General features: G+C 63.7%; 93 protein-coding genes and 9 pseudogenes (2 of these 102 cut by a window edge). 74 read left to right on the top strand and 28 right to left on the bottom strand.

The genetic code is table 11. The features are described 5' to 3' along the window. The 27 genes and pseudogenes from asnB (ACSKB9_RS10180) to wecB all read left to right on the top strand — a co-directional run. Positions 1–754: the end of an asparagine synthase (glutamine-hydrolyzing) gene (asnB, locus tag ACSKB9_RS10180; protein ID WP_438072890.1), read on the top strand. The gene continues 1,061 nt to the left of window position 1, outside the view; the window shows 754 of its 1,815 coding nt (coding positions 1,062–1,815); the start codon falls outside the window, past its left edge; it ends in the stop codon at positions 752–754. An 8-nt stretch (positions 755–762) separates the two neighbouring features. Continuing rightward, on the top strand, positions 763–1,725 hold the full coding sequence (locus ACSKB9_RS10175) for a glycosyltransferase (RefSeq protein ID WP_438072889.1): 963 nt from the start codon (positions 763–765) through the stop codon (positions 1,723–1,725). Continuing rightward, positions 1,670–1,855, top strand: coding sequence for a hypothetical protein (locus ACSKB9_RS10170; protein WP_438080636.1), 186 nt, complete (start codon positions 1,670–1,672; stop codon positions 1,853–1,855). Before ACSKB9_RS10175 ends, ACSKB9_RS10170 begins: the two co-directional genes overlap by 56 nt. After that, positions 1,794–3,068, top strand: a complete 1,275-nt coding sequence (locus tag ACSKB9_RS10165) for a glycosyltransferase family 4 protein (RefSeq protein WP_438072887.1) — start codon at positions 1,794–1,796, stop codon at positions 3,066–3,068. Before ACSKB9_RS10170 ends, ACSKB9_RS10165 begins: the two co-directional genes overlap by 62 nt. Positions 3,069–3,206: 138 nt before the next feature. Next, positions 3,207–3,848 (top strand): winged helix-turn-helix transcriptional regulator, encoded by a 642-nt coding sequence (locus ACSKB9_RS10160; protein WP_028343100.1) that lies wholly within the window; start codon positions 3,207–3,209, stop codon positions 3,846–3,848. Then, a complete protein-coding gene (nusG, locus tag ACSKB9_RS10155) occupies positions 3,845–4,369 on the top strand; it encodes a transcription termination/antitermination protein NusG (protein ID WP_245311782.1) in 525 nt (174 codons plus the stop codon). Before ACSKB9_RS10160 ends, nusG begins: the two co-directional genes overlap by 4 nt. A 118-nt stretch (positions 4,370–4,487) precedes the next feature. Next, entirely contained in the window at positions 4,488–5,429 is a 942-nt protein-coding gene (locus ACSKB9_RS10150; protein WP_050383810.1) for a Gfo/Idh/MocA family oxidoreductase, read from the top strand. Continuing rightward, a complete protein-coding gene (locus ACSKB9_RS10145; protein WP_082190511.1) occupies positions 5,426–6,022 on the top strand; it encodes an acyltransferase in 597 nt (198 codons plus the stop codon). Before ACSKB9_RS10150 ends, ACSKB9_RS10145 begins: the two co-directional genes overlap by 4 nt. Before the next feature lie 87 nt (positions 6,023–6,109). Then, positions 6,110–6,916 carry an ABC transporter permease gene (locus tag ACSKB9_RS10140; RefSeq protein WP_082654030.1) on the top strand — a complete coding sequence of 269 codons (807 nt, stop codon included), beginning with the start codon at positions 6,110–6,112 and terminating at the stop codon, positions 6,914–6,916. Positions 6,917–6,919: 3 nt separating this feature from the next. Beyond that, positions 6,920–8,419 carry an ABC transporter ATP-binding protein gene (locus ACSKB9_RS10135; RefSeq protein WP_438080139.1) on the top strand — a complete coding sequence of 500 codons (1,500 nt, stop codon included), beginning with the start codon at positions 6,920–6,922 and terminating at the stop codon, positions 8,417–8,419. After that, entirely contained in the window at positions 8,416–9,882 is a 1,467-nt protein-coding gene (locus tag ACSKB9_RS10130) for a hypothetical protein (RefSeq protein ID WP_438072884.1), read from the top strand. Before ACSKB9_RS10135 ends, ACSKB9_RS10130 begins: the two co-directional genes overlap by 4 nt. Positions 9,883–10,086: 204 nt before the next feature. Then, a complete protein-coding gene (locus ACSKB9_RS10125) occupies positions 10,087–11,004 on the top strand; it encodes a class I SAM-dependent methyltransferase (RefSeq protein WP_438072882.1) in 918 nt (305 codons plus the stop codon). Positions 11,005–11,095: 91 nt separating this feature from the next. Continuing rightward, positions 11,096–13,042 (top strand): asparagine synthase (glutamine-hydrolyzing), encoded by a 1,947-nt coding sequence (gene asnB, locus ACSKB9_RS10120; protein ID WP_438072881.1) that lies wholly within the window; start codon positions 11,096–11,098, stop codon positions 13,040–13,042. A gap of 78 nt (positions 13,043–13,120) precedes the next feature. After that, positions 13,121–14,719, top strand: a complete 1,599-nt coding sequence (locus ACSKB9_RS10115; protein ID WP_438072879.1) for a glycosyltransferase — start codon at positions 13,121–13,123, stop codon at positions 14,717–14,719. A 15-nt stretch (positions 14,720–14,734) separates the two neighbouring features. Continuing rightward, on the top strand, positions 14,735–15,928 hold the full coding sequence (locus ACSKB9_RS10110; protein WP_438072877.1) for a glycosyltransferase family protein: 1,194 nt from the start codon (positions 14,735–14,737) through the stop codon (positions 15,926–15,928). 21 nt (positions 15,929–15,949) lie between these two features. Then, positions 15,950–17,860, top strand: coding sequence for an asparagine synthase (glutamine-hydrolyzing) (gene asnB, locus ACSKB9_RS10105; RefSeq protein ID WP_438072875.1), 1,911 nt, complete (start codon positions 15,950–15,952; stop codon positions 17,858–17,860). A gap of 22 nt (positions 17,861–17,882) precedes the next feature. Continuing rightward, on the top strand, positions 17,883–19,121 hold the full coding sequence (locus ACSKB9_RS10100; protein ID WP_438072874.1) for a glycosyltransferase family 4 protein: 1,239 nt from the start codon (positions 17,883–17,885) through the stop codon (positions 19,119–19,121). Positions 19,122–19,182: 61 nt separating this feature from the next. After that, a complete protein-coding gene (locus ACSKB9_RS10095) occupies positions 19,183–19,668 on the top strand; it encodes a class I SAM-dependent methyltransferase (RefSeq protein WP_438072872.1) in 486 nt (161 codons plus the stop codon). Next, positions 19,665–20,195: a hypothetical protein gene (locus ACSKB9_RS10090; protein WP_438072870.1), complete on the top strand. Its 531-nt coding sequence runs from the start codon at positions 19,665–19,667 to the stop codon at positions 20,193–20,195. Before ACSKB9_RS10095 ends, ACSKB9_RS10090 begins: the two co-directional genes overlap by 4 nt. Positions 20,196–20,338: 143 nt before the next feature. Next, positions 20,339–21,130 (top strand): annotated as a pseudogene (asnB, locus tag ACSKB9_RS10085) (asparagine synthase (glutamine-hydrolyzing)); the annotation flags it as partial. Then, a complete protein-coding gene (locus ACSKB9_RS10080; protein ID WP_438072868.1) occupies positions 21,087–22,256 on the top strand; it encodes an asparagine synthetase B family protein in 1,170 nt (389 codons plus the stop codon). The pseudogene asnB (ACSKB9_RS10085) and the gene ACSKB9_RS10080, both read left to right, overlap by 44 nt. Positions 22,257–22,373: 117 nt before the next feature. After that, a complete protein-coding gene (locus ACSKB9_RS10075) occupies positions 22,374–23,657 on the top strand; it encodes a nucleotide sugar dehydrogenase (RefSeq protein WP_438072866.1) in 1,284 nt (427 codons plus the stop codon). 8 nt (positions 23,658–23,665) lie between these two features. Continuing rightward, positions 23,666–24,683 (top strand): annotated as a pseudogene (locus ACSKB9_RS10070) (NAD-dependent epimerase). A 36-nt stretch (positions 24,684–24,719) separates the two neighbouring features. Further along, positions 24,720–25,667 (top strand): NAD-dependent epimerase/dehydratase family protein, encoded by a 948-nt coding sequence (locus tag ACSKB9_RS10065; RefSeq protein WP_028343083.1) that lies wholly within the window; start codon positions 24,720–24,722, stop codon positions 25,665–25,667. A 14-nt stretch (positions 25,668–25,681) separates the two neighbouring features. Further along, complete coding sequence (locus tag ACSKB9_RS10060) at positions 25,682–26,614, top strand: NAD-dependent epimerase/dehydratase family protein (protein WP_438072864.1); 933 nt, start codon at positions 25,682–25,684, stop codon at positions 26,612–26,614. Between the two features lie 2 nt (positions 26,615–26,616). Then, complete coding sequence (locus tag ACSKB9_RS10055) at positions 26,617–27,675, top strand: NAD-dependent epimerase/dehydratase family protein (RefSeq protein WP_438072863.1); 1,059 nt, start codon at positions 26,617–26,619, stop codon at positions 27,673–27,675. Further along, positions 27,676–28,722, top strand: a complete 1,047-nt coding sequence (gene wecB, locus ACSKB9_RS10050) for a non-hydrolyzing UDP-N-acetylglucosamine 2-epimerase (protein WP_438072861.1) — start codon at positions 27,676–27,678, stop codon at positions 28,720–28,722. It begins immediately after the preceding gene. A gap of 47 nt (positions 28,723–28,769) precedes the next feature. On the opposite strand, the gene ACSKB9_RS10045 is transcribed toward wecB, so the two are convergent. Further along, positions 28,770–30,164, bottom strand: coding sequence for a hypothetical protein (locus ACSKB9_RS10045; protein ID WP_438072859.1), 1,395 nt, complete (start codon positions 30,162–30,164; stop codon positions 28,770–28,772). Positions 30,165–30,635: 471 nt separating this feature from the next. Here ACSKB9_RS10045 and ACSKB9_RS10040 point away from each other — a divergent pair, with 471 nt between their 5' ends. The 3 genes from ACSKB9_RS10040 to ACSKB9_RS10030 are packed head-to-tail and all read left to right on the top strand — an operon-like array spanning position 30,636 to position 33,278. Next, positions 30,636–31,697: a Gfo/Idh/MocA family protein gene (locus ACSKB9_RS10040; RefSeq protein ID WP_438072857.1), complete on the top strand. Its 1,062-nt coding sequence runs from the start codon at positions 30,636–30,638 to the stop codon at positions 31,695–31,697. Continuing rightward, positions 31,694–32,161, top strand: a complete 468-nt coding sequence (locus ACSKB9_RS10035) for an acyltransferase (protein ID WP_438072856.1) — start codon at positions 31,694–31,696, stop codon at positions 32,159–32,161. Before ACSKB9_RS10040 ends, ACSKB9_RS10035 begins: the two co-directional genes overlap by 4 nt. Positions 32,162–32,180: 19 nt before the next feature. Beyond that, positions 32,181–33,278 (top strand): DegT/DnrJ/EryC1/StrS family aminotransferase, encoded by a 1,098-nt coding sequence (locus tag ACSKB9_RS10030; RefSeq protein WP_310880045.1) that lies wholly within the window; start codon positions 32,181–32,183, stop codon positions 33,276–33,278. A gap of 35 nt (positions 33,279–33,313) precedes the next feature. On the opposite strand, the gene ACSKB9_RS10025 is transcribed toward ACSKB9_RS10030, so the two are convergent. Continuing rightward, positions 33,314–33,844, bottom strand: a complete 531-nt coding sequence (locus ACSKB9_RS10025; RefSeq protein ID WP_438072854.1) for an HAD family hydrolase — start codon at positions 33,842–33,844, stop codon at positions 33,314–33,316. 104 nt (positions 33,845–33,948) lie between these two features. Then, a complete protein-coding gene (locus ACSKB9_RS10020) occupies positions 33,949–35,172 on the bottom strand; it encodes a phenylacetate--CoA ligase family protein (protein ID WP_438072852.1) in 1,224 nt (407 codons plus the stop codon). Between the two features lie 95 nt (positions 35,173–35,267). On the opposite strand from ACSKB9_RS10020, the pseudogene ACSKB9_RS10015 reads away from it, so the two are divergent. Continuing rightward, positions 35,268–36,420 (top strand): annotated as a pseudogene (locus ACSKB9_RS10015) (AGE family epimerase/isomerase). A 64-nt stretch (positions 36,421–36,484) separates the two neighbouring features. On the opposite strand, the gene ACSKB9_RS10010 reads toward ACSKB9_RS10015, so the two are convergent. From ACSKB9_RS10010 to ACSKB9_RS09985, 6 genes are all read right to left on the bottom strand, one after another. Further along, positions 36,485–37,324: an ABC transporter ATP-binding protein gene (locus ACSKB9_RS10010; protein ID WP_438072851.1), complete on the bottom strand. Its 840-nt coding sequence runs from the start codon at positions 37,322–37,324 to the stop codon at positions 36,485–36,487. 167 nt (positions 37,325–37,491) lie between these two features. Continuing rightward, positions 37,492–38,775, bottom strand: a complete 1,284-nt coding sequence (locus tag ACSKB9_RS10005; protein WP_438072849.1) for an ABC transporter substrate-binding protein — start codon at positions 38,773–38,775, stop codon at positions 37,492–37,494. A 60-nt stretch (positions 38,776–38,835) separates the two neighbouring features. After that, positions 38,836–39,909: a branched-chain amino acid ABC transporter permease gene (locus ACSKB9_RS10000; RefSeq protein ID WP_057020451.1), complete on the bottom strand. Its 1,074-nt coding sequence runs from the start codon at positions 39,907–39,909 to the stop codon at positions 38,836–38,838. Between the two features lie 3 nt (positions 39,910–39,912). Then, positions 39,913–40,806, bottom strand: a complete 894-nt coding sequence (locus ACSKB9_RS09995; protein ID WP_028343071.1) for a branched-chain amino acid ABC transporter permease — start codon at positions 40,804–40,806, stop codon at positions 39,913–39,915. A gap of 217 nt (positions 40,807–41,023) precedes the next feature. Beyond that, on the bottom strand, positions 41,024–42,952 hold the full coding sequence (locus ACSKB9_RS09990) for a long-chain fatty acid--CoA ligase (RefSeq protein WP_438072846.1): 1,929 nt from the start codon (positions 42,950–42,952) through the stop codon (positions 41,024–41,026). Next, complete coding sequence (locus ACSKB9_RS09985; RefSeq protein ID WP_016847995.1) at positions 42,949–43,770, bottom strand: ABC transporter ATP-binding protein; 822 nt, start codon at positions 43,768–43,770, stop codon at positions 42,949–42,951. Before ACSKB9_RS09985 ends, ACSKB9_RS09990 begins: the two co-directional genes overlap by 4 nt. 398 nt (positions 43,771–44,168) lie before the next feature. Between ACSKB9_RS09985 and ACSKB9_RS09980 the strand changes: the two genes are divergently transcribed. The 4 genes and pseudogenes from ACSKB9_RS09980 (at position 44,169) to ACSKB9_RS09965 (ending at position 48,103) form a co-directional block, all read left to right on the top strand. Then, on the top strand, positions 44,169–44,843 hold the full coding sequence (locus ACSKB9_RS09980; RefSeq protein ID WP_028343069.1) for a Crp/Fnr family transcriptional regulator: 675 nt from the start codon (positions 44,169–44,171) through the stop codon (positions 44,841–44,843). Positions 44,844–44,983: 140 nt separating this feature from the next. Beyond that, positions 44,984–46,083 (top strand): annotated as a pseudogene (gmd, locus tag ACSKB9_RS09975) (GDP-mannose 4,6-dehydratase). Next, on the top strand, positions 46,064–47,008 hold the full coding sequence (fcl, locus tag ACSKB9_RS09970) for a GDP-L-fucose synthase (RefSeq protein ID WP_438072844.1): 945 nt from the start codon (positions 46,064–46,066) through the stop codon (positions 47,006–47,008). Before gmd ends, fcl begins: the two are co-directional and overlap by 20 nt. A gap of 117 nt (positions 47,009–47,125) precedes the next feature. Then, positions 47,126–48,103 carry a tripartite tricarboxylate transporter substrate binding protein gene (locus tag ACSKB9_RS09965; protein WP_438072842.1) on the top strand — a complete coding sequence of 326 codons (978 nt, stop codon included), beginning with the start codon at positions 47,126–47,128 and terminating at the stop codon, positions 48,101–48,103. Between the two features lie 98 nt (positions 48,104–48,201). Here the strand turns inward: ACSKB9_RS09965 and ACSKB9_RS09960 are convergent, their stop codons facing one another. Then, a complete protein-coding gene (locus tag ACSKB9_RS09960) occupies positions 48,202–49,047 on the bottom strand; it encodes a uroporphyrinogen-III synthase (RefSeq protein WP_438072841.1) in 846 nt (281 codons plus the stop codon). Positions 49,048–49,182: 135 nt separating this feature from the next. Here ACSKB9_RS09960 and purU point away from each other — a divergent pair, with 135 nt between their 5' ends. Beyond that, the gene (gene purU / locus ACSKB9_RS09955) at positions 49,183–50,046 is read left to right on the top strand and encodes a formyltetrahydrofolate deformylase (RefSeq protein WP_438072839.1); all 864 of its coding nucleotides are present in this window, start codon (positions 49,183–49,185) and stop codon (positions 50,044–50,046) included. A 60-nt stretch (positions 50,047–50,106) separates the two neighbouring features. Here purU and ACSKB9_RS09950 read toward each other — a convergent pair whose 3' ends face one another. Continuing rightward, the gene (locus ACSKB9_RS09950) at positions 50,107–50,385 is read right to left on the bottom strand and encodes a hypothetical protein (protein ID WP_050384639.1); all 279 of its coding nucleotides are present in this window, start codon (positions 50,383–50,385) and stop codon (positions 50,107–50,109) included. A 379-nt stretch (positions 50,386–50,764) separates the two neighbouring features. Here ACSKB9_RS09950 and ACSKB9_RS09945 point away from each other — a divergent pair, with 379 nt between their 5' ends. The 6 genes and pseudogenes from ACSKB9_RS09945 (at position 50,765) to ACSKB9_RS09920 (ending at position 56,673) form a co-directional block, all read left to right on the top strand. Beyond that, the gene (locus ACSKB9_RS09945) at positions 50,765–51,946 is read left to right on the top strand and encodes an ABC transporter substrate-binding protein (protein WP_438072837.1); all 1,182 of its coding nucleotides are present in this window, start codon (positions 50,765–50,767) and stop codon (positions 51,944–51,946) included. A 209-nt stretch (positions 51,947–52,155) separates the two neighbouring features. Continuing rightward, entirely contained in the window at positions 52,156–53,025 is an 870-nt protein-coding gene (locus tag ACSKB9_RS09940) for a branched-chain amino acid ABC transporter permease (RefSeq protein WP_028341590.1), read from the top strand. 7 nt (positions 53,026–53,032) lie between these two features. Continuing rightward, on the top strand, positions 53,033–54,064 hold the full coding sequence (locus ACSKB9_RS09935; protein ID WP_438072835.1) for a branched-chain amino acid ABC transporter permease: 1,032 nt from the start codon (positions 53,033–53,035) through the stop codon (positions 54,062–54,064). Then, positions 54,061–54,813: an ABC transporter ATP-binding protein gene (locus ACSKB9_RS09930; RefSeq protein WP_050384609.1), complete on the top strand. Its 753-nt coding sequence runs from the start codon at positions 54,061–54,063 to the stop codon at positions 54,811–54,813. Before ACSKB9_RS09935 ends, ACSKB9_RS09930 begins: the two co-directional genes overlap by 4 nt. Beyond that, a pseudogene (locus ACSKB9_RS09925) lies at positions 54,806–55,523 on the top strand (ABC transporter ATP-binding protein). Before ACSKB9_RS09930 ends, ACSKB9_RS09925 begins: the two are co-directional and overlap by 8 nt. Positions 55,524–55,554: 31 nt before the next feature. Further along, positions 55,555–56,673 (top strand): cobalamin-independent methionine synthase II family protein, encoded by a 1,119-nt coding sequence (locus ACSKB9_RS09920; protein WP_438072833.1) that lies wholly within the window; start codon positions 55,555–55,557, stop codon positions 56,671–56,673. Between the two features lie 111 nt (positions 56,674–56,784). On the opposite strand, the gene ACSKB9_RS09915 is transcribed toward ACSKB9_RS09920, so the two are convergent. Further along, positions 56,785–58,518, bottom strand: a complete 1,734-nt coding sequence (locus tag ACSKB9_RS09915) for a caspase family protein (protein WP_438072831.1) — start codon at positions 58,516–58,518, stop codon at positions 56,785–56,787. A gap of 196 nt (positions 58,519–58,714) precedes the next feature. On the opposite strand from ACSKB9_RS09915, the gene ACSKB9_RS09910 reads away from it, so the two are divergent. The 3 genes and pseudogenes from ACSKB9_RS09910 to ahcY all read left to right on the top strand — a co-directional run bounded on the left by ACSKB9_RS09910 (position 58,715) and on the right by ahcY (position 62,882). Continuing rightward, entirely contained in the window at positions 58,715–60,070 is a 1,356-nt protein-coding gene (locus ACSKB9_RS09910) for a hypothetical protein (protein ID WP_429036971.1), read from the top strand. Positions 60,071–60,130: 60 nt separating this feature from the next. Further along, positions 60,131–61,328: pseudogene (gene metK, locus ACSKB9_RS09905) on the top strand (methionine adenosyltransferase). A 126-nt stretch (positions 61,329–61,454) separates the two neighbouring features. Next, entirely contained in the window at positions 61,455–62,882 is a 1,428-nt protein-coding gene (gene ahcY, locus ACSKB9_RS09900) for an adenosylhomocysteinase (RefSeq protein ID WP_438072829.1), read from the top strand. A 268-nt stretch (positions 62,883–63,150) separates the two neighbouring features. Here the strand turns inward: ahcY and ACSKB9_RS09895 are convergent, their stop codons facing one another. The 3 genes from ACSKB9_RS09895 to ACSKB9_RS09885 form a co-directional block, all read right to left on the bottom strand. Continuing rightward, positions 63,151–63,945, bottom strand: coding sequence for an IclR family transcriptional regulator (locus tag ACSKB9_RS09895; RefSeq protein ID WP_092089506.1), 795 nt, complete (start codon positions 63,943–63,945; stop codon positions 63,151–63,153). A gap of 238 nt (positions 63,946–64,183) precedes the next feature. Continuing rightward, positions 64,184–65,905, bottom strand: coding sequence for an FAD-dependent oxidoreductase (locus tag ACSKB9_RS09890; RefSeq protein ID WP_438072827.1), 1,722 nt, complete (start codon positions 65,903–65,905; stop codon positions 64,184–64,186). A gap of 10 nt (positions 65,906–65,915) precedes the next feature. Next, positions 65,916–67,118 carry an ABC transporter substrate-binding protein gene (locus ACSKB9_RS09885; RefSeq protein WP_438072825.1) on the bottom strand — a complete coding sequence of 401 codons (1,203 nt, stop codon included), beginning with the start codon at positions 67,116–67,118 and terminating at the stop codon, positions 65,916–65,918. Positions 67,119–67,471: 353 nt separating this feature from the next. Here ACSKB9_RS09885 and ACSKB9_RS09880 point away from each other — a divergent pair, with 353 nt between their 5' ends. Beyond that, positions 67,472–68,401, top strand: coding sequence for an aspartyl/asparaginyl beta-hydroxylase domain-containing protein (locus ACSKB9_RS09880; RefSeq protein ID WP_438072823.1), 930 nt, complete (start codon positions 67,472–67,474; stop codon positions 68,399–68,401). Between the two features lie 90 nt (positions 68,402–68,491). Here the strand turns inward: ACSKB9_RS09880 and ACSKB9_RS09875 are convergent, their stop codons facing one another. After that, positions 68,492–68,647, bottom strand: coding sequence for a hypothetical protein (locus tag ACSKB9_RS09875; RefSeq protein WP_016843659.1), 156 nt, complete (start codon positions 68,645–68,647; stop codon positions 68,492–68,494). 325 nt (positions 68,648–68,972) lie between these two features. Here ACSKB9_RS09875 and ACSKB9_RS09870 point away from each other — a divergent pair, with 325 nt between their 5' ends. The 4 genes from ACSKB9_RS09870 (at position 68,973) to ACSKB9_RS09855 (ending at position 74,637) form a co-directional block, all read left to right on the top strand. Next, entirely contained in the window at positions 68,973–70,670 is a 1,698-nt protein-coding gene (locus ACSKB9_RS09870; RefSeq protein WP_438072821.1) for an NAD-dependent malic enzyme, read from the top strand. Between the two features lie 253 nt (positions 70,671–70,923). Continuing rightward, on the top strand, positions 70,924–72,606 hold the full coding sequence (gene ggt, locus ACSKB9_RS09865; protein ID WP_438072819.1) for a gamma-glutamyltransferase: 1,683 nt from the start codon (positions 70,924–70,926) through the stop codon (positions 72,604–72,606). A 289-nt stretch (positions 72,607–72,895) separates the two neighbouring features. Then, positions 72,896–74,242 carry an MFS transporter gene (locus ACSKB9_RS09860; RefSeq protein WP_016842171.1) on the top strand — a complete coding sequence of 449 codons (1,347 nt, stop codon included), beginning with the start codon at positions 72,896–72,898 and terminating at the stop codon, positions 74,240–74,242. 26 nt (positions 74,243–74,268) lie between these two features. Then, entirely contained in the window at positions 74,269–74,637 is a 369-nt protein-coding gene (locus ACSKB9_RS09855) for an SPW repeat protein (RefSeq protein ID WP_438072817.1), read from the top strand. A 91-nt stretch (positions 74,638–74,728) separates the two neighbouring features. Here ACSKB9_RS09855 and ACSKB9_RS09850 read toward each other — a convergent pair whose 3' ends face one another. Continuing rightward, entirely contained in the window at positions 74,729–74,953 is a 225-nt protein-coding gene (locus ACSKB9_RS09850; protein ID WP_438072815.1) for a hypothetical protein, read from the bottom strand. Between the two features lie 256 nt (positions 74,954–75,209). Between ACSKB9_RS09850 and ACSKB9_RS09845 the strand changes: the two genes are divergently transcribed. Then, positions 75,210–75,434, top strand: a complete 225-nt coding sequence (locus tag ACSKB9_RS09845) for a hypothetical protein (RefSeq protein ID WP_057016719.1) — start codon at positions 75,210–75,212, stop codon at positions 75,432–75,434. Positions 75,435–75,501: 67 nt separating this feature from the next. Here the strand turns inward: ACSKB9_RS09845 and ACSKB9_RS09840 are convergent, their stop codons facing one another. Beyond that, entirely contained in the window at positions 75,502–76,203 is a 702-nt protein-coding gene (locus tag ACSKB9_RS09840) for a fumarylacetoacetate hydrolase family protein (RefSeq protein WP_028338305.1), read from the bottom strand. Between the two features lie 153 nt (positions 76,204–76,356). Here ACSKB9_RS09840 and ACSKB9_RS09835 point away from each other — a divergent pair, with 153 nt between their 5' ends. Next, positions 76,357–77,535, top strand: coding sequence for a dipeptidase (locus tag ACSKB9_RS09835; protein WP_438072813.1), 1,179 nt, complete (start codon positions 76,357–76,359; stop codon positions 77,533–77,535). A gap of 7 nt (positions 77,536–77,542) precedes the next feature. On the opposite strand, the gene ACSKB9_RS09830 is transcribed toward ACSKB9_RS09835, so the two are convergent. Together ACSKB9_RS09830 and galE are read right to left on the bottom strand one after the other, a co-directional pair. Beyond that, positions 77,543–79,354, bottom strand: a complete 1,812-nt coding sequence (locus ACSKB9_RS09830; protein ID WP_438072812.1) for an ABC transporter ATP-binding protein — start codon at positions 79,352–79,354, stop codon at positions 77,543–77,545. 109 nt (positions 79,355–79,463) lie between these two features. After that, entirely contained in the window at positions 79,464–80,477 is a 1,014-nt protein-coding gene (gene galE / locus ACSKB9_RS09825) for a UDP-glucose 4-epimerase GalE (protein ID WP_438072810.1), read from the bottom strand. Between the two features lie 138 nt (positions 80,478–80,615). Between galE and ACSKB9_RS09820 the strand changes: the two genes are divergently transcribed. Then, the gene (locus ACSKB9_RS09820; RefSeq protein WP_438080137.1) at positions 80,616–81,656 is read left to right on the top strand and encodes a glycosyltransferase family 4 protein; all 1,041 of its coding nucleotides are present in this window, start codon (positions 80,616–80,618) and stop codon (positions 81,654–81,656) included. Here the strand turns inward: ACSKB9_RS09820 and waaF are convergent. After that, on the bottom strand, positions 81,638–82,702 hold the full coding sequence (gene waaF / locus ACSKB9_RS09815; protein WP_438072808.1) for a lipopolysaccharide heptosyltransferase II: 1,065 nt from the start codon (positions 82,700–82,702) through the stop codon (positions 81,638–81,640). The genes ACSKB9_RS09820 and waaF overlap by 19 nt on opposite strands. A 135-nt stretch (positions 82,703–82,837) precedes the next feature. On the opposite strand from waaF, the pseudogene rfaD reads away from it, so the two are divergent. The 6 genes and pseudogenes from rfaD (at position 82,838) to ACSKB9_RS09785 (ending at position 90,798) form a co-directional block, all read left to right on the top strand. Further along, positions 82,838–83,819, top strand: a pseudogene (gene rfaD, locus ACSKB9_RS09810) (ADP-glyceromanno-heptose 6-epimerase). Positions 83,820–83,837: 18 nt separating this feature from the next. Next, positions 83,838–85,310: a D-glycero-beta-D-manno-heptose-7-phosphate kinase gene (rfaE1, locus tag ACSKB9_RS09805; RefSeq protein WP_438072806.1), complete on the top strand. Its 1,473-nt coding sequence runs from the start codon at positions 83,838–83,840 to the stop codon at positions 85,308–85,310. 8 nt (positions 85,311–85,318) lie between these two features. After that, positions 85,319–86,599 (top strand): O-antigen ligase family protein, encoded by a 1,281-nt coding sequence (locus ACSKB9_RS09800; RefSeq protein ID WP_438072804.1) that lies wholly within the window; start codon positions 85,319–85,321, stop codon positions 86,597–86,599. 84 nt (positions 86,600–86,683) lie between these two features. Further along, positions 86,684–88,597: a nucleoside-diphosphate sugar epimerase/dehydratase gene (locus ACSKB9_RS09795; RefSeq protein WP_050384629.1), complete on the top strand. Its 1,914-nt coding sequence runs from the start codon at positions 86,684–86,686 to the stop codon at positions 88,595–88,597. A 48-nt stretch (positions 88,598–88,645) separates the two neighbouring features. Beyond that, positions 88,646–89,860 (top strand): glycosyltransferase family 4 protein, encoded by a 1,215-nt coding sequence (locus ACSKB9_RS09790; protein ID WP_438072802.1) that lies wholly within the window; start codon positions 88,646–88,648, stop codon positions 89,858–89,860. Continuing rightward, positions 89,857–90,798 carry an NAD-dependent epimerase/dehydratase family protein gene (locus tag ACSKB9_RS09785; RefSeq protein ID WP_438072800.1) on the top strand — a complete coding sequence of 314 codons (942 nt, stop codon included), beginning with the start codon at positions 89,857–89,859 and terminating at the stop codon, positions 90,796–90,798. The genes ACSKB9_RS09790 and ACSKB9_RS09785 overlap by 4 nt, the downstream gene beginning before the upstream one ends. A 5-nt stretch (positions 90,799–90,803) precedes the next feature. Here ACSKB9_RS09785 and ACSKB9_RS09780 read toward each other — a convergent pair whose 3' ends face one another. Further along, complete coding sequence (locus ACSKB9_RS09780; protein WP_310880078.1) at positions 90,804–91,814, bottom strand: MraY family glycosyltransferase; 1,011 nt, start codon at positions 91,812–91,814, stop codon at positions 90,804–90,806. A gap of 10 nt (positions 91,815–91,824) precedes the next feature. Beyond that, positions 91,825–92,832, bottom strand: a complete 1,008-nt coding sequence (locus tag ACSKB9_RS09775) for a lysylphosphatidylglycerol synthase transmembrane domain-containing protein (RefSeq protein WP_438072798.1) — start codon at positions 92,830–92,832, stop codon at positions 91,825–91,827. Between the two features lie 367 nt (positions 92,833–93,199). On the opposite strand from ACSKB9_RS09775, the gene ACSKB9_RS09770 reads away from it, so the two are divergent. From ACSKB9_RS09770 to ACSKB9_RS09745, 6 genes and pseudogenes are all read left to right on the top strand, one after another. After that, positions 93,200–94,612 carry a mannose-1-phosphate guanylyltransferase/mannose-6-phosphate isomerase gene (locus tag ACSKB9_RS09770; RefSeq protein WP_438080136.1) on the top strand — a complete coding sequence of 471 codons (1,413 nt, stop codon included), beginning with the start codon at positions 93,200–93,202 and terminating at the stop codon, positions 94,610–94,612. A gap of 250 nt (positions 94,613–94,862) precedes the next feature. Then, complete coding sequence (locus tag ACSKB9_RS09765; RefSeq protein WP_092089548.1) at positions 94,863–95,879, top strand: Gfo/Idh/MocA family protein; 1,017 nt, start codon at positions 94,863–94,865, stop codon at positions 95,877–95,879. Positions 95,880–95,912: 33 nt separating this feature from the next. Then, positions 95,913–97,063: pseudogene (locus ACSKB9_RS09760) on the top strand (DegT/DnrJ/EryC1/StrS family aminotransferase). Positions 97,064–97,106: 43 nt separating this feature from the next. Continuing rightward, positions 97,107–98,636 carry a murein biosynthesis integral membrane protein MurJ gene (gene murJ / locus ACSKB9_RS09755; RefSeq protein WP_438072796.1) on the top strand — a complete coding sequence of 510 codons (1,530 nt, stop codon included), beginning with the start codon at positions 97,107–97,109 and terminating at the stop codon, positions 98,634–98,636. Positions 98,637–98,764: 128 nt separating this feature from the next. Continuing rightward, positions 98,765–101,074 carry a xanthine dehydrogenase family protein molybdopterin-binding subunit gene (locus ACSKB9_RS09750; protein WP_438072794.1) on the top strand — a complete coding sequence of 770 codons (2,310 nt, stop codon included), beginning with the start codon at positions 98,765–98,767 and terminating at the stop codon, positions 101,072–101,074. Between the two features lie 103 nt (positions 101,075–101,177). After that, a complete protein-coding gene (locus ACSKB9_RS09745; protein WP_057016701.1) occupies positions 101,178–101,624 on the top strand; it encodes a c-type cytochrome in 447 nt (148 codons plus the stop codon). A 105-nt stretch (positions 101,625–101,729) separates the two neighbouring features. Here ACSKB9_RS09745 and ACSKB9_RS09740 read toward each other — a convergent pair whose 3' ends face one another. Continuing rightward, positions 101,730–102,152 (bottom strand): CHRD domain-containing protein, encoded by a 423-nt coding sequence (locus tag ACSKB9_RS09740; protein ID WP_057016700.1) that lies wholly within the window; start codon positions 102,150–102,152, stop codon positions 101,730–101,732. A gap of 166 nt (positions 102,153–102,318) precedes the next feature. Here ACSKB9_RS09740 and ACSKB9_RS09735 point away from each other — a divergent pair, with 166 nt between their 5' ends. Beyond that, positions 102,319–103,248: a c-type cytochrome gene (locus tag ACSKB9_RS09735; RefSeq protein WP_438072792.1), complete on the top strand. Its 930-nt coding sequence runs from the start codon at positions 102,319–102,321 to the stop codon at positions 103,246–103,248. A 123-nt stretch (positions 103,249–103,371) separates the two neighbouring features. Here ACSKB9_RS09735 and ACSKB9_RS09730 read toward each other — a convergent pair whose 3' ends face one another. After that, positions 103,372–103,617 carry an Lrp/AsnC ligand binding domain-containing protein gene (locus ACSKB9_RS09730; RefSeq protein ID WP_016845986.1) on the bottom strand — a complete coding sequence of 82 codons (246 nt, stop codon included), beginning with the start codon at positions 103,615–103,617 and terminating at the stop codon, positions 103,372–103,374. 194 nt (positions 103,618–103,811) lie between these two features. Between ACSKB9_RS09730 and thiD the strand changes: the two genes are divergently transcribed. From thiD to ACSKB9_RS09710, 4 genes and pseudogenes are all read left to right on the top strand, one after another. Beyond that, positions 103,812–104,609: a bifunctional hydroxymethylpyrimidine kinase/phosphomethylpyrimidine kinase gene (gene thiD, locus ACSKB9_RS09725; RefSeq protein WP_310880083.1), complete on the top strand. Its 798-nt coding sequence runs from the start codon at positions 103,812–103,814 to the stop codon at positions 104,607–104,609. Between the two features lie 318 nt (positions 104,610–104,927). After that, positions 104,928–105,741 (top strand): annotated as a pseudogene (locus tag ACSKB9_RS09720) (UDP-2,3-diacylglucosamine diphosphatase). Beyond that, the gene (locus ACSKB9_RS09715; protein ID WP_438072790.1) at positions 105,738–106,829 is read left to right on the top strand and encodes a glycosyltransferase family 4 protein; all 1,092 of its coding nucleotides are present in this window, start codon (positions 105,738–105,740) and stop codon (positions 106,827–106,829) included. Before ACSKB9_RS09720 ends, ACSKB9_RS09715 begins: the two are co-directional and overlap by 4 nt. A 56-nt stretch (positions 106,830–106,885) precedes the next feature. Beyond that, entirely contained in the window at positions 106,886–107,875 is a 990-nt protein-coding gene (locus tag ACSKB9_RS09710; RefSeq protein ID WP_438072789.1) for a threonine/serine dehydratase, read from the top strand. 285 nt (positions 107,876–108,160) lie between these two features. On the opposite strand, the gene ACSKB9_RS09705 is transcribed toward ACSKB9_RS09710, so the two are convergent. Further along, complete coding sequence (locus ACSKB9_RS09705) at positions 108,161–109,312, bottom strand: hypothetical protein (RefSeq protein WP_438072787.1); 1,152 nt, start codon at positions 109,310–109,312, stop codon at positions 108,161–108,163. A gap of 75 nt (positions 109,313–109,387) precedes the next feature. Between ACSKB9_RS09705 and ACSKB9_RS09700 the strand changes: the two genes are divergently transcribed. Then, positions 109,388–110,560 (top strand): MFS transporter, encoded by a 1,173-nt coding sequence (locus ACSKB9_RS09700; protein ID WP_438072786.1) that lies wholly within the window; start codon positions 109,388–109,390, stop codon positions 110,558–110,560. On the opposite strand, the gene dgcA is transcribed toward ACSKB9_RS09700, so the two are convergent. Beyond that, positions 110,557–111,558, bottom strand: a complete 1,002-nt coding sequence (gene dgcA, locus ACSKB9_RS09695) for an N-acetyl-D-Glu racemase DgcA (RefSeq protein ID WP_438072785.1) — start codon at positions 111,556–111,558, stop codon at positions 110,557–110,559. The genes ACSKB9_RS09700 and dgcA overlap by 4 nt on opposite strands. A 141-nt stretch (positions 111,559–111,699) precedes the next feature. Here dgcA and ACSKB9_RS09690 point away from each other — a divergent pair, with 141 nt between their 5' ends. The 3 genes from ACSKB9_RS09690 (at position 111,700) to ACSKB9_RS09680 (ending at position 114,591) form a co-directional block, all read left to right on the top strand. Next, complete coding sequence (locus tag ACSKB9_RS09690) at positions 111,700–112,833, top strand: MlaE family ABC transporter permease (protein ID WP_438072783.1); 1,134 nt, start codon at positions 111,700–111,702, stop codon at positions 112,831–112,833. Positions 112,834–112,835: 2 nt separating this feature from the next. Further along, on the top strand, positions 112,836–113,606 hold the full coding sequence (locus ACSKB9_RS09685) for an ABC transporter ATP-binding protein (protein ID WP_028338275.1): 771 nt from the start codon (positions 112,836–112,838) through the stop codon (positions 113,604–113,606). 118 nt (positions 113,607–113,724) lie between these two features. Then, positions 113,725–114,591, top strand: coding sequence for an MlaD family protein (locus ACSKB9_RS09680; protein ID WP_018272595.1), 867 nt, complete (start codon positions 113,725–113,727; stop codon positions 114,589–114,591). Positions 114,592–114,893: 302 nt separating this feature from the next. On the opposite strand, the gene ACSKB9_RS09675 is transcribed toward ACSKB9_RS09680, so the two are convergent. Continuing rightward, positions 114,894–115,343, bottom strand: partial view of a hypothetical protein gene (locus ACSKB9_RS09675; protein WP_438072781.1) — the 3' portion only. 381 nt of this gene lie beyond the right edge of the window; the window shows 450 of its 831 coding nt (coding positions 382–831); its start codon lies beyond the right edge, outside the window; it ends in the stop codon at positions 114,894–114,896.

Below are 115,343 nucleotides of genomic sequence, written 5' to 3'. Positions count from 1 at the left end.
GACGGCGCGCGCCAACGGCGTGATTGTGCTGCTGGATGGTCAGGGGGGCGATGAGACGCTGCTGGGCTATCATCGCTATTATGCGGCGTGGCTCCGCGACCAGCTGGATCGCTCCGGTGTAAGGGGATTCTTCTCCGCCTTCCGCGCGGCCACACAGGCTGGCGTTTCGGCTCAGCGCTTGCTGATGTACCTGTTTGGCGCCAGCTCGGCGGTGCTGAGGGCCACATTCTACCGTTGGCGATACGCCTTCCTGAAGAACCCGGACCTGCCGGAGTGTCTTCGCCGTTTTGCGCGGGAGACGCGGGACGCGCAGGAAATGCAGGTACTGGAGATCACGGAAACCAACCTGCCGATGCTGCTTCGTTTCGAGGACAAGAACTCGATGCGGTTTGGGATCGAGACGCGATTGCCGTTCCTGGATTACCGATTTGTTGAGTTTGCGTTGAGCTTGCCGACGCGCATCAAGTTGAACAATGGGTGGACGAAGTGGCCGCTTCGTGCAGCCATGCAGGAGGTTCTTCCGGCCAGCATCTCCTGGCGCAAGGACAAGATCGGTTTCGCCGCGCCCGATCAGCTATGGCTCAACCGACACTCGCCTGCGATGTATGAAAAGGTGGCCGGCAGCGCACTGCTTGCTCGGTACGTGAACATGGCTGCGGTGAAGAGGAAATTTCACCGGCTCGACCTCGGAATGCGCTGGCGGCTCTATTGCGTGGCGCTTTGGGCTGAGCGCTTTGGGGTTGAAGCCCCATGAAGATTTGCATGTTGTCGAGTGTCCATTCGGCCGATGACATTCGAATTGTCGAGAAGGAGGCGCGGAGCCTCTCCGAGGCCGGTCACGACGTGACTGTCGTGGCGCGATCACCCCGTCCGAGCGATCCAGGTCGCATTGAATTCAAGTTGATCGAGGTGCCGCCGGTTCCCCGATGGAAGCGCCCGTGGGTCGCGGGACGAGCGGCACTTGCGCTTGCCCGCGCGACCGGCGCGGATGTCGTGCAATTTCACGATCCTGAGCTGATACCGTTCGCGCTGCGGCTGAAGAGCCAACGTTGCAGGGTGATCTACGATGTCCACGAGGACGTGCCGGCGGACATTTATTCCAAGCGGTGGATTTGGCCCTGGATGCGACCGGCTGTGGCGCGCACGATGGAAGTTGTGGAGCGGAGCGCCGCGCGCCGCTTTGATGCGATCGTGGCTGCGACACCGGCCATTGCCGATCGCTTTCGCGCCTATGGTGCGGCCGTCACGCTGGTGCGAAACACCGTGCGACTGGACGAATTCATCGAGCCGACGCCGACGACGAGGCGCCGTCGGCAGGCGGTTTACGTGGGCCGGACGAGTTTCGATCGCGGGCTGGTCGAAATGGTGGAGGCATGTGCCGCGGTGCGTTTGCCGCTCGTGCTCGCCGGGAGCATCGGCCGTGAAGAAGAAGTCTGGCTTGAGAAATCTTCCGCCGACGTATCATACCGGGGCAGGCTGGGACGCGGTGAGATCGCAACGCTGCTGAACGAAAGTCTCATCGGTCTCAATCTGCTGTTGCCCGAACCGAATTATCTGCTGTCACTGCCAACCAAGCTTTTTGAATACATGGCCGCCGGGCTGCCCGTCATTTCAAGTGATTTGCCGAAATCAAAGGAGATCGTCGAGGCGGCGGGCTGCGGATTCTGTCGTGTCGCTCAACGATCGCGCGGCGCTGCTCAACAGCCTGTCCATGCTTGCGGATGACCCGGAACGGGCGATCCGATTGGGACTGGCGGGACGGGCGGCGGTCGCCGGGAATTTCAACTGGCAGCATGACGCGGTGGAACTCAACGAACTCTACCGGCGGTTTGCCTCGCTCGGGGCGGCGGCATGAACATCTGGCTGCTGCATCCCTTCGCAGGAGGTCCGGGCCTGGGCGCCATTATCGCCCGTTCTGGCTTGCCGACGCCTGGAGACAGATGGGGCATCGGGTGCTGGTGGTCAGCGCCGCCTTCCATCATTTGCACAGGCGGCCGCGCGTTCCGGGGCCGCAGCGGATCAACGACGTCGACTTCTGGTTTCTCGACACGCCGCGTTATGCCGGCGGCAGCCTTGGGCGGCTTCGGAACAATCTGAGTTTTGGGCCGGCTTTCCGCTCCGCAGCGCCTGCAATCGCCGCGCAGTTCGGCAAACCGGATCTGATGATAGCGTCGAGCCCGCATTTGTTCTTCATCTCGGCGGCAGATCAGATCGCGCGGCAGTTCGATGCCAAGTTCTGGCTGGAGGTCCGTGACCTCTGGCCGGAGAGCATCGTGGCGCTTGGAATGACTCCCGCCTGGCATCCGCTGATGAAGGTGCTCGGTTGGAAGGAGCGCTCGGCCTATCGTGCGGCCGATCGCGTGATCTGTCTGCTGGCCGGGGCTGAAGCGCATATGCGCGCGCGTGGCTTGCCGTCCGGCAAGTTCACGTGGATCCCCAACGGAGTGTCCGACGGTGAAATACAGAGCGCGCTGACGATCGAAAATCTGGGTCACCCTCTGATCGATCGCATCAATCTGTTGAAGCGGCAGGGCAGGCGCGTTGTTCTCTACGCCGGCGGCATGGGCCCTCCAAATGCAGTGGAAGCCATTCTCGACGCGGCTTCTATCCTCGGCAAGGCAAACCCCGAGATCCATTTCGTGATGATCGGTTCAGGCACCTCGAGGGACGCGTTGAGACAGCGGGCGGCCACGCTTGCCAATGTGGAGTTTCACGATGAGGTCGATCGATCGGTCGTGCACGGCATGCTGCATGCCTCCGATTGCGCGGTCGTGGCCTTCCACAACAACGCGCTCTATCACCATGGCATCAGCCCGAACAAACTCTTCGACTACTGTCTCTTCGCACCGCGGAGCGTCATCGCGTGCGAGGGCAGGGCGCTCGCGGGGCTTGAAAAGCTGGTGACGTCTCGATGCGCACCGGACGATCCGCCGGCGCTAGCCAAGTCCCTGGTTGCGGCGCTGAATGGCCCGGAGCGCTCGCGGGACGATCGGATCGCCATAGCCCGGCATTACAGTTACTCGGTGCTGGCAGCGCGATACTTGACGCCATCGGGCGACCACGCCTGACATTTGGTGGGGACGAGATGTTGTCCCCTCAGATAAATTCCTTTCAAAAACAACGACTTGTATTGTTCATGGCGTGAACGATTTGGCTTGACGTTCATCGCATGAACGCGCTAATGCACGCATTGCAGGAATGGGCGCATGGCAAACACACTCCCGACGGATGACAGAGACAGCGATCGACTTGTGCTCGGTCTGCTGACCTCCGTTGAAATCGACGGGGCGCGTTCGCAGCGGCGCATCGCGGCGGAACTTGGAATCGCACTTGGCTTGGTCAATGCCTATTTGAGGCGCGCGATCAAGAAGGGGTTCGTCAAGGTTGGTCAGGCGCCGGCCCGTCGATATGCCTACTATCTCACGCCCCAGGGCTTTTCCGAGAAATCAAGGCTCACCGTTGAGTTCCTCTCTTCGTCGTTTTCGCTCTTTCGAAGAGCCAAGGAAGAGTATTCGCGCGTGTTCGATCGCGCTCAGGTGCTGGGCTTCAAGCGAATTGTTTTTGCCGGGAAATCCGATCTTTGCGAAATAGCCATCCTGTGCGCCGTGGACAGCCCGGTGTCCATCGTTGCTGTTGTCGATGCCGATGAAGCTGCGTCACACTTCTTCGGGATCGAGGTGGTGCCGTCCTATGCTGAAGTGGCCGAGCCGTTCGACGCGGTCGTCGTTACGCATCTCAACAAGGCCAGGGATGTGTTCGATCAGGCCGTCGATATGTTTGGGCCGGAAAGAGTATTGACGCCGGACCTGTTGGGGTTGCGTCCGCCTGGGGTGCAGAGGGTGGAATGATGGCAACGGAAGCGCAGCTTGGCCTCAGCTGGTATGTCGTGCAGACGCACGTCAATGCCGAAGTGAAGGCGGCGGCCAATCTGGTCCGCCAGGGATTTGGTGTCTATCTTCCGCGCTACCAAAAGCGCCGCAGCCACGCGCGCCGGGTCGACGTCGTCGCGCGGCCGCTGTTTCCGCGCTATCTGTTTGTCGCCATCGATCTCGCAACGCAGCGGTGGCGCGCTATTCAATCGACACTCGGTGTTTCCCATCTGGTCTGCTTGCACGGCAGGCCGGCGTCGGTGGAGAACGCTGTGGTCGGAGCGTTGAAGGCACGAGAGGACGAGGCCGGTTTCATCGCGCTTTCGCGTCGGTCTCCCTTTTCGCCCGGAGACAAGGTGCGGATCACCGAGGGGGCGTTCGCTGATAGTCTCGCGCTGGTCGAAGGCGTCAGCGATCATGAGCGCGTCGCGGTCTTGCTCGACCTGTTGGGGCGCAAGGTGCGTGTGCTGGTCGGCGCCAATCTGATTGCCGCGGCCTGACGGCGTCTGCTGCTCGCAGGCGTGGTGGTAGAGAAATCCGGCTCGGGGTGGTGCTCGATTCACCCCGAGTGCGGTAGCTTGGAAAAATTGAACTTCGTTGGGAGGCGTGAGAAGTCAGATGCATTCGTTTGCGTTGATAGGAGCAGCCGGTTATGTGGCGCCGCGTCACATGCGGGCGATACACGCGGTAGGCGGGGATCTGAAGATCGCCTACGATCCAAATGACTCAGTCGGCATTCTGGATAGCTATTTTCCCAATGCCCACTTCTTCACCGAGTTCGAACGATTTGACCGCCATGTCGACAAGCTGCGGCGGCGCGGCGAGAAAATCGACTACGCGTCGATCTGCTCACCCAATCATCTGCATGATGCGCATTGCCGCTTCGCCCTGCGATCAGGAGCCGACGCAATTTGCGAGAAGCCGCTGGTTCTGAATCCATGGAACATCGACGGTCTCGCCGAGATAGAGCAGGACACCGGCCGTCGCATCTCGACAATCCTGCAGCTGAGGCTTCATCCTGCCATCATCAACCTGCGGGAGAAGTTCGGGACGAGCAACAAGCGACACAAGGTCGAGCTCACTTATATCGCCTCACGAGGCCGCTGGTATTACACATCCTGGAAAGGCGAGGATGCCAAGTCGGGAGGCGTCGCCACCAATATCGGTGTGCACTTCTTCGACATGCTGAGCTTCGTGTTCGGTTCGGTCAAACGCAACGAGGCGCACCTGCGCCAGCGCGAACGGGCGGCCGGATTCCTCGAATGCGAGCGGGCCGACATCAGCTGGTTTCTGTCGGTAGACAGCAATGATCTGCCGCCTGACGTCCAAGGCAAGAAGACGACGTTCCGCTCGATCACCGTGGATGGCGAGGAGGTCGAGTTCTCGGAGGGCTTCACGGATCTCCATACGCGGAGCTACCAGGAGATTCTGGCAGGGCGCGGTTTCGGTCTCGACGACGTGCGGGCTTCGATCGAGATCGTGTCCGCCTTCCGCCAGGCACCATTGACCACCGGGCATGAATGGCAGCATCCGTCCGCGCGTGGGGCGTCGTCCAAATGAGCGAGATGAAGGATGATCCGCGATTTCCGGGCGTGCTGATCCACGCATCCAGCTACGTGGACGATGGCGTGATCATCGGGCGAGGCACCAAGATCTGGCACTTCTGTCACGTGCTTCCCGGCACCGTCATCGGTCAGAATTGTTCGATTGGACAAAATGTCATGATCGGGCCGCGCGTGAAGATCGGCGATGGATGCAAGATCCAGAATAATGTGTCGCTCTACGATGGTGTCGAACTCGCAGACGACGTGTTTTGTGGTCCGAGTTGCGTGTTCACCAACGTCAACAATCCGCGTGCCGATGTGTCGCGCAAGGACGAGTTTCGCAGCACACCCGTCGGGCGTGGCGCCAGCATCGGTGCCAACGCCACCATCGTGTGCGGCCATTCGCTCGGCGAATACTGCTTCATCGGCGCCGGCTCTGTCGTGACGAAGAATGTGCCGGCATTCGCCTTGATGATCGGCAATCCGGCGCGACGGGCCGGCTGGATGAGCCGAAGCGGAGAGCGGCTGGGCGCCGATCTGGTCTGTCCGCGAACCGGCGAGAAATACAAGCTCGATTCGTCAGGGGCGCTCGGCGCTGACGCCGGCTAGCATCGTGCAATTCGACGAAGTCGATCGACAGGTCAGATCGAGGCCCAAGGAGCTTCTTCTCCACCGCATCGATGAAGCTGATGGAAAATGAAATACTCATCAAATCTGAATGTTTTTCGACTTCTTTCGATCTACGGAGGGCGCGTCATCGAGGGGGTGGCTCACGACGTGCGCCAACGTTATCTTGGATCGGTGGTCGGCATCGGTTGGGCAGTCCTACTGCCCGCGATGCAGCTAAGCATCTACGCCGGATTGTATGCCTTCGTATTCAAGGTCCGCCCCAGCGGTCTCAATGAGTGGGGCTACATCCTGCTGGTCTTCTCCGGGCTCGTTCCGATCATGGCCTTCAACGAAGCGCTCACGAGCTCAATTTCTTCGGTCTCTGCAAACAAGAATCTGCTGCTCAACACCGTGTTTCCCGCGGAGTTGATCCCGCTGCGATCCGTGGTGGCGGCGCACTTTCCTCATCTGTTTGGTCTCGCAATCACGCTCTGCCTGGGCTTCGCTCTTGGGCGGACCGATTGGAAAGCCATCGTGCTCGTTCCCGTGTGCTGGCTCCTCCTGTTGATGTTTGCGACTGGAATTGGATGGATACTTTCGCTTGTCTCGTTGGTTGCGAAAGACATTCAGCAGGTCATCGGACTGGTTCTTATGGTCATGATGATCATCAGTCCGTTCGCTTATACTCCGGAGATGGTTCCGGGTGCCATGAAGCCGCTGCTTCTCCTGAATCCGCTTTCCTACTTCGTGCTGACGTTTCAGCAGCTCATTTGCTACGGCAACTGGCCCGACCCGCGCATTTTTGGCGGCGCAGCACTGATAGCGATCACGAGCTTTTTGGTGGGATATTCGTTCTTCCAGCGCGCAAAGGGTGTATTCTTTGACTACGCTTGAGCAATTCGCGATCAAGTTCGAAGCGGTTTCCAAGATCTACAAGCTCTATGGAAGTCAGGGCGACCAGCTGGTCGACGTTCTCGGCCTGCAGCGCTTCGGATTTCGAACCCGACAACAGCCGAAGATTTTCCCGCGCTCAGCGACATTTCGATCGCGGTGCCGCGCGGCCACAGGATCGGGATCATCGGGCGGAACGGGGCGGGAAAGACCACGCTGTTGAAGCTGGTCTGCGGAAATTTCGCACCAACACATGGATCGGTGTCGGTGAATGGGGAAGTTCAGGCGCTGATGGCCGCAGGCCTCGGATTTCATCCGGAACATACCGGGCGGGAAAACGTCGAAGCTTCATTGCAGTACAACGGCCTTCGCAAGGACGAGTATCGGGACGCAGTCGAGGGAATCATCGAGTTCTGCGAGCTCGGTGACTTCTTCGATCAGCCGATCAAGACCTACTCGTTGGGCATGCTGGCGCGCCTGATGTTTGCCGCCGCAACCGCGATCCGGCCGGAGATATTGATCGTCGATGAAGTGCTCGGCGCTGGAGATGCTTACTTCGTTGCCAAATCGAAGGCCAGGGTGGAAACCCTGGTGCGAAGTGGCTGCACGATGCTGCTCGTTTCCCACTCGATGCCGCAGGTACTCGAGCTGTGCAGCGAAGTGATCTGGCTTCACGAGGGCAGGATCCGCATGCAGGGGGATGCCTTCGCAGTGGTGAAGGCCTATGAGGAGTTCGTGCACGGAGGGGGCGATCAGCGCGTTCAGGCGCCGGTGGCTTCGTCTGCGGCCGGTGACGATGGCGCAGCGGCAAAGGCTGCTGGTTCAGTGTCGCTTCCGGCGCAGTCGGAAAAGCCCGCGGATGGCAAAACAACATTCGATCGGGAAGTCCTGTTGCAGGAGCCGCATTTCGCTCCGCACGCGACGGCAGCTGTTTTTCCGGCGATCGAGCCGCCCCGGGACTTCAAGTTTGTCGCGCGTGGTGGGCTATCGAGATGGGCATCAAGCGGCGATTTGAAGTTGTCCGGATTTACGATGGTCACCGAGCGCGGAGAGACCAACAGATTAATGGCGCTGGCGCCGGCCAAGATGATGCTGAATGTGGTTGCCTGCGTGGATGGGGACTTTGAGTGCCGATACGGCATCGTCGTGCTCGACTATCTGGGAGCATGCCGGGCAAAGCTCATAAGTCCCCCCGACAAGTTTTCCGCAACGAAAGGACAAGAACGCTGCGTGGAAATGCTGTTTAATCCAGTGCAGCTCGGGCCGGGTGAATACGTTGTAAGTCTCAGTATCCATGGAGCCGATCACCTGGCAAGATTCAACGGCACCGTGCGTCATGACTTGTTGTCGCGAAGCTTCGATCTGATCGTTGAGGTTCAGGAATCCCTGGTTGACGTTTCCGCGGACTTCTTTCATTCGGCGGAGTGGCAGTTCGCTCCTGATCAGGACTCTGGTTCGAACTTGAACCCGGAGGCTCGGCATTTGCTGGATACCGAGATTCGATGACAGGTCGAGTGATGCGGGTTCTGGTAGCCTATTCGGCTGCCGCGAATGTTGTCCCAACGACATTGGAATACCTTACCGCGCTGAAGGACCTTCCCGGCTGCGAAGTCCAGTTCGTTCATTGCACGGACGACGCGCGGCTGAATTTCGACATCAATGAATTCGATGTCCTGATCAACAGCTACAGTGCGCGGCTCTGTTTTGATTGGTACTTGAACCCCGATTACGTGCGAGCCGTTCTGTCGTTTCGTGGCCTGAAGATCGCAATAGCGCAGGACGAGTACGATCGGACAGGTGTGCTGCGGAGTGCGATCAGGCGGCTCGGCTTTCACGTTCTGCTTACCAGCGTTCAGAAGGAATTCTGGCCGCTTGTGTACCCCGCGATGCAGCTGCCGGGTGTTGCCTTGAGGCAGGTGCTGACGGGATACGCGCCGGCTGCACATCCGGATCGCCGGATCAAGCCGCTGGCTGATCGACCTTTTCCGATCGGTTATCGCGGCCGCCAAATCGGCGCGAGGTACGGACGGCTCGGCTTTGAGAAATTCGAGATTGGCCGCTACATGGCCGCGCTTTGCGATGAGCTGGGCCAGCCGCACAACATCAGGACTGATGAAGCCAGTCGAATCTACGGCGAGGACTGGTTCAACTTCATCGGTGACTGCCGAACTATGCTTGGCAGCGAAAGCGGAAGCAACGCCTTCGATTTCGACCAGGAGCTTGAGCGGGAGATCGAGCGATTCCGGGCCCTGCACGGCCGTGCGCCTGAATATCCAGAGCTGACTGACTTCCTGGCGCCTTTCGAGCGGCCATTTGATACCGGACAGGTCTCTCCGCGTGTGTTCGAATGCGCTGCGATGATGACGCCGATGATTCTCTTTCGGGGACGCTATTCCGATGCGATTGTTCCGGATGTTCACTACATCCCGTTGGAGAAGGATTTCTCGAACGCCCGCGATGTTCTGGCAAGGCTCGACAATTTCGAGTCCCTGCAGGGTTATGTGGAACGAGCTCATGAACATCTGATTGCATCTGGTAACTACAGCTACAGTGCGCTCACTTCGGTGATCGCTTCCGCGATCGAAGAGCTTTATCCAAGTGTTGTCGGAGATCCCGAAAGGCAACATTGGCAGTCGGTTGCGCAGCCGTGGCGATCTCCCCATGATCCGCAGGATCCCTACACGGTCGCGTTGTCGGAGGTGCCCACCGACGCACCCCAATTATCGGCCTATCTCTCTGCCAAGCAGGAACATCTAAGGCAGCTGCTCGAACCGAGGAGCGCGCCGCAAAATGATGATGTGCCTCAAGCCGTGGATGATACTCCGCATGCCGAAGGTGATGCTCATCAGGCGGCGGAGCCGGCCGATCCGGATATGAATCCGGTCGGACCGATAGGGAAAATGTGGAGAGCGGTGCCTGGAAGGGTCAGAAGCCGGGTCAGTCCGCTATTGGCGTGGTTGGCGAGGTAATCTCTCTGATGGCTACCGGCAAATGCCGAAAGGCGCTCATGTCCGAGCCGTCTGGGTTCGTTGGCGTCGAGGTGAGTGTGGATCTCGTGGCCGGTAATTTCGCTGAAGGGCCAACCAAAGTGATACGGCAGGCGTTTGACGTTTTGGGTCTCTACGTCAATTCGGTAGGAGCTTAGATCAATGTTGAGGCGAATAGGAGCATCTTTGGCGAACAAGTTTAAGGGCGGCCGCACGGTGCTTGCAGCTGCGACCTCGCCTCACACCGAGGCCGATCCTTCCTCCGAATCTTACTGGAGCGACTTCAACGTCACGCTCCATAAGAAATTCTCGTCGCCGGCGGAGTCGCTCGACTATATGCATTGGCGAAACGACCAATATGTCGACTACATCAAGTTTTTGCCGGTTTCGTCCCACGATGGCGAGGTGATTGTCGACTATGGTTGCGGTCCGGGTCACGACTTGGTTGGGTTTCTAACGTATTCCCGCCCTGCGGCCGTGTATGGCATGGACATTTCCCGTCCGTCGCTGGCGGAGTCGGCGGATCGCCTGCGCGTTCACGGCTATGATTGCAAGCTTGTCCACGTATCGGAAACCGACGATCGCATCCCCCTTGATGATGGAACGGTCGATTACGTGCACTGCTCCGGAGTGCTCAATCACGTCCCGAGCCCGGAGAAAATTCTGAAGGAGTTTCGGCGAATCCTGAAGCCGTCGGGATACGCGCGGCTGATGGTCTACAATCGCAACAGCATCTGGGTTCATCTGTTCGTTTCTCACGTCTTGCCGGCGAGCGACCCAAAATATCGCGGTCTTTCGCGTGAGGAAGCCTTCAGGCGATCCACCGATACCTTCGACTGTCCGATAAGCCGAAATTGGACGTCGCAAGAGATGAATGAGCTTGCGGGCATTTCGGGGTTCAATGCCAAGCACCTCGGGAATGCGGTTTCCATCTTCGAAATGTCGTTGCTGCCGCAGCGGTTCACGCCGATGATGGATCGATCCTTCGACGCTGAAAGTCGTCAGTTTCTTTCCAGGCTGGAATTTGATGCCAGAGGTGTGCCGTATGTCGACGGACAGGCCGCTGGAATTGACGGCTGCTACGAGCTTCGGAAAGTGGGATGACATACTCCGTGTATTCGAAGACCATTTCCATGGCTCGCTGCGGTAGTCGCGCGAGTGGGCCGAGCGTCCTGATTCAGATGTCGTATCGCTGATGTGCGGCATATTCGGCGTGTTTGATCGCGGTGGCTTCCGCATGCCACCGAGGGATCTCCTCAAGGGGTTGTCCGTTGCTGCGCACCGCGGTCCTGACGGAGAGGGAGCCGTCTGGTTCGATACGCGACAGGGCAGGGGGAAGGTCATTCCCAACGGCGATTTGTCTGCAAATGGAGATGAGGCCAATCTCCTTCTTGCGCATCGGAGGCTCGCCATCATCGACCTGTCGGAATCCGGCCATCAGCCGATGGCGTCCGATGACGGGCGACTCTGGATCACCTACAACGGCGAAATCTATAACTATCTTGAGTTGCGCGCCGAACTGGAAGGGCGCGGGGCCGTGTTCCGCTCTCATTCCGACACGGAAGTCATTCTTCGAGCCTATGAGGCATGGGGACCTGATGCTTTCACCCGCTTCGTCGGAATGTGGGCGCTCGCAATCCTCGATCTTCGCCAACGTCACCTGATTCTGTCGCGTGATCGTTTCGGGATCAAGCCGCTTCACTATGCTGCCGTCGGCGACCGCTTTGCGTTTGGTTCGGAGATCAAGCAACTGCTTGAAGTCCCGTGGGTGCCTCGGACGCTCAACACCCGGGCCGTGTACGATTATCTTCAGTACGAGATTTCAGACGTCAGTGACGAGACGTTTTTTGCCGGTATCAGCAAGCTCCGTCCTGGAAGGACGCTGGTATTGCCCCTGGACCAGGGCGGGCTGGACGAGCGGCGGTACTACACCCCAGCCGCGGGTCCCGTGCTCGAGGGCATTTCGCCGGAAGAGGCGGCCCGACGCTTCCGCGAACTGCTTCGCGAAAGCGTTCGCATCCATCTACGCGCCGATGTGCCGGTGGGTACCTGTCTTTCGGGCGGACTGGACAGCGGCGCCATTGCGGTGCTGATGCGGGATATTTCACAAGAATCGCAATTGCCGGTCGAGAGGCACGCGTTTAGCTGCCACTTCGACATCGCCGTAGCGAATGAGTTGGAATTCACGCGGCAGAACATGGCTGCAGCCGAGGTGCAGCCGCATTTCATTGAGCCGGGCGACAGGGACATTGAGGCGGACCTGCAAGCTCTCATATGGCACCAGGACGAGCCCTTTGGGTCGACCTCCATCTTCGCGCAGTGGTCGGTGTTTCGCTTGATACGTGATAGGGGCGTGAAGGTGGTGCTCGACGGGCAGGGGTCGGACGAGATGCTCGGAGGCTACGCGAGCACTGTACCGCACTTCTTCCTGGAGATGGCTGCGAAGGGGCGATTCCTGAAGGTATTGCTTGAGAGCTGGCAGTGGTCCCGCATGCAAGGAACACCTTGGCATACGACTCTTCCATGGAGCCGGCTGCGCGGGATATTCGCCGCCCTGGCTGGCGAGAAATCGCCACCAGCGAGCGCGCCTCAGCTCCCCTGGATGCGGGCGGATTTCGAACGAGCATGTGCTAACGCATCGCGGACCAGATTGCAGTCTTTTGAGACCAAGTGGGACGCCAAGGCGCCATTCGCGAGTGTGCTTCGCCGCTTCTTCTTCGAGAGCAACCTGCCGGCGCTGCTGCGCTTCGAGGATCGGAACTCGATGGCTTTCTCGGTTGAATCCAGGGTGCCGTTCCTCGATCATCGTTTGGTTGATTTTGCATTTGCGCTTCCGTCTGACATCAAATTCCGCGGCGGCTACGCGAAGCGTGTGCTGCGTGACGCGATGGATGGAATTCTGCCGGAACCTGTCAGGATGCGCGCTCGAAAGATGGGCTTCGCAACGCCGGAGCTGCACTGGCAGACAACCGTGTTGAGTCCTCTCATCTCGGATGCCGTAAACTCGGATGCTCTTGCCGATTTCATCGACCGCGACGGCGCCCGCGCCGCTTTCTCGAATATCAGGGAAGCTGGCCGTCTCGACTTTTTGCCTTGGCGTTGGCTCAATCTCTATATGTGGCGGAAGCAGTTCAATGTCTGATCGCTCTCACGTATTTTCGTTTCTTGTATCGTGGAAGCCTGGACTCCCGAACTGCCTGATTGCTGGGTGAAGAATCGGATGAAGGACGTGGACCGCAGGCCCGTTGTTGTTTCGCTAACGCCGCTGCCATTGTCGGCCGACAGCCGGACGCTCAAACAAGTCACCTCGGTGCATCGGTTTGGATTCAAATCGATTGTTATCGAGGGGGCGCCGAGCCGCCTTGCCGATGAGGCAATCCCGTTCGAGATCATTTCGATCGGCGCCCGCGCTCAGCCTCAAACGTCCACTGATGCTGCGCCAGTCGCGTCCGAAGCGGTCGCAGTTCCACATCCCGAGGCTGAGGAGAAATTAGCTGCCGCCGCTCCAGATCCCGTTGTAATTCAGGATATCAAGAGCCTGTCGATACTGCAGCGATGGCCTGTTGGCCGGCTTGCCCTTCGTATTCCAGGCTTGAGGCGTGTCGCGCGCGCCCTGCAGCGCAATCTTCTTCGAGCACTTGTTTCCCTGAAGGGAGGCAAGCAACTCCAACAGCGTCCCTCTATTGCGCAGATCATTTTCGCTCTTCCCTACGCGATGATCCTGCTTGCCAGGGAAGTCGTGGGGTGGTTGCCCACTCGAATTCTTCCTCCTGGAATCTCCCAATCACTCCGTGCTGCTGCCATCAACCCTCTGGCCTTCGCTAACTATCTTGCGACATACCTCGATCAACACGTCTTTAAGGTCCTTTCCGTCACTCCTCGTGCCGATCTCTACTATCTTCACTCATTCTATCAATTTCCTGCGGTTTTCCTGCTCTGCCTTCGGTATCGAGCCAGGATGATCTACGACGCACATGATTTCTATCAGCATCAAAAGGAGGACCCCACTGTCTCCTCCTATTGGAAGAAGTGGGTGATTCCGTTCGAAGGCGCGATTGAGGCCGCATGTATCCGGTTCGCCTCCGACGTCGTGACGGTCAATGAGGGTATCGCAGCCTTGATGCGCGAACGGTTTCGGTGCGAGCCGGTGATCCTGCGCAACGCGCATGATTTCCGGTTGGATCGTCAAGTTCCCCGGACAATCCGCGACGCGATTGGTCTCGCGCCGGAAGCGTTCCTCGTCGTGTTTATCGGAAACTATAAGTCAGGCATGACCCTCGAAGGCGCCTTCGACGCCTTGGTATCCCTGCCGAAGCACGTTCATCTCGCATTCCTTGGCGGACGCTATCCTGATTGCAATGACGCGCTCGCGACGCGTGGCCTGGAAGGCCGCGTGCACTTCGTTCCGCCGGTGCTGCCACAGGAAATCGTTCCCGTCGCTGCGTCAGCCGACGTCGCGGTCCTGCTCTATTTCAAGAGGACTATCCAATATCCCAACATCCTGCCGAACGGCTTCTTTCAGTCGGTGGCGGCAGGGTTGCCGCTGGTTTATCCCGATCTCGAGCAGATCCGACGCGTTGCCGAGCGCCACAAGCTTGGAATCATGGCCAATGCGCAGGACGCCAACGAGATCAGATCAGCGCTCCAGCTGCTGGTCGAGAATGACGAAGTTCGCGAGACCTTTCGGGAAAATGTTCGGGTAAGCCGTCAGGAGCTTTGCTGGGCGTATGAGGAGCGAACGCTCGAGCCGCTTCTTAATCGACATCTCAGCAAGTCGGCTCCAAATGTGTCGCGCATTGAAGACAAAGTTGCGCACTGATCGAGAAGTAACAAGGTGACAAAGAAGAAAGTTCTTTTCCTCGACCAGAACGGAACCGGGAAGGTCGTCCTGACGGCTGCGACGGTGCTGCGTGGTGTTTTTGGCGTAAAGGCAGGTGCTCAGCCTCCCGGCCCGCTCCTGCGCAGTGCACTGGTACGCAACCTCTATGCGCATTTGTATGACTTCAACCAGCGCCTCTCATACGTTAGGGACTGGCGCGATGCGTTTTGCCGATCTCCCAAGCTCGATGTGACGGTTTGCGACATCAACAACCTGGTCGATCTTGGACGCCACCTGCTGCGCATTCGATCTTACGATCTCATCATCGTGTCTCATGTCGCGGCCGGCGACGACCTGTCGTTGATTAGCCGAGCGGCTCCATTCCTGGCTCGCCGCGCTTGTCCCATCATAGTATTCCTTGGCAACGAGTATGATCTGCTCGATCAGAAGCTCGAGTTTTGCCGGGAGGTGAAAGCCGAATTCCTCTGTAGTCAGCTTCCCATTGCGGCGGCCGAATATCTCTATGGCGGGTTGGAAGGAACGCGCATCCTTGCGACGCCGCACGCGCTCAATCCTTCCGTATATTCACCGCAGCCTGAGGCGCGTCGTGATATCGACGTGGGGTTTGTCGGTGACATCTATTGGCCCTTTGTTGGAGATCGAGAACGAACCGATCTGATTGGGTATTTTGAAAAGCACGGCGAGGAGCTGGGTATTCGATGTGACATTCGAGGTGGCCGCTCGTCGCGAATGCCGCGCGACGATTGGGCTGCCTTCCTCAATCGCTGCCGCACCTTGATCGGCGCGGAATCTGGGACCTACTACCTCAATGAAAAAGGCGCGCTTCTCGATCGCGCCAGAACCTACAACCTGAAGCAGAACCAGGATGCCAGCTTCGAGGAAGTGTTCGAGAAGTTCTTTATGGGCGTCCCCCGCGGCGTGTCGGGCAAGAGCATCTCGTCAAGGCACTTCGAAGCGATTGGTACCAAGACCTGCCAAGTCCTGATCGAAGGAGGCTATAACGGCATTCTCAAGGCCAACGAGCACTATATCCCCGTGCGGTCCGACCTGTCGAACGTCGACGAGGCTGTCCGTGCGCTTCGGGACGAGACGCATTGCCGCGAGATTGCGGAACGTGCCTATGATCTGGCGATGTCCGGGCACACCTACGATCATCGCGTGGCCGACATTTTGGCACGCGCTCTTTAGCCAATGGGCAGATAATTCAAGATGTGCGGAATCGCGGGAATCCTGAATTTTGATCGGCAAAGGCCGGTTGATCGCGAACTGGTCGTGGCGATGACAAGAGCTGTCGCCCATCGAGGTCCGGACGCCGAGGGCATATGGGTGAACGGCCCTGTGGGGCTGGGTCACCGTCGCCTTTCGATCATCGACCTCTCGGTGGCCGCCGAACAGCCGATGGTTTCCGACGACGGACAGGTCCGCATTGTCTACAACGGCGAAGTCTACAACTTCGTCGAGCTGAGGCGCGAACTGCAAAAGAGAGGCTATGCCTTCCGTACCTCGTCCGATACCGAGGTTATTTTGCAAGCCTATCGATGCTACGGCGTGGACTTCCTGACGCGGTTGCGGGGCATGTTCGCGCTGGCGATCTGGGATGCCGGGCAAAGGACGCTGCTGCTCGCACGCGACCGGATCGGGATCAAGCCGCTCTACTATCATATTGGCCAGGACTCCCTATCGTTCGCATCGGAGTTGAAGTCACTTCTGGCGGACCCGCGCACGCCGCGTGAGGTCGATCAGGCGGCGCTGGCGGACTTCCTTCATCTCCTCAGCATTCCGGATCCGCAATCAATTCTGAAGGGAATTCGACGGCTCGAGGCCGGTCACGTGCTTATCGTTCGCGGACGCGATGTGCAGGACCGCGAGTACTGGAGCGTTCCCTTGCCGACCGCTCCGCGCGCTCTTTCACTCGCCGACGCTTGCGCTGAATTCGATGAGCGTTTTGGAAGCGCCGTTCGAAGCCATCTTGTCGCGGATGTACCGGTGGGTGCTTTCCTCAGCGGTGGGGTCGACTCGAGTTCGGTCGTCGCCTGGGTAGGGCCGCAGGCCAGCGCCGGCATGCGAACCTTTTCTGTCGTATTTCGCGGAGATGAGGTTTTCGACGAGGGACCTTATGCCAGGGCCGTGGCGGACCGCTATGGTACCGCGCACCGGGAGATAGACCTCGGCGCGGAGGCGGGCGACTTTCTTCCCGCGATGGCGTGGCACTGCGATGAACCCTTTGCCGTGTCATCGGCGCTCGGGATCTACTTTCTGGCCAAAGCAGCGAGGGACGATGGAATCAAGGTCGTTCTGACGGGCGACGGCGGCGACGAGGTGTTTGCCGGATACACTTGGAGGCACCAAGACTTCGTCCCGCTGCTCGGGCAAAGATACGGCCCCCTGCAGCGGCTTCTCGCTCGGACTGGAGCCATCGGCAATCGAATTGCTCCGGGCCACCGGTTGTGGCGCGCAATGAGCAGGGATCAGCGAGAGTCGGGGCGCTATATCGACAGTTATGCGTGCTTCCGGGACATGGACCTCGTGGATTTTGTGCACCCTGATCTCTGGCCTCATCTAAAGCAAGCGTGGTCGAACAATGTCACGGCCCAACACTACGATGCGACGATCGGTCAGCCGGAGCTGACGCGCAAGCTCTACACCGATATGAAGTCATCGCTGATCAGCGAGATGCTAACCAAGGTCGACAGGCTCACAATGGCCGCTGGCGTTGAGGCGCGCGTTCCTTTTCTGGATCACGAGCTGGTCGAATGGGCATTCTCATTGCCGGGCGATCTCAAGATCAAGGGAAGCGAGGGCAAATTGATCGTGAAGAAAGCCATGGAGTCGCGTCTGCCAACCGACATCCTCTACCGCCCCAAGGCAGGCTTCAATCTGCCGCTCGGCAAGTGGCTACGGACTGGGCTGAAGGACATGGTGTATGATCTGCTTTCGCCAGCGAGCGTCGCACGCCGGGGATATTTCAGGCCCGATGTTGTCTCGACCATGGTGGATCGTCACATGAAAGGCGGCGACGATATCGGCAACCGGCTGTTCGTGCTGCTCATGCTCGAGCTTTGGCACCGGCAAGTTCTTGATCCCGGCCATTCTGCAATGGCCGTCGGTTCGGCGGCCTAGCGGGACGAATGTGGCAGCCTCGATGACCCGTCCGTTGAAGATCCTGGCGATTGGTTACGCTACGAGCACCCACGTCGTGAACCGGGTGCGCTGTTTCTCCCCCTTGGGGCACAAGGTCTACCTGCTGAGTGCTCCTCCCGCCGCCGGACTGACCGAAATCATAGAACTCACGCCGTCTGTTCGCCCTGGACAGGATGAATGGATCTCGCGCCTTGTGCGTTTGGGCAGCAAGCTGGCCCGGCGGGATCTGAGTGGACTGTCCGATATGGCACGGCTGTTCTTCGATTTTCGTCGTCTCGTCAGGACGACAAACCCGGACGTCATCCATGTGCACTACGCATATAGCACCTGGGCGTGGCTGGCAGGCGCTCTGGGCTTTCGACCTCTGGTGGTCAGCGTCATGGGGGGCGACGTCCTCTACGAAGAGCAGGGGGCGCCGACGCGACGCGGAATTGCGTTGACCAAGAGGCTCTTTGCGGTAGCCGACCGCATAACGGCAAAATCCGACTTCCTGATCGGCAAGCTCAATGAGCTCGGCGACTACGGCAGCAAGGCGACGCGCGTGGTGTGGGGAGTTGATCCGCAGCAGTTCCGGCCGATGGATGCGTCAGCGCTTCGCGCCGAATGCGGAATTCCGGAAGGCGCCCGGGTCGTGCTCAGCCCGAAGATCCTTCAGCCGTTCTATAATATCGATGTCCTTGTCGAAGCCATGGCGTTGGTGGTCAAGCGGGTTTCGTCGGCGCATCTCGTTGTCACGGAATATGCTGCCGATCCGCAGTACCGCGCAGAACTCATGGCGCGGATTGAAGCGCTCGGCCTCGCGCGCCATGTCAGCTTTGTTGGCCGCATCCCCCATGACCAGATGCCGATGTTCTATTCCATTGCGGAAGTTGCTGTCGGAATCCCGCGCTCGGACGGCCTGCCGCAGACGCTTCTTGAAGCGATGGCCTGTGGGGTTCCAAACGTTGTCGGTCGGCTCGATCGCTATGGTGAGATCGTCAAGGACGGCGAAAGCGTGCTGTTTGCCGACATCGATCCCGCTGATGTCGCCGAGGCGATCCTTCGCCTGCTCGAGGACGAGGCCTTGCGTGAGCGTATCGCTGCCAGGGGGCGGGCTATCGTGGTCGAACAGGCCAACTTCCCCATCGACGTGAAGCGTGTCGAGGCGATGTATCGGGAATTGGCCTCGAAGCCTCGAAAGCGCGCCTTCTATCGTCCGCTCATGCTGGTCGATGTGGTCCGCTATTGGCTACGCGTCTGACATGAACTTGCGCCCCCACTCCTGGACTCCCGACCTTATTTCAATTGGATAACTCGCCAGCATGAAGCCGATCGTTCCACTCATCTGCCCTGAGACGGGTGAATCACTGCAGCCATTGCCGATGTCCGACGACATCTCCAACCAGACAACGGCGCTAAAGGCATCCGGTGGTCGTACGTATCCCGTCGTCGGAGGTATTCCGCGCTTTGTTGCGCCGGAGAACTACGCCGCAGCTTTTGGGCTGCAATGGAAGACTTTCCGCAAGACCCAGTTGGACTCCTTTACGGGAACGTCGATCAGCCGGGATCGGCTGGAGCGATGCCTTGGCGGCTTCGATGCTGTTCGTGGCAAGAAAGTCCTGGAGGCAGGTTGCGGCGCGGGGCGGTTTACCGAGGTGCTGCTGTCGGAAGGCGCGGAAGTGTTTGCGTGCGACCTTTCGACCGCGGTCGAGGCAAACCTGGAGAACTGCGGGGAAAGCCAGGCTATTTCGTTTGTCAGGCCGATATCCGCGCTCTTCCGGTTGCACCTCAATCATTCGATGTCGTGATCTGTCTTGGAGTCATCCAGCATACCCCCGACCCCGATGAGACCATCAGGGCCCTTGCGGCTCACGTTGCCCCGGGCGGGCTTCTGGTGATCGATCACTATCGATACAGTCACGAGGACATGACCAAGACGCGCCAGCGGCTGCGCAAATTCCTTATTCGGCAAGATGCAAAGCTTGCGATGAATTTCATCAAGACGCTCGTTGCGGTCCTGTGGCCCTTGCACCGCCTGAGTTGGCGCTACCGGAAGCTTCCGCTCGGCAGCAAATTTCGGCAGGCCGTCCTGTACTACTCGCCCGTTCTTGACTATCACGACTATTATGGACAACTGGGACCCAAGCTGCTCTATGCTTGGGCTGTCCTGGATACTCATGACGCGCTCACCGACCGGTACAAGCACAAGAGGTCGACAGAGCAGATTGCGCAAGCGCTCGATGCCATCGGACTGGTTGGAGTCGAAGCGAGCTACGGTGGGAACGGCGTAGAGGCGCGAGCTCGCGCGCCCGAGCTGTCTCCCGGAAGAAGTTGAGCTATCGGGTGTGGCCGCCGCGCTATGCACAGGGGTAGCTTTCGAATCTCAGGACACTGCTTTCATGGCGTGGGACTGATCGGTCCGGCGCAACCGTGTGATTGCGCCCATTTCCTGAATTCGAAATAGCTTAGGGTTATCGTATGTGTGGAATTGCCGGCTTCCTGTCGCTAGGCTCCGATCCCTTTCCCAAGGGAGAGGCGTCGCTGCGCGCAATGTCCTCGTTGATCGGTCATCGCGGTCCCGATGGGGCCGGCGAGTGGACATCGAGGGACAAGCGCGTGGGCTTCGTGCACCGACGGCTCGCCATCATCGATCTGTCGACGAGTGGCGCGCAGCCGATGATTGCGCCAAACGGCACCGTCATCACGTATAACGGTGAGATCTACAACTACATCGAACTGCGCAACGAGCTGTCGTCCGGATGGACGTTTCGCTCGACGTCAGACACGGAAGTGATCCTCGCCGCCTATGACAAGTGGGGAGACGATTGCGTTTCTCATCTGAGGGGGATGTTCGCATTCGCGATCTGGGATGAGAGAAGGCAAAGACTGTTCGCCGCACGAGACCGTTTCGGGATCAAGCCCTTCTATTATACGGAGCAGGACGGCACTCTGTTCTTTGCATCAGAGGCCAAGGCCTTGTTGCCCCTGTTGCCCGAGATACGCACTGACTCGACCGCGCTCGCGGAATATCTGACGTTCCAGTATACGATCGGTGCGAAGACGCTCTTTGCGCATGTCAATGCACTGCTGCCTGGGCATGTGTTCACCGTCGACAACGGAAATGTTCACGTTCAACGCTACTGGGACGTGCAGTATGTCGTCGATTTCGACCACAGCCCGAGATATTTCGAGGAACGCTTCAGGGAGTTGATCGCCGACTCCATGAATGTCCATTTGCGGGCTGATGTCCCGATCGGCGGCTACGTTTCGGGAGGGCTCGACTTCGAGCCTCGTCGCCCTTCTGGCTTCGAGTCACGATCATCGCAATCGTCTCGCTTTTCACGGCCGCTTCACGGAATACCCGGGGTACGACGAGAGCCACTATGCGCAGGAAGTGGCCAACCGGGCGGACATGACGGTGCATATCGCGGATATCACCGCGGAGGATTTCAGACGCTCGCTGAACGATGTCATCTACCATCTTGATTTCCCGGTTGCCGGCCCGGGATCCTTTCCGCAATTCATGGTCTCCGCGCTCGCGGCGAAGCATGTGAAAGTCGTGCTCGGTGGGCAGGGCGGAGATGAGCTTCTTGGTGGTTACGCGAGATATCTCGTTGCCTATTTTGAGCAGTGCATCAAGGCCGCCATGGACGGTACGTACCGGGAAGGAAACTACGTCGTTACGATCGAATCCATCGTTCCGAATCTTGGCCTGCTGCGCGAATACAAGCCGATGATCAAGGAGTTCTGGCGCGAGGGATTGTTCGACGATCTGGACAAGCGGTATTTCAGGCTTGTTGACCGCTCCACCGACATGGTCGGTGAAGTCGATTGGAAGTCGCTCGACAAGCCGCGTGTCTTTGAGGCGTTCCGCGAAATCTTTAACAACAAGGACAATGTGAGGAAGGAAGCCTATTTCGACAAGATGACTCACTTCGACTTCAAGTGCCTCTTGCCGGCATTGCTGCAGGTCGAAGATCGAATGAGTATGGCGCACGGGCTCGAGAGCCGGGTGCCTCTACTCGATCATCCCCTGGTCGAGTTTCTGGCGACGGTGCCCGCCGACGTGAAATTCAAGGGCGGGCAGATGAAGCAACTGATGAAGACCGTCTATCGAGATATCTTGCCCGAGGGCATCTTGAAGCGGCGGGACAAAATGGGCTTTCCGGTTCCGCTGAAGGAGTGGTTTGAAGGGACGCTTCAGGAGTTCGTGACGGATATCTTCGATCAGCAGCGAGCGCGCCAGCGCGATCACTTCAACAGCGGCGTGGTGCTTGCGAATTTTCAGAGTGCTTCCCGCTTCTCGCGCAAGACCTGGGGCCTGTTGTCGCTGGAATTGTGGCACCAGCGCTTCCATGACCGGGCTGCCGAATTCAGGGCCATGGTTCGATCGTAGTCAGACCGAACGCAGAAACCCGGGTGATGTTTGACAAAGGCGACTGCCATGTTATCGCATCATGCCGAATGCTCTCCATAGGCTTGGGGCCGCGCCAAGCTTAAATCAGGATCGAAAATGAGACACGGACGCAACATCGCTGTAATTGGGTTGGGCTATGTCGGTTTGCCGGTAGCCGTGTCGTTTGCACGATCGGGCGTGCCGGTGGTCGGGTTCGATATTGACCAAAGGCGCGTTGCCGAGCTCACGGCTGGTAACGACAGAACGCGAGAGGTTGAGGCGCATGATCTGCGTCAGCCGTCGCTTGTCTTTTCATCCGATCTCGAGGCAATGGCGGGCTCCGATTTCTATATCGTGACGGTGCCCACGCCGATCGACGAGGCGAGACGGCCAGACCTGGGCGCCATGATCTCCGCATCGCGATCAATCGGCCGCGTGCTGAAGAAGGGCGACATCGTCGTCTATGAGTCAACGGTCTATCCCGGCGCCGTCGAAGAGGAATGCATTCCGGTCCTGCAGGCGGTATCGGGACTCAAGGCGGGCGAGGACTTCACGGTCGGCTATTCGCCGGAACGAATAAACCCGGGCGACAAGCAGCACCGGTTCGAAACCATCTCCAAGGTGGTTTCGGCACAAGATCAGCGCACGCTCGATGTCGTTGCCGAAGTTTACGGATCGGTGGTTACGGCCGGTATTCATCGCGCGCCGACCATCAAGGTGGCAGAGGCAGCGAAGGTCATCGAAAACACCCAGCGCGATTTGAACATCGCCTTCATGAACGAGCTGTCGCTGATCTTTCAGGCTCTCAACATCGATACTGCCGATGTGTTGTCCGCCGCACGGACCAAATGGAACTTTCTGCCGTTCCAGCCAGGGCTCGTCGGTGGTCATTGCATCGGTGTTGACCCGTACTATCTGACTTATCGCGCAGAGAAGGCCGGCTATCATCCGGAGGTTATTCTCGCGGGTCGGCGGATCAATGACGGCATGGGGCAGCGGGTGGCGCGAGAGTGCGTCAGGGGACTGCTGCGACGCAAGGCGCAAAGCGGTGTAGTCACGGTCCTTGGACTCACATTCAAGGAGGACGTCCCGGACACACGGAACTCGCGGGTCGTCGATATTGTGCGCGAGCTGCAGTCGTTCGGCTTGGTGGTGCAGCTGCATGATCCTCTCGCAGATGCAGCCGATGCCGAGGAAGAATATGGAGTCAAACTCCTGCCGCTCAACGAACTGCAATCGGCGGATGCCGTCGTTCTGGCGGTAGCCCACAACGAATACGCGACCGGCGGGTGGCCGCTGATCCAGCGGTTGCTGACCGATGGCAATGGTCTGGTCTACGATGTGAAGTCGACGCTTGATCGTGGCTCCAGGCCGGCCGGCATTGAGCTGTTGCGACTTTGAGTGCGAGCATGTCCAGCAAGGCAGTTCTTGTCACCGGGGCAGCCGGCTTCATTGGTTTCCACGTCAGTCAGCGCCTCCTGTCGGAAGGCCATGACGTGGTTGGCGTTGATAGTATCAACGACTACTACGATCCCAGTCTCAAGCTGGCGCGCCTGGATCTGCTCAAAAGCAATTCCCGTTTCAGTTTTGAAAAGCTCGATCTCGCTGATCGAGGGAAGGCGAAAGCGCTGTTCGATCGGTGTCGCTTTGCCAAGGTAATTCATCTGGCCGCGCAGGCCGGCGTCCGATATTCAATCCAAGATCCGCACGCGTATGTCGACGCGAATATGCAGGGCTTCCTCAACATCTTGGAGGGATGCCGGCACAACGGTTGCCAACACCTGGTTTACGCGTCGTCATCCTCGGTCTATGGCGCAAACTCCAAGCTCCCGTTCTCGACCGAAGATGGCGTCGATCACCCGATCAGTCTGTACGCGGCTTCCAAGAGGGCAAACGAGTTGATGGCTCATTCCTATAGCCATCTTTACCGCCTTCCCACGACGGGGCTGCGTTTTTTCACGGTCTATGGCCCATGGGGCCGTCCTGATATGGCGATGTTCATCTTTGCCAGATCCATTCTGGCTGGAGAGCCGATCCGGCTCTTCAATCAGAGGTCGAATGCGTCGGGACTTCACCTATGTCGACGACGTCAGCCAGGGCGTCGTTCGTCTCATCGATCGAGCGCCGCAAGGCCTCCAGGATTGGAACAGCGACAAACCCGACCGAGCGACCAGCAGCGCCCCGTGGAAGATCTACAATATCGGGAACAACAAGCCCGAGGAACTGACACATGTCATCTCGCTCCTCGAGAAGGAGTTGGGTAAGGTGGCGGTGAGGGAGATGCTGCCGATGCAGCCCGGCGATGTCGAGGCGACCTACGCCGACGTCAAGGATCTTGAGCGGGATATCGGCTTTCGCCCGGCGACACCAATCGAGGAAGGTGTCGCGCGCTTCGTCAAATGGTACCGGGACTACTGCCGGATTTAGCAACAGTACCTGACTCTCTCAAATCTGGATAATCGGATGAAAATCTTTGTCACCGGCGGCGCCGGCCAGGTCGGATCAACCGTCATCGATATGTTCTTGTCGCGTGGCGACGAGGTAGTTGCGATCGACAACTACACGACCGGCCGGGCCGACAATCTGACCAAACATGAAAACCTGACCTTGGTCGAAGACACGATCGCAAATGCCGACGTGATCAATCGACTGTTTTCAGATTTTCGGCCGGAGATCGTCGTTCATACAGCGGCCTCCTACAAGGACCCGGAGGATTGGGGAACCGATGCTCTGGTGAATGCCGTCGGCACGGCAAACGTCGCGAAGGCCTGCAAGACCTTCGGTGTATCTCGCCTGATCTACTTTCAGACGGCGCTTTGCTATGGCACCAAGCCGCTGCAGTCCCCGATCCCACTCGATCATCCGATCAATCCCGTCAATTCGAGCTATGCCATCTCGAAGACGGCTGGCGAAAACTACGTGCAGTTTTCTGGCGTGGATTGGGTCACTTTCAGGCTCGCCAACGTAATCGGGCCAAGAAACGTATCCGGTCCGCTGCCGATCTTCTATGGCCGGTTGGCGAAGGGACAGAAGTGCTTCGTTACGCCGGCCCGGCGGGACTTTTGTTACGCGGGTGATTTGGCAAAGGTCGTTGTCAGGGCCGCCGATGGCGTCGGTCGCGGCACGTATCATTTTTCCTCGGGCAAGGACGTCGCGATCAAGGAGCTCTACGACGCGGTCGTGCGGGCAATGAAGATCAATGACTATCCGGAGCCCGAGGTTAAGCCGCTTGGTCCGGATGATGCCGCTTCCATCCTTCTGGACCCCGAACGCACGTTCAAGGACTTCGGCGCAGTTGAGTTCACTTCGCTCGATGAGATCGCCCGTCTGTCGGTTGAGCGCTGGCAGCGGGAGGGCGTCGTCGGTGGCTACACACACCTGAAGGAAGCGCGTGCGGAAATCCGCACCTGATCGGATCAAGTTCGATGCGCATCATTATCACCGGCGGGGCGGGGTGCCTCGGCTCGAATCTTATCGAGCACTGGTTGCCGCAAGGTCACGAAATTCTTGTCATCGACAATTTCGCGACCGGCAAGCGTGAGGTCGTGCCTGCGCTTCCCGGCCTAAATCTCGTCGAAGGTTCGATTGCCGATCGTGATCTGGTGGCGAAGGCCTTTGCCGACTTTGCCCCAACTCACCTGGTACATTCGGCCGCTTCCTATAAGGATCCGGCAAACTGGCGCGAGGATATCGCGACGAACGTCGAGGGGACTGCCAATCTCATTGAATTCGCGCGGACCGCGGGTATTCGCCGGATCATAAATTTCCAGACCGTCTTGTGCTACGGGCGCCCCGAGAGCACGCCTATTGCCGTCGAGCATCCGCTGCGGCCGTTCACGAGCTACGGCATTTCAAAGGTTGCCGGCGAGCAATATCTGGCCATGAGCGGTCTGCCTTTCGTTTCCCTGCGCCTTGCGAACGTCGCCGGCCCGCGCCTCGCAATCGGTCCGATCCCGACCTTCTACAAGCGCCTGAAGGCGGGACAGGCATGCTTCTGCACGGCGGCCTACCGGGATTTCCTCGATATGTCCGATTTCGTCGCCGCAGTAGACATTGCGATGCGCGACGGCGCGCCGACCGGCACCTTCAACGTATCCAGCGGAACGGGACATTCCATCAAGGACGTATACGATCTGGTCCGATCGCATCTTCAGTTGCCGGCCGATCCGGATGTCAAGGTGGTGCCTGTCGGAGAAGATGATGTTCCCTCCGTGGTGCCGGATCCTACCAGGACGCAAGAGATCCTCGGCTGGAAAGCAAGGGTTTCGTTTCAAGAGACAATTCGGCGGCAGCTCTCGTGGTACGACGCCTACGGAGTGACGGACGTCTACAGTCACCTGGCTGCACCTAAGGGGTGAAGATGAGTTCTTTCAATGGAGCCACCGTCCTGGTCGTTGGCGGGGCTGGATTTGTCGGATCAAATCTCGTCAAGAAGTTGCTCGAGCAGGCACCAGCTCGAGTCGTCATAGTCGACAACCTGTTGTCGGCTGACATTTCAAATGTACCAGACGATCCACGGGTCGAATTCATTCGGAACTCCATCACGGATGACGCAGTTCTTACGGCGTTGCCGGGAAATCTGGACTACGTGTTTCACCTCGCCTGCTATCACGGCAATCAGTCGTCGATCGCCGATCCGCTCGCGGATCACGAGAACAATACGCTCACGAGCCTGAAGCTCTTTGAAAGGCTCAAGAGCATTGGCTCGTTACGGAAGGTTGTGTACGCCGCCGCAGGCTGTGCCGTAGCCGAGAAGACCTTCCAAGGGGCCGAGGCGACGCGAGAGGATGCGCCGGTTTCTCTGTTTCACGACAGTCCGTACTCGATTTCGAAGTTGATCGGCGAGATGTACGGCAACTACTACTTTGCGCGATATAAGCTGCCGTTCGTGAAGGCGCGCTTTCAGAATGTTTACGGTCCCGGCGAGATCCTTGGCGCCGGCCGCTGGCGCGGAACGGTGCATACCGTATGGAGAAACGTTACGCCGACTTTCATATGGAGAGCGTTGCACGACGAGGCGTTGCCGGTTGAGAACGGCGGGATCGCATCTCGTGACTTCATCTATGTGGAAGACATGGCGAGAGGATTGATGGCGTGCGCGCTTTCGGGCGAGCCCGGCGAAATCTACAATCTCGCCTCTGGCGTCGAAACCAGCATTCTTGAACTGGCGACCCGCGTGAATTCGATCGTCGGCAATGTGACGCCGATTGCGCTGACGCCGGCGCGGGATTGGGACAGGTCCGGGCAGCGCTTCGGCGATCCGGCCAAGGCACGTGAGAAACTCGGCTTCGTCGCGACCGTGGCTCACGAGGATGGTCTTCGGAAAACCATCGATTGGACGCGCGCAAATCGCGAACGCATCATCGGCTGCATGCGAAGTCACGTTGCGCAGCTGCCCGATGTCGCAAGGTATTCCTGAATGCTGAAGATTCTCACGGTTGTCGGCGCCCGTCCGCAATTCATCAAGGCGGCGGCCGTCAGTCGTGCGATCCGCGAGACCGACGGACTCACGGAAGTCATGGTGCATACCGGTCAGCATTTCGACCCGAACATGTCCGACGTGTTCTTCGAGGAGCTGGATATTCCAAAGCCGCAGCATCATCTCGATATCCATGGCGGTGGTCACGCCGACATGACGGGACGTATGCTGATTGCGATCGAGCCTATCCTGCTTACGGAAAAGCCCGACTGGGTTGTCGTCTATGGTGACACCAATTCGACTTTGGCCGGCTCGGTCGCGGCGTCGAAGTTGCACATTCCGGTCGCGCACGTCGAAGCGGGGCTTCGTTCGTTCAATCGCCGGATGCCAGAGGAAATCAATCGGCTGGTAACCGACCATCTTGCCACGTTGAATTTCTGTCCGACGGCCGTGGCCGTTGCCAATCTCGCCGCCGAGGGCGTAACCAAGGGCGTACATCACGTCGGCGACGTGATGTACGATGCGACCTTGTTTGTAACAGACAAGGCCGAAGAAAGTTCGACCATACTCACCAGTCTCGGGCTGGTCCCGAAGACATATTCACTTGCCACGATTCATCGCGCTGAAAACACCGACGACCGGGAGCAGCTTCTGGCCGTCGTGCGGTTTCTGCAGGATCAGTCGCAGAAATACCCCGTTGTTCTACCGCTGCACCCGCGCACCCGACAGGCGACTTTGCGTATGGGAGTTGCTCTCGACGGCCTGAAGATCATCGATCCGGTCGGCTACTTCGATATGGCCAAGCTTCTGCACAACGCAGTTGAAGTCTATACGGACTCGGGAGGCGTCCAGAAGGAGGCCTATTTCCATCGCGTGCCATGCACCACGCTGCGTGACGAAACCGAATGGACGGAAACGATTTCCCACGGCTGGAATCGGCTCTGGATGCACCCGGCGCAGGCCGTTCGGCGCGAGATAGAGGAATACGGGACCGGTCGCGCGGCTTACAATGTCACGCGCTTGTTGAGTTCTGGCGGCTTGCCTTAGGTTGGTCGAAGCGGACTGCTGAAACTTCGTAGCCTCCGCTGCTCGATTCAGTTCAGGACCACCGGCTGCAAGCTCGCATCCTGGTTGGCACCCTCACTTTGCAGACGTTCGCTCGACGCCGTCGTCGACGCTGCCGTCTGGCCGAATGCTGACCGCGGCGTAATGTACCAGAGCAGGAACAGCAGACCGGTGCCGTTCGTCAGCAGAGCGGTCGAAAGCGGCACATTGAGGAGGACCTGGGGGAGCAGCCCCGCGGAGAGCAGCACGAATTGCGACGGCAATCCGGACGACAGGCGATTGCCGAGGGCAATGATCAGGCCGCAGCCCAGCGCGGATACCGGGGCGAGTACGAGCCCGACCGAAGCGACGCCTTCGGTGGCGAACAGCGAAGCATTAAAGGCGCCGAGATCGTAGGCCTTGGCCATGACGGCCCATATTGGCTCATCATAGGCGCAGGCAACCACGAGCTTCAACGCGTTGATCTGGCAGAAATGGGTCAGCGGGTGCGCCGAGAAGTAGTTGTTGTAGACTTCAAGGGCGAGCGACGGGATCGCAACCATCCTGGTGTTGACGGTGCCGAAATAAACCAGTGCGGGCTTGATTGGCAGCACCTCGGCCTTGACCAGGAAGAACAGGATAGTGCCGATCAGGATCGGCAGGAAAAACGACAGGATCGTCGTGACCCTGGCCTCAGCCAGCTTGCAGATCAGCGCGAGAAACAGCAGCCAGACCGGAGCAAACAGCGCCATCTTGGTCAGCATGATCGGGTAGAACATCAGCATCAGAAGCAGAGCGGCTCCTGCCTGCCAGATCCGCTTGCTGGCGACGAAGCAGGCAAAGGCGAACGGCAACAGCGCGTTCGAGACGATCCAGACCGCATATCGCAGGACGCCCGGCAACGCGAGCTCCGCGCGATATTTGTAGATCTCGGCGAGATCGACCAGCTTGAGGTTGTAGAGAGACCCGATGCCGATGATCGCGACTGAGGCAATCAGGATGACGGAAGGCATCATGTGAAAGGCGCGCGCCGGCATGACGACAGCCTGCCGTACCGGCGCGGTGATGAACAGCACGGGGGCGAGGAATGCGAGCGCCGAAAGCACGATCGAGGCGAGCGCCAGGCGATGATCGTAATCGAGCACCGAAAATTCGATCAGCCAGAGATACCCCAGGACCATGATGTAGAAGTAGAAGCCGACGAGATAGCCAAAGCTGAAGCGACTGATTGCGAACAGGATGACGAGGGGACTGAACGCCAATACGTTGATGATTGCGGATGCCAGGTGTGCCTTGTCGAAGGCGATGACACCCGGGAAGGAATCGATGATCGTGATGCAATACAGCGAGATGCAGCAAACCACGACGTGCGCATAGGCAAGCAGGGCAAGCTTGGCCTGGCGCCATCCGAAACCGGGCTCCAGCTGAATAACGCGATCGTTCATTCTCACCTACCGCCGTCTCGGGCTGCGCGTTTGGGACCGTTTCGTGGATAGTCATCGTATTCGGCAGACTAACCCGCGATCGCCAACCGATGCCGCCTTTTGAGCCAGCGGCATGGCACGACGCCGATAAGACGACAAGAACTATGCTGGTCCTTCATCCTATTATTCCTGGTTAATAACGCAAATGCCGCTTGTTGCTCCGGGGGGTAGCGGAGCAGTTGTCCCTGATCGGATCGCCGTTACCCGGCGAGGCTTGTCGCAAGGACTTTTGCCATGCTCACAAAGGCCAAGCGCGCCGAGGCCGCGCGAAATCGTGGTGCCGCGGCCGCGCCGCCTGACTGGTGCATGGCCTTGCCTTACCCCGAGTTTTCTGGGTAATGGACGTTGTCGCGCGGCTCGCAAGGCCGCATGTTCCCTCGGCTCTTCGGCAGGCTGCAATGGCCGGCCACGAGACAAGACAGGGCCTGTTGCATGATCAGATTTGGCCTGCTCGGATGCGGGCGTATCGCCAAGCGTCACTCCGATCTCCTGGGTGGCAATCACATCGAGGGAGCGAGCCTGGTCGCGGTCTGCGATCCGATCCGCGCGCGCGCCGATGCGGTTGCCGGGAAGTTCGGCGTTGCGGCCCATTACGACATGGACGAATTCCTGGCGCGGAAGGACATCGATGCCGTCGCCGTGCTGACGCCGAGCGGGCTGCATCCCGCGCACGTGATCGCCTGCGCCAAGGCCGGCAAGCACACCGTGGTCGAGAAGCCCATGGCGCTGCGGCTGCAGGACGCCGACGACATGATCCGGGCCTGCGACCAGGCCGGCGTCAAGATGTTCATCGTCAAGCAGAACCGCTTCAACGTGCCGGTGGTCAAGGCGCGTGAGGCGCTCGACGCCGGCCGCTTCGGCAAGCTCATCCTGGGGACGGTCCGGGTGCGCTGGTGCCGCGACCAGGCCTATTACGACCAGGACGATTGGCGCGGCACCTGGGCCTATGACGGCGGCGTGCTGACCAATCAGGCGAGCCACCATGTCGACATGCTGGAGTGGTTCTTCGGCGACGTGGTGAGCGTACATGCGCGCGCGGCAACGGCGCTGGCCAATATCGAAACCGAGGATACGGCCGTCGCAACGCTGAAGTTCCGCAACGGCGCGCTCGGGGTCATCGAGGCGACCACCGCGGCGCGCCCGACCGATCTCGAGGGCTCGCTCTCGATCCTGGGCGAAAAGGGCACCGTCGAGATTTCGGGCTTCGCGGTCAACCAGATCCGGCACTGGCGTTTTGTCGACGAGCTGCCGTCCGACAAGGACGTCGTGGAGAAGTTCTCGGTCAACCCGCCCAACGTCTACGGCTTCGGCCATCAGGCCTATTATCACCATGTTGTCGATTGCCTCGAGAACCAGCGCGCCGCGCTGGTCGACGGGCTCGAGGGCCGCAAGAGCCTGGAGCTGATCTCGGCCCTCTATGAGTCGATCGAGACCGGCGAGGAAGTCGCGCTCCGCTTCACGCCACGGTTGAGCCGGCTGGGCGTCGTTTCGTGAACCGGCCGGACGTGCATCAGGCCAGCGTGCGCGATGTCGCGTTCGGCGAACGCGTCAAGATCGTCGAGCCGTGCAACCTCTACAGCTGCAAGCTCGGCGACGACTGCTTCGTCGGCCCTTTCACCGAAATCCAGAAGGGCGTGATCGTCGGGGCGCGCACCCGCGTGCAATCGCATGCCTTCGTCTGCGAGCTCGTCTCCATCGGCGAGGACTGTTTCATCGGTCACGGTGTGATGTTCGTCAACGACACGTTCTCCACCGGCGGCCCGGCGCGTGGACGCAAGGAGCTGTGGCGCGAGACGGTGATCGGCAACCGGGTGTCGATCGGCTCCAATGCGACGATCATGCCGGTCAGGATCGTCGACGACGTCGTCATCGGCGCCGGATCGGTGGTGACCAAGGACATCACGACGCCTGGCACCTATGCCGGCAATCCGGCGCGCCGGCTGCTGACGAGCCAATAGGGCGATCAGGGGAATATCGATGGCGGTGCCGTATGCCGACCTGCAACTGCAATATCAGTCCATCAAGGGCGAGATCGACGCTGCGATCGCCGGCGTGATCGGCGACAACGCCTTCATTCGCGGCAGCTATGTCGACGCCTTCGAGCGCGAATTTGCGGTGGCGGCCGAGGTCGCTCATTGCGTGTCCTGCGCCAACGGCACCGACGCGCTTTACCTCGCTATGCGGGCGCTGAAGGTGAAGCCGGGCGACGAGGTGATCACGACGGCGCATTCCTGGATCTCGACCGCGGCGATGATCACCCATTCCGGTGCCACCGTCGTGTTCTGCGACACCGACGAGGCGACGTTCACGATCGATCCGGCGGCCATCGAGGCCGCGATCACCCCGCGCACGGTCGGCATCATCCCGGTGCATCTCTATGGCCAGCCTGCGGATATGGACGCGATCATGGCGATCGCGCAGAAGCACAAGCTGTGGGTGATCGAGGATTGCGCCCAGGCCCATCTCGCGCGCTACAAGGGCCGCATGGTCGGCACCTTCGGCGAGGCCGCGACCTATTCATTCTATCCCGGCAAGAATCTCGGCGCGATGGGCGATGCCGGCGCGGTCGTCACCAACGACGCGGCGCTCGCCGAGCAGATGGCCATGCTGGCGCGCCATGGTGGACTGGTGAAGCACCAGCACCACATCGAAGGCATCAACAGCCGGCTCGACGGCATGCAGGCTGCGATCCTCTCGGCCAAGCTGCCGCATCTTGCCGCCTGGACCGAGGCCCGGCAAGCCGCGGCCGAGGTCTATGATGCCGGCCTCAACCAGATCGAGGATGTCGTGGTGCCCGAGGTCGCGCCGGCACGCAGCCACGTCTATCACCTCTACACGATCAGGCATCCGCGCCGTGACGCGCTCGCCGCCCATCTCAACGCCAACGGCGTGCAGACCGCCATCAACTATCCCACCGCGCTGCCGTTGCTGCCGGCTTATGCGCGGTTCGAGCATCGGCCGGAGCAGTTCCCCAACGCGCATCGCGATCAGGGCCGGATTCTCTCGCTGCCGATGTTCGCCGAGATCACGCGCCAGCAGCAGGACGAGGTGATCGAGCTGATCCGGAAGTTCTGATCGCGATCGCGGCCTCGTGCCTGACGCTGTGGTCGTCAGCTCCCGAGCAGCAGAGGCCTCAGGAATTTTTCCAGATTGGAGCCTGAGAACAGGTAGCCCTTCAGCCCGGCCGCACGTGCCGCCTCGAGATCCGTCGGCTGATCGCCGACCAGGAGGCTGCGTTCGACGTCGACCGGAAAGCGTTCCAGCAGATCATTGATCATGCCCGGCGATGGTTTGCGGCGGTGGCTGACCTGCCGATATCGTTCAACCGTCCCTTCAGGATGGAACGGGCAGTATTCAAAGGCGTCGATATGCGCGCCGATCCTGCCGAGCTCATCGGCCATCCAGTCGTGAAGCTGCCGCACGTGTGTCTCCTCGTAGAGACCCCTTGCGACGCCTGACTGGTTGGTCACGACGAACGCAAAATACCCCATGTCGTTGACGGCCTTGACCGCCTCGCGCGCGCCGTCGATCCAGACCAGCCTGTGGCTCTCGAACAGGTAACCGATGTCCTGGTTCAGGACGCCGTCCCGATCGAAGAAGACGGCCGGCCTTCGCGGCTGATCTCCGGAAGCGCTGCTCATGAGGTGATGATCCGTCCGTCTCCACGAGGCACGAGCTAGCTCAATAGTTCACAACGCCTCGCGCGACAAATCTGGACCGATCAAACGCCGGGTGATCCCAAGGCCTAACGCTCGTCCGCAATCACCTTGCCGTCGTTCGGCAGCGAGCCGGTGCCGACCAGCTCGACGGTGCCGCCGAGCTTTGTCACGGCACGCAGCGTTGCCGCGACGTCGCTCTGCAGGGCATCCGCCGCCGAGGCACATTCGGCCCGCAGCGTCATCGCGTCGGCCTCGCCGGCGCGCGTGACCACGAGGCGCAACCGTCCGAGCTCGGGATGGCGCCTGCCGATCTCCGCGATCTGCTCGGGGCGCACGAACATCCCCTTCACCTTGGTGGTCTGGTCGGCGCGGCCCATCCAGCCCTTGATGCGCATGTTGGTGCGTCCGCACCGGCTCGCGCCGGGCAGGGCGGCGGTCAGGTCGCCGAGCGCGAGGCGTATCCAGGGATGGTGCGGATCGAGCGAGGTCACCACGATCTCGCCGACGTCACCCGGCGCAACCGGATCGCCGGTGCCGGGCTTGACGATCTCCAGGATGAGATCCTCATTGACCGTCATCCCCTCGCGCGCCGCGGTCTCGAACGCGATCAGGCCGAGATCGGCAGTGCCGAAGGCCTGGTAGGCCTCGACGCCGCGCAACTTCATCTCCTCCTGCAGCGATTTCGGAAATGCCGCGCCTGAGACCAGCGCGCGCTTGATCGAGGATACGTCGCGGCCGGCGGTGGCGGCGGCGTCGAGCAGGATCTTCAGGAAGTCCGGGGTGCCGCTATAGCCGACCGGGCGATAGGCCTCGATCAGCTCGAATTGCTGCTCGGTATTGCCGGGGCCCGCCGGGATCACCGCGCAGCCGAGCGCCCGCGCCGAGGCGTCGAAGATGAAGCCGCCGGGGGTGAGGTGATAGCTGAAGGTGTTCAGCACCACATCCCCCTCGCGAAAGCCCGCCGCAAACAGCGCCCGGGCGCCGCGCCAGGAATCCGCCTGGCGGCCCTCCGGCTCGAAGATCGGTCCGGGCGAGGTGAACAGCCGGGCGAACGAGCCGGGCGTGTCGGCCACGAAGCCGCCGAACGGCGGGGCGGCCTTGTGCAGGGCCGGCAGTTCCGACTTACGGAGCACCGGCAGCCCCGCCAGCGCCTCCCGGCTGGTGATGGAGGCGGGATCTGTGCCTCTCAGCAAATTGGCATAGGCGGGCGCTGACATCGCCTTGCGCAGCACCTCAGGCAGCCGGGCGAACAACGCGGCCTCGCGCTCGGCCGGATCGCGCGTTTCAATGGCGTCGTAATGGTCGGTCATGGCAGGTCCTTGGGAGGATGTGCGCGGGTTGCGTGCCGGTCCGCCCGTGCTATCAGACGCTGATCGCTGACATTGGGACGGTTCCAGGGAGCACGATGGCTGAGGCAGAAAGCGTTGCGGCGAACGGGGCCGCCGACGTCGTCGCGAGGCTGAAGCGCCGCATCATCGACCAGGCCCTGCCGCTGTGGTCGACCGCAGGCTGGGACAGCACCGCCGGCGGCTTTGTCGACCGGCTGCACCAGGATGGGACAGCCGATCGCGCCGCGCCACGCCGGATCATGGTGCAGGCGCGCCAGATCTATTGCTACGCCAAGGCGGCCCAGCTGGGCTGGTATCCGGAGGGGCGCGCGGTCGCGCTGAAGGGGCTGGACTACCTGCTGGCCAAGGCCAGGGCGCCGGACGGCCGGCCTGGCTTCGTCTACAGCCTGACGGCCGAGGGCGGCGTGCACGACCCGCTGCGCGACACCTACGGCCACGCCTTCGTGCTGCTTGCGCTCGCGACCGCCTACGGCCTCGACCAGGACGCCCAGATCCGCGCCGAGATCGAACGCGCTGCTGTTGTTCCTCGATACCCAGCTGCGCTCGCCCCATGGCGGCTTCCACGAGGGCCTGCCGCCCTCGATGCCGCGCCGGCAGAACCCGCAGATGCATCTGTTCGAGGCGATGATCGCCTGCTTCGACGCGACCCACGATTTGTCGTTCCAGAACCGCGCCGGCGATTTCTTCGCGCTGTTCCTGGCCAACCTCTACGACAAGCAGACGCGCACCCTCGGCGAATATTTCGAGGAGGACTGGTCGAAGATCCCGCCGGTCAGCGTCGAGCCCGGCCACCTCGCGGAATGGGTCTGGCTGCTGAAGGGATTCGAGCGGATCACCGGCTGTCCGACCGGACGCCCGCGCGGCGAGCTGCTGGCGTCGGCGCTGCGCTATCGCGACGCGGCCACCGGCTGCCTGGTCGACGAGGGCGATGCCGAGGGCAACATCCGCCGCCACACACGGCGGCTGTGGCCGCAGAGCGAGCTGGCAAAGGCCTGGATCGCGCAGGCCGAGTCGGGCGAAGCCGGCGCGGCGGACGAGGCGCGTGCGGCGCTGGTGCTGCTCGAGCGGCACTATCTCGGCCATGCCGTGGCCGGCGGCTGGTACGATCAGTTCGACCGCGACGGCAATTCGCTGGTCGACACGATCCCGGCGTCGTCGTTCTATCATGTGCTCTGCGCGGTTACTGAAGCCGAGCAAGTGCTCGGATAGAACCGCCTTCCTGGTCTGACGCGTTTTCTGCACACGCAACTCCGCCCGAAAACGCTCGCTATCCTCACAGCCAGCGCTTGCGCCGCTTGAAGCTCTTCAGGTTCTTGAAGCTCTTGCGCTGGTCGCCGGCGCCGCCGAGGTAAAATTCCTTGACGTCCTCGTTGTCGCGCAGCTCGTTGGCGGAGCCGTCGAGCACGACCTTGCCCTGTTCCATGATGTAGCCGTGGCTCGCGACCGAGAGCGCGGCGCGCGCATTCTGCTCGACCAGGAGGATCGTGACGCCGAGGTCGCGGTTGATCTCCTTGATGATCGCGAACACTTCCTTGACGAGCAGAGGCGACAGCCCCATCGACGGCTCGTCCATCAGGATCATCTTCGGGCGGGCCATCAGCGCGCGGCCGATCGCGAGCATCTGCTGCTCGCCGCCGGAGAGATAGCCGGCGAGGCCGGTGCGCTCCTTCAGGCGCGGGAAATACTTGAACACCATGTCGATGTCATCGGAGACCTCGCCGTCGCGTCGGGTGAAGGCGCCGAGCCGCAGGTTCTCCAGCGACGTCATGTCGGCGACGATGCGGCGGCCTTCCATCACCTGGAAGATGCCGCGGCGGACGATCTTGTCCGGATCGATGCCGTTGATGCGCTGGCCCTCGAACAGGATCTCGCCGCGGGTGACCTCGCCGTCCTCGGTCTTGAGCAGGCCGGAGATCGCTTTCAGCGTGGTCGACTTGCCGGCGCCGTTGGCGCCGAGCAGCGCCACGATCGCGCCCTTCGGTACCTCGAGGCTGAGGCCGCGCAGCACCAGGATGACGTCGTCATAGACGACCTCGATGTTGGTGACGCTGAGCAGCGGCGGCGGCGGGACTGCCGTCGGCCCCGAGCGGGTGGCTTCGAGGGTTTCGTTCATGGTCTGTGTTACCCTTCGATTTCATTGCCGGGCATAGCCGTCCGAAGGACGGCGTCGCTTCCGCTCGCCTTTGCCCCGGCAATCCATCGATCGGAATACGTCTTCGCTTGATGGATGCGCGGGTCGAGCCCGCGCATGACGATGTATGGACGTGTTCGGCTGCCGCCTCACCACCCGAACCATTCCGGCTTGCGCGGCAGGTCGACGGTCTTCACCTTCTCGAGCTTGATCGTGCCCTTGCCCATCAGGTCGTTGATGTCGCCATCGGTCGCGCCCGAGATCTTCGAGCGATACAGGTCGACCTTCGTGGTCGGGCGGTGATCCTTCTCGGTCCAGGTCGACGGATTGCAGACGCCGTCCATGCCGGCCGGCACCCAATCCTTCTTCTGGTAGAAGCCCTTGGCGACGTTCTCGCCGGTGGCGCCGCCGTTCTTGGCGGCCCAGTCGAGCGCTTCCTTCAGATAGAGCGCGCTGCAGACCGCGGCGATGTAATGCACCGGCCGATAGACCTTGCCGGACGGGTCGGACATCTTGGAGATTTCCATCACCGTCTTCATGCCGGGGGCGTTGCCGCCCCAGCTCACCGCCGTGCGGAGCGGGAAAATCACGCCGTCGGCTGCATCGCCGGCGGTCTTGGCCGCGTTCTCGTCCATGCCCCAGACATTGCCGAGGAACTGGACGTCGACGCCGGCGGTCTTGCAGGCCTTCAGCACCGAGATGTTGGAGGCCGCCGTGTTGCCGAGATAGGCATAGTTCGCGCCGGAGCTTTTCAGGCTCAGACACTGCGCCGAGTAGTCGCCGGGGGAGAGCGCGAATACCAGCGGCGGCAACACTTCGAAGCCGAGCTCGGTCGCCAGCGCTTCACCGGCCGCCTTCGGCGCATTCGGATACGGATGGTCGGCGCCCATGTGGACGAATTTCGGCTTGCCGGGCTTGCCCTTGGCCTTCCAGTCCTCGGCGGCCCAGGTCAGCATCGCGCGCATCGAGTCCGAATAGCTCGGGCCGTAGAAGAAATTGTACGGCGCGGGCTTGGCCTTGCCGCTGGTGCCTTCCGGATCGGTCAGCGCGGCGGCGTAGGAACCGGAGATGTCCGGGATCTTGTCCTGCGCCAGGAAGCCGGTGAGGGCCTCGGTATCCGCCGTGCCCCAGCCCATGATCGCCGCGACCTTGCCATCGGGCGCCGACCACTTCTTGTAGAGCGCGATGGCGCGCGGCACCTGGTAGCCATAGTCGTTGCTGTCGACATTGAGCTGCTTGCCGCCGACGCCGCCATTCTTGTTGACCCAGGCGAAGGTGTCGGCGACGCCCTGGCCATAGGGGGTGCCGACGTCGGACGTGCCGCCCGAGAGGTCCTGCAGATGGCCGATGGCGATCTGCGCCTGCGCAGTGGCGGCCGCGCTGCTGATCAGCAGCGCAACGGAGACCGAGCTCAAAAGGGATCTAATCGTCATTTTTGCTTTCCTCCTGCTTATTCGTTGAACCGAATTTTGAGTTGCGTTCCGTGCCTTGCGTCAATGCGAGAACGGGTAGAGCTTCCAGTAAGCCTTGATCTGCCTCCAGCGATGCGCGAGGCCGTCCGGCTCGAACATCAAGAAGCCGATGATGATCAGGCCGATCGCGATCTCGCGCAGGAAGGTGATGTTGTTGTTGAGCTGCAGCGCCTTGTCGATGGCGCCGCCCTTCAGCCAGGCGCTCAGCCATTCCATCGATTCCGGCAGCAGCACCACGAAGGCCGTGCCCATCAGCGTGCCCATCACCGAGCCGGTGCCGCCGATGATGACCATGGCGAGGAACAACACCGAGCGCTCGATGCCAAAGCCTTCCTGCGAGACCACGAGCTGATAGTGCGCGTAGAGCGCGCCGGCGATGCCGGCAAAGAAGGCGGCAAGCCCGAACGATAGCGTCCGGTACTTGGTGAGGTTGATGCCCATGATCTCGGCCGAGAGATAGTGATCGCGGATCGCGACCAGCGCGCGGCCGTCGCGGGTGCGCATCAGATTGGTGACCAGCAAATAGCTGATCACCATATAGGCGAGCACGACGTAGAAATACTGCCGGTCGCCGCGCAGGGTGTAGCCGAAGATCGAGAACGGATTGGCGCTGGCGGGCACCGAGCCGCCCGAGAACCATTCGGCGCGCGAGAAGAAGTCGAGCAGGATATACTGCGCCGCCAGCGTCGCGATCACAAGATAGAGCCCCTTCAGCCGCGCCGCCGGCACGCCGAAGATCAGGCCGACCAGCGCCGTGACGACGCCGGCGAGGGGGATGGCGAAGAACACCGGGATCGGCGCGTTGTTGGAGATGTAGGCCGAGGTGAACGCGCCGAACAGGAAGAACGCGGCGTGGCCGATCGAGATCTGGCCGGTGAAGCCGACCAGGACGTTGAGGCCGAGGGCCGCGATCGCGAAGATGCCGATCTGGATCGCGATCGAGAGCAGGTAATTGGACAGCAGCATCGGCGCGAAGCAGGCGAGCACGATGCCGAGGATCGCGAAATTGCGGCTGGTCGCGGTCGGGAAGATCGTGGTGTCGGCCGCATAGCTGGTGCGGAAATCGCCCGAGGGGATGAGTGTGCTTGTCGCCATTGATCAGACCCGCTCAATATCCTTGGTGCCGAACAGGCCGTACGGCTTGATCATCAGGATGATGATCAGGACGTAGAACGGCGCGATCTCGTAGAGATTGCCCCAGTGCAGGTACTGGCTGTCGACATACTGGGCGACGTTTTCCAACAGCCCGATGATGATGCCGCCGAGCACGGCGCCGCCGACCGAGTCGAGCCCGCCCAGGATCGCGGCCGGAAACACCTTGATGCCGTAGGCGGAGAGGCCGGACGACACGCCGTTGACCACGGCGACCACGACACCGGCGACCGCCGAGACCGTGGCCGAGATCGCCCAGGCCATCGCGAACACGTTCTTGACGGAAATGCCGAGCGACTGCGCGACCTGCTGGTTGAAGGCGGTGGCGCGCATCGCAAGGCCATATTTGGAGGCGCGGAAGAACCAGGCCATGCCGACCATCATTGCGAGCGAGACCACGAGGCTCATGACATAGACGGTCTGGATCTGCAGCCCGAACAGGCTGACCGACTGGCTCTGGAACACGCGCGGGAACGGTTGCGGGTTGACGCCGAAGATCCACTTCAGCGCGGCCTGGAACACCGTCGACAGGCCGATCGTCACCATGATCACGGAGATGATCGGCTCGCCGATCATCGGACGCAGGATCACGACCTGGATCGCGATGCCGAAGATGAACATGAAGACCAGCGTGATCGGCATGCCGACCCAGAACGGCACCTGATACTTCGTCAGCAGCGCCCAGCACACCCAGGCGCCGACCAGCAGCAATTCGCCCTGCGCGAAGTTCACGACCTGCGTCGCCTTGTAGATCAGCACGAACGACATCGCGACCACGCCGTAAAGCGTGCCGACCACGAGGCCGTTGACGATCAGCTGGATCAGGAACTGGGTGTTCATGGGGTGCGGTCGCTCCGGACTGCGGCGCCAGCACCCTCTCCCCTTGTGGGAGAGGGTGGCTTCGCAAAGCGAAGCCGGGCGAGGGGTTGTCTCCGCATCGGGATCGTGGAGAGGGTACCCCTCACCCAAGCGAGTTCGTGTCGACTAGCGGTGTAGCCCTCTCCCACAAGGGGAGAGGGCACATTCATGAGCACCGCGCTCTGGTCGCGCAACACAGTCATTCCGCAGCCTCCGCGATCACGGCGCGGCCGAGATCGACGACCTCGAGCGTGGTGCGGACGCGCTGCGTCGAGCCGTCCTGGAAGCGGATCACGGTGTCGACGGGGATGCTGGCCTTGCCGCGGTAGATCGCATCGATGATGTCGGCGTATTTCTCGTTGATCACGCCGCGGCGGACCTTTCGGGTCCGGGTCAGCTCGCCGTCATCGGCATCGAGCTCCTTGTAGAGCAGCAGGAAGCGCGAGATGCGCTGCGCCGGCGGCAGGGTGGCATTGACCGTCTCGACCTCTTTCTTGAGCAGCGCATAGACCTCGGGCCGCGAGGACAGGTCGGTGTAGGTCGTGAATGAGATCCGGTTCTTCTCCGCCCATTTCGAGATGATCGAGTAGCGGATGCAGATCATCGCGGCGAGCGCGTCGCGGCCGGCGCCGAGCACCACCGCCTCGGCGACATAGGGCGAGAACTTCAGCTTGTTCTCGATATATTGCGGCGAGAAGCGTTCGCCGCGCGATGTCTCGGCGAGATCCTTGATACGGTCGATCACCACGAGCTGCCGGTTGTCGTTGTAATAGCCGGCATCGCCCGAATGCATCCAGCCATCCTTGATGTCGGCGACCGATGCTTCGGGGTTCTTGTAATAGCCGTGGAACATGTTGGGATGCCGCACCACGATCTCGCCGACGCCGTTGACGTCGGCATTGTCGATGCGGATCTCGATGTTGTCGGCCATCGGCACGCCGGTGGTGTCGGGATCGACCTTGCCTTCGGGATGCAGCGTGTAGGCGCCGAGCAGCTCGGTCTGGCCGTACAGCGTGCGCAGCGGCACGCCCATCGCCTGGAAGAACTTGAAGGTATCCGGCCCGAGCGCCGCGCCGCCGGTCGCCGCCGAGCGCAGCCGCGTGAAGCCGAGCCGGTCGCGCAGCGCGCGGAACAGCAGTTGGTTGGCGAAAACAGAACGCTTGCCCTCGGCGAGCGCCGCCAGCCCGGTCTTCATGCCGAGGTCATAGAGCCGCTGCTTGAACGGCGAGGCGTCCATCACCCCGGCGCGGACGTCGGCCGCAATCGACTCCCAGACCCGCGGCGCGAACAGCACGAAGGTCGGCGCGATCTCGCGGAAGTCGTGCATCATGGTGTCGGGCTCTTCGACGAAGTTGACCTTCATCCGGGAGAGCAGCCCTTTGCCCAGCGCGTAGATCTGTTCCATGATCCAGGGCAGCGGCAGCACCGAGACATATTCGTCGTTCGGTCCTTTCGGATCGAAGGCGAGATAGGTCGCGCAGTGCCGCAGCACGCGCCCGGCCGAGAGCATCGCAAGCTTCGGATTGGCCGTCGTGCCCGAGGTGGTGCAGAGGATCGCGACGTCCTCGCCCTTCGTGGCGTCGACCAGCCGCTCGTAGAGCCCAGGCTCGCGCGCGGCGCGGTCGCGGCCCAGCGCAACGAGCTTGCTCGCCTCCATCAATCGCGGATCGTCGTATTTGCGCATGCCGCGCGGGTCGGAATAGACGATGTGCTTGAGGTGGGGCACGCGATCGGCCAGGCCGAGCATCTTGTCGACCTGTTCCTCGTCCTCGGCGAAGACCAGCTTGGCCTCGCCATAGGTCAGGAGGTAGGCGGCTTCCTCGTCCAGCACGTCGCGATAAAGACCGAGGCTCATCGCGCCGATCGCGTGGGCCGCGATCTCGGCGGCGACCCAGTCCGGCCGGTTGTCGCCGATGATGCCGATCACGTCGCTGCGGCCAAGCCCGAGCTCGACCATGCCGAGCGCGAAATCATGGGTGCGGGTCTGGTAGTCGTTCCAGGTGAATTCGCGCCACAGCCCGAAATCCTTCTCGCGCAGCGCGATCTCGCTGCCATGCTCCTTGGCGTTGAGGCGCAGCATCTTGGGAAAGGTGTCGGCCTGCGCGGCGCGACCGGCGTAGTCCATCATGCCGCACTCTCCCGCACCGCCGGCTTGTCGTCGGGGTCGACCAGCACTTCGTCTTCCTCGCCGAGATAGGCGCGCTTGACATGGGGATCGGCGAGCACGGTGGCCGGATCGCCCTCGGCGATCTTGCGGCCGAAGTCGAGCACCATGACGCGGTGGGAGATGTCCATCACGACGCCCATGTCGTGCTCGATCATCATCACCGTCATGCCGAACTCTTCGTTGAGATCGACGATGTAGCGCGCCATGTCTTCCTTCTCTTCGAAGTTCATGCCGGCCATCGGCTCGTCGAGCAGGATCAGTTGCGGCTCGAGCGCCATCGCGCGGGCGAGCTCGACGCGCTTGCGCAGGCCGTAGGGCAGGGTGCCGGCGGTCGCCTTGCGCACCGATTGCAGATCGAGGAAGTCGATGATCTCCTCGACCTTGCGGCGGTGCTCCAGCTCCTCGCGGCGCGCGCCGGTCAGCCAGTACAGCGATCCCGTGATGAAGTTGTTCTTCAGGAGGTGATGGCGGCCGACCATGATGTTGTCGAGCACGCTCATGTGGTGGAACAGCGCGAGATTCTGGAACGTCCGGCCGATGCCGAGCCGGGGCCGCGCGTTCGGGTTGAGGCCGGTAATGTCCTGGCCGCGATAGAACAGCTGGCCTTCGGTCGGCCGGTAGCGGCCGGAGATGCAGTTGACGATCGAGGTCTTGCCGGCGCCGTTCGGGCCGATGATGGAGAACAGCTCGCCCTCGTTGACGCCGAAGCTCACTTCGGTCAGCGCGCGGACGCCGCCAAAGCGCAATGAGACTCCGCGCACCTCGAGACTATTAGCCACCCTGTTCCCTCCAGATACGGGCGCTTTGGCGCGCTCTTTATCTTCACTTCGATCTTACACTTCGATCTTACATGGGCCGCCGAAGGGAGACCACCCGACTAATGATGCCGGCGTTCCGGAGATCGCTCGACCCGATCGCCTGCGTCATGCGCGGTAACGCCGCACCCGCTGCAAGCCCGTCCGTCGCGTCGTCCGCCTTCAGCGATCCATCAAGGAGCTGCGCGACGTTACGCGAGGTGGCTCTGAATACGAGAAAGCGATAGGTTGAATTGTCATGTGCCCGACATTTGGTCAGGAATTTTCGCTGGCATTCCAGGCCTCGGGTCCCTGGCTTCGCGCACGGCGTTGCTGCGGTGCAATATCGTTGCAGTCTCTTGGGGTAGGACGCCGTCGCTAGAATGATTGCTGCTGATTACCTGAGGCGCATCGCGGCCTGGTCGCGCGAACTGAGCGAGCAAGAAATCGAAATCGCGCGCGCCGGCATTTCCGAGAAATCCTATCGCGCCAACGAATTCATCTTCATGCGCGGCGACAATTTCCAGTATTGGACCGGCATCGTCACCGGGCTGGCGCGCATGGGCATCGTCTCTCGCGGCGGCAAGGCGGCGAGTTTCGCGGGCCTCACCGCAGGCGCGTGGTTCGGCGAGGGGACCGTGCTCAAGAATGAGCCCCGGCGCTACGATGTGGTCGCGCTGCGCGACACGCGACTGGCGATGATGGATCGCCGGACCTTCGTCTGGCTGTTCGAGAACAGTGTCGGCTTCAACCGATTCCTGGTCGGCTCGCTCAATGAGCGGCTCGGCCAGTTCATCGCGCTGCTCGAATATGGCCGCACGCTGGACGCCACGGCGCGGCTGGCGCGCTCGATCGCCTCGCTGTTCAATCCGATTCTCTATCCCGACCTGACGCTGCACCTCGAGATCACCCAGGAGGAGATCGGGGCGCTGTCGGGAATCTCCCGGCAGAATGCCAACCAGTGCCTGAAGCGGCTCGAGCGGGAAGGGCTGTTGCGGCTCGAATATGGCGGGGTGACCATCCTCAACCTCGACCGGCTGCGGCACTATGGCGAGTGACGGGTTCCGGGCGCATTGAGCCGTTTTCGCAGACCTAAAGTCCTGATTTCAAACGATTAAGCCATTAGACTTGGGGCAGGCTGGATGCTACAGACCGGCCTCGTCGGGATCGCGCGGTTTTCGCGCTCTCTGGAGATGACATGGCGGTTAAGGATTCGGCGGCTCAGGACTCAAAGCGGCGCGTTGCGCTGATTACCGGCGTGACCGGGCAGGACGGCGCGTATCTCGCCGAATATCTGCTCGGTCTCGGCTACACCGTGCACGGGATCAAGCGGCGGTCGTCCTCGTTCAACACCGCGCGCGTCGACCATCTCTACCAGGATCCGCATGCCGGCAACGTGCCGTTCCTGATGCACTACGGCGACATGACGGATTCGACCAATCTGATCCGCCTGGTGCAGCAGATCCGGCCGACCGAGATCTATAACCTCGCCGCCCAGAGCCACGTCCAGGTCAGTTTCGAGAGCCCGGAATACACCGCTAACGCCGATGCGATCGGCGTGCTGCGGCTCTTGGAGGCGATTCGCATCCTCGGCATGGAAAAGGAGACGCGGTTCTACCAGGCCTCGACCTCGGAGCTTTACGGGCTCGTGCAGGAGGTGCCGCAGAAGGAGACCACGCCGTTCTATCCGCGCTCGCCCTATGGCGTCGCCAAGCTCTACGGCTACTGGATCACGGTGAACTACCGCGAGGCCTATGGCATGTTCGCCAGCAACGGCATCCTGTTCAACCATGAGAGCCCGATCCGCGGCGAGACCTTCGTGACGCGCAAGATCACCCGCGCCGTCGCCCGCATCGAGGTCGGCCTCGAGAACAAGCTCTATCTCGGCAATCTCGACGCCAAGCGCGACTGGGCCACGCCCGCGACTATGTCGAGGGCATGCACAGGATCCTGCAGGTCGACGAGCCCGGCGACTTCGTGCTCGCGACCGGAGAGACGCGGTCGGTCCGCGAGTTCGTCGAGCTGGCGTTTGCCGAGGTCGGCCGCAGCATCGAATGGCGCGGCAAGGGCGTCGAGGAGGTCGGTGTCGACAAGGCGTCCGGCAACACCCTGGTGCAGATAGATCCCACCTATTTCCGCCCGACCGAGGTCGATCTTCTGATCGGCGACGCCAGCAAGGCGCGCGCCAAGCTCGGCTGGGCGCCGAAGACGCCGTTCGCGCAACTGGTGAAGGAAATGGTCGCCAGCGATCTCGTCGAGGCCAGGCAGGACGCGGCCAATGGCAAGCACGGCGTTTGAGCTGAAGGGCAAGACGGTCTTCGTTGCCGGCCATCGCGGCATGGTCGGCTCGGCGCTGATGCGCCGGCTGGCGCGCGAGGAGGCCGATCTCCTGACGGTGTCACGCAGCGAGGTCGATTTGCGCGACCAAACCGCGGTCAACGCCTGGTTTGCCGCGAAGCGGCCGCAGGCCGTGTTCCTCGCCGCCGCCAAGGTCGGCGGCATCGTCGCCAACAACACGCTGCGGGCCGAATTCCTCTACGACAATCTGGCGATATCGAGCAACGTGATCCAGGCAGCGCACGCCAATGGCTGCGAGAAGCTGATGTTCTTCGGCTCGTCCTGCATCTATCCGCGCCTGGCGCCGCAGCCGCTGCGCGAGGATTCGATGCTGACCGGCCCGCTGGAGCCGACCAACGAGCCCTATGCCATCGCCAAGATCGCCGGCATCAAGATGGCCGAGGCCTATCGCAGCCAGTACGGCGCCGATTTCATCAGCGTGATGCCGACCAATCTCTACGGCCCCGGCGACAATTATCACCCCGAATACAGCCACGTCGTCGCCGCGCTGATCCGTCGCTTCCACGAGGCCAAGGTTTCGGGCGCCGGCAACGTCGCGGTGTGGGGCACCGGCACGCCGCGCCGCGAATTCCTCTATGTCGACGATCTCGCCGACGCCTGCATCCATCTGATGAAGACCTATTCCTCGCCCGAACTGGTCAATATCGGCACCGGCGAGGACATCACCATCGCCGAGTTCGCGCGCGTCGTCGCGGCCGCCGTCGGCTATCGCGGCGCGATCAGCTTCGACACGTCGCGGCCGGACGGCACGCCGCGTAAGCTGCTCGACGTCGGCCGGCTGGCCAGGCTCGGCTGGCGCGCCACCACCTCGCTCGAGGATGGCATCGCCCTCGCGTACCAGGCCTATCTGCGCGAGACGAAGTGACGCGGTGAACCTCCCGCCCTCCGACTGAGAATATCTGTCGGCTTGGCGACGCCGCGCGGCTAGGATGCCCGTGCCCAAGCGTGCCGCAAGAGCCGCCAGTGCGTCGGAGGAGACATCATGAAGGTTCTACGCCGCCAGTTCCTGCAACTTGCAGCCGCTACGGCTGCGCTTCCGCTCACATTTGGAAATGCGATTGCCGAGGCCTATCCGGCGCGGCCGGTTCGCCTCGTGATCGGCTATACGCCCGGCGGTTCGGCGGACCTGACGGCGCGCCTGATGGGGCAATGGCTGTCGGAAAAGCTCGGGCAATCCTTCATTGTCGAGAACCGGCCGGGCGGCGGGACCAACATCGCCACCGAGCAGGCGCTGCGCGCGGCGCCCGACGGCTACACCCTGCTGCTGGTCGCGCCGGCCAATGCGATCAATGCGACACTCTACCAGAAGCTGCCCTTCGATTTCATACGCGAGATGGAGCCGATCGCGGGCATCATTCGCTTTCCCAACGTCGTGGTGGTGCACCCCTCGCTGCCGATCAAGTCGATTCCCGAGTTGATCGCCTATGCAAAGGCCAATCCCGGCAAGCTCAACATGGCGTCCTCAGGCAACGGTTCGACGATCCACATGTCGGGCGAACTGTTCAAGATGCTGACCGGCATCAACATGCAGCACGTGCCTTACCGGGGCGGCGCGCCGGCGCTCACCGATATGCTGTCCGGCGTGATGCAGGTGATGTTTGACAATCTTCCGACCTGCGCCGAGCACGTCAAATCCGGCAAGCTGCGCGGACTTGCGGTCACCAGCACGACCCGTTCGGACGTGCTTCCGGACCTGCCGCCGGTCGCCGACTTCCTGCCGGGCTACGAGGCCAGCGCCTGGTACGGCCTCGCGGCGCCGAAGAACACGCCGCCTGAAATCGTCGACAGGCTCAACAAGGCCGTCAATGAAATCCTCGCTGATCCCAAGGCCAAGGCGCGCTTTACCGAGATCGGCGCGATCATGCTGCCGGGCTCGGCTGCCGACTTCGGCAGACTGGTGGCTGACGAGACCGAGAAATGGGGCAAGGTGGTCAAGTTCGCCGGCGCCAAGGTTGACTAAAGCGTTTTCGAGCGAAGTGGATACCGGTTCGCGTGAAGAAAACGCGTCAAAACTAAAATCTAGAGCTCCGTTCCGATTCGATCGGAACGGAAAAGGCTCTAGCTTCGCGCCGTCGCGCGCGGCGGATTCTTTGAAAGCGCCGCCGCCATCGCCGATATCAGCGGCCGCATGAAGAAGGCGTCTTCGGCCGGGTAGATGTCGGTGCGCAGGCCTTGGGACTTGAGTTCGTCCGATACCGCCGGTCCGACCGACGCGATCGGCGTACGCTCGAACCCCTCGCGTAACCTGTCCTCACAACCGCGCGCCCGTGCCACCTCGATCAGGCGGCGCACCTGGCCGAGATTGGTCAGAGCGATCGCGTCGATGCGGCCCTGCGCCATCTCCTCGATCGCGGTGACGATGTTGGCGTCGGCGGCCTGCGCGTCATAGACATAGGGCAGCACCGTATCGACCTCGGCGCCCTGTGCCTTGATCGCGCCGATCAGGGTGGCGTGATCCTTGTCCGGATAGAGCTGCAGGCCGAGCCGATGGCCGGTCAGGTCGAGCTTCGACAGCATCTCGGCGACGCCTTCCGACGTCGGCTTCTCGGTCGTCATTTGCGGTTCCAGGCCGATCTCGCGCAGCGCCCGGCCGGGCTTGGGGCCGCGGGCGAATTTGCGCGCCTTGGCGAGGCCATCGACGAACTCCTGCTCGACGCCGATCCGGCGCACGACCTTCATCAGCCGGCGCAGGCCTTCGCCTGTCATCAGCACGAGGTCGTCGAGCGGCCGTTCGATGGCGCGGCGAATCCAGCCCTCGATCGGCGCCGCATCAGGCGCATCGTGGATGGTGAGCATCGGGCATTGCAGCACGTCGGCACCCTGCTCGGCGAGCAGGCGGGAAAACTGCGCCTCCTCGCGCGTCTCGAGGATCAGGATGCGGTAGCCGTTCAGCCGTTCAGCCATGATGGACCCTAACAAACATTGTCGTCATTTGTTCGATTTGACCCCCGCGCCGGGATTGGCGCAAGGCCGCCTGCGGTGTAGACGGGGGCCGAAAATGACCGTTCCACCAATCTGCTCAAGCTTTGGTCAATTGGCGTGCCCGACCATCAATTCGTTTTGACCCTGTCCTGTCCGGACCGCCCGGGGATCGTCTCGGCGGTCTCGACGTTTCTTGCCCATAACGGCCAGAACATCCTGGACGCCCAGCAGTTCGATGACGTCGAAACCGGCAAGTTCTTCATGCGCGTGGTGTTCACCGCGGCCGACCTCGCGGTCGAGCTCGCGGCGCTGCAGACCGGCTTTGCCGCGATCGCCGAACGTTTCGGCATGGAATGGCAGATGCGCGATCGCGCCAGCCGACGCCGGGTGATGCTATTGGTGTCGAAGTCCGATCACTGCCTGGTCGACATCCTCTACCGCTGGCGTACCGGCGAGCTCGAAATGATCCCGACCGCTGTTGTCTCCAACCATCCGCGCGAGACCTACGGCTCGCTCGATTTCGGCGATATCCCGTTCCATCATCTGCCGGTGACGAGGGAGACCAAGCGGCAGCAGGAAGACGCGGTGTGGAAGCTGGCCCAGGACACCAAGACCGATCTCGTGGTGCTGGCCCGCTACATGCAGATCCTGTCGGACGAGATGTCGGCGCGGCTGTCGGGCCGCTGCATCAACATCCATCATTCCTTCCTGCCGGGCTTCAAGGGCGCCAAGCCCTACCACCAGGCCCATGAGCGCGGCGTCAAGCTGATCGGCGCCACGGCGCATTACGTCACCAGCGATCTCGACGAGGGGCCGATCATCGACCAGGACGTCGAGCGCATCAGCCATCGCGACACGCCTGAGGATCTTGTGCGCAAGGGGCGCGACATCGAGCGCCGGGTGCTGGCGCGCGCGATCCGCTACCATCTCGCCGATCGCGTCATCTTGAATGGACGCAAGACGGTGGTGTTCGTGGACTGATCCGCGCTTCACTCGGCCCGCACAAGGTGATGCGGGCGCTGCGGCCGGCCGACCGTGCGCTCAGCGGGCCGCGTCCTGCGGTGCCGTTGCCGGCTTCGCTTCGTCGCCGCGCTGGGCCGCAGGCATCAGCCGCTTGCGTTCCCGATCCTGCATGAACTTGTCGTATTCGGGGGTGCCCGGCCGCGGCGGCGCATCCGCCGGCAGGCCGCCGGCCCAGGATGGAATGGTATCGGCCATGCCGGCCGAGAGCTTCTGGTTCATGGAGCTGCATCCCCCGAGCGCGCCGGCCGCGAGCGCGAGGGCAGTCAGGACAGCGATGGGACGCGAGACGATTGGCATGGGAAGCAGGATACAGCCCTGGTCTTTATGGATGATGATCTCGGGCGCGACCGTTCGGCTGCAATTGTGCTTGTTTGTTGACATTGCCGCTGCGTTTGTACGATCGTACAAATAAATCGAGCCGGCGGCGGCCTTGAATGCGCCAGACCGCTTCTCGCGGAGGCATTGAGTCTTGTGGAGCGATGTTGGTATCCTGATACTTGTCTCTGCAACCGGACCCGATCGCGTCGCGCGCGGCACACGTCCATCGTCCGATTGACAGAGGGCACGGGGAGACGCCTTGTCGCGTTGCGGCTTGGCCGTGCATGCTTGAGTTAAAACAAGGCAAGAGCTGGGGACCAAGGCTCGATGCAGAACAGCGGAAGGGGGAGGGACGTCGATGTTCAATCGTCGCAAAATGTTGCTGTGGGGCGCCGCTTCGGCCGTGCTTCCCGGGTTGTGTGCCAGCGTGCCGGCGTGGGCGGACGACGTCGTCAAGATCGGGCTGATCCTGCCGATGACCGGTGGTCAGGCATCGACCGGCAAGCAGATCGATAACGCCATCAAGCTCTACATGCAGCAGAAGGGCGACACCGTCGCCGGCAAGAAAATCGAGATCATCCTGAAGGACGACGCCGCGGTGCCGGACAACACCAAGCGGCTCGCGCAGGAACTGATCGTCAACGACAAGGTCAATTTCATCGCCGGCTTCGGCGTGACGCCCGCGGCGCTTGCCGCGGCGCCGCTGGCGACGCAGGCCAAGATCCCGGAAGTCGTGATGGCGGCCGGCACCTCGATCATCACCGAGCGTTCGCCCTATATCGTGCGTACCAGCTTCACGCTGGCGCAGTCCTCCACCATCATTGGCGACTGGGCGGTGAAGAACGGCATCAAGAAGGTCGCGACGCTGACCTCCGACTACGCGCCCGGCAACGATGCGCTGACCTTCTTCAAGCAGCACTTCACAGCCGGCGGCGGCGAGATCGTCGAAGAGGTCAAGGTCCCGCTCGCCAATCCGGACTTCGCGCCGTTCCTGCAGCGCATGAAGGATTCCAAGCCCGACGCGATGTTCGTATTCGTGCCGGCCGGGCAGGGCGGCAACTTCATGAAGCAATATGCCGAGCGCGGGCTCGACAAGAGCGGCATCAGGGTGATCGGACCCGGCGACGTCATGGATGACGATCTGCTCAACAACATGGGCGATGCCGCGCTCGGCGCGGTGACGGCGCATCTCTATTCGGCCGCGCATCCGTCCGCGATGAACAAGGAGTTCGTCGCCGCCTACAAAAAGGCGTTCGGCAACCGCCCGGGCTTCATGGCGGTCAGCGGCTATGACGGCATCCATCTGATCTACGAGGCGCTGAAGAAGACCAATGGTGCGACCGACGGCGACAAGCTGATCGAGGCGATGAAGGGCATGAAGTGGGAAAGCCCGCGCGGCCCGATCTCGATCGATCCGGAAACCCGCGACATCGTGCAGAGCATCTATATCCGCAAGGTCGAGAAGGTCGACGGCGAGCTCTACAATGTCGAGTTCGCGACCTTCGAGGCCGTCAAGGATTCCGGCAAGACCAAGAAATAGCATCGTCATCGGCGGCGTGCGCTCCGTCCCTCACCACGTCATGCCCGGCCAAAAGCGCGAAGCGCGTCTTCGCGCAGGTGTGCCGGGCATCCATGTCTTTCTTCCCGGCGAGCAGAATGACGTGGATGGCCGGGACAGGCCCGGCCATGACGATGACCTTGACGTTCGAGCTGTTGTTCTTGTTGCGTCCTCACGGCTAAGCCGACTCCATGGCCTCTATCCTCACCAACCTGTTCGACGGCGTCGCCTACGGCATGCTGCTGTTCGTGCTTGCCTGCGGGCTTGCGGTGACGCTCGGGCTGATGAATTTCGTCAACCTCGCGCATGGCGCCTTCGCGATGGCCGGCGGCTATATCTGCGCCGTGCTGGTGAATAATTCCGGCTGGCCGTTCTTCGCAGGCCTGCCGCTCGCCTTTGTCGGCAGCGCCGTCATCGGCATCGCGCTGGAGCGCACGCTGTACCGCCATCTCTATAGCCGCAGCCATCTCGACCAGGTGCTGTTCTCGATCGGTCTGGTGTTCATGTCGGTCGCGGCGGTCGACTACATCATGGGATCGTCGCGGGTGTTCATCAAATTGCCGGCGGCGCTGGAGGGCCAGATCGACCTGTTCGGCGTCGGCATCGGGCGTTACCGGCTGATGATCGTCGTGATCTGCGGCTTGCTCACGCTGGCGCTGCAGTTGATCCTTGCCAAGACCCGGTTCGGCAGCCGGCTGCGCGCCGCGGTCGACGATCCGCGCGCTGCGATCGGGCTCGGCATCAACGTGCCGCAGGTGTTCGCCTTCACCTTTGCGTTCGGCTGCGGCCTCGCTGGCCTCGGCGGTGCGCTGAGCGCGGAGATCCTCGGGCTCGATCCGTATTTCCCGCTGAAATTCATGATCTACTTCCTGATCGTCGTCACCGTCGGGGGCTCGTCCTCGATCACCGGACCGTTCCTGGCGTCGCTGCTACTTGGCATCGCCGATGTCGCCGGCAAGTATTACGTGCCGAAGCTCGGTCCCTTCGTGATCTACACTGTCATGATCGTGATCCTGCTCTGGCGTCCGAACGGCCTGTTCGGCCGTACTGCGGCACGGTGAGGCTGATATGACCGCGCTGTCCGACGTCTCCACCCACGCGATGGCCAGCGCGCGCTGGCGGATCAGCGAGGTCGCGTTCTGGGCGCTGGCGCTCGCCTGCGCCTTCCTGTTCCCGTCGCGCTATTTGATCATGACCGACATCGTGCGGCTCGGTTTGTTCGCGCTGTCGCTCGACCTGATCCTCGGCTACGCCGGCATCGTGTCGCTCGGCCACGCGGCCTTCTTCGGCGTCGGCGCCTATTCGGCCGGCTTGCTGGCGCTGCACGGCATCATCAACGAGCCTGTGATCGCACTGGTCGCCGCCGGCCTGGTTGCGGCGGTGCTCGGCTTCCTGACCAGCTTCCTGGTCATCCGCGGTGTCGACCTGACACGGCTGATGGTGACGCTCGGCATCGCGCTGCTGCTGGAAGCGCTCGCCGAACGCTTCTCCAACATCACCGGCGGCACCAACGGGCTGCAGGGGATCGAGATGCAGCCGATCCTCGGTCTGTTCACCTTCGACATGTTCGGCAAGACCGGGTTCTTCTACTCGCTGATCGTGCTGTTCATCCTGTTCCTGCTCGCGCGACGCGTGGTGCATTCGCCGTTCGGCCTGTCGCTGCGCGCGATCCGGAACAATCCGCTGCGCGCGGCCGCGATCGGCGTGCCGGTCAACCGTCGCCTGATCGCGGTCTATACGCTCGCCGCGTTCTATGCCGGGATCGCCGGCGCGCTGTTCACCCAGACCACGGCGCTCGCCTCGCTCGACGTGTTCTCCTTCGAGCGTTCCGCCGACCTGATGCTGGTGCTGGTGATCGGCGGCACCGGCTATCTCTATGGCGGCCTGATCGGCGCCGTCGTGTTCAAGATGCTGCAGGAGCTGTTTCAGAGCATCACCCCGCAATACTGGCTGTTCTGGATCGGCCTCGTGCTGGTCGTGATCGTGTTGGTCGGCCGCGCGCGCATCCATCGCTGGGTGCTGTTCGTGCCCAACCTGATCATCCGCCAGTTCGCCGGCCGCAAGGCCGCCGTTGCCGTGCCGGAGAGCGACGCGTCATGACGATCGCGCTGGAAACACGTGGCCTCGAAAAATCCTTCGGCGCCCTTCGCGTCACCCGCGATCTCTCGCTCAAGGTGATGCAGGGGGCCCGCCACGCGCTGATCGGGCCGAACGGCGCGGGCAAGACCACCGTCATCAATCAGCTGACCGGCGTGCTGACGCCGAACAGCGGGCGCATCCTGCTCGAAGGCAGCGACATCACCGGCCTGTCCGTCCACAAGCGGGTGCTGCGCGGGCTGTCGCGCACCTTCCAGATCAACCAGCTCTATCCCGACCTGACCCCGCTCGAGACCATCGGGCTTGCGGTCTCCGAACGGATGGGCCGCGGCGGCGACTGGTGGCGACGGATGGGAACGCGGAGCGACGTCAACACCGAGATCGCCGAGATACTGTCGCGCTTCCATCTGCTCGACGTGATGACGGAGCTCACCTCGACCTTGCCCTATGGCAAGCAGCGCCTGCTCGAGATCGCGGTCGCGATCGCCGCCAAGCCGCGCGTGCTGCTGCTCGACGAGCCCGCGGCCGGCGTGCCGGAGAGCGAGCGCCACGACATCCTGGCGGCGGTGGCGGCATTGCCGCGCGACGTCACCGTGCTCCTGATCGAGCACGACATGGACCTCGTATTCTCCTTCGCCGACCGGATCTCGGTGCTGGTCAATGGCGGCCTGCTCACCGAGGGCGCGCCCGATGAGGTCGCGCGCGATCCGCAGGTGAGGGCGGTCTATCTCGGCGAGGCCGCCGATGCCTGACCTTCTTTCCATCCAGGGCCTGCGTGCTGGATACGGCGAGGCGGTGGTGCTGCCCGATATGTCGCTGGCGCTTGCCGAGGGCCAGGTGCTCGCGCTGCTCGGCCGCAACGGCACCGGCAAGACCACGCTGATCAATTCGATCGTCGGCATCGTCAGGCGCCTCAGTGGCAGCGTCGCGCTCGCAGGCCGCGACATCACGGCAATGCGGCCCGACCAGCGCGCCCGCGCAGGGATCGGCTGGGTGCCGCAGGAGCGCAACATCTTCCGCTCGCTGACGGTGGAAGAGAACATGACCGCGGTGGCGCAGCCCGGGCCGTGGACGGTCGAGCGGGTATACGAGATGTTTCCGCGGCTGCAGGAGCGGCGGCGCAATTTCGGCAACCAGCTGTCCGGCGGCGAGCAGCAGATGCTGGCGATCGGCCGCGCGCTGACACTAAATCCGAAAGTGCTGCTGCTCGACGAGCCGACCGAAGGCCTCGCGCCGATCATCGTTGAGGAATTGTTAAAGGCGATCGGAACCATCACGCGCTCGGGTGGCATCTGCTCGATCATCGTCGAGCAGAACGCGCGAAAAGATTCTGGGGCTGGCCGACCGCGTTGTGATATTGGAACGCGGCATGATCGTGCACGATGCCGCAAGCAGCGCGCTGAAAGCCGATCCCTCCGTCCTCGAGCGCCACCTCGGCGTCTCCGGGGCCAAGGCACATTAGAAGGCACATGAGAAACGTCCGGGAGTTGACCATGCAGCGAACCAAGCCTCCGTTCCGCGCCGACGAGGTCGGCAGCTTGTTGCGGCCGCCGAAGATCAAGGAGGCCCGCGCCAGATCGGAGAAGGGCGAGATCTCGGCCGACGAGCTGCGCAAGGTCGAGGACATGGAGATCGAGAAGGTCGTGCACAAGCAGGCCTCGGTCGGCCTGAAGCTTGCGACCGACGGCGAGTTCCGCCGCTCCTGGTGGCACTTTGATTTCCTCAGCCATCTGACCGGTTGCGAGCTGTTCCATCCCGACATGGGCATCCAGTTCGCCGGCGTGCAGACCCGGCACGATGCCATCAGGGTGATCGGCAAGCTGGATTTCTCCGATCATCACCCGATGCTCGATCACTTCCGCTTCCTGAAGAAGTACGCCGACCAGGCGCACGTCACGCCGAAGATGACAATTCCCTCGCCGGCGGTGCTGCATTTCCGCGGCGGCCGCAAGCTGATCTCGAAGGAGGTCTATCCGGACCTCGAGGAATTCTATCAGGACCTCGGCAAGACCTATCGCAAGGCGGTCAAGGCGTTCTACGACGCCGGTTGCCGCTATTTGCAATTCGACGACACGGTGTGGGCCTATCTGTGCTCGCAGGAGGAATTGCAGAAGTCGCGCGACCGCGGCGACAATCCGGACGGCCTGCAGGAGATCTACGCCCGCGTCATCAACTACGCGATCGCCGACCGTCCGTCCGACATGGTGATTACGACCCATGTCTGCCGCGGCAATTTCCGCTCGACCTGGATCTCCTCCGGCGGCTACGAGCCGGTCGCCGAGACCCTGCTCGCCGGCACCAATTACGACGGCTACTTCCTCGAATATGATTCCGACCGCGCCGGCGGCTTCGAGCCGCTGCGCTTCCTGCCCAAGGGCAACAAGGTCGTGGTGGTCGGCGTCATCACCTCGAAGTTCGGCGAGCTCGAGAAGAAGGACGACATCAAGCGGCGGCTGGAGGAGGCATCCAAGTTTGCCCCGATCGAGCAGCTCGCGGTGTCGCCGCAATGCGGCTTTGCCTCGACCGAGGAAGGCAACATTCTCTCCGAGGAAGAGCAGTGGGCGAAGCTTAGGCTCGCGGTCGAGGTCGCGAACGAGGTGTGGGGGAAGTAAGGCCGCATTCTCCGTCATTGCGAGGAGCGAAGCGACGAAGCAATCCATCTTTTCCCTGCATGGAGGCATGGATTGCTTCGCTGCGCTCGCAATGACGTGGAGAGCGCTTTGTCACTGCTCCGCCAGATAGACCTCGCCGAGCAGCGAGGAGTTCGACCACGGCACCTGCTTGCCCTTGGTCGCGGCGACAACCTCGGCGCGGACCCGGGTCAGCATCTGCTGCACCTCGAGGCCGGGCGTGCCGACATGGCGCGACAGCGCCGCCGAGAACGGGCTGTTGGCGCCTTCGCCGTCGAGCGCGACCTGGCCCGGCGCGGTCGCAAACGCGATCAGCGTGCCGGCGCCGAGCGTCGAGCCCGATCCGAGCGAGGCGGGCGCGGCAAGGCCGGAGCCCGCTTCGATGCCGCGGCTTGGACCTGTGGAGACGAGCTGCGGCGCCATCGGATTGTTGCGGCAGGCATCGAGGATCAGGATGTTGGTGCGGATCTGGTCGTCGAGCCCGGCCATGATGGTGTCCATGTCGACCATCGCGTCGGTGGCGCGGCTGCCCGACTTGAACTCGATGTCGACAGGCACGAGATAGTTACGGCCGTCGACCTGCACGCCGTGACCGGCATAGTAGACCACGGCGATCTGCGACCGCGCCGCCTCGCGCAGGAAATCGTTGATCGTCTTCCGCATCGTGTCGCGATCGAGATCGTGTCCCTCGGAGACGGTGAAGCCGATGTCGCGCAGGCTCCTGGCGATGGCGCGCGCATCGTTGGCCGGATTGGGCAGCGCCTTGACATGCGCATAGGCGCCGTTGCCGATCACCAGCGCGAGGCGTCGGCCGGTTGCTGCCGCCGGGGCCGCCGCGGCGGGCGGCGCCGGTGCCGGTGTCTTGACGGAAGCGGCCGGTGGCGCGGCCGGGCTGCTCTCGGCGGCCGGCGCTGCCGCGGTCTTGCGCGGTGCCGCGTCGGCCTCCTTGAGCAGCGCGAGCCGTACCTTCGCGGTGGCCTGGTTGGCCTTGCTGCCGGCATCGGATGCCACGCCTTCGAGCACCGAGGCGTAATCTTCCTTGGCATGCGCAGCATCACCCTTCGCTTCATAGCTGAGGCCGCGCTGGGTATAGGCCGAGATCAGCACGCTGCCGGGCGGCGTCATGACGTTGACGGGCGCCTTGGCTTTGGCGAGCCGGATCGCTTCCGTCGTGTCCGCAATCGCGCGCTCGGTCTCGCCCTTGGCGCGCCAGATCACGGCGCGGCTGATCAGCGGCTGCGGCAGCGACGGGTCGATCCTGACCGCCTCGTTGATGTCGGCGAGCGCCCCGTCGAGATCGCCGAGCGCCCGCTTCGAGGCGCCGCGGTTCTGATAGGAGAAGGCCGACTTCGGACCGGCCTTGATCGCGGCGTCATAGTCGGCGATCGCCTTGGCATATTCGCCCTTGCTGCGATAGGCGTTGCCGCGGTTGTGGAAGATGATGCCGCTCGGCGGCCCCAGGCGCAGCGCATCGTTGAAGTCGGCGATCGCGATGTCGTACTCGCCTTTGTCGAAATAGGCCGAGCCGCGCAAATTGTAGACGGCGGTGCTGGGCTTGAGGCGCAGCGCCTCGGTGGCATCGGATATCACCTGGGCGTAGTTGCCCTTCTTGTTCCAGCCGACCGCGCGCCAGAAATCGATGGTCGCGAGCTTTTCGCCGGAAAACACCTTCAGCGCGATGATCTTGGTGCAGGCGTCGATCATCTGGTCGGCCGGCGTGGTCTCGGTCGTGCAGAGCGGACCGAGCTGGGAGCGCGCCTGGGCGAAACAGGGCGCCGACCAGAGCAAGGCGGCAAGGAGGGTGGGGATCAGGAGCAGGCGGCGCATCGGTCATCCGGGGTAAGGCCGTCATGGCGATCGACGACGGCAGGGCGGTCCAGAGACCGGTCCAGGGGGCGGTCCATGACTGTTTGGTGATCGGGCAGCAGAGGGGGTTCAACTGGTGGGAAAATGGTGATAAGACGCTGCCAGTCATCATTTCTGCCCACTCCCGTCCCACTCGCCGCTGCCCACCCAAGGCGCCATGAAGAACGACGAAATCCTCAGCCAGATCACGGATTTCTGCCGTCGCTCCGACATGGCGGAGACGACGTTCGGCCGCCGTGCCGTCAATGACGGCAAGCTGGTGTACCGGCTGCGGGAGGGCAAGCGCATCACGATCGATACGCTTGACCGTATCAACGCCTTCATCGCGACCTCGACGCCGGGCGGCGTGGCGCCGCCGCGCGGCCTCGTGGTGCCGCCGGAAAAGCGCGATCCGCGGGGCAATTTCCGGTTTTTCGAGAACCGCCAGCGCTATTTGCTGTTCGTCCACACCTGCAGCGAGAAGCGGGTGATTGCCGACCGGGTTGCGCTGGAATTGGCCGCCATCCATCCGCGGCCGCCGGCGCTGCGGGTGTTCGATGCCGGAATGGGCGACGGCACGGTGCTGGCCCGGGTCCTGCGCGCCATGCATGGCCGCTTCCCACATATGCCGTTCTATGTTGCCGGCAAGGAACTGAGCCTCGAGGATGTCCGCCTGACCCTCGACAAGGTTCCCGACCGCCTGTTCGAGCACCCGGCCAGCGTCTTCGTGTTCACCAACATGTATTATGCCGAGGCGCCGTGGCTGACGCCCAAGAACTCCGCGGCGGCCGCCGGCATGATCTGGCACGAGGTGGCCCTGCGGGGCGCGTCCTCGGGTGAGTTCGAGGCCCAGATCGCCGAACTCGGTCCGTTCCTGGAGCAGAACTGGCGCGCCAATCTCAGCCCCGGCAATGCGATGCCGATCTATGAGCGGCCGGTGGCGCTGGTCCTGTACCGGGACGATCACCGGTTCCTGCTCGATTCCATCATTCCGCGGGCCGGACGCACCGAAGCCAATTTCGATCTCGTGATCGCCTCGCAGCCCTATCGTGCCAAATCCTCGGTGAACTTCCGCGCCAAGCGGATCATCGCGCCGCTGGCCCGCGCGCTGCGCGGCGGCGGACGGCTGATAGGAATCCACTCCCACGGCGGTGATCCCGGGCTTGAAATGATTCAAGCCGTCTGGCCCGGAGAAAATCCTTTCGCCGTCAGTCGCCATGAGATACTGCGCGCGGTGAAATACGAACTGGGCTCCGCCGGCCGCGAGCTGAACTTCAACGCCTACGCCGATAACCGTTCGATCTTCCGATATGATATGGAAGCGCTGCCCAATGAGGTAACCGGCTCGATCGGAACCTCGACGGCCTTTGCTGCGTGGAATGCGGCGGTGTATGTCGCGCAGATCGAAGATGAGCGGTTGACCGAAACGACCGAAAACGGACGAGCTCTCGAGGCCACACGCGAAGTTCTCCGCAAACACAACGGGCTGTGGTTCTACGACGAATCCTACGTCATCTCGCGGCGACGAGACTGACATGCCGGGGACATATTCACCAACCAACGTCGGACTTCGACTTAACAAGGGGTTTGCTTGATGCGCGCGTCTTACCTGTTCACCAGCGAGTCGGTCTCGGAAGGCCATCCGGACAAGGTCTGTGATCGTATTTCGGATGAGATCGTCGATCTGTTCTATCGCGAGGGACCGAAAGCGGGCATCGACCCGTGGCAGATCCGCGCGGCGTGCGAGACGCTCGCGACCACCAACAAGGTGGTGATCGCCGGCGAAACGCGCGGCCCGAGCTCGGTCACCAACGACCACATCGAGAGCGTGGTTCGCTCTGCAATCAAGGACATCGGTTACGAGCAGGACGGCTTCCACTGGAAGAACTGCGACATCGAGATCCTGCTGCATCCGCAGTCGGCCGACATCGCGCAGGGCGTCAACGCGCTGCAGCCGGGCGAGGTCAAGGAAGAGGGTGCCGGCGACCAGGGCATCATGTTCGGTTACGCCACCAACGAGACGCCGGACCTGATGCCGGCGCCGATCTTCTACGCCCACAAGATCCTGCGGCTGATCTCCGAAGCGCGCCACTCCGGCCGCGAGAAGGTGCTGGGTCCGGACTCCAAGAGCCAGGTCACGGTGCAGTACGAGAACGGCAAACCGGTCGGCGTCCGCGAGATCGTGGTCTCGCACCAGCATCTGATCGAGGACCTGTCGTCCAAGCAGATCCGCGACATCGTCGAGCCCTGATGTCCGCGAGGCGCTGCCGAAGGAGTGGATCAGCGACAAGACGATCTGGCACATCAATCCGACCGGCAAGTTCTTCATCGGCGGTCCCGACGGCGACTCCGGCCTGACCGGCCGCAAGATCATCGTCGACACCTATGGCGGCGCGGCTCCGCATGGCGGCGGCGCGTTCTCCGGCAAGGATCCGACCAAGGTCGACCGCTCGGCCGCCTATGCCGCGCGCTATGTCGCCAAGAACATCGTCGCGGCCGGTCTCGCCGACCGCTGCACGCTGCAGCTCGCCTATGCCATCGGCGTGGCGCGTCCGCTGTCGATCTACATCGACACCCACGGCACCGGTAAGGTGTCGGAGGATCAGCTCGAGAAGGCGGCGGCCAAGGCGATGGATCTGACGCCGCGCGGCATCCGCAGCCATCTCGATCTCAACCGCCCGATCTACGCGCGCACCTCGGCCTACGGTCATTTCGGCCGCACGCCCGACAATGAGGGCGGCTTCTCCTGGGAGAAGACCGATCTCGTCGAGCAGCTGAAGCGCGCGCTCTGATACTTGCGTCATTCCGGGGCGCTCGCGAGAGCGAGCGAACCCGGAATCCCTAATCATCACCTCGAGATTCCGGGTTCGCCTCTTCGAGGCGCCCCGGAACGACCAGTTCAACAACAGGACGCTCAAATGAACGCCCCCACGAAGCCCGGCTTCACCGACTACATCGTCAAGGACATTGCGCTCGCCGATTTCGGCCGCAAGGAGATCTCGCTGGCCGAGACCGAGATGCCCGGCCTGATGGCCACCCGCGAGGAGTTCGGCCCCAAGCAGCCGCTGAAGGGCGCGCGCATCGCCGGCTCGCTGCACATGACGATCCAGACCGCAGTGCTGATCGAGACGTTGGCCGCGCTCGGCGCCGACATCCGCTGGGTCTCCTGCAACATCTATTCGACCCAGGATCACGCCGCAGCCGCGATCGCCGCCGCCGGCATTCCGGTGTTCGCCGTCAAGGGCGAGACGCTGACCGAGTACTGGGACTACACCGCGAAGCTGTTCGACTGGCACGGCGGCGGCACGCCGAACATGATCCTCGATGACGGCGGCGACGCCACCATGCTGGTGCATGCCGGCTACCGCGCCGAGCAGGGCAACACCGCCTTCCTCGACAAGCCGGGCTCCGAGGAAGAGGAGATCTTCTACGCGCTGGTCAAGCGCCTCCTGAAGGAGAAGCCGAAGGGCTGGTTCGCCGAGATCGCCAAGAACATCAAGGGCGTCTCGGAAGAGACCACCACGGGCGTGCATCGCCTCTACGAGATGGCCAACAAGGGCACGCTCCTGTTCCCGGCGATCAACGTCAACGACAGCGTCACCAAGTCGAAGTTCGACAACCTCTATGGCTGCCGCGAGTCGCTGGTCGACGGCATCCGCCGCGGCACCGACGTGATGCTGTCGGGTAAAGTCGCGATGGTCGCCGGCTTCGGCGACGTCGGCAAGGGCTCGGCCGCCTCGCTGCGCCAGGCCGGCTGCCGCGTCATGGTCTCCGAAGTCGATCCGATCTGCGCGCTGCAGGCAGCGATGGAAGGCTATGAGGTCGTGACCATGGAAGACGCGGCGCCGCGCGCCGACATCTTCGTCACGGCGACCGGCAACAAGGACATCATCACCATCGAGCACATGCGCGCGATGAAGGATCGCGCCATCGTCTGCAACATCGGTCACTTCGACAACGAGATTCAGATCGCCGCGTTGCGCAATCTGAAGTGGACCAACATCAAGCCGCAGGTCGACGAGATCGAATTCCCCGACAAGCACCGCATCATCATGCTGTCGGAAGGCCGGCTGGTGAACCTCGGCAATGCGATGGGCCACCCGTCCTTCGTGATGTCGGCCTCCTTCACCAACCAGACGCTGGCGCAGATCGAGCTGTTCGCCAATAACAAGGACAGCAAGTATGCCAAGAAGGTCTACGTGCTGCCCAAGACGCTCGACGAGAAGGTCGCCCGCCTGCACCTCGCCAAGATCGGCGTCAAGCTGACCGAGCTGCGCAAGGACCAGGCCGACTACATCGGCGTCAAGCAGGAAGGTCCGTACAAGTCGGATCACTACCGCTACTGATCCGCGCTCGCAGCGATCGATCACGTGAAGAGCCCCGGCATCGCCCGGGGCTTTTTGCTGGGGTGACGCGGGTGACAGATGGGCCGTCTTCGCGGCGGAACGACGCTCTGACGTCGCCAAATACCCCGTCGTCGTCCCTGCCTGGTGCGCAATTGCGCACTAGGCAGGGACGACAGCGAGTTTGTTGCACGACTGGATCATACGTCAGCATTCTCGCGACATGAATGTCCGAGCTTTGCGCTTCGTCCCGCCCTCTCACTTCTTGGCGTCACTCCAACGCTCGCGCCGTGCCGTGCCCCAGTTGCCGTGAGATCTCGCCCGCACAATCGCGCAGCGCGGCGGCGATCGCGCTGTCCCAGCCGGCGTCGAAGGTGCCTTCCGGCCCCATCGCGGTGATGACCAGCGCGACGTGGCCGGCGTGATCGAACACCGGCGCGGCGAAGGCGTTGACGCCGGGCAGGGGATCGCCGATCGCGCGCGCCAGCCCGCGGCTGCGGACCTCGGCGAGGATCTCGGCCGTTTTCGCGTCCGCCGGCGGACGCTTCGGATTGTAGCCGACGCCGAGGCGATCGAGGCCGCTCTCGAGCGCGGTCCTGATTGCGTTCGGCGGCATGAAGGCGGCGAAGGCGCGGCCGGTCGCGGTCTCGAGCAGCGCCACCACCGATCCGACGCGCATCGCGATATGCACCGGATGGCTCGGCTCCTCGAGCCGCACCACGGTCGCGCCGTGGGTGCCCCAGACCGACAGCGATACCGCGTGATTGATGCTGTCGGCGAGCGCTGCGATCCGCGGCGTTGCGATCCGCACTGCGGACTGCCGGCGCAGGCTGATCAGGCCGAGCTCGAGCGCCAGCGCCCCGATCTCGTAACGGCCGGTGGTCTCGTCCTGCTCGATCAGGCCGATGCGGGAAAAGCTGACGAGATAGGGATGCGCCTTGGCCGGCGGCATGCCGGCTTCGCGGGCGAGATCGCGCAGCATCATCGGTTCGCCGCTGCGGGCCAGCGCGCGGAGCAATTCTCCGCCGACCTCGATCGACTGTATGCCGCGGCTCTCTCTCGTCATGTGGCCCTATTTGGGTTCGCGCGTTCGCACTTAGCAGGAAACCTTGCCGTCCGCGAGACGTCGATCTGCGCGAGAAGTCGTTGTGAGTGACAGGTCCCCACCCGTCATCCTGAGGAGCCCGCGAAGCGGGCGTCTCGAAGGATGCACGGCCCGGCTGGTGGCCGATCCATCCTTCGAGACTCGCTCCGCTCGCACCTCCAGCGACAAAGGCGAAGCCTTTGCGCGGGGATGACGGTACTCACAACTTGCTTCTCTCCGCCACCGCCTCACCTGCAATGTGCTTGCCCGCGATGTAGCCGAAGGTCAGCGCGGGCCCGAGCGTGATGCCGGCACCGGGATAGTTGCCGCCCATGATGCTCGCCATGTCGTTCCCGGCGGCATAGAGGCCGGCAATCGGCTGGCCGTCGGCGTCGAGCGCGCGGGCATTGGCATCGGTCCGGATGCCGGCATAGGTGCCGAGATCGCCGATCACCATCTTGATGGCGTAGAACGGCCCGTGCTGGATCGGTGCGATGCAGGGGTTGGGTCCGTGCAGCGCATCGCCCTGGTAGCGGTTATAGGCGCGCGAGCCCTTGCCGAAGGCGGGATCGCGTCCCTCCGCCGCGGTGGTGTTGAACTCCGCGACGGTCGCCGCGAGCGCCTTGGCGTCGATGCCGGCCTGCGCGGCGAGCTCCGCCAGCGTCGCGCCGCGCTTGAGATAGCCGGTCTTCAGGTGATGGCCGAGCGGCATCGGGCGCGGCGGCACGCAGCCGAGGCCGTATTTGCGCAGCGTCTCGTGATCGCAGATGAGATGAGCCGCGATCTCCTCGCCGGGCTTCGCCGCCTTGATCATCGCCTGCACGAAGTCGTGGTAGGAATTGCCTTCATTGGCAAAGCGCCTGCCGTCGGCCATCACGGCGATCACGCCCGGCTTGGCGCGATCGATGAAATGCGGCGTCACGCCCTTCGAGCCGTCCTTGCGCGTCGTGACCGAGACCGGCACCCACGCCGCGGCGTTCGGCAGCGAGTCGTCGACGCGGCCGCCGGCGGATTCCGCAAGACGCAGGCCGTCGCCGGTGTTGCCGGTCGGGCCCGGCGAATAATGTTCTTTTCCAGTGGGGGCGTGCGGAAACATCTTCTGCCGTCGCGCGACGTCGTGCGGGAAGCCGCCGCAGGCGAGCACCACGCCACGCTTGGCGTTGACGCGGATCGTGCGCCCTTCACGCACGACGACCGCGCCGCGCACCACGCCGTTCTCGACGATCAATTCGCGCACCGGCGAGTTGAGCCAGAGCGGGATCTTGAGGTCGAAGGCGGATTTCGCCAACCGTCCGGCGAGCGCGTTGCCGTTGGTCAGCGTCATGCCGCGGCCGTTGCGCATCACGTCGATGGCGTGCTTCGACAGCCGTTTGGCGACATAGGCCGCCGAGGTCAGCGACCGGGTCGCGCGCATGAAATGCACGATCTCCTTGCCGGAGCCGAGCATCATGCCGAACACGGTGAGCTCGGGCAGGGGGCTGCCGAGATCCTTGAGAGCGTCGCCGAGCTCGTGGGCGTCGAACGGCCGCGTCACCATCGAGCGGCCGCCCTGCGCGCCGCCCGGCGCCTCCGCATGATAGTCCGGGAAGGTTAGCGGCATGTCGAAGCGCACCGCGGTGCTGGTGGTGAAGAAGTCGACCGCCTTCGGCCCCTCGGTCAGGAACGCATCGACGCGGGTGGCGTCAAAACTGTTGCCGGCCTCGTGGCGCAGATAGGTTTTGGCCTGATCGGGGCTCTCCTCGATGCCCCAGGCCTTGGCCAGCGAGGTGCCGGGGATCCACAGCCAGCCGCCGGAGCGCGCGGTGGTGCCGCCGAACCGCGGCTCCTTCTCGACCACCAGGACCTTGAGGCCGTGATGGCCGGCGGTGACCGCCGCCGACAGCCCGGCGCAGCCGGAGCCGACGACCAGCGCGTCGCAATCATAAGCTTCTTCGTTGGCCACGCGATCGATCCTATTTCTTGAGCAGCGGGCACTTCGACTCGGAGACCGGACGATAGGCGTCCTCGCCCTTCACCGTCTTGACGATGTCGAGATAGTCCCACGGTTCCTTGGACTCCGAAGGCTTCTTCACCTTCGCCAGATACATGTCGCGGATCACGCGGCCGTCCTCGCGCAGCTTGCCGCCATGCACGAAGGTGTCCTCGATCGGCAGCTCGCGCATCTTGGCCATCACCGCCTTCGGATCGTCGGTGCCGGCGGCCTGGATCGCCTTGAGATAATGCAGCACCGAGCCGTAGACGCCGGTCTGGATCATGGTCGGCATCACATTGGCGCGGGCGTAGAACTTCTTCGACCAGGCGCGCGTCTTCTCGTCCATGTTCCAGTACGACGCCGTCGTCATGTAGGTGCCTTGCGCGGCGTTGAGGCCGATCGCATGCACGTCGGTGTCGAACATCAAGAGCCCGACCAGCTTCTGGCCGCCCTGCACGAGGCCGAACTCGCCGGACTGCTTGATCGAATTGTCAGTGTCCTGGCCGGCATTGGCGAACGCCACCACGTCGGCCTTCGAGCTCTGCGCCTGCAGCGCAAAGGAGGAGAAGTCGGCGGTGTTGGTCGGATGCTTGACGCTGCCGAGCACCTTGCCGCCCATCTCGTTGATGAAGCGCGTAGCGTCCTTCTCGAGTTGCTGGCCGAAGGCGTAATCCGCGGTGACGAAGAACCAGGACTTGCCGCCTTCCTTGATCACGGCCGAGGCCGTCACCTTGGACAGCGCGTAGGTGTCGTAGGCGAAATGCACCGTGTTGGGGCCGCACAGTTCGTCTGTCAGCGAGCTCGCGCCGGGACCGGACAAGAGCGCGATCTTGTTGCGCTCGCGCACCATGTTGTGCACGGCGATCGCGATGCCGGAATTCGGGATGTCGACGACCGCGTCGACCTTGCCGTTGTCGAACCAGCCGCGCACGACCTGCACGCCGACATCGGTCTTCATCTGGTGGTCGGCGGAGATGATCTCGATCGGCTTACCGAGCACGGTGGGGCCGAATTCCTCGACCGCCATCTTGGCCGCCTCGACCGAGCCCGGGCCCGAATTGTCGCGTCCCCAGCTCGACAGGTCGGTCAGCACACCGATGCGCACGACGTCGTCGGAAACCTGGGCGTGAGCGGCCGTGGTGATCACCGCGACAATGGCTGCCGCCAGAAACTGTCTCATCATTCCTCCCTTTGGATGTCCGCGTTCTTCGGCGGGTCATCTCAGGATTAGGAATTGTCTAATCAGTTTGTCAATGGCGAATTCGATGTGTGAATAGTGTCACAAAGTTGGCACCAGTGCGGCGCGATGCTTCACATTTGGTGAGCGAACGCTTACATGGCTCGTCCGGGACGGCACCGCGGCAACGATTCCGGCTCATTTGCCAGACCGCGCCGCAGTGCCAAGTCACTATGAAACAGGGGAATTTTCGCGGACGGCGACGCGTTTCGCCGCCCGGACTGGGCCGCCCGTCAGGGGAACGGCTCCTGCGGGGCGGGGCATGAAGAGCGTCGGCGGGCAGCGATCATAGACGGATCATGTTGAGACAGCTCTTCGCGCCGCAGCTTGTCATTCTTTACGTGCTGGTGGCCTCTACGCTCTACGTCCACTTCCGCGGCAAGCAGCGGTTGCGCTTCGCCCGCCAGCTCGGCGATCACTCGACCTACCTCGCGCCCTACAATGTGCTGATGTATGCCGGCTCCGCGGTGCCCAACACGCCGGTGATTCCGGTCGAGCAGTTTCCCGAGCTCAAGAAGCTCTCCGACAATTGGGAGACGATCCGCGACGAGGCCACGCGCCTGTTCGACGAAGGCTTCATCCGCGCCGCGGCCAAGAACAACGACTGGGGCTTCTATTCCTTCTTCAAGAGCGGCTGGAAGCGCTTCTATCTGAAATGGTACGACGATTTCCTGCCGTCGGCGCGGACGCTGTGTCCGAAGACGGTGGAGCTGCTCAACTCGATCCCGAACGTGCATGGCGCGATGTTCGCGATGCTGCCGCCGGGCGGCAAGCTCGGGGCGCACCGCGATCCCTTCGCCGGCTCGCTGCGCTATCACCTCGGACTCGTGACGCCGAACTCGAACCAGTGCCGCATCCTCGTCGACGGCGTCGAATGCGTCTGGCGCGACGGCGAGGCCTTCATGTTCGACGAAACGTTCATCCACAGCGCCGAGAACAAGACCGACGTCAACCGCATCATCCTGTTCTGCGACGTCGAGCGCCCGATGAAGTTCGGCTTCATGACGGCAATGAACCGCTGGGTCAGCCACAACATCGTCAAGGCCTCGGCGACCCAGAACGTCGACGGCGAGCATGTCGGCGCGCTGAACAAGGTGTTCGGCAAGCTCTACGAGATCCATCTCGCCAGCCGCAAGGTCAAGGAGTGGAATCGGAAAGTGTACTACACGCTCAAATATTCCGCGACCGCGCTGATCCTCGGCCTGATCGTGATGTCGGCGCTGCACTGACCGCGGCGGCGTTGCCGCGTTGAAAGCAAAAGCCCCGGAGCATGCTCCGTGGCTTTTTGTCTGGAACGAGAGCTGTGAGGCGCAACAGCGTCAGTCGCGTTCGAAAACCTTGGCGCCGGGGTAGATTCGTCTGGCATAGGCGACGACCCACTCCCGGTCCTGGGTCTCCAGGAACGGAGTTCGGATCTTGCACGACCCGACGATCAGGTGCCACAGGCCGTTCAGCTTCTGAATGTTGACGATCATCTGAGTGTTCCTCGAAACCCGCGTTCCAGTCGTCGCCTGCCACGCGTGACAGTCTTGCGATTGACGGCTCGGAGCAGTGATCCTGATCACGCTGGAGTAGCCGCGAGTGTAAAAATCTCTCGCCATCGCTCAACTGTACGGGCGTAAGCACGGGCCATCACAAGGAATCAGGCGGGCTATACCAAGGTATGTTGGTGTCGGTCAGGAGGTGCAGCCGCAGCGTCGGGGCCGTTCAACTTTGCGCGGCGGCGCGCCTTCGCGCTCCGATCCGTTACATGGGCGTGATAGCGTCTCATCTGGCGTTTCGCATTGAGGGGACCTTGTCATGTCGGAGTCATCAGGAGCTTTTGCGACCACTGCGCTGAGCGGCTACGAGCTGCTGGCCGATCCGCAGCTGAACAAGGGCACGGCGTTCTCCGAGGCCGAGCGCGAGGCATTCGACCTGCACGGCCTGTTGCCGCCCAATATCCTGACGCTGGACGAGCAGGTCTCGCGCCGCCTCGAGGCGCTGCGCGGCTTTGAGACCGACATCGAGCGCTATGCCGTTCTGCGCGAGCTGCAGGACACCAACGAGACGCTGTTCTACGCGCTCCTGGTCGGCAACCTGGAAGAGCTGTTGCCGATCGTCTACACGCCGACCGTCGGCGAGGGCTGCCAAAAATTCAGTCGGCTGTTCCGCAAGCCGCGCGGGCTGTTCCTCAGCATCCCACATCAGCACCGGATCGACCGCATTTTCGCCCATCCGCGCTTCGATCACGTCGAGGCGATCGTGGTGACCGACGGCGAGCGCATCCTCGGCCTCGGCGACCAGGGCGCCGGCGGCATGGGCATCCCGATCGGCAAGCTCGCGCTCTATACCGGCTGCGGCGGCCTGCATCCGGCGACGACGCTGCCGATCATGCTCGACGTCGGCACCGACAATCCCGATTGCCTGGCCGATCCCCTCTATGTGGGCTGGCGCAACGAGCGCGTCCGCGGCCAGGCCTATGACGACTTCATCGAGGCTTTCGTCGCGGCGGTGGTGAAGCGCTGGCCGCGGGTCCTGCTGCAATGGGAGGATTTCGCCAAGAACAACGCCACGCGCATGCTCGAGCGCTATCGCGACCGGCTCCTGACCTTCAATGACGACATTCAGGGCACCGCGGCGGTGGCGACCGGCGCCTTGCTCTCCGCCATCAACGTCACCGGCGTGCCGCTCACCGAGCAGCGCGTCGCCGTGCTGGGCGCGGGCTCGGCCGGCTGCGGCATCGCCAGCCTGATCCGCGCCGCGATGGTCGATGCCGGCCTGCCGGAGAGCGAGGCGGCGAAGCGCTTCTTCATGGTCGACCGCGACGGGCTGCTGCTCCAGGGCATGAGCGGGCTCGCCCCGTTCCAGCTTCCGTTCGTGCAGGACAGGCAGGCGATCGCGGGCTGGCAGCTCAGCCACCCCGACAAGATCGCGCTGCTCGACGTCGTGCGGAGCGCCAGGCCGACCGTGCTGATCGGCGTCTCCGGCCAGGCCGGCGCGTTCTCCGAGCCGATCGTCCGCGCGATGGCCGAATGCAACAAGCGGCCGGTGATCTTCCCGCTGTCCAATCCGACCTCGCGCGAGGAGGCGACGCCGGTCGATATCGAGGCGTGGACCGAGGGGCGGGCGCTGATCGGCGTCGGCAGCCCGTTCCCGCCGATCATGCGCGACGGCGCGCGCTTCAAGGTCGACCAGACCAACAACTCCTACATCTTCCCGGGGGTCGGCGTCGGCGCGCTCGCGGTCGGTGCCAGCCGGGTCAGCGACGGCATGTTCATGGCGGCCGCCAAGGCGCTGGCCAGCGTATCGCCGGCGCGCGACAACCCGAAGCACAATCTGCTGCCGCCGGTCAGCGCGTTGCGCGAGGTCTCTCAGACGGTGGCGCTTGCGGTCGCGCTGCAGGCGCACAGGGAGGGATTGGCGAGGGACGTTCCGATCGACCAGGTCAAGGCGCGGATTCACGCCAAGGTCTGGACGCCGCGCTACGTGCCGTACCGCCGCAGCGGTCTGGCCTAGAGTTCGGAGCGTCGGGCAGCGCGATCCTCCGCGCCGCGCGCGGGCCGCATCGATTTTGCGACCATCATGATCGGGGCAGGAGCTGGCTCGACCTCGCCTGCGCCTTCTCAACGGGCTTGACCGAAGTAAGAATTTTCTTCAATCTTGGCATGCCAAATGCCAGTGGCGGTCCTTCGGGGATTTGGACGTCGCGGTGTCCGCAGCCCGCGATCGCACAACATCGACACAACGAGGAAACGGAGAGGGAAGTCGAATGGCCAATCTTGGCATGTCGCGCAGGGAGTTGCTGGTCGGGTCCATGCTCACGGCGGTCGCCGCGGCGGCGCCGCGACCGCTCTGGGCCCTCGACAATACGGGCGCGCTGGCGCGATCGAAGACCGGCATGGTGACGAGCCCGCACGAGCTTGCCACGCAGGCGGAACTCGAGGTGCTGCGCAAGGGCGGCAATGCGATCGAGGCGGTCATCGCCATCGGCGCCACGCTGTGCGTGACCTATCCGCATTTCAGCGGCCTCGGCGGCGACAGCTTCATGGTGATCAGTGACCGCAAGGGAAACGTCCGGACGCTGTCCGGCGCAGGTCAGGCTGCGCTCAACCTGCCGAACTACAGCGGCTCGGTCCCGATCCGGGGGCCTGGGTCGGCGCTGACCGCGGCCACGACCGTCGACGTCTGGGACCAGGCGTTCGATTTCAGCCGCAAGTCCTGGGCCGGAAAGCAGAGCTGGGCGTCGCTGTTCGAGCGCCCGATCGAATACGCCGGCAAGGGCTTCCCGGTCACGCCGTCGCAGCGCTTCTGGCAGGACATGGAAGCGAAGAACCTGAAGGACTGGCCCGACATCCAGCGCATCTTCATGCCCGCCGGCCGGATGCCTGAAATCGGCGAGCCGCTGGTCCAGCCTGAACTCGCGAAATCGCTGGAGATGCTGGCGGCAAATGGCGGGCGTGATTTCTACGAAGGAAAGCTCGCCGCGCGCATTGCGGCCGGACTGAAGCAGATCGGCTCGCCGCTGACCGCCGACGATCTGGCGCGCTGCCGCGCGCGCGACGAGACGCCGTTGCGCGTCGGCTATCGCGGCGGCGAGCTGCTCGGGCTGCGCCCGCCGACGCAGGGTCTCACGACACTCGAGATCATGGGTATCCTCGACCGCTTCGAGCTCGCGAAATATCCGGAAGGGAGCGCGGACTACTATCACCTGCTGGTCGAAGCGGTGAAGCAGGCCTTCATCGACCGCGGCCGCTACATCGGCGATCCGGAATTCGTCGACGTCCCGGTCAATCAGCTGCTCTCGGCGAGCCACCTCGACGCGCGCGCGAAGGCGATCAGCCTCGAGAAGGCGATGCCGTGGCCGCACGTGTTCAAGAAGGGCGACACGGTTTATCTCGCCGCGACCGATCGGGACGGCAATTGCGTCAGCATGCTGCAAACCGTCTACTACGATTGGGGAAGCGGCATGGTGGCCGGCGACACCGGCATCATCTGGCATAACCGCGGTGCGTCGTTCAACCTCGACCCGGCCAGCCCCAACTGCCTCAAGCCGGGCAAGCGGCCGTTCCACACGCTCAATCCGGGGATCTATCTCGAGCGCGGACGGCCGCATCTGCTGTACGGCACGCAGGGAGCCGACGGCCAGCCGCAGACGCTTGCGGCGGTGCTGACCAGGCTGATCGACTACAACATGGATCCGCTCACCGCGCTGTCGCGACCGCGTTTCCTGCTCGGCAAGACGTTCTCCGATGCGCGCGACAGCCTGAAGCTGGAGAAGGATGCCGGTGAAGAGGTCTTCAAGGCGCTCGCCGGGCGCGGCCACGAAATCAGTCCGATACCAGCCCAGAGCCCGCTCGCAGGACATCCGGGTGCGATCCGGATCGACGCCGACGGAAGCATCACCGGGGCGCACGATCCGCGCAGCGACGGGCGGGCCCTCGGGCTGTCGTGAGACGAAGCGCGGCAGATTAACGAACCGCCCGGCGGCTGCCGGGCGCATCCGGCAGCCATCTGCGAAGCATGGTCCCCCCGGTGGGCGAGCGGTGGCGGACGACGCCCTCGACGCGTTGCGATCTGTCGCTCGCCATGGCCGACTGAAGGCCGACTAAAGTTCAAGCCTCGACGGTCCGTTCCGGTGGAACTTTCCGGCGCGCCTTATCGTTTGTGCTCAAACAAACCACAGTCAATATCCGTCCGGGGGCCTGTGCGAGGGAGACACCCCCATGGCAAGATTTGGCCCAATGCTTGGTCTGACCCCCGGCCTCGACGCCAACCGGCTCACACCATCCGAGCATCAGCTGCAGATGCGCCGTGCGGTGATCGCCTCCACCGTCGGGACCGCGATCGAGTGGTATGACTTCTTTCTCTACAGCACCGTCACCGGCCTGGTGTTCGCAAAACTGTTCTTTCCGCATTCCGATCCCTGGGTCGGCACGCTCGAGGCCTTCGCCATCTATGCGGTCGGCTTCGTCGCGCGGCCGATCGGGGCTGCGATCTTCGGGCACTATGGCGATCGCATCGGCCGCAAGTCGACGCTGATCGCGACGCTGCTGTTGATGGGACTGGCGACCGCTGCGGTCGCATTGGTGCCGACCTATTCCAGCATCGGCATCTGGGGCGCGGTGATCTTGACCGTGCTGCGCTTCATCCAGGGCGTCGGCGTCGGCGGCGAATGGGGCGGCTCGGTGCTGATGTCGATGGAATGGGCGCGCAACGATCGCTCCCGCGGCCTGATCGCGTCATGGCCGCAATTCGGCGTGCCCTGCGGACTGTTCCTCGCCAATCTCGCGGTGCTGGCTTTCAGCCAGATGTCGGGCGACCAGTTCCTGTCGTGGGGCTGGCGCATTCCGTTCGCGCTCAGCATCGTCCTGGTCGGTGTCGGCCTCTACATCCGGCTCGGCATTCTGGAAACGCCTGTGTTCAGCAAGCTGCTGGCCGAGCGTCAGCTCGACCGCACGCCGATGCTGACGGTGATCCGCGATCATCCGAAGGAGATCCTGCTGTCCGCCTTCGCGCGGATGTCCGAGCAGGCGCCGTTCTACATCTTTACCGCCTTCGTGTTCTCCTACGGCGTCGGAACGCTGCACGTGTCGCGCGACTTCCTGCTCACCGCGGTGCTCGCGGCCTCGGTGCTGTCGTTCGTCTCGATCCCGCTGTGCGGGCACATCTCCGATCAGATCGGCCGCAAGAACATGTACATGATCGGCGCTGCCGTGACCGGCGTGTTCGGCTTCATCTATTTCGCGATGCTTAACACCGGATCGGAAACGATCATCTTCCTTGCGATCTTCCTGTCGCTGATTCCGCACGACATGCAGTACGGCCCGCAGGCGGCCCTGATCGCAGAGAGCTTTACTGGTCGCCTGCGCTACAGCGGCGCCTCGCTCGGCTATCAGCTTGCTTCCGTGATCGCCGGCGGTCCGGCACCGTTGATCGCGACCTGGCTGTTCGGCACGTTCCATTCGGCGACCGCGATCGCGGCCTATATCGCGGCTTGCGCAATCATCACGCTGGTCGCGACCGCGATGATGACCGACTACACGGGCAGGGACATCAATGCGCCCGAGGCGCATCAGCAGCGGGTTTGAGTAGCAAGGGAGCAATCGATGATGAAGTGGCGAAAAAATCCGCGCTCGATCTCTATAACCTCGTCGCCGCGATCTTCCTGCTCGCCGCGCCGTGGCTGTTCGTGCAGGCCAATCCGACCGCGGCGATCGATCTCAGGATCAGCGGCGCGGCGATCGCGATCATGTCGCTGGCGGCGATCGTCGCGTTCTCGATCTGGGAAGAATGGATCAACCTGGTCGTCGGCTGCTGGCTGATCGTCTCGCCCTGGCTGCTCGGCTTCACGCATACCCGCGCGATGCATTTTGCCATCGCCGCCGGCGCGGTGGTGGCGTTCATGGCGCTGCTCGAGCTGTGGCTCGAATACGAGAAGACGCATTTCGGCCCGGCAGCGCCGCACGCCGCCGAAAGGCAGTAAGCTCCGCCGCCGGCGAGACCGAGGGGTGTGGCTCCTTGTCTTTGAGCTTGATCTGCTCGGAAAACCGCTTCGCACTTTTCCGGATCATGCTCTAGCAGCCGCGGCAAATGCCCTTGATCTTGCGGTCGACGATCGCGTCCTCCTGATCGATGACCTGCTGCGATGTCGATGTCGTCGCCGGAACATCGGCGGCGCGCGGCTGGCGATGGCCGACCGGCGCCGACCACGGCCTGCTCGCGGTTTCGTTTGACGCGTAGGCGCGGGGCTGCTGGACCGCCGCCTGTGCGAAGCAAGCGGTCGCCATTGCCGTGGACATAATCGCAGCCAAGCCAAGTCGTACGCCGGGTCGTCGAAGATCGATCATGAAAATCTCCGTGCCGTCATCGCCGCGTTTGTGCGCGGCCTTGATGACATGGAGTGCCCCGGTCGCTCCGGTATTCCCCGCTCCATCTGAAGTGATCAGACGCTCGCGGCGCGGTGATCGCGCGTGATGAAATAATTTCGGGGCGCTCGCGGTCCTTGATCACAGGGGCCGAGCTAGGTCGGCTTCACCCACCGTACGGAGAAATCCCATGACCAAATTGACCCTCGCAGCGCTTGCGCTGGTTGCGGCAGCCGCCTGTTCGGCGCAGGCGTCCGCCGCCGGCAACAACGCTGCGGTACGGCGCGCCAATGCTTCGATGACGACAACGACGGTCAGCAGCAAGACCACCGATTGCGTGCGTGCGCCGAAGGTCGGATCGTTCGCGACCGCCCCGTTCACCGAGCCACCCTGCATGCCCGGCACGATGCGCTGACGGCGCACAGCAAAAAGCCCCGGACCTGAAGTCCGGGGCTTTGGGCCTGGCCTCGTTCCTGAGGCGGTTATTCCGGCTTGCCGATCGTCACCGCGAGCTTGCCGACGCCGTCGACGCCGCATTCGAGCTTGTCGCCCACCTGCAGCTGCGAGACGCCGGCTGGCGTGCCGGTCATGATGATGTCGCCGGCGGCAAGCTTCACCTGCTGCGAGAGCTGCCAGATGATTTCAGGCACGTTCCAGATCAGCTCGGTGAGGTCGCCCTTCTGGGCTTCCTTGCCGTTGACGGTGAGCCAGATCTTGCCCGCGGTCGGGTGGCCGATCTTCGCGGCCGGCTGGATCGCCGAGCAGGGCGCGGAATAGTCGAACGACTTGCCGATCTCCCAGGGCCGCTCCTTCTTGCGCGAGGCGATCTGCAGGTCCCGGCGGGTCAGGTCGATGCCGACGGCATAGCCGTAGACATGCTCGAGCGCCTTGTCGGCGGGGATGTTCAGCCCGCCGCTCTTCATCGCCACCACCAGCTCGACCTCGTGATGCAGGTCCTTGGTCAGCGGCGGATAGGGGATGGTCGCGCCATCGGGCACCAGCATGTCGGCATGCTTGCCGAAGAAGAATGGCGGCGCGCGCTCGTCATTACCCATCTCCCTGATATGCTCGAGATAGTTGCGGCCAACGCACCAGATGCGGCGGACCGGATAGCTGCCGGATTCGCCGACGACGGGAAGCGAGGGCTGCGGGGGAAGCGGAATGACGGTGGATGCGGCGTTCATGAACGGGTCCCGGAGGGTTGAAGGAGGGAGCGCGGGCGGTATTTACGCGCTTACGCCGCTCAGGGCTAGTGGCTGCGGCTGCATCCGGCGCAGAGGTGAGGCCAGCTTTCCGCCGAGCGCAGCCGCCTTTGGTCGACAAAGGCGGTGGTGTCCATGAGGAAATGGCTTTCGGTCGGCCTGGTGCTGATCGTTGTGGCCCTGATCGCCGCCGCCGTTCGGTTTTTCACGGTCGCCCCGGAGCGGATCGACCGGGCGCAGAACAGGGTCCAGCGCGTGGCGCTGGACATCACGCCCGCCGCTACGGCCTTGCAGGCGTCGCTCGACGTGGCGGACATGCATGCGGACAGCCTGTTGTGGAAGCGCGACCTGATCGCGCGATCCGATCGCGGCCATATCGATCTGCCGCGCCTGATCGAGGGACACTACGCGCTGCAGGTGTTCTCTTCGGTCACCAAGTCGCCCAAGGGCCAGAACTATGATGCCAACGGCGCCGACACCGACACCATCACGAACCTCGCCATCATCGATCTGCAGCCGCCACGGACGTGGTTCTCGTTGCTGCAGCGCTCGCTGTGGCATGCCGAGAAACTGCGGAGCTTCGCCGAACAGTCCGCCGGGCGGCTGCGCCTGATCGCAACGCCGGCCGATCTCGACCGCCTGCTTGCCGACCGCAAGGGCGGCGCGACGGTGGTTGGCGGCATGCTGTCGATCGAGGGCCTGCAGAATATAGAGGGCAATATCGCCAATCTCGACGTGCTCTACGCCGCCGGATTCAGAATGGCCGGTCTCGCGCATTTCTTCGATAATGATGTCGCAGGCTCAATGCACGGCGTCGCAAAGGGCGGGCTGACGCCGCTCGGCCGGCAGGTGGTGCAGCGGATGGAGGCGATGGGCATGATCGTCGACCTCGCGCATGCGAGCCACGCGGCGGTCACCGAGGTGCTGGCGATGGCGACGCGCCCGGTGGTCTCGAGCCATGGCGGCGTTCAGGCGACCTGCAAGGTCAACCGCAACCTCACCGACGACGAAGTCCGGGGTGTCGCGCGGACCGGCGGCGTGGTCGGCATCGGTTTCTGGCAAGGCGCCGTCTGCTCGCTCGATCCGAACAACGTGGCGCGGGCGATCGCCCATGTGCGCGACCTGGTCGGGATCGACCATGTCGGCCTCGGGTCGGATTTCGACGGCTCGACCACGACGGGCTTCGATGCCAGCGAGATCGTCGCCGTGACCCAGGCGCTGATGTCGCGCGGGTTCTCGGAGGACGACATCCGCAAGGTCATGGGCGGCAACGTGCTGCGCGTGCTCCGCGCCGGCATTGCCCCGAGGGGATGAGAGGGACCTAGCCGGTGGCGCTGATCGGCGCCAGCGCCAGCGGCGACGGGTCGTGGTGGTGCTGCAGGCGGAAGAACGAGGCGTAACGGCCGCCGCGGCGCAGCAACTCCTCGTGCCGTCCGCGCTCGACGATCTCGCCGCCCTCGACCACAAGGATCGCATCGGCATGCATGATGGTGTGCAGGCGGTGCGCGATCACGATCGTGGTGCGGCCCTGGCAGAGATGCTCGATCGCTTCCTGCACCTGCTTCTCGAACTCCGAGTTGAGCGCGGCGGTGGCCTCGTCGAGCAGGATGATCGGCGCGTTCTTGATCAGCGCGCGGGCGACCGCGATGCGCTGGCGCTGCCCGCCGGACAGCTGGGTGCCGTGCTCGCCGACCGGCGTGTCGTAGCCGAGAGGGAAGCTCATGATGAAGTCGTGTGCGCAGGCGGCCTTGGCGGCGTCGACGATCTCTTGCTCGGTGGCGCCCTGCTTGCCGAAGGCGATGTTGGCGCGGATGGTATCGCGGAACAGATAGACGTCCTGTCCGACATAGGCGGTCTGCTGCCGCAGCGACTTGCGAGACACTGACGAGATCGGCTGTCCGTCGATCAGGATGTCGCCCTCGCGCGTCTCGTAGAAGCGAAGCAGCAAGGCCAGCACGGTCGATTTGCCGCCGCCGGAGGGGCCGACCAGCGCAGTCACTTTGCCGGGCTCGGCCACGAAGCTCATGCGGTTCAGCACCGGCTCGCCCGGCCGATAGGCGAAGCTGACGTCGCGCAGTTCGATCCGCGCGTCGGAGAGTTTCAGGGCCGGCTTGCCGTCATCGGACTGTTCGCTCGCGGGGCTATCGACCACCTCGAGCAGCATCCGCGCGCCGACCAGCTGGCTGTTGAGGTCGATGTTGAGCCGCGCCAGCCGCTTGGCCGGCTCGGTCGCCATCAGGAAGGCGGTCAGGAACGTGAAGAACTGGCCCGGCGTGGAACCGAGCGCCACCACGCTGTAGCCGCCATACATCAGGCAGCCGGCGACCGCGAAGCCGCCGAGCATTTCCATCAGCGGATTGGAACGGTTGGCGACGCGCGCCATCTTGTTGGCATTGCTCTCGACGGTTGCGATGTGCTCGTCGATCCGCTGCTGCATGGCGCCTTCCAGCGTGAACGCCTTCACGGTGCGGATGCCCTGCAGCGATTCCTGCATCGTCTCCATGATGTCGGCGGTGCCGGTGAACTGGTTGTAGGCGAGCCCCTTGATCCGCTTCACCAGCCTGCGCAGCATCGGCATCGCCGGCGGCACCGCCACGAGCCCGATGAACGACATCAGCGGGTCCTGCCAGACCATGACGGCGACCATGCTGATCAGCATCAGGAAGTCGCGGCCGATCGCATTGACCAGCATGTTGAGTACGTCGGTGATCGACTTGGCGCCGGCGGTCAGCCGCGCCAGGAATTCCGACGAGTGCCGCTGCGAGAAGAAGCCGATGCTCTCGCTCATCAGCTTGGCGAATAGCTGCCGCTGGTTGCTGGCGAGGATGGCGTTGGAGATCTTGTTCAGGATCACCATGTGGCCGTAGGTCGCCACGCCCTTGATGAACAGCAGCACCACCGTGATCCCGGCGAACATCGCGATGCCGGGGATGTTCTTGTCGACATAGGCCTGGTTGATCACCTGGCCGAGCACGTAGGTGGCGCCAGCCGTCGAGCCGGCCGCAACGGCCATCAGGGCGAACGCCGTCAGATAGCGCCGCCAATAGGTAATCCCTTGTTCCAAGACCAGGCGGCGAATCAGGATCGCCGCGCCATAGGGATCGTCGGTAATTTTCTTTGGAAACTGGGCCATCCGCGTTCCATTGACGGCGGGCAGCGCCGGCCGTCAGGGTTGCGGGACCTCCTTGCCCGCTTGGCGGGGCTTTTTCAAGTACAATAACTGCTTGATAACGGTTTGTTTTTTAGGCCGATTCCGCTTGTCGCGCGGAGCCGGCGCGCTCCCGGAACAACTTCTCCTCCCAGGCCAGTGCGTGGCTCGCGATGGTCTCGAGATCATCGTAGCGCGGCGTCCAGTCGAGCAGCGAGCGGATCCTTGTCGTGTCGGCCACCATGGTCATGATGTCGCCAGGCCGCCGCGCGGCGTAGGCGACCGCGAAATTGCGCATCGAGACCCGGCGCACCGCCTCGATGGTTTCGAGCACGGAATAGCCGCGGCCATAACCGCAATTCATCGTCACCGATTGCCCGCCGGCGCGCAGATAGGACAGCGCCGAGCGATGCGCCTCGACGAGGTCGCTGACATGGATGAAATCCCTGATGCAGCTGCCGTCCTGGGTCGGATAGTCGGTGCCGAACACGTCGATCTTGGCGCGCTGTCCGGTCGCGGCCTCGACCGCGATCTTGAGCAGATGGGTGGCGCCGATGGTGGCAAGGCCGACGCGGCCCTTCGGGTCGGCGCCGGCGACGTTGAAGTAGCGCAGCACGACGTAGCTCATGCCATGAGCGGATGCGACGTCGTGCAGCATGATCTCGGTCATCAGCTTCGACGAGCCGTAGGGCGACAGCGGACGGGTCGGTGCGATCTCCGGCACCGGCACCTGGTCCGGGTTGCCGTAGACGGCCGCGGTCGAGGAGAAGATGAAGCGGCCGACGCCGCCCTTCACCGCCGCGTTGAGCAGGCTGCGCGTCGTCATGGTGTTGTTGCGGTAGTAGCCGAGCGGATCGCGCATCGAGTCCGGCACCACGACGGAGCCCGCGAAATGGATGATGCTGTCGATGCCGTGCTGGGCGATCACGCCCTCGACGAGATTTTCGTCGCCGGCATCGCCGATGAACAGCGGCACGCCTTCGGGCAGGAACGCGGAGAAGCCGGTGGAAAGGTTGTCGATCACGACGACGCTCTCGCCGGCATCGACCAGCGCATGAGCCATGTGACTTCCGATATAGCCGGCGCCGCCGGTCACGAGCACGGTCATGGATAGAGCTCTCCCGATATTCTTTAACCGGTGATGCTAGCGGGAGTGCGGTGAAGAGGGGGTTTCGCCGCGGCCGAACTGGCCACTATGCTTAATGTTGCGTATAGGAACTGGCACGAAACGGAGACTTGCGTGCCGATCGAGAACATACCTGCCGGCGAGCTCAAGCTCATCGTGCCCAATCTGCACCGACGCTATTCGGGTGTCACCGCGACCAACCGCATGGTCGCGCCGAAACTCGCAAAGATGTTTCGCGCAGGCTGGCTCGGCTCGCATCGGCCCGACGGCATCGACGCGATCGGATTCGCCGATCTCCTCCGGCTGTGGCGGCGCGCATCGCCGCTGATCTGGCACGCGCGGCGCAACGACGAGATGATCGTCGGGCTCGTGCTGCGCGCGCTCGGCTGGCCGCTGAAACTGATCTTCACCTCGGCCGCGCAGCGCCACCACACCTGGCTGACGCGCTGGCTGATCCGCAACATGGATGCGATCATCGCCACCAGTCCGCTGTCGGCCTCCTATCTGAAGCGCGACGCGACAGTGGTGATGCACGGCGTCGACACCGATCGTTATGCGCCGCCGGCCGATCGCGCGGCAGCCTTCGCCGAGAGCGGATTGCCGGGGCGCTATGCGATCGGCTGTTTCGGGCGGGTGCGCGCGCAGAAGGGCAGCGACGTCTTCGTCGAGGCGATGTGCAGGCTGCTGCCGCGCTATCCCGATTTCACCGCCGTCATCGTCGGCGCGGTGGTGCCGGAGCAGCTCGCCTTTGCCAACGAGCTAAGGCGGAAGATCGAGGCCGCCGGCCTGCAATCGCGCATCATCATCACGGGCGAACTGCCGATCGAGGACGTCGTGCGCTGGTACCAGCGGCTGACGGTCTACGCCTTCACCTCGCGCAATGAAGGTTTCGGCCTGACCCTGATCGAGGCGATGTCGGCAGGCGCGGCGCTGGTGGCGGCGCGCGCCGGCGCGGCCGAGTTCGTCGTCGAGGACGGCGTCACCGGCGTGCTCACGCCGCCTGGCGACGCCGATGCGCTGGCGGCCGCGCTGGAGCCCTTGATGCGCGATCCGGCAGCGGCCGCGGCGATGGGGGCGCGGGCGCGGCAACGAGTTGTGGATAAGTTCAGCCTCGATGCCGAAGCGAACGCGATCGCGGCGGTCTACCGCGCGCTGAGCTGAGCCAGCACGCGCTGCGCAATCTCCACAACCTCTTCGGGGGCGATGTCGCGCATGCAGCGATGATCGTTCATGGTGCAGACCGTGCGCTGGCACGGCTGGCACGACAGCTTGCTCCTGGTCTGCAGCACCGTCGCGGCGAGGCCGTTGAGGGGCGCCCAGAGATAAGGATCGGTCGGGCCGAAGATGCCCATGGTCGGCGTGCCGATTGCGGCGGCGATGTGCATCAGCCCGGAGTCGTTGGTCACAGCGACGCTGGCCGCGGCCATCGCAACAATGCCGTTGCGCAGATCGGTGCCGGTGAGGTCGCGGACCCGCGCGCCGCCGGCTGCCGTGATCTCCTGCGCCAGCGCCTTCTCGCCGGGGCCGCCGACCACCCAGACGTCGAAACCATGTTCGGCGAACAGGCGCGCCGCCTCCGGATAATAGGTCCAGCGTTTCGAGGCGCCGACCGAGCCGGGGCCGAGCGCGATGGCGGGACCGCGGCCGAGGCCGTTGGCCTGCCGCCAGCGTTCGATTTCGTCCGCGGGAACCCGAAGCTGCGGCACCGGCCATTCCGGCAGGCGGGCAGTGCCGTCAGGCAGCGCCAGGATTGCGTTCTTGTCGATGAAGCGCGGCTGCTGCTTTTCACCCCATCGCATCGCGTTGATCAGGCCGAACCGCACCTCGCCAAAGAAGCCGACCCGTTCCGGGATGCCCGCCAGCGCCGGTGCGAGAGCGGCCTTCCAGGTCCGCGGCAGCACCAGCGCGGTGGCGTAGTTCCGTCGGCGGAGCTCGGCCGCGAGCGCCTGCTGCTGGGCCAGCGCCAGCCGGCTGCGCGGCAGGTCGGACACGATCCCGGCGCGAACATCGGGCATATAATCGACCAAAGGGGCGCAAAGCCTGGATGTCAGAAGGTCGATCGGCCAATTCGGCCAGCGCTTGCGGAGCACCCTGACCACCGTGTGGCCGCGCACGAAATCGCCGATCCAAACATAGGGCACCACGAGGATAGGTCTGGTATCCCCGGTATCCTGTGTTTCGATATCAGATATTGAATCGGTATTCATTTCTAAATAGGCCAGGGCCGATCGGGCGCGGCCAAGTCGGTAACCGGTTCGCGATGAGAGGTAAAGCCGTCGTTGCCTGTGACGCGGGAGTGGGGCAAAGCTGACGGCTGCAAAGGAATCTGGCGGGATTTCATCATGTTTCTGGTAACCGGGGGCGCCGGTTTTATCGGATCGAACGTCGTGGCCGCGTTGAACGACGCCGGGCGCAGCGACGTCGCGGTCTGCGATCTGCTTGGGCAGGACGGCAAGTGGCGGAACCTGGCCAAGCGCCAGCTTGCCGATGTCGTTCCGCCGGCCGAGCTTGGCAACTGGCTGAAGGGGCGGCGGCTCACCGCCGTGATCCATCTCGGCGCCATTTCCGCGACCACGGCAACCGACGGCGACCTGGTGATCGAGACCAATTTCCGTCTCTCGATGCGGCTGCTCGACTGGTGCACGGCGAATTCCACGCCGTTCATCTATGCTTCCTCGGCCGCGACCTATGGCGACGGCGAACAGGGGTTTGACGACGACGCGTCGGTCGAGGCGCTGAGGCGGCTGCGGCCGATGAACCTGTACGGCTGGAGCAAGAACCTGTTCGACCTTGCGGTCGCCGAGCGCGCGGCGAAGGGCGAGCCTCTGCCGCCGCAATGGGCCGGGCTGAAATTCTTCAACGTGTTCGGCCCCAATGAATATCACAAGGGCCCGATGATGAGCGTGCTCGCGCGCCGCTTCGACGACATCAAGGCGGGCCGTGTCGTGCAGCTGTTCAAGTCGCATCGCGAGGGCATCGCCGACGGCGATCAGCGCCGCGACTTCATCTATGTCGACGACGTCGTGCGGGTGATGATGTGGCTGATCGCGACGCCGCGGGTCTCCGGGCTGTTCAATGTCGGTACCGGCAACGCGCGCCAGCTTCAAGGACCTGATCGTCTCGGCCTATGGCGCGCTCGGGCTGGAATCGAACATCCAGTATGTCGACATGCCCGAGCAGATTCGCGGCAGTTACCAGTACTTCACCCAGAGCGTCGTCGATCGTCTCGGACGCGCCGGATACAATGGCGGTTTCACGCGCCTGGAAGACGCAGTCGGGGCCTATGTGAAGGGCTTTCTCGATCGCGCGGATCGCTATCGCTAGAGCGGATGACGGTGACTGATGTTCGATTTTGAAGCGATCTCGCGTGCCATGTCCGGCCAGACCGTGCTCTGCGTCGGCGACCTCATGCTCGACGAGTTCGTCTATGGCGAGGTGTCGCGGATCTCGCCGGAGGCGCCGGCGCCGGTGATCGCGGTCAGGCGCAGCGAGACCAATATCGGCGGCGCCGGCAACGTCGCGCGCAACATCGCCGCGCTTGGCGGGCGCTGCATCTTCGTCGGCCTGATCGGCGAGGACGCCGCCGGCGCGGTGCTGGCCGAAGCGCTGGCGAAGGAGCCCGCTATCGAGACCGTGCTGGTGCGCGACGCCGCGCGTCCGACCACGCGCAAGGTGCGCTTCGTCTCCGAGCAATTCTCGACCCACATGCTGCGCTCCGACTGGGAACTCGCCGCGCCGGCCGCGCCGGCCATCGAGCAGCAGCTGATCGATGCGATCCTGCCGCGTCTTGCGCGGGCCGACATCGTGCTGCTGTCGGACTACGCCAAGGGCGTGCTCACCGCGCGCGTGATCCGCAACGTGATCGACGCGGCGCGCCAGGCGCAAAAGCGCGTTATCGTCGACCCCAAGAGCGCCAATCTCGCGATCTATCGCGGCGCGACCGTGCTGACGCCGAACCGCAAGGAATTCGCCGAGGCGACCCGCAGCCGCGCCGACAGCCAGGACAGCATCGCGCAGGCCGCGCCCGATGCGATGTATCTCGCGGATTGCGAGGCGATGCTGGTGACGCAGGGCGAGCGCGGCATGACGCTGGTGACGCGGGGCGGCGAGTCGATCCATGTGCCGGCGCTGCCGGTCAAGGTGCGCGACGTCTCCGGCGCCGGCGATACCGTTGCCGCGGCGCTAGCGCTGGCGCTGGCGGGCGGCGCCGACTGGGAAGGCGCGCTGCGGATCGCGAGCGCGGCGGCGGCGGTTGCGGTCGGCAAGACCGGTACCGCGATCGTCAAGTCCGCCGAATTGCGCCGAAGGATCCTGCCGCACGCTTCGCTGGCGGCCGAGGAGAAGATCGTCCCGGCCGGCGGCGACATCGATGCATGCCTCGAGGAGTGGCGCAGGCAGGATCTGCGCATCGGCTTCACCAATGGCTGCTTCGACATCCTGCACCCCGGCCACGTCAAGGTGCTGACCGCCGCGCGCGGCGCCTGTGATCGCCTCGTCGTCGGGCTGAACAGCGACGCCTCGGTGAAGCGGCTGAAGGGCGAGGGACGTCCGGTGCAGGACGAGCGCGCCCGCGCCGAGGTGCTGGCGGCGCTGGAAGCCGTCGACCTCGTCGCGATCTTCGAGGAGGACACGCCGATCAATCTGATCACGCAGGTACGGCCGAGCGTGCTGGTCAAGGGCGGCGACTATACCCGCGAGCAGGTGGTTGGCCACGAGATCGTCGAAGCCGCCGGCGGCGAGGTGGTGCTGGTCGAGATCCTGCCCGGCCACAGCACGACGTCGCTGGTTGCGCGGGCCCGTGAGGGCAAGGCGTGAGCGCAAGCATGGCATCCCCGGCAGGCGCCGCGGCGTGTCCGGCCTGGCGCGATCCGGCGCGCTGGCAGACCGCGACCGACGTGGTCGCGGTCCTGATCGCGCTGTCGCTGCCGTGGTCGACCTCGCTGGTCGGCATCTTCGGCGTGGTGCTGCTGATCGCGATTGCGCCGACGGTCGATCTGAAGGCTTTCTGGGCGCTGCTGAAGCGGCCGATCTGCCTGGCGCCGGTCGCGTTGTTTTGCCTCGCGCTTGTCGGCACGCTGTGGTCGGACGCGGCTTGGGGCGCGCGATTCTACGCGGTCGGGCCGACCGCAAAGCTCCTGGTGCTGCCCGTCCTGCTCTATCATTTTCAGCGCTCGACCCGCGGGACCTGGGTGTTCGTCGCTTTCCTCGTCTCCTGCACGCTGTTGATGCTGATGTCCTGGCTGGTGCTTGCCTATCCGCACCTCGCGCTGAGGGCGCCCGCTCCGGGTGAGCAGGGAGTTTTCGTCAAGAACTACATCGACCAGAGCCAGGAATTCACCTTGTGCGCGGTCGCGCTGGCCTATCCGGTCGTGATGCTGCTGCGGGCCAAACGCATCCTGCCGGCCATGTTGCTGATTGCGATTGCGCTCAGCCTGTTCGCCAACATGGCGATGGTGGTGGTGTCGCGGACTGCATTGGTGACGGTTCCGATTATGTTCGCGGTGTTTGCGCTGCTCCATCTGCGCTGGCGCAGCATCGCCCTGATCCTCTGCGCGGCCGCTGCGTTAGCCGTGGTGGCGTGGTATGGCTCGCCGCAATTGCGCTCGACGGCGGAGTCGTTCGAGCGCGACTACAAGCTCTACATGCAGCGCAACGAGCCGACCTCACTCGGCTTGCGGCTCGAATTCTGGCGCAAGTCGCTCGGCTTCTTTGCCGAGGCGCCGGTCATCGGCCATGGCACCGGCGCGACGCGGGGCCTGTTCGAGCGCGTCGCGAAGGGCGGTGCGACCCAGGCTTCCGGCGAAGTGATCGGAAACCCCCACAATCAAACGTTGAACGTCGCCGTGCAGTGGGGCATTGTGGGTGTAGCGATACTGTACGCAATGTGGCTCCTGCACCTTTTGCTGTTCCGCGGCGACGGTCTCGTCAACTGGATCGGGCTTCTCGTCGTGGTACAGAATATTTCTAGTTCGTTGTTTAATTCACACATCTTCGACTTTCACGAGGGCTGGATGTATGTGCTGGGCGTCGGAGTTGCGGGCGGCATGGCGTTGAAGGGGCAATTGCGGGCCGATATGGAACCCGAACCTCCTGCTCGTCCATGATCGCTGGCAAGGGCTCTGCAGATACGCTATCAGCCTGCCAATGTCCCATCGCGAACTCCCAGTTGCCGGCAACCCGTCCGTTAGATGACGCGCCTTTCACAACTCACCCTGCGCAATTTCCTGATTTTGGTGCATGACGCGCTCGCGACGACGTTCGCGTTGCTGGCGAGCTTCTATCTGCGTTTCGAGGGCAGCCTTCTCACCGATCGACTGCCGCACCTGCTGCTCATCCTGCCCTGGTTCGTGCTGTTCAGTGTTTTCGTCAGCTATTTCTCCAATCTGACCACGGCGAAATGGCGCTTCACCTCGCTGCCGGACGCGCTGAACATCCTGCGGGTCGCAGCGGTGCTGACGCTGGCACTGGTCGTGCTGGACTACGTCTACTTCTTCACCGGAACGAATTCGCAAAGCCCGGTGTTCCTCGGCCGGGTCACGATCATCCTGTTCTTCTTCCTCGAGGTATTCGCGCTGAGCGCGTTGCGCCTCGGCTACCGCTATTTCCGTTATTCACGCACGCGACTGCATGCCCGATCCGACAATGCCGCGCCGGCGCTGCTGGTCGGACGTACGGCCGATGCCGAAGTCGTGCTGCGTGGCATCGAGAATGGCGCCATCAAGCGGCTCTGGCCGGTCGGCGTGCTCTCGCCGTCGGACGCGGACCGCGGCCAGATGATCCGCAACATTCCCGTGGTCGGCGGCGTCGACGACATCGAGGCCGTGATTCGGGATTTCGAGACCCGCCAGCGGCCGATCAAGCGCGTGGTCATGACACCGTCGGCCTTCGAACCCGAAGCGCATCCGGAGAGCGTGCTGATGCGCGCCCGGCGGCTCGGCGTGATGGTCAGTCGCCTGCCGTCGCTGGAGGGCGGCGACGCGCCGCGACTGACCAATGTCGCCGTCGAGGACCTGCTGCTGCGCCCAAGCCAGAAGATCGACTACGCGCGGCTCGAGACGCTGGTGAGGGGCAAGTCCGTCATCGTCACCGGCGGCGGCGGCTCGATCGGCGCCGAAATCTGCGAACGGGTCGCGACCTTCGGCGCCGCGCGCCTCCTGGTCGTGGAGAACTCGGAGCCGGCGCTCTATGCGGTCACCGAGGCGCTGTCCGCGCGCGACTCCGGGCCCGAGATCGAGGGCCGGATCGCCGATATCCGGGATCGCGAGCGCATCACGCGGCTGATGAGCGAGTTCAAGCCCGACATCGTGTTCCACGCCGCGGCGCTCAAGCATGTGCCGATCCTGGAGCGCGACTGGAGCGAAGGGGTCAAGACCAACATCTTCGGGTCGGTGAACGTGGCCGACGCCGCGCATGCCGCGGGCGCGAGCGCAATGGTGATGATCTCGACCGACAAGGCGATCGAGCCGGTGTCGATGCTGGGCCTGACCAAGCGCTTCGCCGAGATGTATTGCCAGGCGCTGGACCATGACCTGATGACCGAGGCAAAGGGCAAGCCGCACATGCGGCTGATCTCGGTGCGGTTCGGCAATGTGCTGGCGTCCAATGGATCGGTGGTGCCGAAATTCAAGGCGCAGATCGAGGCCGGCGGACCGATCACGGTGACCCATCCGGACATGGTTCGCTACTTCATGACGATCCGCGAGGCCTGCGATCTCGTGATCACCGCAGCGACGCACGCAGTGACGCCGGCGCGGCCCGACGTCTCGGTCTATGTGCTGGAAATGGGGCAACCGGTGAAGATCGTCGATCTCGCCGAGCGGATGATCCGCCTGTCGGGCCTGCAACCCGGCGTCGACGTCGAGATCGTGTTCAGCGGCATCCGTCCCGGCGAGCGGCTGAACGAGATCCTGTTCGCAAGCCAGGAGCCGACGCTCGAAATCGGCGTTGCCGGTGTCATGGCGGCGAAGCCGAACCAGCCTCCGATGTCGACGCTGCGCAAGTGGCTCGCGGCGCTGGAGGATGCGATCGAGAGAGATGACCGTGTGACCATCCGCGCCGTCCTTCAGGACGCCGTGCCCGAGTTCGGATCGAATGCCGCCTGACCGCGCCGTTCTGCGGACGCCGAGACAGGACCGTTTCGAAAGCCATTGATGCGTAGTTCTCGAAAAGTCGTGGTCGTCAGCCAGCACTATCCGCCGGACCACAGCACGACCGCCGCGATCATGTCCGCGATCGCCGAACGGATCGCGCAGGAGTCCGAGGTGATGGTGGTCTCCGGGATGCCGGGCTCGGCGCGGGCGCCGGCGCCCGGGCGGCCCGCCGTCGTCGAGATCAGGAACTGGCTGCCGGGAAAGGCGGCGCTTATCAAGCGCGCGCTGGCTGAGGCGCTTTTCACCGGCCGGATCTTCTTTGCGCTGTTGTCGCGCCTGAAGCGGGGCGACGTGGCGTTGACGGTGACCGCTCCCTTCGCGCTGCCCTATGCGGTTGCCGCCGCGGCAAGGTTGAAGGGGGCCAAGTCGGCGCTGATCCTGCACGACCTGTTTCCCGACGTGCTCGTGATGGCCGGGCTGCTGCGGCCGTCCTCGCTTGTCACGCGGGCGATGCGCGCGATCAACGCGCTGATGTTTCGGGCCCTGAACGCTGTCATTGTGATCGGCCGCGACGCCGAGAAGCTGCTGCTGCGCTATGGCGGAATGACACCGGACAAGATCAGGCTCATCCCGAACTGGGCCACGCTCGCGCCCGGCAACCGTCCCGTGAGCCCCGACAATCCGTTTCGCAAGGCGATCGCCGCCCGCTTCGTCGTCGGGCTGTCCGGCAATCTCGGCTTCACCCACGATCCGGACATCGTCTTCCAGGCCGCGCGGCTGCTGCGTGACGAAGGCGAGATCCATTTCCTGCTCTCGGGATGGGGCATCGGCTTCGCGCGGCTCAAGGAGCTGCAGGCCACCGCGCGGCTTGCCAACGTCACGCTGGTCGACCGCGTCGCGGACAGCGAGCTCGATGCGCTGCTCTCCAGCGCGGACGTCTGGCTCATTCCCTATCGCAAGGACGTCGCCGGTGTGTCGGTGCCGAGCCGGTTCTACAATCTGCTCGCGGCCGGCCGCCCCGTCATTCTCGTCTCCGAGCCCGAGGCCGAGGCCGCGCTCACCGTCAGCGAAAGCCGGCTGGGCTGGGTCGTCACGCCGGGAAGGCCCGATCAACTCGCCGATGCCATTCGCCAGGCGTCGCGATCGCAGGACGCCGCGATGGCCGAGCGCGCGGTCGCGACAGCGCGGAACTTCAGTCCCGAGCGGGCGCTGGCGAGCTACGCTGCGCTGGTCCGGGAGCTGCTATCCAATCGCGATGTGGAGCGGACGGTATGAATGATGGTCGCCGGACGGTTCTGGTCACGGGCGCCAGCGGCTTTGTCGGCCGCCATGTGGTGCCCGTATTGGCGCGCAACGGCTGGGTGGTGCGACGCGCGGTGCGAACGGCGCCGCAGGATGCGAACGACGTGACGATCGGCTCGCTCAGCCCGGTCACCAATTGGGGCGCGGCGCTCGATGGCGTGGACGCGGTTGTCCATCTTGCGGCCCGCGTTCACCAGCAGTCCGACGAACAGGCGATCGAGCTCTACCGCAACGTCAATATTGAGGGCACGCTGCATCTGGCGCGTTCCGCGGCCGCTGCCGGCGTACGCGATTTCATTTTCGTCAGCACGATCCTTGTGCATGGGCGCAGCAATTACGGGCGTCCTCCGTTTCGCGAGGACGACGTCCTGACACCGCGCGGCCTCTACGGAAACTCGAAGGCGGCCGCCGAGGTTGGCTTGAAGGAAATTGTGCCGGGCAGCGGCATGAGGGTGACCGTCATCAGGCCGCCGCTGATCTACGGCGCCGGCGCGAAGGGAAATTTCGCGTTGCTCAAGCGTGCCGTGATCAATCGCATGCCGCTACCGCTCGCGTATGTGAAGAATCGCCGCGCGTTCGTGTCGGCGGAAAACCTCGCGTCGTTCATCTTGCACCGGTTGTCGCACCCGGGAGATGATTTCGACGTGTTCCTGGTGGCTGACCGCGAGCAGGTCTCGACGCGGGAATTCGTCGAGCGGCTGGCCCGGGCGGCGGACACCTCGCCGCGTCTGTTCTGGCTGCCGGCGCCGCTGTTGAAGATGGCGCTCGGGATCAGCGGCCGCAAGGAAGCCTATGACAGCCTGTTCGCCTCGCTCGAGCTTGATCTTTCCAAGATCGCGGGCACCGGATGGCAGCAGCCGATCAGCCTCGACGAGGGGCTGCGGCGCGCGCTGCGTCAAACGGACAGCTGAGGCGATCAGAGCGGTCGCGAGAATCGCCGCAGCTGCCAGGCGACGGCGAGCGCGCCGGTCAGCAGCAGCGCGATGTCTGCGGTGAGCGAATTGAGGGCAACCGATGCGAATGCGAGCAGCGCCAGCACCGCGTTCAGCGCAAACACCTCGCCGACGACGCGCCACACCGTGAATCCGTTGTCGGTCGCGCGCTGGTAGAAGTGCGAGCGATGCGCGGCCCAGAACGGCTCGCGCCGCGCCATGCGGCGAAACAGCGTGACCGTCGCATCCGTCAAATAGTACAGCGGCAGCAGCAGCGCGGCGGCGAACTGCCGATGCAGGGCGAGCTCGAGCAGGCACCAGCCGAGCAGCAGGCCGATCGGCAGGCTGCCGACATCGCCGAGGAATATCCTTGCGACCGGTCGGTTGAACGGCGCGAAGCCGAGCAGCGCGCCGCACAGCGCTGCCGCGACCAGCGCGGGAGCTGCGGGGAGATAGCCGAAGCTGCCGAGCAGGGCGATCGCCACGGTGATCGGCACCGCCTCGGCCGCTGTCATCAGGTCGAGCCCGTCCATGAAGTTGACGAGGTTCACGAACCAGAGGCCGGCGATCAGCAGCAGGCCGCGTTCGAGCCAGACCGGGCCGGCCGGAACCAGCCTCAGACCATCAGGCGCGGAAAACACCACGGCCGCAACGGCGGCGGCCTGCAGCAGCAGCCGTGGGACGACCGGCAGCGAGCGGATGTCGTCGGCAAAACCCACCACCGCGATGAACAGGCATGCCGCGAAGACGATGAAGGGAATCGTCAGGTCCTGCGATCCGGCCAGGACGATGACGATCCCACCCGCCAGCAGCGTCGCCGCCGTGACCGCGATGCCGGCACCCTGCGGCGTCGGAATACGGTGCGACGAGCGCGCGTTCGGCTTCGCCAGTGCCACACGCAGCAGCAGCGGCCGCGTCGCCTGGATCAGGACAGCCGAGATCGACGCAGCCAGGACCGCCGCGATCAATGACAGGAGGATTTCGAAAGCGCTCATTCTGGTCCGGCTATTGCGATCCCGGGACTCGCGATTGCGATCCCGGGATTCGCGATTGCGATCCGGGGACTTCGATCGGTTCTGTGCCCTTGGCGGCCTTTTCCGGGCTCAGGATCCACACCAGGCCGCCAAACACGCCAACCACGAACGATACCGCGCCGAACAACAGCGAGATGTTGACGCCCTCATTGGCGATCAATCCGGCGTAGCCGAAGGCCAGCGCCATCGTGGCCTCGCGCACGCCCCAGCCCGCGATCGAGATCGGCATCATCGTGATCAGCATCACCGGCGGCAACAACTGGAAGATCTGGCCGAAGGTGACGGGCGCGGTGATCGATTTCACCACGCACCAGGCGATCACGACGGTCACCACGTGAATGGCGATCGATAGGGTTGCGACCCTCAATCCGTGCTTGCGGCTGAACAACACCCGGTTCGCGATCACAGCGCAGGCATGGATGTGATGCGTCGCCCACCATTGCTTCAGCCAGGCCCACGGCAACACGCCGATCAGCAGGAAGCCAAATCCGGCCGCGAGTGCGGCGAGGTCGAGCAGCAGCAACGCCATCCAGCCGTGGGAATCGGAAATCAGCCGATAGCTCCAGGGCAGGGTGGCCGCGATGACGACGGCGAGGGCGATCAGTCCGATCGCGCGGTCGACGAAAATCGAATAGGTGGCTGCGCGCCAGCCCGCACCGGCGCGCGCGACGAGCCAAAGCCTCACCGCGTCGCCGCCGATCGAGGACGGCAGTGTCTGGTTGAAGAAGGTGCCGATCACGTTGAAGCGCATGGCCTGACCGGTCTCCAGCGGGGCGCCGCACTCCACGCTGATCTCCCGCCAGCGCAACACCCCGAGGAAGATCTGCAGGAACGTGACCGCGATCGCGAGGGCGAGCCAGCCGAGGCTCTCGACCTGGATACGGGAGGCAAGGTCGTACAGATTGACCTTGCGCAGCGAGAGATACAGCAGCGCGGCCGAGATCAGGATCTTGACGGTCGAGAGCAGGATTCGGCGCATTTCCGTTCGCGCTGCCAGGTTTCAGAATGTGTCAAAAACAGCGCAAAACGCTTTCGCGCGCCCAAATTCGCCGCCTTGGTATGGTTTCCGCGCCGATCTGGCAATACCCGTACTGGTCCCTATTGCGGCAGGCGCGAAGGGGTGGCTAAAGAGGCCGGAACGGGGGACGGCCGGCCGATCACCGGGGGTTTACGTTACCGGTAAAATCCGACCAGACGCGCGCGGGGCGCGTGCTATTGCTTGGATAGTGCTTCCGAGGCAACAGGGCCGCCGGCCGCGACGGCCCGGGCCGATTTGGTGTGTCGTCCGCAGGCGGATACGACAGGACTTGCACGACAGGACTTGCACGACAGGATTTGAGGCATCGATAAATCGACGAATTATTCCCCTGATCATGTGCGGCGGCGCAGGCACGCGATTGTGGCCGGCGTCACGCGAGGTGCATCCGAAACAGTTCCTGTCGCTGTTCGGGGCCCGCTCGACCTTCCAGGAGACGCTGCTGCGGGTTTCCGACGCCGGCCTGTTCGAGCGTCCGGTCGTGATCACCAACGAGGCCTATCGCTTCATGGTGCTGGAGCAACTGGCCGAGATCGGCCGTGAGGCCGACGTGCTGCTGGAGCCGATGCGCCGTGACTCGGGGCCGGCGATCGCGGCCGGTGCGGCGTTCGCGCAGAGCCGCGACAGCGAAGCGATCGTGCTGGCGCTGGCCGCCGACCATCTGGTGCGGGACACGGCGGCCTTCGTCGCCGCGTGCCGCGGCGGATTGGTGGCTGCGGACGCCGGCCGCATCGTGACGTTCGGCGTCAAGCCGGAGCGGCCGGCCACCGAATACGGCTACATCAATCCGGGTGAGGTGGTCGCCGGCGAGGTGCGCGCGGTGGCGAAATTCGTCGAGAAGCCGGATGCCGCGACGGCGGCGGGCTATATCGATGCAGGCTATCTCTGGAACAGCGGCAACTTCATGTTCCGCGCCGGCGTGCTGCTCGACGAGTACCGCAATGTCGATGCGGACAGCGTCGCCTCGGTGGAGCAGTCGGTTGCGTCGGCGGCGCGCGATCTCGGCTTCGTCAAGCTCGATGCGCAGGCCTTCGGCGCGGCGAAGGCGATCTCGATCGACTACGCGGTCATGGAGAAGACATCGCGTGCCGCGGTGGTGCCGGTGGCGTGCGGCTGGTCAGACATCGGCTCGTGGCGTCAGGTCTGGGAGCTGTCGGACAAGGACAGCCTCGGCAACGCTGCGCGCGGCACTGCGGTGTTCGAGGACTCCCGCAATTGCAACGTCTCGACCGACCGGGCGCTGGTTGCGCTCGAAGGCGTCGACGATCTCGTCGTGGTCGCGACCCAGGACGCCGTGCTGGTGTCACGCCAGAAGGACGCCAACGGGCTGAAGCGGCTGGTCGCGAAATTGAAAGTGGCGGCGCCGGAGGTGACCGAGAACCACATCAAGGTGCATCGCCCCTGGGGCTCCTATCAGTCGGTCGACAATGGCGATCGCCACCAGGTCAAGCGCATCGTCGTCAAGCCGGGCGGACGGCTGTCCCTGCAGAAGCACCATCATCGCTCCGAGCACTGGATCGTGGTGCGCGGCACCGCGCAGGTCACCGTCAACGAGCTGATCAAGACGGTGCACGAGAACGAATCGATCTACATCCCGATCGGCGCGGTGCACCGGCTGGAGAACCCGGGCAAGATCCAGCTCGAGCTGATCGAGGTGCAGACCGGCAGCTATCTCGGCGAGGACGACATCATCCGCATCGAGGATGACTATCGGCGCACCTGAGGCGAACGGCCGCGCGCTCAAGACCAAGTCGCGGGCGATGTAACTCTTTGAATCAAAACGTGTCCGGATTTCGCCGTTGGCATTCGCCACATTTGTGACGCCGTGCTATAGCGGCTGCCAACGAAGCGGGTCGTGATTTGCGCCAAAGGCGCGGATCGGGCAGAGGGGCCTTGGTGCTGATTCCCTCGGAGCCGGGATGGCTCCCTGAGAAGCCGGGACAACCGCCAGAACGTTACTTGGGGTCTACGATATGAATGCAAAAGTGTCCGCGGCCGGCGCGAAAGCCGATATCGGCCGCGCATTGCGCGTCGGCGTGATCGGCGCCGGCGTGATGGGCAGCAACCATGCCCGCGTGCTGGCCGGACTGCCCGGGGTGCTGCTGATCGGCATCGTCGATCCGCTGCCGGAACATCGCACCCGCGCCATCGACCTGGTCGGCTGCCGCGCCTTCGAAAGCCTCGATCAGCTGTTCGCCGAGGGCATCGATGCGGTGACGATCGCAGCTCCTACCCATCTGCATCACGAGATCGCGCTCGCCTGCATCGCGCGCAACATTCACATCCTGGTCGAGAAGCCGGTCGCATCCACGGTCGAAGAGGGCCGCGAGATCGTCACGGCCGCCGAGCGGGCCGGCGTCACGCTGATGGTCGGCCATGTCGAGCGTTTCAATCCGGCGGTCGCCGCGATCAAGAAGGCGATCTCGGGCGAGGACATCCTGTCGATCGGCATCACCCGGGTCGGCCCGTTCCCGCCGCGAATGTCCAATGTCGGCGTCGTGATCGATCTGGCCGTGCACGACATCGACCTGATCCGCTGGTTCACCGAGTCCGATATCGTCGAGGTGCAGCCGCAGCTCTCGAGCGCCGTCGCCGAGCGCGAGGACATCGCGCTGCTGCAGTTCCGTACCGCTTCCGGCGTGCTCGCCCACATCAACACCAACTGGCTGACGCCGTTCAAGGCGCGCAACGTGACGGTCGCAACCCGCGGCAAGTATGTGATGGGCGATCTGCTCACGCGTCAGGTCACCGAATGCTTCGGCTTCAAGCCGGACGGCAGCTATTCGATGCGTCATCTGCCGGTCGGTCACGACGAGCCGCTGCGCGCCGAGCTGATCGCCTTCCTCGATGCCGTACGTAGCGGCAAGCTGCCGGCAGTGTCCGGCGACGAGGGCGTGGCGAGCCTCGAGATCGCGATCCGCTGCCTGGAATCGCCCGCCAGACCCGCCGCCTCGACGATGCGCAAGGGACCGCGCCGCATCGCCGGCTGATTGTCATTCATTCAATACGTGCAAAGAGCTTCCATGAACCAGCATATGCAGCTTGAGCCCATTCCCTTCATCGATATCGCCGCGCAGCGCCGGCGGCTCGGCAAGTCGATCGATGACGCGGTCGCGCGCGTGCTCGACCATTGCCAGTTCATCAACGGTCCCGAAGTGACCGCGCTGGAGAAGGCGCTGGCGGACTATAGCGGCGCAAAGCATGTGGTCAGCTGTGCGAGCGGCACCGATGCACTGCTGATGGTCCTGATGGCGAAGAACGTCGGGCCGGGCGATGCGGTGTTGTGCCCGACCTTCACCTTCTGTGCGACCGGCGAGGTCGTGACGCTGACCGGAGCGACGCCGGTTTTCGTCGATGTCGATGAGGAGACTTTCAACATCGACGTCAACTCGCTGAAGCGCGGCATCGCAACGGCGCGCGCGCGCGGGCTGAAGCCGGTCGCCGTGATCCCGGTCGACCTGTTCGGCCAGAGCGCCGATCACGATGCGATCGGCGCGGTCGCCGAGGCCGAGGGCCTGTTCGTGCTCGATGACGCCGCGCAGGGCTTTGGCGCAACCTACAAGAACCGCAAGCTCGGCACCTTCGGGCTCGCGACCGGGACCAGCTTCTTCCCGGCCAAGCCGCTCGGCTGCTTCGGCGACGGCGGCGCGATCTTCACCGACGACGAGGAGCTCGCACGCACGCTGCGCAGCATCCGCGTGCACGGCCAGGGCTCGGACAAGTACGACAATGTGCGGCTCGGCCTCACGGCGCGGCTCGACACCATGCAGGCGGCGATCCTGCTCGAGAAGCTGAAGATTTTCGACGACGAGATCGCGGCGCGCAACAAGGTGGCGGAGCGCTATTCGCGCGCGCTCGGCAACCTCGTCGCGGTGCCGCGCCTTGCCCGGGCTGTACCTCGGTGTGGGCGCAATACACCATCCGCCTGTCCGACGGCATCGATCGTGACACCTTCGCGGCGGCCCTGAAGGCGCACGGCGTCCCGACCATGATCTACTATCCCAAATCGGTGCACCAGCAGACGGCCTACAGCCACTATCCGGTCGCCGACGGCGGTCTGCCGGTCAGCGAGCGCCTGTCGAAGGACGTCATCGCCCTGCCGATGCACCCCTATCTCGACGAGGCGACGCAGGACCGCGTCATCGCGGCTGTGCGCAGCGCGCTTTCGGCCTGATAGGAAACTTTTTCAGACCGCAATCATGCGCTAGAAGCAGCGCATGCTTGGGCGCATCTTCACCGTCGGCGGCTATACCCTGCTATCGCGGGTCACCGGGTTCGCGCGCGACATCATGCTCGCGGCGATCCTCGGTGCCGGGCCGGTTGCCGACGCCTTCTTCGTGGCGCTGCGGCTGCCCAATCATTTCCGCGCGATCTTTGCCGAAGGCGCCTTCAACGCCGCCTTCGTGCCGGCCTATGCCCATGTCCATGGCGAGCGCGGCGAGGCGTCGGCGCGGCTGTTCGCCGACCGCATCTTCACGCTGCTGTTCGCCTCGCAGGTGATCCTGCTGGCGGTGGCGATGGCGTTCATGCCGCAGGCGATGAGCATCCTCGCGCCAGGCTTCACCGAGGACGCGGCGCAGCGCAAGCTCGCGATCGAGCTGACGCGGATCACCTTTCCCTATCTGCTTCTGATCACGCTGGTGACGCTCTATGGCGGCATGCTCAATGTGATGCATCGCTTCGCCAGCGCCGCCGCGGCGCCGATCTTCCTCAACCTCGCCATGATGATGACGCTGGCGCTCGCGGCGTTCTTCCCGAGCGCGGGCCACGCCGCGGCCTGGGGCGTGCTGATCTCGGGCTTCCTGCAATTCTTCCTGCTCGCCGGCGACCTCGCGCGCCATGGCGGCCTGCCGCGGTTCGCGCCTCTGAAGCTCGACGAGGACGTCCGCGGCTTCTTTCGCGCGCTGGGGCCGGCGACGTTGGGCTCGATGGGCACGCAGGTGGCGCTGTTCGCTGACACCATCATCGCGACCTTCCTCCCAGCGGGCGCGCTGTCGGCGCTGTATTATGCCGACCGCCTCAATCAATTGCCGATTGGCGTGATCGGGATCGCGATCGGCACCGTGCTGCTGCCGGAGATGTCGCGGCGGCTGAGCGCCGACGATCACGCCGGCGCGATGGCGGCGCAGCGCCGCGCCTTCGATTTCACCCTGCTGTTCTCGGTGCCGTTCGTGGCGGCGTTCCTGACCGTGGCCGATCCGATCATGCGCGCGATGTTCGCCCGCGGCGCCTTCTCCAAGGCCGATGCCGCAAGCGCCGGCGCCACGCTCGCGGCCTATGCTGTGGGGCTCATTCCCTTCGTGATGATCCGCAGCGCGGTCGCGACCTTCTACGCCCGCAAGGACACCGCAACGCCGGTGAAAGCGGCGCTGACCGGGGTCGCGGTCAACGTCGCGCTGAAGATCGCGCTGGTCGGCACGCTGGCGCAGGTCGGCCTCGCGCTCGCGACCGCGGTCGGGGCCTGGGTCGATCTGCTGCTGGTGCTGATGTTCGCCGTGCGCCGCGGCTACCTCGCGCTCGATCGGGCGCTGATCCGTTCGTTCGGCACCTTCGCGCTGTGCGGGGTGCTGCTCGCGGTCGCGCTGTGGCTGACCTCGCATTTCGCGGTGGTGTGGTTCGCGCCGATGCAGATCTTTCGCGATGAGCTGATCCTGCTGCTGCTGATTGCGGTCGGCGTCTTCGTCTACGCCCTCCTGATCCTCACGCTGTTCGGCCGCGGCTGGCTGTTCGCGCTGCGCCGCGTATAGTTTTACCTGTCAAATCAAATGCATAGGAGGCCGCTGTGTGATTGCGCCGCGCGCGGCGGAAAGCGGTTTGCGCTTCGCCGACAACCACGCCAATATGCGCAAAACACACCAAGGCAATTGGAGAGACGATGGCAGCTCCCATCAAATTCGGCGTCGGACAAAGTGTGCGGCGCAAGGAGGACGACGCTCTGATTCGCGGCAGGGGCCGCTACACCGACGACGTCGCGCCGTCTCCCGCATTGCACGCGCTGATGCTGCGCTCGCCGCACGCGCACGCGACCTACACGATCGATGCCGGCAAGGCCCGCGGCATGCCCGGCGTGGCGCTGATCCTGACCGCCGCCGACGTTGCCGAGCTCGGCGGCCTGCCGTGCCTGTTCAATCTCGAAACCGATCCGTTCACCGCACCGCCTTATCCGATCCTCGCCAAGGACGAGGTGCGCCATGTCGGCGACGCGGTGGCCTTTGTGGTCGCCGACACCGTCGATCATGCCCGTGACGCGATCGAGGCGATCGACGTCAAATGGACGCCGCTGCCGGCGGCAGTCGGCCTCGTCAATGCGGTGAAGAAGGACGCGCCGCAGGTGTGGCCGGACAAGCCCGGCAATGTGCTGTTCGATGTCTCGATCGGCGACAAGAAAGCCGCCGAGGACGCGTTCGCCAAGGCGCATGCGGTGGCCGAGATCACCATCGTCAATCCGCGCGTCATCACCAATTTCATGGAGACGCGCGCCGCGGTCGCGGAATACGACGCCAAGAAGGATCATCTGACGCTGACGATCGGCAGCCAGGGCAGCCACCGCCTGCGCGAGATCCTCTGCGACATGATCCTGAAGATGCCGAAGGAGAACATGCGGGTGATCTGCCCGGATGTCGGCGGCGGCTTCGGCACCAAGCTGTTTCCCTATCGCGAATATGCGCTGATCTCGGTCGCCGCGCGCAAGCTAAAGAAAAGCATCAAATGGACGGCCGAGCGCTCCGACCATTTCATGGGCGACGCGCAGGGCCGCGACAATCTCACCACCGCGAAGATGGCGCTCGCCGAGGACGGCAAATTCCTCGGCATGGATGTCGACCTGATGGGCGACATGGGCGCCTATCTCTCGACGTTCGCGCCTTACATCCCGCATGGCGGCGCCGGCATGCTGCCGGGCCTCTACGACATCCAGGCCTTCCACTGCCGGGTCCGCACCGTGTTCACCAACACGGTGCCGGTCGATGCCTATCGCGGCGCCGGCCGCCCGGAGGCCGCCTATGTCATCGAGCGCCTCGTCGATGCCGCCGCGCGCAAGCTCGGCATGACGCCGGACGCCATCCGGCGGAAGAATTTCATTCCGCCGAAGTCGCTGCCCTACACGACCGCGACCGGCAAGGTCTACGACTCCGGCGACTTCGTCGCGCATATGAAGCGCGCGATGGAGATTGCCAACTGGAAGGAGTTTCCGAAGCGTGCCAAGGCCGCCAGGAAAGACGGCCTGGTGCGGGGCATCGGCATGGCGAGCTATGTCGAGGTCTGCGGCACCATGGGCGAGGAGACCGCCAATGTGGCGCTCGATCCCAACGGCGATATCTCGGTCCTGATCGGCACGCAGTCGAGCGGGCAGGGCCACCAGACCGCCTATGCGCAGATCGTCGCCGAGCAGTTCGGCGTGCCGCCCGAGCGCGTCCATGTGCTGCAGGGTGATACCGACAAGATCGCGACCGGCCTCGGCACCGGCGGCTCGGCATCGATTCCGTCCGGCGGCGTCAGCGTGCAGCGGGCGACGCATGATCTCGGCAACAAGCTGAAAGAGCTCGCGGCGCAGGCACTGGAGGCCGGCGCCGGCGACCTCGAAATCGCCGACGGCCGCATCCGCATCGCCGGCACCGACCGCTCGGTCAGCTTTGCCGATCTCGCCAAACGTCCCGGCGGCGACACGTCGAAGATGAATGCGAGCGCGACCTTCGCCAGCGCCGACGGCACCTATCCGAACGGCACCCATCTCGCCGAGGTCGAGATCGATCCCGCCACCGGCATCATCAAGATCGTCAGCTACGTCATCGTCGACGATTTCGGCGTCACGCTCAATCCGCTGATGCTCGCCGGCCAGGTTCACGGCGGCGCGATGCAAGGCATCGGACAGGCGCTGATGGAGCAGGCGGTGTACAGCCCGACCGACGGTCAGCTCGTCACCGGCACCTTCATGGACTATGCGCTGCCGCGCGCCTCCGACGGGCCGTCCTTCGTGTTCGAGACCCATAACGTGCCCTGCACGACCAACCCAATGGGCGTGAAGGGCGCGGGCGAGGCGGGCGCGATCGGCTCGTGCCCGGCGGTCGTCAACGCGATCGTCGAGGGTCTGCATCGTGAGTACAAGATCGACCACATCGACATGCCCGCCACGCCGGAACGGGTCTGGATCGCGATCCGCGAGGCGCAGCGCCGCCATAATCTCTGATAAATTGTCGCAGGCGGAATGAAGATTCCGCCTGCGGTGTTTTGCAAACCAGGCCGGCCGCAGATCGCGGACCGGGACAGAGCGGAATTGAGGGGTTTTGCCGATGAAGCGGATTGTCGTCGTTGTCGCGATGCTGGCGTTCGGTGCCGGTGCAGTCGTTGCACAGCAAGATCAAGTCAAGAAGACCCAGGCCATGATGAAGGACAATGGCAAGAATGCGGGTGCGCTGTCGGCGATCATCAAGGGCGAAAAGCCCTACGACCAGGCGACCGTCAATGCCGCGCTGGCCCAGTTCGAGGATACCGCCAAGCAGCTTCCGACGCTGTTCCCCGAGAGCATGAAAGGCGTCAAGCTGGAAGGCGATTACGCCCCTTCGCCGAAAATCTGGGAAGACAAGGCGGGCTTCGCGCAGCAGTCCGCGAGCTTCGCGAAGGTCGTCACCGATGCCAAGGGCAAGATCAAGGACGTCGATACGCTGAAGGCCGAGCTGGGCGTGATCGGCAAGCAGTGCGGCGGCTGCCACGAGACCTATCGCGTCAAGAAGGGCTGATCGCCATTCCATCAACGAAAAGGGCGGACGCTTTAGGGCGTCCGCCCTTTTCGTGTCGGCCGTTTCTTGTTGGCGTTGCGTCGCGAACGATTACTTCGTCACTTGTTATTTGGTCACCTGGCCGCGGATCTCGCCGCCCGGATTGGCCGCGGTGTGAACGTTGACATAGTACTTGCCGGCGAGCAGATCGGCGGCCTGCGCGTCGGTCAGCGTGGCGCTGCCTTCGACCGGGCTCGACGTCGCGTTCGGGATCGCGACTGCGACACCGGAATTCTTGCCGGCCTCGGCGGGGCCGTGGAAATGCGCGGCGGTGGCCGGACCCGACAGGCCGGAATAGGTCAGCTTCCAGCTCAGCTTCTTGCTGGCGGCATCGTAGTCGATGTCGGCGGTGCCGGTGGCGGTGCTGGTATTCGGCGGCACTTCGCTCTTGCTGTCCAGCTTCGCCGTGAACTTCTCGGCAAAGGCAGGACCGGCGAAGGCGATGGCGGCGCCGAGCGTCAGCGTGGCAAGCAAGGTCTTGTTCGACATGGTTCTCTCCCCTTTGACGTCACAGGATGGTTGCAATCTTCAAACAGCAGTTTTTCGGATTTATTCCCCAAATGGATCGTGGGTGCGGCAAATTTGATGCGAGCTTGTCCGGCTGGTTGCCATCATACTGGTCCATGAATTGACGCGACCAATGACGGATCGGTGAATGCTGCGACGAATTTTGCTCCTGGCGATTCTGGCCGGCGTAATCGGCTTTGGCGTGTTCTGGTGGCTGACGATCCCCGCGACCGTTGCCGCCAACGCGCTGCCTGCCTATCAGCCTGACCTGGCCAACGGCCTCACAACGTTCAATGCCGGGGGATGTTCCTCCTGCCATGCCGTGCCGAAGCAGGACGACCGCACGAAGCTCGGCGGCGGGCTCGCGATCCCCTCGCCATTTGGCACCTTCTATGCGCCGAACATCTCGTCCGACCCGAACGACGGCATCGGCCGCTGGAGCGAGGCCGATTTCGTCACAGCGGTCATGAAGGGCACCTCGCCATCGGGCGCGCACTATTTCCCGGCGTTTCCATATCCGTCCTATCAGCACGCCAAGGTCAGCGATGTGCGCGACCTGTTCGCTTATCTGAAGACCTTGCCGCCGGTCGCCGGCAAGGTGCGCGACCATGATTTGCCGTTTCCGTTCAACATCAGGCGCAATGTCGGGGTCTGGAAATTCCTGTTCATGAACGGCAAGCCGTTCATCGCGGATGCAAGCCGCTCGGCGCATTGGTATCGCGGCGCCTATCTCGTCAACAGCTTCGGCCATTGCGCCGAGTGCCACAGCCCGCGCAATGTCCTCGGCGGCATCGTCACCGCGCAGCGCTTCGCCGGTGGTCCGAATCCGGAGGGCGAAGGCTGGGTACCCAACATCACGCCGAGGGGGATCTCGGACTGGAGTGTGAAGGATATCGCCTATTTCCTCGAGAGCGGCCAGACGCCGGACGGCGATAGCGCGGGCGGATCGATGGTGCGCGTGATCCGCAACACCTCGCGACTGTCGTCGTCCGACCGCGACGCGATCGCCGAGTACATCAAGTCGCTGCCGCCGGTCGAGGGACCGCCGAAGCCGGTGAAGAAGGAGAAGGAATTGTAAAGCGGGATGGGTTTCGTTGAATCGGCTCGCCGCGGTTTCGGTTCACCTCTCCCAAGGGAGAGGTGAACTTTCGACGCCGTTCAAGCTCGACCTAAATCTCATCATGCTCTCGCGGGGCGCGTCCTACTTCGCGCCGAACGCCTTGAAGGTGATGATCGTGAGGGTGTCCTGGATGCCCGGGATCACCTGAACCTTCTCGTTGATGAAATGGCCGATGTCGGTGTCGTGGTCGACGTAGAACTTGACCAGGAGGTCGTAATTGCCCGCGGTGGAATAGATCTCGGACGCAATCTCGGCCTCCGCCAGTGCGTTGGCGACGGTGTAGGACTGGCCGAGCTTGCATTTGATCTGGACGAAGAAAGGAACCATCAAAGTCGTCTCCGGGGATTTCCGCGACTATAGGCCCAAAACGGGCGGCCAAGGCAAGGGGGCGAGGCAGGGGGCAAGGTGAGGCCAACTTGCGGTAAAGTCAGGCGAACTTGCTGCCGATCGGCGGCCGGGCTAGGACAGGCCATGGTCTTGTTCGTGATGGTCTCATTCGTATCAACCGCCGGTGCTGCAAGATGACGCCGGTCGCGCTCACCATTGCCGGCTCGGACTCCTCGGGCGGGGCGGGCATCCAGGCCGACCTCAAGAGCTTTGCCGCGCTCGGGGTCTATGGCGCCTCCGCGATCACGGCGCTGACCGCGCAGAACACCATGGGGGTCAGCGGCATCCATCCGGTGCCCGCGTCATTCGTCACCGCCCAGATCGATGCAGTGTTCTCCGACCTCGAGGTCGGCGCGGTCAAGATCGGCATGGTGGCGCAGGCCGACACGATCGCTGCGATCGCCGATGGGCTGAGGCGCTGGGCGCCGCGCCATGTCGTGCTCGATCCGGTGATGGTCGCAACCTCCGGTGATCGGCTGCTTGCCGCCGAGGCGGTCGATGCGCTGAAGGTCCTGCTGTTTCCGCTGGCCTCGCTGATCACGCCGAACCTGCCGGAAGTGGCGGCGCTCTTGAACGAGCCGGTTGCCTCAAGCGAGGCCGACGTCGAGCGACAAGGCAAGCGATTGCTGGCGATGGGATGTCGCGCGGTGCTGGTCAAGGGCGGCCATGGGCACGGCGCCGAGAGCATCGACTATCTGATCGACGCCGAGCACAGCATCGCGCTGGCTGCGCCGCGGATTGCGACCGCCAATACGCATGGCACCGGCTGCTCGCTGTCCTCGGCAATCGCAGCAGGGCTCGCGAAGGGCGAGAGCATGGAGACCTCCGTGCGCAACGCCAAGGCCTGGATCACGCAGGCGATCGCCGAAGCCGATCGCTTCGCCGTCGGCCACGGCCATGGGCCGGTGCATCACTTCCACAAGTATTATTGAAGCGTCGTTCAATCGTAGCTTTGTAGCCCGGATGGAGCGCAGCGAAATCCGGGACCAGTTCATCCGCGGATGCCAGACCCCGGATTGCGCTTCGCTCCATCCGGGCTACGCATTCGATCGCTTCGCTGTTCCATCGTGCTGTGCAGGCAACACAACGCCTCTTCTCCACAGCCGCGACCGCCGATGTCGCCAGATTGTCGCACGCTGCTGTTATCCGCAGGGCAGGGGCGTGCTGCTGATTCTCGTTAACTGTTTGTGGGGCCTTGGGTCGCGGGGATCGTCATCGCCTTGTCACAGGAATCTGTTAGGTGCACAGGCATGGGAAGTGACTCCTTGAGTGAAGAAAGTCCCGAGCGGCACTTTCGCACTTTGTTTATCTCCGATGTCCATCTCGGAGCCCGCGGTTCGCAAGCCGACCGCCTGCTCGACTTCCTCCGCTCTCACGATGCCGACACGATCTACCTCGTTGGTGATATCGTCGACGGCTGGGCGCTGAAGTCGAACTGGTACTGGCCGCAGACCCATAACGATTTCGTGCAGAAGATGCTGCGCAAGGCGCGCAAGGGCGCCAAGGTGATCTACGTCCCGGGCAACCACGACGAGTTCCTGCGCAAATATTACGGCACGCATTTCGGCGGCATCGACGTGGTGGAGAACACCGTTCACACTGGCGCTGACGGCAAGCGCTACCTCGTGATCCACGGCGACATCTTCGATCTCGTGGTGCAGAACGCGCGCTGGCTCGCCCATCTCGGCGACAAGGCCTACGATTTCGCGATCCAGATGAATCGCTTCGTCAACTTCTTCCGCAAGATGTTCGGCGTGCCGTACTGGTCGCTGTCGCAATGGGCCAAGCTGAAGGTCAAGAAGGCGGTGAACTATATCGGCGCGTTCGAGGCGACGCTTGCCGGCGAGGCGCGGCGCCACGGCTGCGACGGCGTGATCTGCGGCCACATCCACTACGCGACGAATTCATGACGAGCACGGCATCCGCTACATGAATTGCGGCGACTGGGTGGAGAGCTGCACCGCGCTCGCCGAGCACGAGGACGGCCATTTCGAGATCATCACCTGGACCGACCCGGTGCGCCGGATCGCGCCGGTTCCGCGAGTGACGGCACGCGCTGCATGACGCATATCCTGGTCGCGACCGATGCGTGGCATCCCCAGGTCAACGGGGTTGTCCGCACGCTGACCATGATGGCACAGGCGGCGAAATCGCTCGGCGTCGAGGTGAGCTTCCTGACGCCGGACGAGTTCCGCACCTTCGCGATGCCGAGCTATCGCGATCTCCGGCTGGCGCTGCCCTACCGGGCCAAGGTCGCAAGTCTGATCGAGGCGGCGAGGCCCGACAGCATCCATATCGCGACCGAGGGCCCGATCGGGCTTGCGGTGCGCCGCTATTGCCGCAAGCGCGGCCTGCCGTTCACGACGAGCTTCCACACCCGCTTCCCCGAATACGTCTCGGCGCGGACGCCTGTCCCCGAAGCCTGGGTGTGGCGGGCGCTGCGCTGGTTCCACAGACCGAGCCGGGCGGTGATGGCGGCGACCCCGGCGTTGGCGGCCGAGTTGCGTCAACGCGGCTTCCGCAACGTGGTGCTGTGGTCGCGCGGCGTCGATACCGCGCTGTTCCATCCGCGCGACGTCGATCTCTGCCTGCCGCAGCCGGTCTATCTCAGCGTCGGCCGGGTGGCGGTGGAGAAGAATCTCGAGGCCTTCCTCGATCTCGATCTGCCGGGAACCAAGGTCGTGGTCGGCGACGGCCCGGCGCGGGCGGCGCTGGAGCGGAAATATCCGGACGCCGTGTTCCTCGGTGCTCGTCATGGGGAAGAATTGGCTGAGATCTACGCCGCGGCCGATGTGTTCGTTTTCCCGAGCCGTACCGATACGTTTGGTCTGGTGCTGCTTGAAGCATTGGCGAGCGGCCTGCCGGTTGCCGCTTTTCCGGTCACCGGTCCCCGCGACGTGATCGGCGCGGCGCCGGTCGGCGTGCTCGACGAGGATCTGCGCCATGCCTGCCTGGAGGCGCTCAGCATCCCGCGGCAGGCCTGCGTCGACTTTGCCGCGCTCCACACCTGGCAGGCGTCGGCCCGGGTGTTCATCGATCGCTGCATGAACGTCCGCCCCGCGCCGCCGGACGGCGAGGGCGAGGCGCTCGAATTCGGTGCCGAAGAGCACCATTTTGTGGCTCTGCCGGCGACCCAGCCGACCTCACGCTAGTCAGGTCACGCTAAAGCGTCTTGCCCGCCAGCCCGGCGCCGCGATACAAATCGCTAATGACGGACACCGTTCTCAATCCACCCGTCGCTGCCGCGGACATCGATGCCGCCGCAAGGGTGGTCGCGCCGTTCGCGGTGCGCACGCCGCTCCTGACCTTCCCCGTTCTCAACGAACGCGTCGGCAGCCAGGTCTTCCTCAAGCCCGAAATGCTGCAGCGGACTGGATCGTTCAAGTTTCGCGGCGCTTTCAACAAGCTCGCCTCGATCCCGCAGGACAAGCGGAGCGGCGGCGTCGTCGCATTCTCCTCGGGCAACCACGCTCAGGGCGTCGCCGCGGCGGCCAAGATCCTCAACATGCAGGCGACCATCGTGATGCCTGCGGACTCGCCGATCACCAAGCGCGAGCGCACCAAATCCTATGGCGCCGAAGTCGTGCTCTACGACCGCGATCGCGACGACCGCGAGGCGATCGCCAACGGCATTGCCGGCAAGCGCGGCGCGACCTTGGTGCGCCCCTACGACGATCCCTTCGTGATCGCGGGCCAAGGCACCGCCGGCCGCGAGATCGCCGAGGACATGGCTGCGCTCGGACTGACGCCCGACATCGTGGTCGCGCCGGCTTCGGGTGGCGGATTGATCGCGGGCGTTGCGACCGCGGTGAAGGCGAAATATCCGCAGGCCCAGGTGATCGTCGCCGAGCCCGCGGGCTATGACGATCATGCCCTTTCGCTCAAGGTCGGCCATCGCGAGGCGCATGCGGTTGCGCCGCGCACCATCTGCGATGCGCTGATGGCGATGATACCGGGCGAACTGACCTTCGCCATCAACAGCAAGCTGCTCGCGAATGGCGTCAGCGCCTCCGACGACGAGGTCGGCGCCGCCGTCGCCTTTGCCTACCGCGAGCTCAAGCTCGTGGTCGAGCCCGGCGGCGCGGTCGGACTCGCGGCGCTGCTCGCCGGGCGGATCGATGCCAAGGGCAAGAACGTCGTCATCGTGCTGTCGGGCGGCAATGTCGACGCCGACCTGTTCGCGAAACTGGTTGCCTGACACCGGGTTAGGCACAGATGCTGCCGCGGTACATGAGCTGGCTCACGTTGCGTGTGCGGTCCATGGGACATGAATGCTTCGCGCCAGTCGTCGTGCGCGGGTCAAGCCCGGCAATGACAGGATATGAACAGTCGAGGTTACGAGAAGAACGCCATCTTCTCGGCCTGGCTCATGCGACGGATTGGCGCGAGCGGGTCGTTGGCCGCAACAGTCGGCCTTTTCAGCAGGCCGCTGGCGATGATGGTCGAGCCAAGTGATATCTCCGCTGCGGGAGCCGGGGCAGGCTCAACGACGGACTGGAGAGGCGGCGGCATCACCAGAAGTCTCGGCAATCGGCGCTGCCGCTCGCGGCGGCGGCTCGATCTTGACTTCGGCCCTGACCTCGACCTTCGGCGCGGGCGCCGGTGCAGGCTCGGGCTGAATGGCCGGCGCAACCATTTCGGGCTCGGCCGCCATTGCCTCAGCGACGCGCATCTCCTCGGCGGCGCGCATTTCCTCCGCGATCGCCTCTTCATCGATCGGATCGGGCGCGCCCATCTCCATCGCAATGAGGTCGAGCACCGCCTCGTCATGGGCGTCGGCCGCCGTTTCGTCGGTGACGCGGGCGAGTTCCGCGGCCTCGGCTTCGGCCAGCGCGGCTTCAGCCTTGAGCCATGCTTCGCTCGGCTGCGGCATCACGGCCGTAGCGGCCTCAGTGCCGGGCACGGCGGCGGGAATCGCGGCTTCGATGTTCGGCGCCGCAGCGGCCTCCTGAGGCGGCGCTGGCGGCGTAGCGGCCATATCGGGAGCTGCACTTTCGGCCACCGATGGCGGCGCGGCGGCCGCTGCCGGCGGCTCCGCAACCGGCGCCTCGGCCACAGCAGGCTCGGCCGCAGGCGTCGCCGCCTTGTCCGGATCGAACTCGCTGAGCCGGCGCGCCAGCGCCGCGAAGGCGGCATCCAGCACAGCCTTGGCGTCGTTCATCGAGACCTCGGCGGCGCCGGCCTCGATCGCGCTGACCTGCGAATCGATGATGTCGCAGATCCGGCCGTCATTGCCGATCTCGCGCAGCCGCCAGGAGATCTCCCTGATCACCCGCACGCCCTTGCGCACCGGTGCGAGGCTTTGCTCGAAGCTGATGCCGTCGAGCGCGGCGATGGCGGAGGCCTGGGTAGCTTCGATTGCGCCGCGCAGGGCGGCCAGCGCCTGCGCCAGTTGCTCGTCCCTGATCGCCGCGGCGGCGGCTTGCCGCTGCGCGCTGAGGCTTTCCTCGATCCGCGCCACGGCATCGAGCACCATGCGGGTATCGGCATTGCGGTTGCGCTTGGCGTATTCGCCGAGGAACCAGCGGCCCCGCGAGGTCTCCATGAAGGCCGCGCTGATCGCGGCATAGTCCTCCTCGCTCGGCAGGGCCGCGCGGGCGGATATCGGCGACAGGGCGAATGCTTCTTCGGCCATCACAATCTCTCCGCGCAAATCACTGCGCGTTACGCTAACGATCACCACGATATCGCGCGAATCGCAATTGAATTGATGTCTTCCGAATCACAAATCCCCATTGCTGCAAAGATTGCATCGCGGCAATTCGCGCGCAGCCTAGCGGCATTCTATGCCACGCTGTTCGGCATGACCGGGGTTCATCTGCCGTTTTTCACGGTGTGGCTGAAGGCGATCGGCATCGACGCCACCTGGATCGGCATCATCACCGCGGTGCCGCCGGTGACGCGCTTCACGGTGCTGCCGCTGGTCACCGCAGCGGCGGAGCGGCGTCAGATGCTGCGCGGGGCGATCATCGCCACCGGATTCGCCACGGCGTTCGGCTTTGCCGTGATCGGCACCCAGCACCAGCCGTTCGTGCTGCTGGCGATCTATGCGCTGACCTGCTGCGTCTGGACTCCGATGGTGCCGCTCACCGACGCCTATGCGCTGCGCGGCGTCAGGCAATTCGGCCTCAGCTACGGACCGCTGCGGCTCTGGGGCTCGGCCGCCTTCGCGGTCTGCGCGCTGCTGAGCGGCTTCCTGCTCCGCTATGTCGCCGAGGTCGACCTGATCTGGATCATCACGGCCGTGACGGCGCTCGGCGCGCTGGTCGGGCTGACGCTGCGGCCGCTGGGCCGCCCAGCGGCAGCCGCCACACCTGCGGCCGGCGCGACAAAACTGCTGCGCAATCCCACCTTCCTCGCCATCATCGTATCCTCGGCGCTGATCCAGGGCAGCCACGGCGCCTATTACATCTTCGCATCGATCGCCTGGCAGCAGGCCGGCTTCAACGGCCTGACGATCGCTTGTCTCTGGGTGCTCGGCGTGATCGCCGAGATCGTGCTGTTTGCGGCCTCGCCGCGCTTCACGCTGCCGTCGGCTGTGCTGGTGATGATCGCGGCCTCCAGTGCCGCGGCGCGCTGGGCGATTACCGCGCAGGACCCGCCGCTTGCGGTGCTTGCAGTTGTGCAACTCGGACACGGGCTGAGCTTCGGCCTGACGCAGGTCGGTATCATGGGCCTGATGGTGCATCACGTGCCGGTTCACGTGATGGCGCGTGCGCAAGGCTATCTCACCGCCTGCGGCGGCATTGTCGCGAGCACCACGGCGATCGTCAGCGGCATGGTCTATGCGCGCTTCGGGCTCGGCGTCTACGACATGATGGCCGCGATGGCGGCCACGGGCGGGCTCGTGATGTGGCTGGCGCGTAAGCGTCTCACCGATTAGCCCCAGAGCGCGGCGTCGGGCGGATAGACCAGGCTGCCCTCGTAGCGCATGCCGTGGTCGCGGTCCTTCGCCAGCAGCAACGGGCCGTCGAGATCGACGAAGCGCGCGGCTTGCGCGATCAGCATCGCCGGCGCCATCGCGAGCGAGGTCGCGACCATGCAGCCGATCATGATCTCGAAGCCGAGCGTACGTGCGGCATCCGCCATCGCCAGGGCTTCGGTCAATCCGCCGGTCTTGTCGAGCTTGATGTTGACGGCGTCATAGCGGCCGCGCAGGCCGGCGAGCGAGGCGCGGTCGTGCACGCTCTCGTCGGCGCAGACCGCAACCGGGCGCCTGGTCCGCGCCAGCGCCTCATCCTTGCCCGCCGGCAGCGGCTGCTCGATCAGGGTGACGCCGGCATCGGCGCAGGCCGCGAGATTGGCGGCGAGGTTGTCCTCGGTCCAGGCCTCGTTGGCGTCGACGATCAACTCGGATCGAGGCGCCGCCTTGCGCACGGCGGCGATCCGCGCGCCGTCGCCTTCGCCGCCGAGCTTGATCTTGAGCAACTGACGATGCGCGGCCTTCGCGGTGGCCTCCGCCATCGCCTCTGATGTCCCGAGCGAGATCGTATAGGCGGTGGTCCGCGGCTCCGGCGCAGGCCGGCCGAGCAGGTTCCAGATCCGCCTGCCGGCGCGTTTGGCCTCAAGGTCCCCCAGCGCGCAATCCAGCGCATTGCGGGCGGCGCCGGCGGGCATCCGGGCCTGCAAGGCGATGCGGTCCATGCCGCCGGCGAGCGGCGCCTGCAAGGCCTGGATCGCCTGCAGCGTCGCCTCGGGCGTTTCGCCATAGCGCGGGTAGGGTACGCATTCGCCGCGGCCGGTGAGGCCGCCCTGGCTTACCTCGGCCACCACGACGACGGCCTCGGTCTTGGCGCCGCGGCTGATCGTGAAGGTCCCCGCGATCGGCCAGCGCTCGATCCGACCGGTCAGGGAAATCGCTCCGGATGGGGTGGAAGTCATTTTAAAGTCTACTATTTCCTGAACCGTAGCTTGCGACGCGCAGCCAACTATGGCTGTTTAGCGGCAGATTCGACAAGCCGATCCGGCAGCGCCGGAGATCAGCGTTAGCGGCAGCCAGCCGGCTTGAGGGGTAGGCAAAAGGTGAGCGGCGACCCGACACTGGAGCGGATAGCCCAAGGCGAAGGACTGGCGTTGTGCGCGGCGGGCAACTGGACGGCCCGCTTTGCTCCTGCGCTCGAGCGGATCGTCTCCGACGCCGAGAAGCTGCGCGGCAGCCGCCCGCACATCTTCATCGACGTGTCGCAGGTCGCGAGCCTCGACACCTTCGGCGCCTGGCTGATCGAGCGGCTGCGCCGAAGCCTCAGCGACGCCAGCGCCGAAGCCGAGATCGCCGGCCTCTCGGCCAACTATTCCAGCCTGGTCGACGAGGTCCGCCGCGTCGGCCCTGCGCCCAGGGTCATCAGCGACCCGCTGTCGCTATCAGGCATGCTCGAACAGATCGGGCGCACCGTGGCCGGGATCGGCGGCACCATCATCGGCCTCGTCGACATGCTCGGCGCGGTGCTGGTGGCCGCGGGCAAGGTGCTGGTCCATCCGCGCAGCTTCCGCCTGACCTCGACGGTACATCACCTCGAGCAGGTGTGCTGGCGCGCGGTGCCGATCGTGGTGCTGATCACCTTCCTGATCGGCTGCATCATCTCGCAGCAGGGCATCTTCCATTTCCGCAGGTTCGGCGCCGACATCTTCGTCGTCGACATGCTGGGCGTGCTGGTGCTGCGCGAGATCGGCGTGCTGCTGGTCGCGATCATGGTCGCGGGCCGCTCCGGCTCGGCCTATACCGCCGAGCTCGGCTCGATGAAGATGCGCGAGGAGATCAACGCGCTGCGCACCATGGGCTTCGATCCGATCGAGGTCCTGATCCTGCCGCGCATGCTGGCGCTGGTGCTGGCGCTGCCGATCCTGGCCTTCCTCGGCGCGATGGCCGCGCTCTATGGCGGCGGCCTGGTGGCCTGGCTCTATGGCGGCGTCGATCCGGAGGCCTTCCTGCTCCGCCTTCGTGATGCCATATCGATCGACCATTTCATCGTCGGCATGGTCAAGGCGCCGGTCATGGCGGCGGTGATCGGTATCGTCGCCTGCGTCGAAGGCCTTGCAGTACAGGGATCGGCGGAGTCGCTCGGACAGCACACCACTGCATCGGTGGTGAAAGGGATATTCTTCGTGATCGTGATGGACGGCGTGTTCGCGATCTTCTTCGCCTCGATCGGGATGTGATCATGGCGGAAGAGGACAACGACGCCATCATCCGGGTCCGCGACATCACCGTTCAATTCGGCAACACGCGGGTGCTCGATGGCCTCAACCTCGACGTCAGGCGCGGCGAGATCCTCGGCTTCGTCGGGCCCTCGGGCGCCGGCAAGTCGGTGCTGACGCGTACCATCATCGGGCTCGTGCCGAAGGTCGCCGGCCGCATCGAGGTGTTCGGTGTCGATCTCGACGCCGCGAGCACCTCGCAGCGCCGTGCCGTCGAGCGCCGCTGGGGCATCCTGTTTCAGCAGGGCGCGCTGTTCTCCTCGCTCACGGTGCGCCAGAACATCCAGTTTCCGGCACGCGAATATCTGCGCGTCTCGCAGCGGCTGCTCGACGAGATCATGGTGGCAAAGCTCGTGATGGTCGGGCTGAAGCCGGAAGTCGCCGATCGCTATCCGTCGGAATTGTCGGGCGGCATGATCAAGCGCGTCGCGCTGGCGCGCGCACTCGCGCTCGATCCCGAGCTCGTGTTTCTCGACGAGCCGACCTCGGGTCTCGATCCGATCGGCGCCGGCGAGTTTGACGAGCTGGTGCGCACCCTGCAGCGCACTTTGGGGCTGACCGTTTTCATGGTAACCCACGATCTCGACAGTCTTTACACCGCGTGCGACCGTATCGCCGTTTTAGGGAACGGTAAGATCATTGCTGCAGGATCGATCGCCGACATGAAGGCGTCGCAGCATCCATGGCTGCAGCAATATTTCAACGGCAAGCGCGCCCGTGCCGTTGTGGCTTAGCCCATGATCCCGAAACCTGGAGCCGATTTTCGGACGAGATCATGCGCCAACAGGAATTCGATGGGCTCGAGCGCAGCCGGCTGCGCGAGGGCCCAAGAGTGATTAACGCGAGTAATTGATGGAAACGCGGGCGAACTACGTCTTGATCGGGGCTTTCACGCTGGCGGTGATCGCCGCCGCATTCGGCTTCGTGCTGTGGTTCCAGAGCCTGCACACCACCAAGCAGCGCAGCCCCCTGCGGGTGATCTTCGAAGGGCCGGCGTCAGGCCTGCGCAACGGCGGCAATGTCAATTTTAACGGTATTCGGATAGGGGAGGTGGTCTCGGTGAAGCTCGACAACCCGCGGCGCGTGGTTGCGCTGGCGATGATCGAGAACAACGCACCGCTCCGCAAGGACACCCTGGTCGGTCTCGAGTTCCAGGGTCTCACCGGCGTCGCCGCGATTTCGCTCAAGGGCGGCGAGGAGGCCGCCCCGCCGGTGCCGCTGGACGAGGACGGCATCCCGGTTCTGACCGCCGACCCGAATGCGCTGCAGGACGTCACCGAGGCGATCCGCGCCACCCTGCAGAACGTCAACCGCATCGTCGCCGACAATCAGCAGTCGGTGAAGAATTCGCTGAAGAATCTCGAGGTCTTTACCCAGGCCTTAGCGCGCAATTCCGAGAAGATCGACAACGTCATGCTCAAGGTCGACGGCGTGATGGGCAAGGCCGACAGCCTGATGCTGGGCCTCAATGCGATCGCGGGCGGCAACAATGGCAGCGAGCTGAACCTGATGGTGAAGTCGATCCGCGAACTCGCCGAGGATCTCGACAAGCGCTCCAACCTCCTGATCAACGACGGCCGCAGGACGCTGTCCGACATCAGCCGCGCGGTGAATAATTTCGACCGCAACCCGAGCCGGGTGATCTTCGGCGGCAGCAACAACGCCGCACCCGAGCCCGCGCCGGCTCCGGCGGCACCGGGGCCGCGGCGGCGGCAGTGACGTGAGAATGGTGAGTGGCGAATAGCGAGTAGGGTTCGCCGTCGGCCGCATCCGTCATTGCGAGCCAACGGGTCGCGCGAACGCGCGCCCGATGACAGGCTCCGCGAAGCAATCCATCGCTCCGCTTGCTCGGCAGCATGGATTGCTTCGTCGCTTACGCTCCTCGCAATGACGGTGGCTGATGCGGTCGCGCTGGGCTCGATACGCGTTCGCGAACCCATTCAAACCAACTCCCAAACAAAAACGGAGGCCCTTCGGCCTCCGTTTCCATTTTTATTTCGCTACTCGCTTACTTCGCCAGCTTACCCCAGCCGTCCCGCGGCGTGCGCGAGCAGGGTGTAGACCAGCCCGGTCTCCGAGGTGAGGTGGCTGCTCAGCTCCTGCTGGCCGCGGCCGTCGCGGGCGACTTCGTCGAGCAGGCGCTCGAACTCCGCGATGTAGCGGTCGACCGTCTGCTTGAAGCCGCGGTCGGCGCGATACTTGCGGGCCACCTCATCGAAGGCCTTCTGGCCGGCCGGCGTGTAGAGGCGCTTGGAGAACGCCTTGTTCTCGCCGCGCTGGTAGCGATCCCACATCTCGGCCGCAAGCGTGCGGTCCATCAGCCGGCCGATGTCGAGCGACAGCAACTCCAGCGGATTGACCGGCTGCTGCTGCGGACGCGGGCGCTGCTGGGCGTCGCGGCTCTGCGGGTTAGGCGGCGGTGCGTCGCTGCGGTTGAGCAGGTCGGACAGCCAGCCGTCGCCGTTGTTGTT

This window comes from Bradyrhizobium sp. BR 1433, assembly GCF_051547665.1.
Lineage (GTDB): Bacteria > Pseudomonadota > Alphaproteobacteria > Rhizobiales > Xanthobacteraceae > Bradyrhizobium > Bradyrhizobium australafricanum.
Note: the sequence above shows the minus strand (reverse complement) of the source record. Positions and strands in the feature narration are given on the sequence as shown.

Bases quoted from the DNA above. Each gene is read 5' to 3' on its own strand.
- ACSKB9_RS09795 (WP_050384629.1), top strand. From the start codon at position 86,684: ATGACGCGCCTTTCACAACTCACCCTGCGCAATTTCCTGATTTTGGTG.
- ACSKB9_RS09960 (WP_438072841.1), bottom strand. From the start codon at position 49,047: ATGGCTGAACGGCTGAACGGCTACCGCATCCTGATCCTCGAGACGCGC.
- ACSKB9_RS09940 (WP_028341590.1), top strand. From the start codon at position 52,156: ATGGCCTCTATCCTCACCAACCTGTTCGACGGCGTCGCCTACGGCATG.
- ACSKB9_RS09965 (WP_438072842.1), top strand. From the start codon at position 47,126: ATGAAGGTTCTACGCCGCCAGTTCCTGCAACTTGCAGCCGCTACGGCT.
- ACSKB9_RS09680 (WP_018272595.1), top strand. From the start codon at position 113,725: ATGGAAACGCGGGCGAACTACGTCTTGATCGGGGCTTTCACGCTGGCG.
- ACSKB9_RS10100 (WP_438072874.1), top strand. From the start codon at position 17,883: ATGACCCGTCCGTTGAAGATCCTGGCGATTGGTTACGCTACGAGCACC.
- ACSKB9_RS10175 (WP_438072889.1), top strand. From the start codon at position 763: ATGTTGTCGAGTGTCCATTCGGCCGATGACATTCGAATTGTCGAGAAG.
- ACSKB9_RS10055 (WP_438072863.1), top strand. From the start codon at position 26,617: ATGAGTTCTTTCAATGGAGCCACCGTCCTGGTCGTTGGCGGGGCTGGA.
- ACSKB9_RS09750 (WP_438072794.1), top strand. From the start codon at position 98,765: ATGGCAGCTCCCATCAAATTCGGCGTCGGACAAAGTGTGCGGCGCAAG.
- ACSKB9_RS10160 (WP_028343100.1), top strand. From the start codon at position 3,207: ATGGCAAACACACTCCCGACGGATGACAGAGACAGCGATCGACTTGTG.
- ACSKB9_RS09790 (WP_438072802.1), top strand. From the start codon at position 88,646: ATGCGTAGTTCTCGAAAAGTCGTGGTCGTCAGCCAGCACTATCCGCCG.
- ACSKB9_RS09700 (WP_438072786.1), top strand. From the start codon at position 109,388: ATGTCTTCCGAATCACAAATCCCCATTGCTGCAAAGATTGCATCGCGG.
- ACSKB9_RS09685 (WP_028338275.1), top strand. From the start codon at position 112,836: ATGGCGGAAGAGGACAACGACGCCATCATCCGGGTCCGCGACATCACC.
- ACSKB9_RS09800 (WP_438072804.1), top strand. From the start codon at position 85,319: ATGGCATCCCCGGCAGGCGCCGCGGCGTGTCCGGCCTGGCGCGATCCG.
- asnB (WP_438072881.1), top strand. From the start codon at position 11,096: ATGTGCGGCATATTCGGCGTGTTTGATCGCGGTGGCTTCCGCATGCCA.
- ACSKB9_RS09995 (WP_028343071.1), bottom strand. From the start codon at position 40,806: ATGAACACCCAGTTCCTGATCCAGCTGATCGTCAACGGCCTCGTGGTC.
- ACSKB9_RS10075 (WP_438072866.1), top strand. From the start codon at position 22,374: ATGAGACACGGACGCAACATCGCTGTAATTGGGTTGGGCTATGTCGGT.
- ACSKB9_RS09875 (WP_016843659.1), bottom strand. From the start codon at position 68,647: ATGATCGTCAACATTCAGAAGCTGAACGGCCTGTGGCACCTGATCGTC.
- ACSKB9_RS09885 (WP_438072825.1), bottom strand. From the start codon at position 67,118: ATGATGAGACAGTTTCTGGCGGCAGCCATTGTCGCGGTGATCACCACG.
- ACSKB9_RS10095 (WP_438072872.1), top strand. From the start codon at position 19,183: ATGAAGCCGATCGTTCCACTCATCTGCCCTGAGACGGGTGAATCACTG.
- ggt (WP_438072819.1), top strand. From the start codon at position 70,924: ATGGCCAATCTTGGCATGTCGCGCAGGGAGTTGCTGGTCGGGTCCATG.
- ACSKB9_RS09840 (WP_028338305.1), bottom strand. From the start codon at position 76,203: ATGAACGCCGCATCCACCGTCATTCCGCTTCCCCCGCAGCCCTCGCTT.
- ACSKB9_RS10130 (WP_438072884.1), top strand. From the start codon at position 8,416: ATGACAGGTCGAGTGATGCGGGTTCTGGTAGCCTATTCGGCTGCCGCG.
- ACSKB9_RS09710 (WP_438072789.1), top strand. From the start codon at position 106,886: ATGACGGACACCGTTCTCAATCCACCCGTCGCTGCCGCGGACATCGAT.
- ACSKB9_RS10045 (WP_438072859.1), bottom strand. From the start codon at position 30,164: ATGAACGATCGCGTTATTCAGCTGGAGCCCGGTTTCGGATGGCGCCAG.
- dgcA (WP_438072785.1), bottom strand. From the start codon at position 111,558: ATGACTTCCACCCCATCCGGAGCGATTTCCCTGACCGGTCGGATCGAG.
- ACSKB9_RS09930 (WP_050384609.1), top strand. From the start codon at position 54,061: ATGACGATCGCGCTGGAAACACGTGGCCTCGAAAAATCCTTCGGCGCC.
- ACSKB9_RS09910 (WP_429036971.1), top strand. From the start codon at position 58,715: ATGAAGAACGACGAAATCCTCAGCCAGATCACGGATTTCTGCCGTCGC.
- murJ (WP_438072796.1), top strand. From the start codon at position 97,107: ATGCTTGGGCGCATCTTCACCGTCGGCGGCTATACCCTGCTATCGCGG.
- ACSKB9_RS10040 (WP_438072857.1), top strand. From the start codon at position 30,636: ATGATCAGATTTGGCCTGCTCGGATGCGGGCGTATCGCCAAGCGTCAC.
- ACSKB9_RS10025 (WP_438072854.1), bottom strand. From the start codon at position 33,844: ATGAGCAGCGCTTCCGGAGATCAGCCGCGAAGGCCGGCCGTCTTCTTC.
- ACSKB9_RS09895 (WP_092089506.1), bottom strand. From the start codon at position 63,945: ATGACGAGAGAGAGCCGCGGCATACAGTCGATCGAGGTCGGCGGAGAA.
- ACSKB9_RS09945 (WP_438072837.1), top strand. From the start codon at position 50,765: ATGTTCAATCGTCGCAAAATGTTGCTGTGGGGCGCCGCTTCGGCCGTG.
- ACSKB9_RS10080 (WP_438072868.1), top strand. From the start codon at position 21,087: ATGTCCATTTGCGGGCTGATGTCCCGATCGGCGGCTACGTTTCGGGAG.
- ACSKB9_RS09830 (WP_438072812.1), bottom strand. From the start codon at position 79,354: ATGGCCCAGTTTCCAAAGAAAATTACCGACGATCCCTATGGCGCGGCG.
- galE (WP_438072810.1), bottom strand. From the start codon at position 80,477: ATGACCGTGCTCGTGACCGGCGGCGCCGGCTATATCGGAAGTCACATG.
- ACSKB9_RS10060 (WP_438072864.1), top strand. From the start codon at position 25,682: ATGCGCATCATTATCACCGGCGGGGCGGGGTGCCTCGGCTCGAATCTT.
- ACSKB9_RS09775 (WP_438072798.1), bottom strand. From the start codon at position 92,832: ATGCGCCGAATCCTGCTCTCGACCGTCAAGATCCTGATCTCGGCCGCG.
- ACSKB9_RS09745 (WP_057016701.1), top strand. From the start codon at position 101,178: ATGAAGCGGATTGTCGTCGTTGTCGCGATGCTGGCGTTCGGTGCCGGT.
- ACSKB9_RS09860 (WP_016842171.1), top strand. From the start codon at position 72,896: ATGCTTGGTCTGACCCCCGGCCTCGACGCCAACCGGCTCACACCATCC.
- ACSKB9_RS09915 (WP_438072831.1), bottom strand. From the start codon at position 58,518: ATGCGCCGCCTGCTCCTGATCCCCACCCTCCTTGCCGCCTTGCTCTGG.
- ACSKB9_RS10165 (WP_438072887.1), top strand. From the start codon at position 1,794: ATGACGCGGTGGAACTCAACGAACTCTACCGGCGGTTTGCCTCGCTCG.
- ACSKB9_RS09880 (WP_438072823.1), top strand. From the start codon at position 67,472: ATGTTGAGACAGCTCTTCGCGCCGCAGCTTGTCATTCTTTACGTGCTG.
- ACSKB9_RS09715 (WP_438072790.1), top strand. From the start codon at position 105,738: ATGACGCATATCCTGGTCGCGACCGATGCGTGGCATCCCCAGGTCAAC.
- ACSKB9_RS09765 (WP_092089548.1), top strand. From the start codon at position 94,863: ATGAATGCAAAAGTGTCCGCGGCCGGCGCGAAAGCCGATATCGGCCGC.
- ACSKB9_RS09920 (WP_438072833.1), top strand. From the start codon at position 55,555: ATGCAGCGAACCAAGCCTCCGTTCCGCGCCGACGAGGTCGGCAGCTTG.
- ACSKB9_RS09845 (WP_057016719.1), top strand. From the start codon at position 75,210: ATGACCAAATTGACCCTCGCAGCGCTTGCGCTGGTTGCGGCAGCCGCC.
- ACSKB9_RS10140 (WP_082654030.1), top strand. From the start codon at position 6,110: ATGAAATACTCATCAAATCTGAATGTTTTTCGACTTCTTTCGATCTAC.
- ACSKB9_RS10145 (WP_082190511.1), top strand. From the start codon at position 5,426: ATGAGCGAGATGAAGGATGATCCGCGATTTCCGGGCGTGCTGATCCAC.
- ACSKB9_RS09980 (WP_028343069.1), top strand. From the start codon at position 44,169: ATGATTGCTGCTGATTACCTGAGGCGCATCGCGGCCTGGTCGCGCGAA.
- ACSKB9_RS09935 (WP_438072835.1), top strand. From the start codon at position 53,033: ATGACCGCGCTGTCCGACGTCTCCACCCACGCGATGGCCAGCGCGCGC.
- ACSKB9_RS10030 (WP_310880045.1), top strand. From the start codon at position 32,181: ATGGCGGTGCCGTATGCCGACCTGCAACTGCAATATCAGTCCATCAAG.
- ACSKB9_RS10115 (WP_438072879.1), top strand. From the start codon at position 13,121: ATGAAGGACGTGGACCGCAGGCCCGTTGTTGTTTCGCTAACGCCGCTG.
- ACSKB9_RS10000 (WP_057020451.1), bottom strand. From the start codon at position 39,909: ATGGCGACAAGCACACTCATCCCCTCGGGCGATTTCCGCACCAGCTAT.
- ACSKB9_RS09730 (WP_016845986.1), bottom strand. From the start codon at position 103,617: ATGGTTCCTTTCTTCGTCCAGATCAAATGCAAGCTCGGCCAGTCCTAC.
- ACSKB9_RS09990 (WP_438072846.1), bottom strand. From the start codon at position 42,952: ATGATGGACTACGCCGGTCGCGCCGCGCAGGCCGACACCTTTCCCAAG.
- thiD (WP_310880083.1), top strand. From the start codon at position 103,812: ATGACGCCGGTCGCGCTCACCATTGCCGGCTCGGACTCCTCGGGCGGG.
- ACSKB9_RS10010 (WP_438072851.1), bottom strand. From the start codon at position 37,324: ATGAACGAAACCCTCGAAGCCACCCGCTCGGGGCCGACGGCAGTCCCG.
- nusG (WP_245311782.1), top strand. From the start codon at position 3,845: ATGATGGCAACGGAAGCGCAGCTTGGCCTCAGCTGGTATGTCGTGCAG.
- ACSKB9_RS09740 (WP_057016700.1), bottom strand. From the start codon at position 102,152: ATGTCGAACAAGACCTTGCTTGCCACGCTGACGCTCGGCGCCGCCATC.
- ACSKB9_RS10005 (WP_438072849.1), bottom strand. From the start codon at position 38,775: ATGACGATTAGATCCCTTTTGAGCTCGGTCTCCGTTGCGCTGCTGATC.
- asnB (WP_438072875.1), top strand. From the start codon at position 15,950: ATGTGCGGAATCGCGGGAATCCTGAATTTTGATCGGCAAAGGCCGGTT.
- ACSKB9_RS09835 (WP_438072813.1), top strand. From the start codon at position 76,357: ATGAGGAAATGGCTTTCGGTCGGCCTGGTGCTGATCGTTGTGGCCCTG.
- ACSKB9_RS09705 (WP_438072787.1), bottom strand. From the start codon at position 109,312: ATGGCCGAAGAAGCATTCGCCCTGTCGCCGATATCCGCCCGCGCGGCC.
- ACSKB9_RS09950 (WP_050384639.1), bottom strand. From the start codon at position 50,385: ATGCCAATCGTCTCGCGTCCCATCGCTGTCCTGACTGCCCTCGCGCTC.
- ACSKB9_RS09870 (WP_438072821.1), top strand. From the start codon at position 68,973: ATGTCGGAGTCATCAGGAGCTTTTGCGACCACTGCGCTGAGCGGCTAC.
- waaF (WP_438072808.1), bottom strand. From the start codon at position 82,702: ATGAATACCGATTCAATATCTGATATCGAAACACAGGATACCGGGGAT.
- ACSKB9_RS09735 (WP_438072792.1), top strand. From the start codon at position 102,319: ATGCTGCGACGAATTTTGCTCCTGGCGATTCTGGCCGGCGTAATCGGC.
- wecB (WP_438072861.1), top strand. From the start codon at position 27,676: ATGCTGAAGATTCTCACGGTTGTCGGCGCCCGTCCGCAATTCATCAAG.
- ACSKB9_RS09850 (WP_438072815.1), bottom strand. From the start codon at position 74,953: ATGTCCACGGCAATGGCGACCGCTTGCTTCGCACAGGCGGCGGTCCAG.
- ACSKB9_RS10150 (WP_050383810.1), top strand. From the start codon at position 4,488: ATGCATTCGTTTGCGTTGATAGGAGCAGCCGGTTATGTGGCGCCGCGT.
- ACSKB9_RS10020 (WP_438072852.1), bottom strand. From the start codon at position 35,172: ATGACCGACCATTACGACGCCATTGAAACGCGCGATCCGGCCGAGCGC.
- rfaE1 (WP_438072806.1), top strand. From the start codon at position 83,838: ATGTTCGATTTTGAAGCGATCTCGCGTGCCATGTCCGGCCAGACCGTG.
- ACSKB9_RS09785 (WP_438072800.1), top strand. From the start codon at position 89,857: ATGAATGATGGTCGCCGGACGGTTCTGGTCACGGGCGCCAGCGGCTTT.
- ACSKB9_RS10065 (WP_028343083.1), top strand. From the start codon at position 24,720: ATGAAAATCTTTGTCACCGGCGGCGCCGGCCAGGTCGGATCAACCGTC.
- fcl (WP_438072844.1), top strand. From the start codon at position 46,064: ATGGCAAGCACGGCGTTTGAGCTGAAGGGCAAGACGGTCTTCGTTGCC.
- ahcY (WP_438072829.1), top strand. From the start codon at position 61,455: ATGAACGCCCCCACGAAGCCCGGCTTCACCGACTACATCGTCAAGGAC.
- ACSKB9_RS09780 (WP_310880078.1), bottom strand. From the start codon at position 91,814: ATGAGCGCTTTCGAAATCCTCCTGTCATTGATCGCGGCGGTCCTGGCT.